This window comes from Natronomonas amylolytica (genome assembly GCF_037031205.1).
GTDB lineage: Archaea > Halobacteriota > Halobacteria > Halobacteriales > Haloarculaceae > Natronomonas > Natronomonas amylolytica.
This window is the reverse complement of the sequence record NZ_JAYEZM010000007.1, coordinates 1-108686: the sequence shown is the minus strand read 5'-3', so window position 1 is coordinate 108686 and position 108686 is coordinate 1. Positions and strand designations below refer to the sequence as shown.

General features: G+C 65.8%; 123 protein-coding genes and 1 pseudogene (1 of these 124 running past the window's edge). 52 read left to right on the top strand and 72 right to left on the bottom strand.

Annotated features, from left to right (window positions below; all coding sequences use genetic code 11):
* The 3 genes from U5914_RS11640 to U5914_RS11630 all read right to left on the bottom strand — a co-directional run.
* On the bottom strand, positions 1 to 30 hold the 5' end (the start) of the coding sequence (locus U5914_RS11640) for an MBL fold metallo-hydrolase (RefSeq protein WP_336135937.1). 927 nt of this gene lie to the left of the window's left edge; only the first 30 of its 957 coding nucleotides appear in the window; it begins with the start codon at positions 28 to 30; the stop codon falls past the left edge of the window.
* Between the two features lie 78 nt (positions 31 to 108).
* Entirely contained in the window at positions 109 to 804 is a 696-nt protein-coding gene (locus tag U5914_RS11635; protein ID WP_336135936.1) for a 6-hydroxymethylpterin diphosphokinase MptE-like protein, read from the bottom strand.
* Positions 805 to 1024: 220 nt separating this feature from the next.
* Positions 1025 to 2464: an alpha,alpha-trehalose-phosphate synthase (UDP-forming) gene (locus U5914_RS11630; protein ID WP_336135935.1), complete on the bottom strand. Its 1440-nt coding sequence runs from the start codon at positions 2462 to 2464 to the stop codon at positions 1025 to 1027.
* A gap of 126 nt (positions 2465 to 2590) precedes the next feature.
* Here U5914_RS11630 and U5914_RS11625 point away from each other — a divergent pair, with 126 nt between their 5' ends.
* From U5914_RS11625 to U5914_RS11610, 4 genes are all read left to right on the top strand, one after another.
* A complete protein-coding gene (locus tag U5914_RS11625; protein ID WP_336135934.1) occupies positions 2591 to 3745 on the top strand; it encodes a dihydropteroate synthase in 1155 nt (384 codons plus the stop codon).
* 89 nt (positions 3746 to 3834) lie between these two features.
* On the top strand, positions 3835 to 4218 hold the full coding sequence (locus U5914_RS11620) for a DUF7522 family protein (protein WP_336135933.1): 384 nt from the start codon (positions 3835 to 3837) through the stop codon (positions 4216 to 4218).
* Between the two features lie 68 nt (positions 4219 to 4286).
* Entirely contained in the window at positions 4287 to 4802 is a 516-nt protein-coding gene (locus U5914_RS11615; RefSeq protein ID WP_336135932.1) for a DUF8114 family protein, read from the top strand.
* Positions 4799 to 5551, top strand: a complete 753-nt coding sequence (locus U5914_RS11610) for an RNA methyltransferase (protein WP_336135931.1) — start codon at positions 4799 to 4801, stop codon at positions 5549 to 5551. The genes U5914_RS11615 and U5914_RS11610 overlap by 4 nt, the downstream gene beginning before the upstream one ends.
* Here the strand turns inward: U5914_RS11610 and U5914_RS11605 are convergent.
* The 8 genes from U5914_RS11605 to U5914_RS11570 form a co-directional block, all read right to left on the bottom strand.
* Positions 5545 to 6930, bottom strand: a complete 1386-nt coding sequence (locus tag U5914_RS11605) for a DUF7504 family protein (RefSeq protein WP_336135930.1) — start codon at positions 6928 to 6930, stop codon at positions 5545 to 5547. The two genes, U5914_RS11610 and U5914_RS11605, sit on opposite strands and share 7 nt — an antisense overlap.
* An 84-nt stretch (positions 6931 to 7014) precedes the next feature.
* Positions 7015 to 8913, bottom strand: coding sequence for a Glu-tRNA(Gln) amidotransferase subunit GatE (gatE, locus tag U5914_RS11600; protein WP_336135929.1), 1899 nt, complete (start codon positions 8911 to 8913; stop codon positions 7015 to 7017).
* A 75-nt stretch (positions 8914 to 8988) separates the two neighbouring features.
* The gene (locus U5914_RS11595) at positions 8989 to 9483 is read right to left on the bottom strand and encodes a PadR family transcriptional regulator (RefSeq protein WP_336135928.1); all 495 of its coding nucleotides are present in this window, start codon (positions 9481 to 9483) and stop codon (positions 8989 to 8991) included.
* Between the two features lie 108 nt (positions 9484 to 9591).
* Positions 9592 to 9915: a transcription factor S gene (locus U5914_RS11590; protein ID WP_336135927.1), complete on the bottom strand. Its 324-nt coding sequence runs from the start codon at positions 9913 to 9915 to the stop codon at positions 9592 to 9594.
* A gap of 41 nt (positions 9916 to 9956) precedes the next feature.
* Positions 9957 to 10451: a DUF8135 domain-containing protein gene (locus U5914_RS11585; protein WP_336135926.1), complete on the bottom strand. Its 495-nt coding sequence runs from the start codon at positions 10449 to 10451 to the stop codon at positions 9957 to 9959.
* Positions 10444 to 11268 (bottom strand): hypothetical protein, encoded by an 825-nt coding sequence (locus U5914_RS11580; RefSeq protein WP_336135925.1) that lies wholly within the window; start codon positions 11266 to 11268, stop codon positions 10444 to 10446. The genes U5914_RS11585 and U5914_RS11580 overlap by 8 nt, the downstream gene beginning before the upstream one ends.
* A gap of 56 nt (positions 11269 to 11324) precedes the next feature.
* A complete protein-coding gene (locus U5914_RS11575) occupies positions 11325 to 12161 on the bottom strand; it encodes an RAD55 family ATPase (RefSeq protein WP_336135924.1) in 837 nt (278 codons plus the stop codon).
* Positions 12162 to 12194: 33 nt separating this feature from the next.
* Positions 12195 to 13172, bottom strand: a complete 978-nt coding sequence (locus U5914_RS11570) for a beta-ribofuranosylaminobenzene 5'-phosphate synthase family protein (protein WP_336135923.1) — start codon at positions 13170 to 13172, stop codon at positions 12195 to 12197.
* 147 nt (positions 13173 to 13319) lie between these two features.
* Here U5914_RS11570 and ilvD point away from each other — a divergent pair, with 147 nt between their 5' ends.
* Entirely contained in the window at positions 13320 to 15077 is a 1758-nt protein-coding gene (ilvD, locus tag U5914_RS11565; protein WP_336135922.1) for a dihydroxy-acid dehydratase, read from the top strand.
* Between the two features lie 248 nt (positions 15078 to 15325).
* On the opposite strand, the gene U5914_RS11560 is transcribed toward ilvD, so the two are convergent.
* The gene (locus U5914_RS11560; protein ID WP_336135921.1) at positions 15326 to 16540 is read right to left on the bottom strand and encodes an acyl-CoA dehydrogenase family protein; all 1215 of its coding nucleotides are present in this window, start codon (positions 16538 to 16540) and stop codon (positions 15326 to 15328) included.
* 137 nt (positions 16541 to 16677) lie between these two features.
* On the opposite strand from U5914_RS11560, the gene U5914_RS11555 reads away from it, so the two are divergent.
* The gene (locus U5914_RS11555) at positions 16678 to 17760 is read left to right on the top strand and encodes a phosphotransferase family protein (protein ID WP_336135920.1); all 1083 of its coding nucleotides are present in this window, start codon (positions 16678 to 16680) and stop codon (positions 17758 to 17760) included.
* 267 nt (positions 17761 to 18027) lie between these two features.
* Positions 18028 to 19038 carry a zinc-binding dehydrogenase gene (locus U5914_RS11550; protein WP_336135919.1) on the top strand — a complete coding sequence of 337 codons (1011 nt, stop codon included), beginning with the start codon at positions 18028 to 18030 and terminating at the stop codon, positions 19036 to 19038.
* A gap of 107 nt (positions 19039 to 19145) precedes the next feature.
* Here the strand turns inward: U5914_RS11550 and U5914_RS11545 are convergent, their stop codons facing one another.
* The 7 genes from U5914_RS11545 to U5914_RS11515 all read right to left on the bottom strand — a co-directional run bounded on the left by U5914_RS11545 (position 19146) and on the right by U5914_RS11515 (position 26547).
* Positions 19146 to 19565 (bottom strand): hypothetical protein, encoded by a 420-nt coding sequence (locus U5914_RS11545; RefSeq protein ID WP_336135918.1) that lies wholly within the window; start codon positions 19563 to 19565, stop codon positions 19146 to 19148.
* 77 nt (positions 19566 to 19642) lie between these two features.
* Positions 19643 to 20671 carry a hypothetical protein gene (locus U5914_RS11540; RefSeq protein WP_336135917.1) on the bottom strand — a complete coding sequence of 343 codons (1029 nt, stop codon included), beginning with the start codon at positions 20669 to 20671 and terminating at the stop codon, positions 19643 to 19645.
* 90 nt (positions 20672 to 20761) lie between these two features.
* Positions 20762 to 24001, bottom strand: a complete 3240-nt coding sequence (carB, locus tag U5914_RS11535; protein WP_336135916.1) for a carbamoyl-phosphate synthase large subunit — start codon at positions 23999 to 24001, stop codon at positions 20762 to 20764.
* Positions 24002 to 24239: 238 nt separating this feature from the next.
* Positions 24240 to 24467 (bottom strand): hypothetical protein, encoded by a 228-nt coding sequence (locus U5914_RS11530; protein ID WP_336135915.1) that lies wholly within the window; start codon positions 24465 to 24467, stop codon positions 24240 to 24242.
* 166 nt (positions 24468 to 24633) lie between these two features.
* Positions 24634 to 25164: a DUF5815 family protein gene (locus U5914_RS11525; RefSeq protein WP_336135914.1), complete on the bottom strand. Its 531-nt coding sequence runs from the start codon at positions 25162 to 25164 to the stop codon at positions 24634 to 24636.
* A gap of 48 nt (positions 25165 to 25212) precedes the next feature.
* Positions 25213 to 26067: a DUF7847 domain-containing protein gene (locus U5914_RS11520; RefSeq protein WP_336135913.1), complete on the bottom strand. Its 855-nt coding sequence runs from the start codon at positions 26065 to 26067 to the stop codon at positions 25213 to 25215.
* A 63-nt stretch (positions 26068 to 26130) separates the two neighbouring features.
* Positions 26131 to 26547 (bottom strand): DUF7124 domain-containing protein, encoded by a 417-nt coding sequence (locus U5914_RS11515; RefSeq protein ID WP_336135912.1) that lies wholly within the window; start codon positions 26545 to 26547, stop codon positions 26131 to 26133.
* Positions 26548 to 27002: 455 nt separating this feature from the next.
* Between U5914_RS11515 and U5914_RS11510 the strand changes: the two genes are divergently transcribed.
* Together U5914_RS11510 and U5914_RS11505 are read left to right on the top strand one after the other, a co-directional pair.
* Positions 27003 to 27428: a GNAT family N-acetyltransferase gene (locus tag U5914_RS11510; protein ID WP_336135911.1), complete on the top strand. Its 426-nt coding sequence runs from the start codon at positions 27003 to 27005 to the stop codon at positions 27426 to 27428.
* A gap of 25 nt (positions 27429 to 27453) precedes the next feature.
* Complete coding sequence (locus U5914_RS11505; protein ID WP_336135910.1) at positions 27454 to 29316, top strand: SLC13 family permease; 1863 nt, start codon at positions 27454 to 27456, stop codon at positions 29314 to 29316.
* Positions 29317 to 29328: 12 nt separating this feature from the next.
* On the opposite strand, the gene U5914_RS11500 is transcribed toward U5914_RS11505, so the two are convergent.
* Positions 29329 to 29955: a GNAT family N-acetyltransferase gene (locus U5914_RS11500; protein WP_336135909.1), complete on the bottom strand. Its 627-nt coding sequence runs from the start codon at positions 29953 to 29955 to the stop codon at positions 29329 to 29331.
* Between the two features lie 112 nt (positions 29956 to 30067).
* Entirely contained in the window at positions 30068 to 31132 is a 1065-nt protein-coding gene (carA, locus tag U5914_RS11495) for a glutamine-hydrolyzing carbamoyl-phosphate synthase small subunit (RefSeq protein WP_336135908.1), read from the bottom strand.
* A 102-nt stretch (positions 31133 to 31234) separates the two neighbouring features.
* Between carA and U5914_RS11490 the strand changes: the two genes are divergently transcribed.
* The 3 genes from U5914_RS11490 (at position 31235) to U5914_RS11480 (ending at position 32714) form a co-directional block, all read left to right on the top strand.
* Positions 31235 to 31648: an Lrp/AsnC family transcriptional regulator gene (locus tag U5914_RS11490; protein ID WP_336135907.1), complete on the top strand. Its 414-nt coding sequence runs from the start codon at positions 31235 to 31237 to the stop codon at positions 31646 to 31648.
* A gap of 49 nt (positions 31649 to 31697) precedes the next feature.
* Complete coding sequence (locus tag U5914_RS11485; RefSeq protein ID WP_336135906.1) at positions 31698 to 32300, top strand: NUDIX hydrolase; 603 nt, start codon at positions 31698 to 31700, stop codon at positions 32298 to 32300.
* Between the two features lie 207 nt (positions 32301 to 32507).
* Entirely contained in the window at positions 32508 to 32714 is a 207-nt protein-coding gene (locus tag U5914_RS11480; protein ID WP_472802067.1) for a DUF7317 family protein, read from the top strand.
* Here U5914_RS11480 and U5914_RS11475 read toward each other — a convergent pair.
* From U5914_RS11475 to U5914_RS11465, 3 genes are all read right to left on the bottom strand, one after another.
* Positions 32711 to 33952 carry an MmgE/PrpD family protein gene (locus U5914_RS11475; RefSeq protein WP_336135904.1) on the bottom strand — a complete coding sequence of 414 codons (1242 nt, stop codon included), beginning with the start codon at positions 33950 to 33952 and terminating at the stop codon, positions 32711 to 32713. The two genes, U5914_RS11480 and U5914_RS11475, sit on opposite strands and share 4 nt — an antisense overlap.
* A gap of 120 nt (positions 33953 to 34072) precedes the next feature.
* The gene (locus U5914_RS11470; RefSeq protein WP_336135903.1) at positions 34073 to 34411 is read right to left on the bottom strand and encodes a DUF7977 family protein; all 339 of its coding nucleotides are present in this window, start codon (positions 34409 to 34411) and stop codon (positions 34073 to 34075) included.
* Positions 34404 to 35459 carry a zinc-binding dehydrogenase gene (locus tag U5914_RS11465; protein WP_336135902.1) on the bottom strand — a complete coding sequence of 352 codons (1056 nt, stop codon included), beginning with the start codon at positions 35457 to 35459 and terminating at the stop codon, positions 34404 to 34406. Before U5914_RS11465 ends, U5914_RS11470 begins: the two co-directional genes overlap by 8 nt.
* Positions 35460 to 35549: 90 nt before the next feature.
* Between U5914_RS11465 and U5914_RS11460 the strand changes: the two genes are divergently transcribed.
* From U5914_RS11460 to U5914_RS11445, 4 genes are all read left to right on the top strand, one after another.
* The gene (locus U5914_RS11460; protein WP_336135901.1) at positions 35550 to 36200 is read left to right on the top strand and encodes a MogA/MoaB family molybdenum cofactor biosynthesis protein; all 651 of its coding nucleotides are present in this window, start codon (positions 35550 to 35552) and stop codon (positions 36198 to 36200) included.
* Positions 36201 to 36355: 155 nt separating this feature from the next.
* A complete protein-coding gene (locus U5914_RS11455; protein WP_336135900.1) occupies positions 36356 to 38947 on the top strand; it encodes a calcium-translocating P-type ATPase, PMCA-type in 2592 nt (863 codons plus the stop codon).
* Positions 38948 to 38994: 47 nt separating this feature from the next.
* Positions 38995 to 39282 carry a DUF211 domain-containing protein gene (locus U5914_RS11450; protein ID WP_336135899.1) on the top strand — a complete coding sequence of 96 codons (288 nt, stop codon included), beginning with the start codon at positions 38995 to 38997 and terminating at the stop codon, positions 39280 to 39282.
* A gap of 5 nt (positions 39283 to 39287) precedes the next feature.
* Positions 39288 to 39869 carry a VIT1/CCC1 transporter family protein gene (locus tag U5914_RS11445; RefSeq protein ID WP_336135898.1) on the top strand — a complete coding sequence of 194 codons (582 nt, stop codon included), beginning with the start codon at positions 39288 to 39290 and terminating at the stop codon, positions 39867 to 39869.
* A 29-nt stretch (positions 39870 to 39898) separates the two neighbouring features.
* Here U5914_RS11445 and U5914_RS11440 read toward each other — a convergent pair whose 3' ends face one another.
* Together U5914_RS11440 and U5914_RS11435 are read right to left on the bottom strand one after the other, a co-directional pair.
* Positions 39899 to 40447 carry a hypothetical protein gene (locus U5914_RS11440; RefSeq protein ID WP_336135897.1) on the bottom strand — a complete coding sequence of 183 codons (549 nt, stop codon included), beginning with the start codon at positions 40445 to 40447 and terminating at the stop codon, positions 39899 to 39901.
* 94 nt (positions 40448 to 40541) lie between these two features.
* A complete protein-coding gene (locus U5914_RS11435; protein ID WP_336135896.1) occupies positions 40542 to 40856 on the bottom strand; it encodes a cupin domain-containing protein in 315 nt (104 codons plus the stop codon).
* 91 nt (positions 40857 to 40947) lie between these two features.
* On the opposite strand from U5914_RS11435, the gene U5914_RS11430 reads away from it, so the two are divergent.
* From U5914_RS11430 to U5914_RS11420, 3 genes are all read left to right on the top strand, one after another.
* Positions 40948 to 41226 carry a 4a-hydroxytetrahydrobiopterin dehydratase gene (locus tag U5914_RS11430; protein WP_336135895.1) on the top strand — a complete coding sequence of 93 codons (279 nt, stop codon included), beginning with the start codon at positions 40948 to 40950 and terminating at the stop codon, positions 41224 to 41226.
* On the top strand, positions 41226 to 41627 hold the full coding sequence (lwrS, locus tag U5914_RS11425) for an LWR-salt protein (RefSeq protein ID WP_336135894.1): 402 nt from the start codon (positions 41226 to 41228) through the stop codon (positions 41625 to 41627). The genes U5914_RS11430 and lwrS overlap by 1 nt, the downstream gene beginning before the upstream one ends.
* Before the next feature lie 223 nt (positions 41628 to 41850).
* Positions 41851 to 42486: an HAD family hydrolase gene (locus U5914_RS11420; protein ID WP_336135893.1), complete on the top strand. Its 636-nt coding sequence runs from the start codon at positions 41851 to 41853 to the stop codon at positions 42484 to 42486.
* Positions 42487 to 42494: 8 nt separating this feature from the next.
* Here U5914_RS11420 and U5914_RS11415 read toward each other — a convergent pair whose 3' ends face one another.
* The 4 genes from U5914_RS11415 to U5914_RS11400 all read right to left on the bottom strand — a co-directional run bounded on the left by U5914_RS11415 (position 42495) and on the right by U5914_RS11400 (position 46249).
* Entirely contained in the window at positions 42495 to 42701 is a 207-nt protein-coding gene (locus U5914_RS11415) for a hypothetical protein (protein ID WP_336135892.1), read from the bottom strand.
* Between the two features lie 63 nt (positions 42702 to 42764).
* A complete protein-coding gene (locus U5914_RS11410; RefSeq protein WP_336135891.1) occupies positions 42765 to 44645 on the bottom strand; it encodes a molybdopterin biosynthesis protein in 1881 nt (626 codons plus the stop codon).
* The gene (locus U5914_RS11405; RefSeq protein WP_336135890.1) at positions 44638 to 45897 is read right to left on the bottom strand and encodes a molybdopterin molybdotransferase MoeA; all 1260 of its coding nucleotides are present in this window, start codon (positions 45895 to 45897) and stop codon (positions 44638 to 44640) included. The genes U5914_RS11410 and U5914_RS11405 overlap by 8 nt, the downstream gene beginning before the upstream one ends.
* A gap of 79 nt (positions 45898 to 45976) precedes the next feature.
* Complete coding sequence (locus U5914_RS11400; RefSeq protein WP_336135889.1) at positions 45977 to 46249, bottom strand: hypothetical protein; 273 nt, start codon at positions 46247 to 46249, stop codon at positions 45977 to 45979.
* A 141-nt stretch (positions 46250 to 46390) separates the two neighbouring features.
* Here U5914_RS11400 and U5914_RS11395 point away from each other — a divergent pair, with 141 nt between their 5' ends.
* Together U5914_RS11395 and U5914_RS11390 are read left to right on the top strand one after the other, a co-directional pair.
* Complete coding sequence (locus tag U5914_RS11395) at positions 46391 to 46738, top strand: Hsp20/alpha crystallin family protein (protein WP_336135888.1); 348 nt, start codon at positions 46391 to 46393, stop codon at positions 46736 to 46738.
* A gap of 58 nt (positions 46739 to 46796) precedes the next feature.
* On the top strand, positions 46797 to 48455 hold the full coding sequence (locus U5914_RS11390; protein WP_336135887.1) for an ABC1 kinase family protein: 1659 nt from the start codon (positions 46797 to 46799) through the stop codon (positions 48453 to 48455).
* Here U5914_RS11390 and U5914_RS11385 read toward each other — a convergent pair.
* Positions 48452 to 48796: a DUF5658 family protein gene (locus tag U5914_RS11385; protein ID WP_336135886.1), complete on the bottom strand. Its 345-nt coding sequence runs from the start codon at positions 48794 to 48796 to the stop codon at positions 48452 to 48454. The two genes, U5914_RS11390 and U5914_RS11385, sit on opposite strands and share 4 nt — an antisense overlap.
* A 139-nt stretch (positions 48797 to 48935) precedes the next feature.
* On the opposite strand from U5914_RS11385, the gene U5914_RS11380 reads away from it, so the two are divergent.
* Entirely contained in the window at positions 48936 to 50000 is a 1065-nt protein-coding gene (locus U5914_RS11380) for an aminotransferase class I/II-fold pyridoxal phosphate-dependent enzyme (protein ID WP_336135885.1), read from the top strand.
* A gap of 11 nt (positions 50001 to 50011) precedes the next feature.
* Here the strand turns inward: U5914_RS11380 and U5914_RS11375 are convergent, their stop codons facing one another.
* The 4 genes from U5914_RS11375 to U5914_RS11360 all read right to left on the bottom strand — a co-directional run bounded on the left by U5914_RS11375 (position 50012) and on the right by U5914_RS11360 (position 55166).
* Positions 50012 to 50746: a metallophosphoesterase gene (locus tag U5914_RS11375; RefSeq protein WP_336135884.1), complete on the bottom strand. Its 735-nt coding sequence runs from the start codon at positions 50744 to 50746 to the stop codon at positions 50012 to 50014.
* On the bottom strand, positions 50747 to 52309 hold the full coding sequence (locus U5914_RS11370) for a hypothetical protein (RefSeq protein WP_336135883.1): 1563 nt from the start codon (positions 52307 to 52309) through the stop codon (positions 50747 to 50749).
* On the bottom strand, positions 52306 to 53580 hold the full coding sequence (locus tag U5914_RS11365; protein ID WP_336135882.1) for a Single-stranded DNA binding protein: 1275 nt from the start codon (positions 53578 to 53580) through the stop codon (positions 52306 to 52308). The genes U5914_RS11370 and U5914_RS11365 overlap by 4 nt, the downstream gene beginning before the upstream one ends.
* A gap of 89 nt (positions 53581 to 53669) precedes the next feature.
* Positions 53670 to 55166 (bottom strand): AMP phosphorylase, encoded by a 1497-nt coding sequence (locus tag U5914_RS11360; protein WP_336135881.1) that lies wholly within the window; start codon positions 55164 to 55166, stop codon positions 53670 to 53672.
* A gap of 108 nt (positions 55167 to 55274) precedes the next feature.
* Here U5914_RS11360 and U5914_RS11355 point away from each other — a divergent pair, with 108 nt between their 5' ends.
* Positions 55275 to 55676 carry a CBS domain-containing protein gene (locus tag U5914_RS11355; RefSeq protein ID WP_336136037.1) on the top strand — a complete coding sequence of 134 codons (402 nt, stop codon included), beginning with the start codon at positions 55275 to 55277 and terminating at the stop codon, positions 55674 to 55676.
* Positions 55677 to 55842: 166 nt separating this feature from the next.
* Positions 55843 to 56148 carry a hypothetical protein gene (locus U5914_RS11350; RefSeq protein WP_336135880.1) on the top strand — a complete coding sequence of 102 codons (306 nt, stop codon included), beginning with the start codon at positions 55843 to 55845 and terminating at the stop codon, positions 56146 to 56148.
* Here U5914_RS11350 and U5914_RS11345 read toward each other — a convergent pair.
* Positions 56145 to 56867: an alanyl-tRNA editing protein gene (locus U5914_RS11345; RefSeq protein WP_336135879.1), complete on the bottom strand. Its 723-nt coding sequence runs from the start codon at positions 56865 to 56867 to the stop codon at positions 56145 to 56147. The two genes, U5914_RS11350 and U5914_RS11345, sit on opposite strands and share 4 nt — an antisense overlap.
* A 154-nt stretch (positions 56868 to 57021) precedes the next feature.
* Between U5914_RS11345 and U5914_RS11340 the strand changes: the two genes are divergently transcribed.
* Entirely contained in the window at positions 57022 to 57543 is a 522-nt protein-coding gene (locus U5914_RS11340) for a halocyanin domain-containing protein (protein WP_336135878.1), read from the top strand.
* A gap of 54 nt (positions 57544 to 57597) precedes the next feature.
* Complete coding sequence (locus tag U5914_RS11335; RefSeq protein ID WP_336135877.1) at positions 57598 to 58185, top strand: uracil-DNA glycosylase family protein; 588 nt, start codon at positions 57598 to 57600, stop codon at positions 58183 to 58185.
* A gap of 7 nt (positions 58186 to 58192) precedes the next feature.
* Here U5914_RS11335 and U5914_RS11330 read toward each other — a convergent pair whose 3' ends face one another.
* Positions 58193 to 58834: an METTL5 family protein gene (locus U5914_RS11330; protein WP_336135876.1), complete on the bottom strand. Its 642-nt coding sequence runs from the start codon at positions 58832 to 58834 to the stop codon at positions 58193 to 58195.
* Positions 58835 to 58957: 123 nt separating this feature from the next.
* Between U5914_RS11330 and U5914_RS11325 the strand changes: the two genes are divergently transcribed.
* Positions 58958 to 59356, top strand: coding sequence for a zf-TFIIB domain-containing protein (locus U5914_RS11325; RefSeq protein ID WP_336135875.1), 399 nt, complete (start codon positions 58958 to 58960; stop codon positions 59354 to 59356).
* Between the two features lie 6 nt (positions 59357 to 59362).
* Here the strand turns inward: U5914_RS11325 and U5914_RS11320 are convergent, their stop codons facing one another.
* The 4 genes from U5914_RS11320 to dph2 form a co-directional block, all read right to left on the bottom strand.
* Entirely contained in the window at positions 59363 to 60388 is a 1026-nt protein-coding gene (locus U5914_RS11320; protein ID WP_336135874.1) for a disk-shape morphogenesis protein volactin, read from the bottom strand.
* Between the two features lie 93 nt (positions 60389 to 60481).
* On the bottom strand, positions 60482 to 61360 hold the full coding sequence (locus U5914_RS11315) for a cell division protein CdpA domain-containing protein (protein ID WP_336135873.1): 879 nt from the start codon (positions 61358 to 61360) through the stop codon (positions 60482 to 60484).
* 24 nt (positions 61361 to 61384) lie between these two features.
* Complete coding sequence (locus tag U5914_RS11310) at positions 61385 to 62710, bottom strand: hypothetical protein (protein WP_336135872.1); 1326 nt, start codon at positions 62708 to 62710, stop codon at positions 61385 to 61387.
* A gap of 61 nt (positions 62711 to 62771) precedes the next feature.
* Positions 62772 to 63824 carry a diphthamide biosynthesis enzyme Dph2 gene (gene dph2, locus U5914_RS11305; protein ID WP_336135871.1) on the bottom strand — a complete coding sequence of 351 codons (1053 nt, stop codon included), beginning with the start codon at positions 63822 to 63824 and terminating at the stop codon, positions 62772 to 62774.
* A gap of 161 nt (positions 63825 to 63985) precedes the next feature.
* Here dph2 and U5914_RS11300 point away from each other — a divergent pair, with 161 nt between their 5' ends.
* The 5 genes from U5914_RS11300 (at position 63986) to U5914_RS11280 (ending at position 68314) form a co-directional block, all read left to right on the top strand.
* Positions 63986 to 64381: a YlbF/YmcA family competence regulator gene (locus U5914_RS11300; protein WP_336135870.1), complete on the top strand. Its 396-nt coding sequence runs from the start codon at positions 63986 to 63988 to the stop codon at positions 64379 to 64381.
* Positions 64382 to 64443: 62 nt separating this feature from the next.
* Complete coding sequence (locus tag U5914_RS11295) at positions 64444 to 65271, top strand: MBL fold metallo-hydrolase (protein WP_336135869.1); 828 nt, start codon at positions 64444 to 64446, stop codon at positions 65269 to 65271.
* Between the two features lie 70 nt (positions 65272 to 65341).
* Positions 65342 to 66973 carry a coiled-coil domain-containing protein gene (locus U5914_RS11290; RefSeq protein WP_336135868.1) on the top strand — a complete coding sequence of 544 codons (1632 nt, stop codon included), beginning with the start codon at positions 65342 to 65344 and terminating at the stop codon, positions 66971 to 66973.
* Positions 66974 to 67021: 48 nt separating this feature from the next.
* Positions 67022 to 67897: a phosphoribosyltransferase HisG-related protein gene (locus U5914_RS11285; RefSeq protein ID WP_336135867.1), complete on the top strand. Its 876-nt coding sequence runs from the start codon at positions 67022 to 67024 to the stop codon at positions 67895 to 67897.
* A 213-nt stretch (positions 67898 to 68110) separates the two neighbouring features.
* Entirely contained in the window at positions 68111 to 68314 is a 204-nt protein-coding gene (locus U5914_RS11280) for a hypothetical protein (RefSeq protein WP_336135866.1), read from the top strand.
* 506 nt (positions 68315 to 68820) lie between these two features.
* Here U5914_RS11280 and U5914_RS11275 read toward each other — a convergent pair.
* Complete coding sequence (locus U5914_RS11275; protein ID WP_336135865.1) at positions 68821 to 69483, bottom strand: helix-turn-helix domain-containing protein; 663 nt, start codon at positions 69481 to 69483, stop codon at positions 68821 to 68823.
* 135 nt (positions 69484 to 69618) lie between these two features.
* Between U5914_RS11275 and U5914_RS11270 the strand changes: the two genes are divergently transcribed.
* The gene (locus U5914_RS11270) at positions 69619 to 71946 is read left to right on the top strand and encodes a DEAD/DEAH box helicase (RefSeq protein ID WP_336135864.1); all 2328 of its coding nucleotides are present in this window, start codon (positions 69619 to 69621) and stop codon (positions 71944 to 71946) included.
* Positions 71947 to 71984: 38 nt separating this feature from the next.
* On the opposite strand, the gene U5914_RS11265 is transcribed toward U5914_RS11270, so the two are convergent.
* On the bottom strand, positions 71985 to 72614 hold the full coding sequence (locus U5914_RS11265; RefSeq protein WP_336135863.1) for a class I SAM-dependent methyltransferase: 630 nt from the start codon (positions 72612 to 72614) through the stop codon (positions 71985 to 71987).
* A 437-nt stretch (positions 72615 to 73051) separates the two neighbouring features.
* Between U5914_RS11265 and U5914_RS11260 the strand changes: the two genes are divergently transcribed.
* The 3 genes from U5914_RS11260 to U5914_RS11250 are packed head-to-tail and all read left to right on the top strand — an operon-like array spanning position 73052 to position 75805.
* On the top strand, positions 73052 to 74476 hold the full coding sequence (locus tag U5914_RS11260) for a cytochrome ubiquinol oxidase subunit I (RefSeq protein ID WP_336135862.1): 1425 nt from the start codon (positions 73052 to 73054) through the stop codon (positions 74474 to 74476).
* Positions 74469 to 75470: a cytochrome d ubiquinol oxidase subunit II gene (locus U5914_RS11255; RefSeq protein WP_336135861.1), complete on the top strand. Its 1002-nt coding sequence runs from the start codon at positions 74469 to 74471 to the stop codon at positions 75468 to 75470. The genes U5914_RS11260 and U5914_RS11255 overlap by 8 nt, the downstream gene beginning before the upstream one ends.
* Positions 75471 to 75472: 2 nt before the next feature.
* On the top strand, positions 75473 to 75805 hold the full coding sequence (locus U5914_RS11250) for a hypothetical protein (RefSeq protein WP_336135860.1): 333 nt from the start codon (positions 75473 to 75475) through the stop codon (positions 75803 to 75805).
* 130 nt (positions 75806 to 75935) lie between these two features.
* Here the strand turns inward: U5914_RS11250 and U5914_RS11245 are convergent, their stop codons facing one another.
* The 3 genes from U5914_RS11245 to U5914_RS11235 form a co-directional block, all read right to left on the bottom strand.
* Positions 75936 to 76667: a ZIP family metal transporter gene (locus tag U5914_RS11245; RefSeq protein WP_336135859.1), complete on the bottom strand. Its 732-nt coding sequence runs from the start codon at positions 76665 to 76667 to the stop codon at positions 75936 to 75938.
* 459 nt (positions 76668 to 77126) lie between these two features.
* Entirely contained in the window at positions 77127 to 78161 is a 1035-nt protein-coding gene (locus U5914_RS11240) for a tyrosine-type recombinase/integrase (protein WP_336135858.1), read from the bottom strand.
* A complete protein-coding gene (locus U5914_RS11235) occupies positions 78151 to 78567 on the bottom strand; it encodes a DUF5805 domain-containing protein (RefSeq protein WP_336135857.1) in 417 nt (138 codons plus the stop codon). The genes U5914_RS11240 and U5914_RS11235 overlap by 11 nt, the downstream gene beginning before the upstream one ends.
* Positions 78568 to 79560: 993 nt before the next feature.
* Between U5914_RS11235 and U5914_RS11230 the strand changes: the two genes are divergently transcribed.
* Complete coding sequence (locus U5914_RS11230) at positions 79561 to 80244, top strand: AzlC family ABC transporter permease (protein ID WP_336135856.1); 684 nt, start codon at positions 79561 to 79563, stop codon at positions 80242 to 80244.
* Complete coding sequence (locus tag U5914_RS11225; RefSeq protein WP_336135855.1) at positions 80237 to 80539, top strand: AzlD family protein; 303 nt, start codon at positions 80237 to 80239, stop codon at positions 80537 to 80539. The genes U5914_RS11230 and U5914_RS11225 overlap by 8 nt, the downstream gene beginning before the upstream one ends.
* A gap of 1 nt (position 80540) precedes the next feature.
* Here the strand turns inward: U5914_RS11225 and U5914_RS11220 are convergent, their stop codons facing one another.
* Complete coding sequence (locus U5914_RS11220) at positions 80541 to 80942, bottom strand: DUF7124 domain-containing protein (RefSeq protein ID WP_336135854.1); 402 nt, start codon at positions 80940 to 80942, stop codon at positions 80541 to 80543.
* An 81-nt stretch (positions 80943 to 81023) separates the two neighbouring features.
* Between U5914_RS11220 and U5914_RS11215 the strand changes: the two genes are divergently transcribed.
* Together U5914_RS11215 and U5914_RS11210 are read left to right on the top strand one after the other, a co-directional pair.
* Entirely contained in the window at positions 81024 to 81335 is a 312-nt protein-coding gene (locus U5914_RS11215) for a HalOD1 output domain-containing protein (protein ID WP_336135853.1), read from the top strand.
* Positions 81336 to 81515: 180 nt separating this feature from the next.
* Complete coding sequence (locus U5914_RS11210) at positions 81516 to 81707, top strand: hypothetical protein (RefSeq protein ID WP_336135852.1); 192 nt, start codon at positions 81516 to 81518, stop codon at positions 81705 to 81707.
* A 42-nt stretch (positions 81708 to 81749) separates the two neighbouring features.
* Here U5914_RS11210 and U5914_RS11205 read toward each other — a convergent pair whose 3' ends face one another.
* A complete protein-coding gene (locus tag U5914_RS11205; protein ID WP_336135851.1) occupies positions 81750 to 82895 on the bottom strand; it encodes an ABC transporter ATP-binding protein in 1146 nt (381 codons plus the stop codon).
* A 182-nt stretch (positions 82896 to 83077) separates the two neighbouring features.
* Between U5914_RS11205 and U5914_RS11200 the strand changes: the two genes are divergently transcribed.
* Positions 83078 to 84232 (top strand): thiolase family protein, encoded by a 1155-nt coding sequence (locus U5914_RS11200; protein WP_336135850.1) that lies wholly within the window; start codon positions 83078 to 83080, stop codon positions 84230 to 84232.
* Positions 84229 to 84591: an OB-fold domain-containing protein gene (locus U5914_RS11195; RefSeq protein WP_336135849.1), complete on the top strand. Its 363-nt coding sequence runs from the start codon at positions 84229 to 84231 to the stop codon at positions 84589 to 84591. Before U5914_RS11200 ends, U5914_RS11195 begins: the two co-directional genes overlap by 4 nt.
* A 2-nt stretch (positions 84592 to 84593) precedes the next feature.
* Here U5914_RS11195 and U5914_RS11190 read toward each other — a convergent pair whose 3' ends face one another.
* Positions 84594 to 85037: an HTH domain-containing protein gene (locus U5914_RS11190; protein WP_336135848.1), complete on the bottom strand. Its 444-nt coding sequence runs from the start codon at positions 85035 to 85037 to the stop codon at positions 84594 to 84596.
* A 32-nt stretch (positions 85038 to 85069) separates the two neighbouring features.
* Positions 85070 to 85795: a DUF7547 family protein gene (locus U5914_RS11185; protein WP_336135847.1), complete on the bottom strand. Its 726-nt coding sequence runs from the start codon at positions 85793 to 85795 to the stop codon at positions 85070 to 85072.
* Between the two features lie 82 nt (positions 85796 to 85877).
* On the opposite strand from U5914_RS11185, the gene U5914_RS11180 reads away from it, so the two are divergent.
* Positions 85878 to 86489, top strand: a complete 612-nt coding sequence (locus U5914_RS11180; RefSeq protein ID WP_336135846.1) for a DUF7504 family protein — start codon at positions 85878 to 85880, stop codon at positions 86487 to 86489.
* 44 nt (positions 86490 to 86533) lie between these two features.
* Positions 86534 to 86674: a hypothetical protein gene (locus tag U5914_RS11175; protein ID WP_336135845.1), complete on the top strand. Its 141-nt coding sequence runs from the start codon at positions 86534 to 86536 to the stop codon at positions 86672 to 86674.
* Between the two features lie 24 nt (positions 86675 to 86698).
* Here the strand turns inward: U5914_RS11175 and dpsA are convergent, their stop codons facing one another.
* Positions 86699 to 87247 carry a DNA starvation/stationary phase protection protein DpsA gene (gene dpsA / locus U5914_RS11170; RefSeq protein ID WP_336135844.1) on the bottom strand — a complete coding sequence of 183 codons (549 nt, stop codon included), beginning with the start codon at positions 87245 to 87247 and terminating at the stop codon, positions 86699 to 86701.
* 350 nt (positions 87248 to 87597) lie between these two features.
* Here dpsA and rpl7ae point away from each other — a divergent pair, with 350 nt between their 5' ends.
* From rpl7ae to U5914_RS11145, 5 genes are read left to right on the top strand one after another with little or no spacing between them, the layout of a single operon-like run.
* Positions 87598 to 87960, top strand: coding sequence for a 50S ribosomal protein L7Ae (gene rpl7ae / locus U5914_RS11165; protein ID WP_336135843.1), 363 nt, complete (start codon positions 87598 to 87600; stop codon positions 87958 to 87960).
* Positions 87961 to 87970: 10 nt separating this feature from the next.
* A complete protein-coding gene (locus U5914_RS11160) occupies positions 87971 to 88195 on the top strand; it encodes a 30S ribosomal protein S28e (protein ID WP_178288620.1) in 225 nt (74 codons plus the stop codon).
* A gap of 3 nt (positions 88196 to 88198) precedes the next feature.
* Positions 88199 to 88609, top strand: coding sequence for a 50S ribosomal protein L24e (locus tag U5914_RS11155; RefSeq protein WP_336135842.1), 411 nt, complete (start codon positions 88199 to 88201; stop codon positions 88607 to 88609).
* Positions 88610 to 89071: a nucleoside-diphosphate kinase gene (gene ndk, locus U5914_RS11150; RefSeq protein ID WP_336135841.1), complete on the top strand. Its 462-nt coding sequence runs from the start codon at positions 88610 to 88612 to the stop codon at positions 89069 to 89071.
* 52 nt (positions 89072 to 89123) lie between these two features.
* A complete protein-coding gene (locus tag U5914_RS11145) occupies positions 89124 to 89381 on the top strand; it encodes a DUF6199 family natural product biosynthesis protein (protein ID WP_336135840.1) in 258 nt (85 codons plus the stop codon).
* 59 nt (positions 89382 to 89440) lie between these two features.
* On the opposite strand, the gene U5914_RS11140 is transcribed toward U5914_RS11145, so the two are convergent.
* The 12 genes from U5914_RS11140 to U5914_RS11085 all read right to left on the bottom strand — a co-directional run bounded on the left by U5914_RS11140 (position 89441) and on the right by U5914_RS11085 (position 97770).
* Positions 89441 to 90511, bottom strand: a complete 1071-nt coding sequence (locus U5914_RS11140) for a methionine synthase (RefSeq protein WP_336135839.1) — start codon at positions 90509 to 90511, stop codon at positions 89441 to 89443.
* Entirely contained in the window at positions 90508 to 91488 is a 981-nt protein-coding gene (locus U5914_RS11135) for a methionine synthase (protein ID WP_336135838.1), read from the bottom strand. The genes U5914_RS11140 and U5914_RS11135 overlap by 4 nt, the downstream gene beginning before the upstream one ends.
* Before the next feature lie 40 nt (positions 91489 to 91528).
* The gene (locus tag U5914_RS11130; RefSeq protein ID WP_336135837.1) at positions 91529 to 92107 is read right to left on the bottom strand and encodes a HemK2/MTQ2 family protein methyltransferase; all 579 of its coding nucleotides are present in this window, start codon (positions 92105 to 92107) and stop codon (positions 91529 to 91531) included.
* Positions 92104 to 93513, bottom strand: a complete 1410-nt coding sequence (locus tag U5914_RS11125) for a mechanosensitive ion channel family protein (protein ID WP_336135836.1) — start codon at positions 93511 to 93513, stop codon at positions 92104 to 92106. Before U5914_RS11125 ends, U5914_RS11130 begins: the two co-directional genes overlap by 4 nt.
* 86 nt (positions 93514 to 93599) lie before the next feature.
* Positions 93600 to 94421 (bottom strand): 16S ribosomal RNA methyltransferase A, encoded by an 822-nt coding sequence (locus U5914_RS11120; RefSeq protein ID WP_336135835.1) that lies wholly within the window; start codon positions 94419 to 94421, stop codon positions 93600 to 93602.
* A gap of 61 nt (positions 94422 to 94482) precedes the next feature.
* Entirely contained in the window at positions 94483 to 95058 is a 576-nt protein-coding gene (locus tag U5914_RS11115; protein ID WP_336135834.1) for a DUF655 domain-containing protein, read from the bottom strand.
* A gap of 42 nt (positions 95059 to 95100) precedes the next feature.
* On the bottom strand, positions 95101 to 95457 hold the full coding sequence (locus U5914_RS11110; RefSeq protein WP_336135833.1) for an RNA polymerase Rpb4 family protein: 357 nt from the start codon (positions 95455 to 95457) through the stop codon (positions 95101 to 95103).
* Complete coding sequence (locus tag U5914_RS11105) at positions 95454 to 95747, bottom strand: 50S ribosomal protein L21e (RefSeq protein ID WP_336135832.1); 294 nt, start codon at positions 95745 to 95747, stop codon at positions 95454 to 95456. The genes U5914_RS11110 and U5914_RS11105 overlap by 4 nt, the downstream gene beginning before the upstream one ends.
* 192 nt (positions 95748 to 95939) lie before the next feature.
* A complete protein-coding gene (locus tag U5914_RS11100; RefSeq protein ID WP_336135831.1) occupies positions 95940 to 96206 on the bottom strand; it encodes an elongation factor 1-beta in 267 nt (88 codons plus the stop codon).
* Between the two features lie 2 nt (positions 96207 to 96208).
* On the bottom strand, positions 96209 to 96391 hold the full coding sequence (locus U5914_RS11095) for an HVO_2753 family zinc finger protein (RefSeq protein ID WP_178288608.1): 183 nt from the start codon (positions 96389 to 96391) through the stop codon (positions 96209 to 96211).
* Positions 96392 to 96543: 152 nt separating this feature from the next.
* Positions 96544 to 96681 (bottom strand): hypothetical protein, encoded by a 138-nt coding sequence (locus U5914_RS11090; protein WP_336135830.1) that lies wholly within the window; start codon positions 96679 to 96681, stop codon positions 96544 to 96546.
* A 75-nt stretch (positions 96682 to 96756) separates the two neighbouring features.
* Entirely contained in the window at positions 96757 to 97770 is a 1014-nt protein-coding gene (locus tag U5914_RS11085; protein ID WP_336135829.1) for an NADP-dependent oxidoreductase, read from the bottom strand.
* A gap of 77 nt (positions 97771 to 97847) precedes the next feature.
* Between U5914_RS11085 and tmcA the strand changes: the two genes are divergently transcribed.
* Genes tmcA through U5914_RS11070 form a run of 3 tightly spaced genes read left to right on the top strand, consistent with a single transcriptional unit; the run spans position 97848 to position 100818 of the window.
* Complete coding sequence (gene tmcA / locus U5914_RS11080) at positions 97848 to 100115, top strand: tRNA(Met) cytidine acetyltransferase TmcA (RefSeq protein WP_336135828.1); 2268 nt, start codon at positions 97848 to 97850, stop codon at positions 100113 to 100115.
* Between the two features lie 28 nt (positions 100116 to 100143).
* A complete protein-coding gene (locus U5914_RS11075; RefSeq protein WP_336135827.1) occupies positions 100144 to 100623 on the top strand; it encodes a DUF456 domain-containing protein in 480 nt (159 codons plus the stop codon).
* A 39-nt stretch (positions 100624 to 100662) separates the two neighbouring features.
* Complete coding sequence (locus U5914_RS11070) at positions 100663 to 100818, top strand: DUF8014 family protein (RefSeq protein WP_336135826.1); 156 nt, start codon at positions 100663 to 100665, stop codon at positions 100816 to 100818.
* Between the two features lie 20 nt (positions 100819 to 100838).
* Here the strand turns inward: U5914_RS11070 and U5914_RS11065 are convergent, their stop codons facing one another.
* From U5914_RS11065 to U5914_RS11025, 9 genes and pseudogenes are all read right to left on the bottom strand, one after another.
* Entirely contained in the window at positions 100839 to 101690 is an 852-nt protein-coding gene (locus tag U5914_RS11065; RefSeq protein ID WP_336135825.1) for a mechanosensitive ion channel family protein, read from the bottom strand.
* Positions 101691 to 101713: 23 nt separating this feature from the next.
* Positions 101714 to 102670 (bottom strand): hypothetical protein, encoded by a 957-nt coding sequence (locus U5914_RS11060; protein WP_336135824.1) that lies wholly within the window; start codon positions 102668 to 102670, stop codon positions 101714 to 101716.
* A gap of 59 nt (positions 102671 to 102729) precedes the next feature.
* Entirely contained in the window at positions 102730 to 103464 is a 735-nt protein-coding gene (locus U5914_RS11055; RefSeq protein ID WP_336135823.1) for a GNAT family N-acetyltransferase, read from the bottom strand.
* A gap of 59 nt (positions 103465 to 103523) precedes the next feature.
* Positions 103524 to 103916 (bottom strand): DUF8055 family protein, encoded by a 393-nt coding sequence (locus U5914_RS11050; protein WP_336135822.1) that lies wholly within the window; start codon positions 103914 to 103916, stop codon positions 103524 to 103526.
* On the bottom strand, positions 103913 to 105574 hold the full coding sequence (locus tag U5914_RS11045) for an FAD-dependent monooxygenase (RefSeq protein ID WP_336135821.1): 1662 nt from the start codon (positions 105572 to 105574) through the stop codon (positions 103913 to 103915). The genes U5914_RS11050 and U5914_RS11045 overlap by 4 nt, the downstream gene beginning before the upstream one ends.
* On the bottom strand, positions 105567 to 107195 hold the full coding sequence (locus tag U5914_RS11040) for an electron transfer flavoprotein subunit alpha/FixB family protein (protein ID WP_336135820.1): 1629 nt from the start codon (positions 107193 to 107195) through the stop codon (positions 105567 to 105569). The genes U5914_RS11045 and U5914_RS11040 overlap by 8 nt, the downstream gene beginning before the upstream one ends.
* A gap of 2 nt (positions 107196 to 107197) precedes the next feature.
* Positions 107198 to 108052, bottom strand: a complete 855-nt coding sequence (locus tag U5914_RS11035) for an electron transfer flavoprotein subunit beta/FixA family protein (RefSeq protein WP_336136036.1) — start codon at positions 108050 to 108052, stop codon at positions 107198 to 107200.
* A 125-nt stretch (positions 108053 to 108177) separates the two neighbouring features.
* Positions 108178 to 108507 carry a 4Fe-4S dicluster domain-containing protein gene (locus U5914_RS11030; RefSeq protein ID WP_336135819.1) on the bottom strand — a complete coding sequence of 110 codons (330 nt, stop codon included), beginning with the start codon at positions 108505 to 108507 and terminating at the stop codon, positions 108178 to 108180.
* Positions 108508 to 108567: 60 nt separating this feature from the next.
* Positions 108568 to 108686, bottom strand: a pseudogene (locus tag U5914_RS11025) (IS6 family transposase); the annotation flags it as partial.

The following is a 108686-nucleotide window of genomic DNA, read 5'->3' as shown; positions in this document are numbered from 1 at the left end:
CTCGATGCGGTGGACCGACACGGAATCCATCGACGGCGCTTCGCCGTGGGGTCTTATAAACGGTGTGCTGCCGTCAAAAGGAACCGACTCGGCGGCGGCGTTCCGTCGCTACTCGCCCGCCAGCCACGGCAACTCGATGCGGTCCCGCCGTCCGTCGAGAACGCCGAACGCCTCCTCGCGTCGGAGTTCCAGCCACCGGAGCAGGCGCTCGGCCCACAGCAGTTTTCGGGCCTTCGTCCGGTCGACGGTCGGGTCGTCGAACTCCCATCCCGGGAAGACCAGTCGCTCGGCACCGCAGGCGTCCGCGAGGAACGCGGCCCGGTCGCCGTCGGTGAACCCGCCGGGATTGACGACCGGGCCGAGGGGTTCGGCCTGCGTCGTCGGGAGGACCGACGAGGCGTCGAACGCCGGTATCCATTCCCGGACGGCGTCGAGGTTGTCACCGTGTGCGTGGGCCGCGACCGGCGTCCCCGCCTCGGTCAGTGCCTCGGCGGTCTCGGGATTCTTGTCGAGGTCGGTCACCATGCAGTCGACGGCGATGCCCGCATCCCGGAGGACGTCGGCGGCGATGGAGGCCGCCACAACGCTATCGGCTCGACGGACGGCATCGAGGTCGCCGGCCAGCGAGGCCGCGCCGCCGCAGACGGCGACCGTCCCCGAGAGGTCGACATCGTCGACGGCGAGCGGCCGTTCGCCGTCCACTAGTTCCGCGAGGGAGTCCCTCGCCCGTTCGTCGGCGGCCGGGTCGAACCCGAAATCCGAGCAGATCGCCTCGTAGGCTGGTCGCCACTCCGCGTATCGCATAGCGACACTCCGGCGTCGCCACTAAATAGTGTTAAGACTGGGCCCAGAGCGCACCAAGGTACCCCTACCCAGATGTGCCCTCCGGGCTTCCATCTGCCCATTCCGGTCGCTCTGGTATAAGCTTTCTCGTACTGCACGTCACTCGTCCGACATACGTCAGACGCGACGAGGTGCCCCGAATAGTCCTCTAAGCCGCGCTTACGAAGTGAGTAAGCAGTGCTTAAAGGTGCGTGAGGTTTGTCACGAACCACGATTCGATGTCCTCGTCGGCGACCGCTCGCTGGAGGCGGTCGAGCCGGTCGGCGCGTTCGGGGCGGTCCATGTCGACGGCCCGCTCGATGGCGTCGGCGACCGCGGGGATGTCGACCGGATTGACGGGAATCGCCGCCGGACAGAGCGATTCGGCGGCGCCGGCGAACTCCGAGCAGACCAGGACGCCGTCGGCGCCGCGGGAGGCGGCCACGAACTCCTTGGCGACGAGGTTCATCCCGTCGCGTTTCGAGGTGACCAGACAGAGGTCCGCGTTCCGATAGAGGCCCAACAGGGCGTCTCGCTCTACGGGTTCGTCCAGATACACCACGGGCGTCCACGAGTCGGTCGCGAACCGGCCGTTTATGTCGTCGATGCGGTCGACGACTTCCCGGCGATACCACCGATAGGAGTCGATGTGGGTCCGGCTCTCGGTCGCCTTCTGGACGTACACCAGCCGTCCGCGCAGCTCGGGTCGCCGCTCCCAGAGGTGCGCCAGCGCGTCGAGGCGTTCGAGGATGCCCTTCGTGTAATCGAGGCGGTCGACGCCGAGGGCGACCGTCGTCCCCTCGTCGAACCCGTGGCGCTTGCGCAACGCTCTCCAGAACCGCCCGGCGTCGGCCGCTCGGGCTTTTTTGGCTATCGACTCGGGGTCGACACCGATGGGCGCGACGAACGTCTCGGCCGACCGGCCGCGATAGCCGACCGTTCCCGCCTCGAAATCGACCGCCTCCGGTTCCAAGAGCGCCTCGACACACCGCAGGAAGTTCCGGCGGTACTGCTCGGTGTGAAAGCCGACCGCGTCGTTCGCCAGCAGGCCGTCCAGCAGGTCCTCGGTGTGCGGCGTCACGGCGAAGGCGTCCGGGTGGGGCCACGGGATGTGCCAGAACTGTGCCAGCGACGCCTCGGGCCGCTCGGCGCGGACGTGTCGCGGCGCCCGCGCGAGGTGGTAGTCCTGAAACCAGACCGTCTCGTGGCCGCTTTCGAGGACCTCGTCGGCGAACCGCCGATTGACTGCCTCGTATGCGTCCCAGAAGCCCGGTTCGACGCGGAGGTGCTCGGTCGCCAGATGGCAGACCGGCCACAGCACCTGATTGCTGTAGCCGTAGTAGTAGTCCTCGACCTGCTGGCGTCCCAGCGGGACGCGATGGAGCGTGTAGTCGCCAGTCTCGGGCGGCATCCGAACGACGCCATCGTCTGCGACCTCGGGGTCGAAATCCGCGTCACCGCTACCCCACGCTATCCACGTACCGCCGGCCGCTCGGAGGACGCCGTCCAGCGCCGTCACGAGGCCGCCCTTCGGACGCGAGACCTCGATGCCGTTGGCGCCGTACTCGTGAACGTACGGCTCCCGGTTGGAGACCACCGCCAGCGAACCCACCTCGACCGGGGTGCCGTCGATATCCTGCATCTACACCGTCTAGCGGCCGAAACGCGCTTGAATCCTGTCCTTCCGGCCGAACGGACCTCCTCATCGGTGGCGTCCTACTGGCCGATATGCCAAGGTATTACTCCGTGACGCCGCTGTATTGCGGTAATGCGAACTGTCGATGTTGGCGGGATTCCCGTCGGTGACGGCCACCCCCCGCGAATCATGGGCGTGCTCAACATGAGCGTCGAGTCGAACTACGACCCGAGCGTCCACGGGACGCCGGAGCAGGCGGTCGCCTTCGCCGAGGAGGAACTCATCGCCGAGGGCGCGGACATCATCGACGTCGGCTTGCAGTCCTCGAACCCGAAGAACGACTGGCTCCCGCCCGAGGTCGAACTCGAACGACTGGACAAGGCGCTGGCGGTAATGGACGCCGTCGACACCGACGCCGAGGTCGCCTGGTCCATCGAGACGCGCTATTCGGAGGTTGCCGAGCGCGCCCTCGAAGGCGGCTTCGACCTCGTCAACGACGTCTGCGGGTGGGCCGACCCGAAGATGCCCGACGTCTGTGAGGACCACGACGCCGCGGTCATCAAGATGGCCAGTCCGCCGGACATCAAGAGTCCCGGCCACCTGAAGACCATCGACGACGTCTTCGAGGCCCTCCAGCGCGGCGGCTTCACGGACAAGACAATCATCGACCCGGCCTTCGGCGGCTGGTACGACGAGAAGACCTACGAGGACAACTGGGAGATGTTCCGCCGCCTCCGGGAATTCCGCGCCTTCGGCCGGCCCATCGTCACCGCGACCAACCGCGAGGACTTCCTCGGCGACATCGCCGACCGCCCCGATACCGAAGATCAACTGCCGGTCAGCCTCGCGGCAGCGACGATGGAGGTCGAACGCGGCGCCCACATCATCCGCACCCACGACGTGGCCGAAACCCGGGACGTGGCGCTGGTCGCCCACCACCTCGGCGACGACCGCGTCGTCACCGACGAGGAGGCTCGCGTCGTCGAATTGACCGGGACGACCCGCCGCGAAGTCGAGCGAAGCATGACGCTCCGTGACGGCACCGGCGACCCCGAGGAGGGCGCGACGCTTTCCTTCCTCGTCGGCGAGTTGCCCGAGGCCGACCGCGAGGCGCTCGTGGCCGCGACCGAGGACGCTGGCGGCGTCGTCGGAACGGGCGACGGCGACTGCTATCTGACCGGCACCGTCGCGACGCTTCGGAGGGTCGCCGCCGCCGTGAGCGGCCGTTCCGAGGAACTGTCGACTGTCGCCGGCGAAATCCGGGCCGCCGCGAGCCGCCACGCGTAGGCGAGTGCCGCCGGCCCGCCATGCGAAGTCCCTTTTCAGTTCCCGAGACCGGTTGAACGTTTATAAACGACACTCGGGCAAGTAGTCGTATGGCACCTGCGGACCTCCTCGACGTTCCCGAACTCCGCGCGGAGTTGGGAGGCGCACTCAGGACCGTCGCAGTCGGCGATATCGAGAAGCGGGAGTACGAGATTCGCTACATGCGGTCGGACGTCGCCGACCAGTACTCGGGGGAGATACAGGACCGCATCTTCGAGGACCTCGTGTTCGAGTACGTCGGCAGTCCCGCCCGAGAGGACGACTTCGAGCCGCTCGGCGACCTCCAGTTCACGACCCGGACCTTCGAGAACGGCCACGTCGTGATGTGCTGGGGCGATGACGTTTTGCTCTACGTCACGCTCGACCCCTCCTCGTATTTCGTCCCGCCGACCATGCGACTGCTGGAAGACCAACTCCGCCGTCACGGGTCCTGATTCGAGGGCAAGACGCCCCCCGCCGCGGGACGGACGCGCTTATACGCTCCAATCACGAAGCCCCGGATATGGCAAAGGTCTCTATCGCGCTGCGGGGATGGCGCTTCGACGAGGAAGAGGTCTTCGACGAGGACGGGGAACTCCGGCCGATGGAGGAGGTCTCCGAGGAGACGCGCCAGCGACTCATCCGCCTGCGCGTCGTCGCCGGCGAACCCTGTGACTGCTGTTGGCTCCTCAACGAGGAGAAGGAGGACTGCAACGTCGCCCGCATCGTCTACGGCGAACCGCTCGGAGAGGTGCTCCTCTGTCCCGAACACGAGGCGGACTTCCTCTACTGGTTCCGCGAGGACGACGGTAGCCGCGAGAAGGGCAAGGAACACTTCGCGGACGTCTTCCACGAGTGGTTCGCGGCCGGCAACCGCGCCCCCGAGGGCTACGGTGGGCTCGACCACGTCGACACCGAACCCGACGAGATTCCCGCCCCCGACATGGGCGAGGACGTCCCCGAACTCGAAGAGGCCATCGAGGAGATGGACGACGAGGCGCTCGACGACCTCGGCATGGACTACTCCGATCTGACGTGACGCCGAACATCTCCGTCGCCGTCGTCGACCCCGAGACGCCCGGCAACGTCGGCACCATCGCCCGCGGCATGAAGAACTTCGGCCTCTCGGACCTGTATCTCGTGGACCCGCCGGAGTTGGACCCCGAGGGCGAGGCCTACGGCTTCGCCGGCCACGCCCGCGAGGACGTCCTCCCGAACGCCACGGAGGTCGATTTCGACTACCTCGTCGACAACTTCTATACGGTCGCCACCACGGCGACGACCAACGAGGACGCCACCAAGCACGTCCGGTATCCCTTCCTCGAACCCGCGGACCTCACCGACGAACTGGCGGGGCTCGATGCGGACGTCTGTATCGTCTTCGGCCGCGAACGGGTCGGCCTCTCGAACGAGGAACTCGCCCGCCTCGACCGCGTCTGCTCGATTCCGGCCGACGACGAGTACCCGGTCCTCAACCTCGCACAGGCCGCGACCATCGTCCTCTACGAACTCCGGGAGTTGACCGTCGAGGAGACCCAACATCCCGACGAGGCGCACGAACGCGCCAACGAACACGAAATCGAGGGCCTCTACGAGACCTTCGACGACTACCTCCACGACGTGGGCCACCCCGAGGAGAAGATAGACAAGACGAACCGGCTGTTCCGCCGCCTCGTGGGCCGCGCGCAGCCGACCGGCCGCGAGGCACGGACGATGCGTGGCGTGTTGCGGCGGGGTGCGAAGATCGGAAACGGCGAGATTCCGCGTCCGGCCGACGAGAATCAGTAGGTCGCTTCGAGATACGCCGCCGCTTCCCCGACCAGTTCCGGCCGACGCGTCCAGAACCCGTGGTACGACTCCGGCTCCCGCTCCTCACAGAGCAGGGTCCCGCTCCGTCCGCCGCCCTCGAAGACGACGAACCACGAGCCGGTAATCTCCTCGTTCTCGCTTTCGATAACTTCGACGCCGTCGAGCGGTATCGTCGCGTCGGGCGCGCCGTAGACGCGGATATCGACGCCCGACCCGACGATGTTCTCGTAGAGCCGGGTCACGTACTCGTCGTCGGCGACCCGCGACAGTTCCTGAAAGCCCACGTGGAGCGTTCCCTGCCCGGTTCGGTACGCGAGCAGTTCGAACATCCGGCTGGCGCGAACCAGCAGCGGCTTTTCGACGACCGAAAGACCCGTTACCGTACTGTCGACGTGGTCGATGATGGGCGACAGTTCCGAGTCCTGTACCTGTAGTTCGTCGAGCGACAGCGACGACAGCAATGCCCCGAGCGGTTCCGCGACGAGGAACTCCCCGTTTCGGTGGAGCATCGCGACGCCCTCGGGTACTTTCGGCGTTTCGATGGATTCGAGGGTGACGTTGAGCCGGTCCATCCGGGTTCGTAGCGGCCCGAGGTCGGTCCCGCCGGGGTTGTACACGGACAGCGTCAGCCGCGTCGCCTCGACGCGGCGGATGAGCGCACCGAGGCTGTCGACGGTCGGTTCCCCGCTCGACTCACGAGACGTCGATGGCACCGCCTCGACCCGGTCGATGTCGCTCTCGAAGGGTTCCCAGTCCGTCGGGTCCTCGCCGGGGGGCTCGATGCGAATCTCGCTTCCGGTTGCTCCCTCGCGCAGTTCGATGCGGCCGTCGAACAGCGGTTCGACCGTCGACTGGACCTGTGCGGCCACCGACTCGGTGTACAGCGCGGCGACGAACAGGCCGTCGTGGCCCGTCGCTCGCGGTTCGAGGACGTTCAGGAACGCGAAGAGCTGTTTCCGCTCGACGTAGACCGACAGCGTCGTCAACGAGTCGAGACCGACCCGTACCGATAGCCCGCCTTCGACGAACGGGTCGAGGAACTCCGAGACGGCGATACCGATGCTCGTCAGGTCCGCGGGCGAGGAGACGCGGCGAACGAAGCGGTCGTCGAGTCCGTCCGCCTCGCGTTCCTCGCCGGTACAGTCGACGATGGCCACCGGGCCCTCCGGGTCGTCCATGCGTTCCAGAAACGATTTCGGGTCGGTGTCGGTGAGAACCGCTATCGACGCTTCGCCTTCGCGTGGCGTCAGCACCGCCGCGAGCAACCCGTCCATTCCCACCATCGGCGGCCCGAGACAGAGATAGGAGCTACCGCCGGGGAGCCGAGGAACCGGGGCCGCCCCACGCGTCGAATACATATCCGTAACTTCGCCCGAACGCGCTAAAAGCTGCCCCCGACCACGGGCGTCGATGCGGCGGTCCGGCCTGCGGGTTCGCGAGCCTCAGGTTCGCTTGCCGATTTCCTCGCGCAGCAACTCCGAGACGACCTCGCCGTCGGCCTTTCCGCGGAGTTGGCCCATGCACTCGCCCATCAGCCCCGAGAAGGCGCCCATCCCCTCGGCTTCGATTTGCTCGGCGTTCCGTTCGACGACCTCGACGACGACCTCGCGGACGTCCTCCCGGGAGACACCGCCGAGGCCGGCCTCCTCGATAGCCTCCTCGGCGGAGAGGCTCGGCTCCTCGGCGAGGGCGGTCAGCACGGGGTTGATGCCCTCGTTGGGGAGGTCGCCGTCCTCGACGAGTTCGAGCACCGAAAGCAGGTGGTCCTCGGTCAGGTTCTCGACGGGCACGTCGTCACGCCGGAGTTCGGTCAGCGTCGATTCGAGGGTCCCCGCGGCGGTCGTCGGGTCGATGCCGCGGTCGACGGCCTCCTCGAAGGTCGTCATGAAGCGGCCGTAGGCGACCTGTTCGGCGAGGCTCTCGCCGAGACCGAGGTCCGCCTGGTACCGCTGGACCTTCTCGGTCAGCAGTTCCGGCGGTTCGACGTCGGTGAGGTCCGGTTCGACGGGCGGGACGTCGGTCTCGGGGTACATCCGCGCCGCGCCGGGCAGCGGGCGGAGATATCGGGAGGTGCCGTCCTCGTTGGCGCCGCGGGTCTCCTCGGGGACCTCCTCGATGGCGACCTCGGCGCGGTCGGCGACGGCCTCGATGGCCCCCTCGGCAACGTCGGCGTCCGCCGCCACGAGGGCGACGGCGTCCCCCGCTCGCGGCTCATCGCCGCTCGCGCCATCCGAGGCGCGTGGCGCCTCGCGCGCGTCGACGGCCTCACGTAGCGCCTCGACCTCGTCTTCGGTGACGCCGTAGGCCGGCAGTTCGTCGGTATGGAAGATGCCGCCGGCGCCGTGGCGCTTGGCGTGGTCGGATAACTCGGTGCCGAGGCGGCGGTCCGGCTGAATCTCGCGGCCGACGAGACCGTCGAAGCCCTCCAGTCGGACGGCCGTGACAGCCTCGGCGCCCGAAATGACGCCGCTGTCGGTGTCGGCGAAGACCTCGCTCACGTCCTGTGGCTCCGCGACGGCGGCGTCTCGCTCTTGGAGTTCCTCGGCGATATCGAGCAACGCGACCTGTCGGCCGACCTCGTTTTCGACGAGGTCGTCGATGTCTTCGAGGCTCTGGACGCCTTTCATCTCGACGCGGGCGCCCTCCGCGATGGAGACGTTGACGTCCTGTCGGATGGTGCCGAGGCCGCGTTTGACCTTCCCGGTCGACCGCAGGAGCATCCCGATGCGCTCGGCGGCCTCCAGTGCCTGCTCGGGGCTCCGGATGTCGGGCTTGGTGCCGATTTCGACCAGCGGAATGCCGAGACGGTCCAGCCCGTAGGTGACGCCGGCGTCGTGTTCCTCGATGCGGGCGGCCGATTCCTCTTCGAGCAGCATGTCGGCGATGCCGACCGGGCCGTCGTCGGTCTCGATTTCGCCGTCCGTCGCGATGAGTGACGAGCGCTGGAAGCCCGAGGTGTTCGAGCCGTCGACGACGATTTTCCGCATGACGTGGGCCTGGTCGACGACTTCACAATCGAGGAGCGAGGCGATCTCCATCGCCGTATCCAGCGCCTCGCTGTCGAGGCGATGCGGCGGTTCGTCGTCCTCCTCGACGAGGCAAGTCGTATCGAAGGCGAGGTACTCGAACTCGCGGTCGACGCGGCTCTCTTCGAGCGCGGCCTCGTCGAGTTCGCCGAGTTCCGACTTGGTCGGGTGCAGATAGCGACTGAAGGAGCGCGCCGATTCCTCGGGTTCCCGGCGCTCCGTCGGGCAGTTACAGAAGAGCTTCGTCGCCGTATCGAGTTGCTGGTGTATCTCCAGCCCGGCGACGAGCCCCAGCTCGTCGTAATCGTAGCTCATTACGAGTCGGTCCGGCGGGCAACGCCAAAAAAGGCACCATATGCCGGACGGTCCAGCGGGATTCGGCGGGAGCCCCTACTCGAAATCGCCGCGTTCGAGCGCCGCCCGGAAGACCATCCCCAGCGTGAGATGCTGCCGGGCGGCGTCCGCGATGGTCCGACCGGCTTCGCGTTCGTCGCCGAAGGTGTACTCCTTGGTCTTTACCAACTCGCGGCGCTCGAGGGGGCCGCCCTCACAGAGGTCGTGCAGCCGGGGATAGAGGGTGCCGGGGCTGAGTGCGGTATCGAAGTCCCCAGCGAGGTCGTCGAGCAGTTGCTTGCCGTGGGTGTCCGACGACCGCATCGCGACCAGCGCCAGCAGGAGTTCGTCCAGCGAGGCCTTCACCTGCGAGTCCTCGAACTCGAACTGGCTGTCGCCGAACAGCCCGTCGATGGTCTCGTCGACGGTTCTGGAAACGGGCGTGCCGACGTCCGTCGCCGTACCCACGTCGAGTTCCGAACGCAGTCGCTCGACCGCCATCTCGTAGTCTTCCTCCGACGCCTCGTTGCTCGGTGTCCCGTCCCGCGACATACGACGATAGAACAGGGTCAGGTACATAAGCCGGCCAGCGCGTTCTCAGAGCACGAAAACGCCCCGACGGCACATACGGGCGAGCGGAGTCCGTTACAACCGTCCGTATCAGTTGTACTCCCGCCAGCGGTGGCCGCACTCCTTACATTTGAAAAAGCGCGTCGGCGGTTCGTCGGCGGCGCCGGTCTGTTTGATGGTGTACCACGCTTCGCCGTGGCCGCATTCGTCGCAGGTGACGTCGTCGGCGGTCGGCTTGCCCTCGAAGTCGGCGTCCTCCGAGGACTCGATGACGTCGTCGTCGGATTGGGCCTCCGTCGAGACGAACTCCTCGGCTCTCGCGGTGTCCTTCGGCTCGCGGGCGCCACAGGACGAACAGACCATCTCGCCGTCCTCGGCGTGCATCATGGAGCCGCATTCGTCGCAAAACTGCATGCACGAAGCTACGAACGGGGTCGGCAAAAGCCTGCGGACTGCTAGTCCTCGAGGACTTCCTCGGCGGTCCCGCGGCGCTGGGCGACCACGGGACAGTTCCGGACGCGGAACCGCTCCGTATCGAGCAACTCGACGATTTCGGTCCCTTCGTTCGTACACGCGACCTCCGGGGGTTCGGCGAAGAACTCACACCGCTGGCAGAAACTCCGCTTCTCGACGATGGCCTCGTCGGCGTCGGTCGCTACGTCGTCGGCGCCGACGACCGTCCCCTGAAGGGTCCCTTCGCCGTCATCGAGGGAATCCGCGTCGTCCCCGGAGTCCTCGCCTTCGTCGGCGAGTTCCGCCCAGACGTCGTCCTCGTCGATGTCCCCGACTTCCATCTCGGTGAATGGGTCGTCTATCGGTTCGCCGTCGGCGATATCGTCGATATCGTCGAACGGGTCCGTCTCGACGTCAGGGCCGGCGTCCGTCGACCCGTCGCCGTCGGTCCCCCGGCCTTCGTGGTCGCCGTCGTCGGCGTGGTCGTCGTCACTCATCGTCGGCCTCCAGGGCCGGCGGTTCGGCCCCCGTCAGTTCCGCCTTGCCGATACCGAGCGCGTTGCCGAGCACGGAGCTCGGCGGTTCGACGTCGCGGACCTCGGTACCGCAATGCGGGCAAGCGGGTTCGGTCAGCAGACTGAGACGGACCGATTCCCCACAGGCCGCACACCGGGCCTCGACGACGTCGTGTCGGTTGGCCTGCCGTCGGATGTGGTCGAGTCGTTCCTCGCGTTCGGTCGCCGCGGTCCCGTCCTGTTTGCGCAGCGCGACGACGACGCGGGCCAGTCGGTCGAGTTTGGACTCGACATCCGAGAGCCTCGCTTCGATTTCGTCGACCTGTTCTACCGTCGTGGAGACTTCGCTGCCGACGTCTTCGAGGTCCGACCCGAGGCCGTCGACGCGCTCGGCGAGTTCCCGCGTCTCGGCGTGGCTGTGGTCCTTCGGGGCACGCTCTTTGACGGCATCGCGGACCTGAAGCACCCGGTCGCGAACGTCCTCGATGTCCGCCCCCATCTCGGTTTCCAGCGAGTCGATGCGGCTCGACAACTCCCCGATGTCCTCGTTTTCGCCGGTTTCTGACGCCTGAAGACGGCTCTCGACGACCGCCGAGATGCGTTCGTCGAGTTCCGCCTCGTCCGGTACCGAAACCGCCTCGTCGTCGAGGTCCGCTGCCGCTCGATAGGTACTGACCAGTTGCACGAGTAACTCCTCGCGGTCGGTGTCGAGCGCGGCCGCCCGTTCGTCGAGCCACTCCTCCAGTGGTGGCGGTAGCGTCACAGCCAACTCGGACCCATCGGCCGACTCGGTAGCCATCGACTGGTCGTACTAGCGACAGGAAGTTAAGAGTTCGGCCCCGTTCGGCGGTGAGACTACCGAATCTTGCGAACGTCGCTGATGTCGAAGCCGGCGTCGCCGATCTCCGTCTCGAACCGGACGATGTTCTCGTCTTCGATGCGCGAGAGGACGCCCCGGAACTGCTTGACGACCATCGTCCGGGCGCGGGCCGACCCGCCGCTTTCCCACTCGAAGGAGAGCGTCCCGTCCGCGGCGTCGACCAGTTGCCCGTGGCGGACCTCGTCGAGGGTCTCCCGCGTGACGTGGACGAGGATGAGCCCACCCCATTCGTAGGCGGCCCGCGAGAGCCCCTTCAGAAGGACCGGAATATCGCTCCACGGCAGGCTCTCGGTCGTCGAACTGATGAGGTCCGCAAGCGAGTCGATGACGACGAGGTTCCCCGGCGCGTGTTCGGTGAGTTGCTCGCCGAGGGCCTCCGGAACGTCCTTGCGGTCCTGGGTATCGCCCAACTCCGAGATGTTCGTCGTCCGGGCGGAGTACCACTCCCGGGGGACGGGGCTCAGACGGAAGAACTCCGGCGAGAGGTCGTGGAACTCGACGTTATCGATGGCCGAGTCGATTATCTCCTCGTCCATCGCCCGCACCATCTCGCGGCGAACCTGCCGCTCCTCGGAGGTAAAGGAGACGTAGTGTACCTCGTCGGGCGATGTCGCGTCGGGACTGATGCCGCCGTAATAGAGGTCGAAGAGGTCCGGGTCGGTCTCCGCGAGCCCGTTCATGACCGCACACGTGTACATGAACTCCCGGGCGCCGGCGCCGGCCTCCCCCGAAAGCAGGACGACGCTGCCGGGAGGTGCGCCCCCGCCGATCGCCGTATCCAGCCGCTGGATCCCGAACGGGATTCGATTCATGTGTCGACCTTCGCCGCCGGGACCTTAAATTGTTCAGCCGTTTTGATGGGTTATCGCCGCGCCCTCGTTCCGTGGTGCGACGACCCGGACGTCGCCGTCGACGCCCGCTTCCGCCAGCGCGTCTTCGGCGACCGACCGGGCGGTATCGGCCAGCGAGGCGTCGGTCACGCCGTAGACGGCCGGCCCCCACGACGATTGTCCGACGCCGCGAACCGACGGCTGGTCCGCCAGCGCGTCGATGAGGCGGCCAGCAGGCGGTCTGTACACGCCGCCCTGCTCGTCGGCGTACCACGCGCCGTTGAGTCGGCCCAGAGCGCCCACCGCGTCGCCGAAGGCCTCCAGTCGCCCCTCGGCGACCGCGGGCAGGAGGCGGCGCACCAACAGGGTCGCCACGTCGTCGGCCACCGACGGGTCGGCGTTCTCGACGACGGCGCGCATGCTCTCGTTCTCCGTCTCGCCGCTGCGGCCGGGTTCGGCGTCGGGCAACACGAGGACGAACCGCCACGAGTCGGGCAAATCGTGGCGGGCGACGACGGCCGGCACGGCCCATTCGCCCCGTTCGGGCGGGGCCGTCGTGAACCGCTCGGTCGGATGGCCCGAATCGACGATGAAGCCGCCCGCCTCGAAGGCCGCGACGCCGACGCCGCTTCGGCCGCCGCGACCCAGTTCGGGCGCGCGCTCGCGAACCTTCGGGTCCATGTCGTGAGCCGCCGCGACGACCGCTAGCGTCGCCAGCGCCAGCTGTGTGCCGCTTCCCAGTCCGACGTGTCTCGGCAGCGTCTCCTCGACGCGGACGCGCGCGCCGTCGACGCCCAGCAACGCACAGGCCCGTTCGGCGTATTCCGCGACGAGGCCGTCCTCGCAGGCCACGCCGTCGGCGGGGTCGGCCTCCAGCACCACGCGTGGCTCGTCGAGCGTCGCCCCGACACCGCCGTAGAGGCGCTCGTGGGCGAGCGAGAGGTTCTGGAAGCCGAAGTGGAGACGAGCCCCGGCCTCGACGCGGGCGCACATGGGCGGGGCTTGGGCGGTGGCTTAAAAGCCGGTTTCGACAGCGGCAGGGACGCGGCGCTCCCACGCGTCGGCGGACATGTTCGGTGGTCCCCAGCAAATACTGACCAGTATGCGGGCCGTTAAGTCCGTCGGCAGTAAGAGTTCGCTATGAGCCAGCAGGACACGCCCGACCGCGAACCGGGCGACTACGACAAGCCCGAGAACCTCCGGAGCCGCGAGGTGACGGAGGGGGCCGACCGCGCGCCGCATCGCGCCATGTTCCGCGCGATGGGGTTCGACGACGAGGACCTCTCCTCGCCGCTCGTCGGCATCGCCAACCCCGCCGCCGACATCACACCGTGTAACGTCCACCTCGACGATGTCGCCCAGTCGGCGCTCGACGGCGTCGACAACGCCGGCGGCATGCCCATCGAGTTCGGCACCATCACCATCTCCGACGCCATCTCGATGGGCACGGAGGGGATGAAGGCCTCCCTCATCAGCCGGGAAGTCATCGCCGATTCGGTCGAACTCGTCTCCTTCGGCGAGCGCATGGACGCGCTGGTCACGGTCGCCGGCTGTGACAAGAACCTCCCCGGCATGATGATGGCCGCCATCCGGACGGACCTCCCCTCCGTGTTCCTCTACGGCGGGTCCATCCTCCCCGGCCAACACGAGGGCCGCGACGTCACCATCGTCAACGTCTTCGAGGGCGTCGGCGCCTACGCCGAAGGCGACATATCGGGCGAGGAACTCGACGACCTCGAACGGCAGGCCTGTCCCGGTGCGGGCTCCTGCGGCGGGATGTACACCGCCAACACGATGGCCTCCATCTCCGAGGCGCTCGGCCTCGCGCCGCTCGGGTCGGCCTCCGCGCCCGCCGAGTTCGACGAGCGCTACGAAATCGCCGAACGAGCCGGCGAACTCGTCCTCGAGTGCATCCAAGAGGACCGCCGCCCCTCCGACATCATCACCCGGAAATCCTTCGAGAACGCCATCGCGCTCCAGACGGCCATCGGTGGCTCCACGAACGCCGTGCTCCACCTGCTCGCGCTGGCTGCCGAGGCCAGCGTCGACCTCGACATCGAGGACTTCGACGAGATCTCCCGCCGGACGCCCAAAATCGCGGACCTCGCGCCCGGCGGCTCTCACGTCATGAGCGACCTCCACGAGATCGGCGGCGTCCCCGTCGTCATCCGACGCCTGCTGGAGGCCGACCTCTTCCACGGCGACCAGATGACGGTCACGGGTCGCACCATCGAGGAGGAACTCGAACTGCTGGAGGAGACCGGCGCGCTCCCCGACGAAGAGGAGATTGACGCCGAGTTCCTCTACACCATCGAGGAGCCGAAGTTCCCCGAGGGCGCCATCAAGATCCTCAAGGGCAACCTCGCACCCGACGGCGCCGTCCTGAAGGCGACCGGACAGGACGAGTTCTACCACGAGGGGCCCGCCCGCATCTTCGAGAACGAGGAGAAGGCGATGAAGTACGTTCAGGAGGGCCACATCGAATCGGGTGACGTCATCATCATCCGCAACGAGGGCCCGCAGGGCGGCCCCGGAATGCGCGAGATGCTCGGCGTCACCGCCGCCGTCGTCGGCGCCGGCCACGAGGACGACGTCGCGCTGCTGACTGACGGGCGCTTCTCGGGTGGCACCCGCGGTCCGATGATCGGCCACGTCGCCCCCGAGGCCTACGTCGGCGGGCCCATCGCCGCGCTCGAAGACGGCGACCACATCACCGTCGACATTCCCGAACGGACCATCTCGGTCGACCTGACCGACGAGGAACTCGACGCGCGCCTCGACGACTGGGAACCGCCCGAACCGAACTACGACAACGGCGTCCTCGCGAAATACGGCCAGACGTTCGGGTCGGCCGCCAACGGCGCGGTCACGAACCCCGGCGTCAAGCGCGAGGACTGAGTTCGGGCAGCCCGGAATGTCTTTTATAAGATTAGTCGGTGCAGCGCCGAACGAACTATCGCTTATTAGGGAGTATATAAAGAAAGCATGCGCCGAGGGGGTGTCCGAAGGTCACCCCCGAGGCGGTTCGCCGCGCCGACCGGAGGGAGGCGCGGGACCAAGGCCCGACCGTATGGGAGGGCCGCCGTGTCTTTTTCATCGAAGTTTTTGCCGGCGCGCTTCGCGCGCCGTGCAAAAAGTTCGGGGTATCAGAAAGTAGGAAGGTTCTCCAACTCGTCCGTATGCTCCTCGGCGCCCTCGAAGGCGTCGCGGGCGATGACGCGCTGGTGGACCTCGTCGGCGCCGTCGACGATGCGGAAGGCGCGGACCCCTTCGTAGAAGTCCGCGAGCGGGAGGTCCCGGGAGATACCGGAGCCGCCGGTACACTGGATGGCGAGGTCGATGGCGTCCTGACAGATGTTGGCGGTGAAGACCTTGGACATGGAGACGGGCACGCGGGCCTGCTCGCCGCGGGCGATTTCCTCGGCGGCGTGGCGGACCATCGTCCGGGCGGCGTGGAGTTCGGTCTCCTTGTCGGCGATGTCGTAGCGGAGCGACTGCTTTTCGGTGAGGTCCGTACCGAAGGATTCGCGGTCGCTCATGTACGCTTTGGCGATGGTCAAGGCGCGGCGGGCCATCCCCGAGAAGCGCATACAGTGGGTGAGTCGGGCGGGACCGAGCCGTTGCTGGGCGATGGCGAAGCCGGCGTTTTCAGCGCCCAGCAGGTTCTCTTCGGGCACGCGCACGTCGTTGAACTCGAATTCGGCGTGGCCGTGGCCGTCGAGGTCGGGGCCGAGATGCGGGATGTCGCGGACCAGTTCGACGCCGTCGGCGTCGGTGGGGACGAGGATGATGGAGGCACCCTGATAGGGGTGTGCGTCGGGGTCGGTGACGGCCATCGTGAGGATGACGTCGGCGTGGGAACCCTGCGTGGTCCACCACTTGTGGCCGTTGATGACCCACTCGTCGCCGTCCTTCTCGGCGCGGGTTCTGAGCATCTTGGGGTCCGAGCCGGCACCATCGCGGGGTTCGGTCATACCGAACGCCGAGCGGATGTCGCCGGCGACGAGCGGTTCGAGCCACTCCTCCTTCTGGGCCTCGGTGCCGACGAGTTCGATGGTGTGCATGTTCCCTTCGTCGGGGGCGTCGACACGCATCGCCGCGGCGCCGAGCAGCGAGCGGCCGGCCTCCTCGAAGAGGGGCAGGACGTCACGGAGGTCCATGCCCATGCCGCCGTGTTCCTCGTCGATCTGCGGGCAGTAGACGTTCCGTTCGCGGGCCTCCTCGCGGAGTTCCTCGATGACGTCCTCGCCGACGGGGCCGCCGCCGAGGTGTTCGCGTTCGGTCGGGATGACGACGTCGTCGACGAACTCCCGGGCGCGCGCTGCGAGTTCCGCTGCTTGTTCGGAGTCGTGGTACTCCATGCGATGCCGTTCTATGTACAACATTGTAAAAGAACCGGCGCCATTTATATCCGATATTCGAGAGGTTGCGGCAGTTATATGGGTGGTGGTGTCCCAAAACCTCTTACAATGTTAGCAGATTCGGAGCGTGTCGCGCCATGACCGACACGAGTTCCGAGTACTTCGAGCGCATCGTCGACGAGGAGGCGTTGGCCGAGTACCTCGAAGCGGAACTCGGTCCCGTCAAGGAGTACGACGTCCACCACCACCAAGAGGGCCACTCCAACGAGACGCTCTTCGTGACGTGGGGTGACCTCGAACTCGTCATTCGGCGGCCGCCGCCGGGCGACATCGCCGAGAACGCCCACGACGTGCTGCGGGAGTACCGCGTCGTCGACGCCCTTCAAGAGACCGATGTGCGCGTTCCGCGGACCGTCCTCGCGTGCGACGACCACGACATCATCGGGTCGGATTTCTACGCGATGGAAAAGGAGGAAGGCGACGTCCTCCGCGACGAGGAGCCCGACCGCTTCGCGAACCCCGACGCGCGTGAACGAATCGGCCACGAGATGGTCGACCGACTGGTCGAGATTCACAACGTCGACTACGAGGCCGTCGGCCTCGAAGAGGGCGACTTCGGCTACCCGCCGGAGTTCACCGAGCGACAGGTCCGCCGCTGGTCCGAGCAGTTGACGTGGGCCTTCGAGGTCACCGCCGAGGAACGCGAGGTCGAACAGCTCTACGACGTGATGAACTGGCTCTACGACAACGTCCCCGAGGACGACGAGTACCCGTCGACGCTCGTCCACGGCGACTACAAGCTCGACAACGTCATGTTCGCTCCCTCCGACGACCCGGAAATCGCCGCCATCTTCGACTGGGAGATGGCGACGCTGGGCGACCCCTTCACCGACCTCGGGTGGATGCTCTCCTACTGGAGCGAACCGAAGGACCCCGAACCGCCGACCCCATCGCTGGCGACGGAGTTTATGACTCGGGAGGGGTATCCGACCCGCCGTGAACTCGTAGACCGCTACGAGCGAAAGACCGGCTTCGAGTTCGACAACTGGAAGTTCTACTGGGTGCTCGCCGTCTACAAACTCGCCGGCCTCGGCGAGATGTTCTTCCGCCGCTATCTGGAAGGCAACTCCGACGACCCGATGTACCCCAAGATGCGCGAGGGCGTCCCCGCCTTGGCCGAGCGCGCGCGGATGATTATCGACGGCGAGATGGAGCTCTAACAACCCCACTTTTTGCACCTCCTTCGCGCGCCTTCGGCGCGCTCAGTCGGGCAAAAACGTGGTGAAAATATGCGCGCGCTCCTCCCGCCGCCTCGCTACGCTCGGCGTTAGTCGTCGCGCGCTACGCTGGCTCGCTTCGCTCGCCAGCGGGAACCGCCTCGAGGGCGTTTTTCAAACGCCCCTCTCGGCGGATGCTTTTCGTTACTTTCCACCCTTTATTGCCACCGATTGCCAAACCTATTTGCTCGCTCCGGAACAGTCGCTGTCATGCGAGTCGCAGCCTTCACCGACTTCGGCGACGGCGATGACGTCGAGATACAGGAACGACCCGACCCGGAACCGGGCCCCGAGGAGGCGGTCATCGACGTCGAAGCTTGTTCGATAAACCGCCACGACCTCTGGATTCTGCAGGGCGACTCGGCGATGGTCACCGACGGCGCACTCCCCTTCGTCTCGGGGCTGGACGCCGCCGGCATCGTCCGCGAGGCCGGCGACCGCGCGGCTGTCGCCGAGGGCGACCGCGTCTTGCTGTGTCCGAACCAGACCTGCGGCACCTGCGAGTTCTGCCGTGAGGGTCCCGAAACCCACTGCAAGCAGTTCATGCTCTATCACGGCGCCCTCGCCGAGCAGGCGCTCGTGGATGCGAGTCGATTGATTCCGCTCCCCGACAGCGTCGGCTTTCGGGAGGCTGCAGCCCTCCCGACGGCCTATCTCACCGCGTGGCGCATGCTCGATGTCGCCGATACCGGGCCCCGAGACCTCGTGTTCATCCCCGGTGCGACCGGCGGGGTGGGCGTCGCGGCGGTCCAACTGGCCGAGGTCCTCGGTGCCGAAACCATCGGCACCTCGACGTCGAGGCGCAAACTCGCCCGCCTGGAGGAACTCGGCTGTGACTCCACCATCCAGTCGGCCGACCCCGACGAACTCGTCCACGAGGTACGGGGCATCGGCGACGTCGATGTCGTCATCAACCACCTCGCCGGCGAGTTCACACAGGCCGGCCTCGAAGTCATGGACCGGGCCGGCACGATGGTTATCTGCGGGCGAACCGCGGGCGGGGAATCGTCGTTCGAGGTCGCGCCCTTCTTCCTCCAGCATCAGGAGATCGTCGGCTCGACGATGGGCACCCAGCCCGAACTGGAGACGCTCGTCGAGTTGCTGGCCGAGGGGGCTTTCGACCCACCGGTCGGTGACACCTACACGCTGGACGAAACCGGAGCGGCCTTCGACGACATGATCGAACGGGACGCTTTCGGAAAGTTGATCGTCGAACCGTAGTATGAGCGGGCGCCCGTACGGACCTCTTATACGGATTATTGTAGTCCTTTACCGGGCATCGCCGACCTGCACTGGCGATGTCCGGTAAATCGTTACAATAATCCGTATCAGCCGTCGCGGCCCTCAGCGGCATCGACTGCCGGCAGGGCGTAGTCCAGCGGCACGTAGACGACGAGCGCGAGCACCGCCGCGACTGCGAAGGGAATCAGGTACGCCTCCTCGAAGACGAATCGCCCGGCGAGGGCCACCATTCCCCCGCTCGCGAGGCCCATCCCGACTGCCGCACGGCGGGCGTGGCCGCCGTCGAATCCGGAGGCGTCGCCCCGTGCGGCGGCTTCCCGATACATGAAGTAGGGCAGATAAAGGAAGGTTCCGCTGCCGACGACGAGGCCGACGAGGCCGCCGAACAGCAGGTCGTCGAAGACGAGGTGGCCTAAATACGCGAACACGGGGACTGTCAGGACGAACGCGGCTTGCCCGAGCCGTTCGGGCGGGAGGACGCTCTCGTCGAACGGGTCGTTTGACATGACGTATCAGCCATATAACGGGAATAAAAAGTAACCCTTCGGGTGTGTTCGGTATCCGTATCGAACGATGAAGGGTATTATCCCATCTCAACGTCGACGAGAGAATCGTCGCTGATGCGGAACCGTGCCTCGTAGTAGTCGCCGTCCCGCGCGTAGAAGCGGAGCCAACTCGCCACCTCTCGGTCCTGCGGCAGCGAGACGTCCTCGACGCTCAGCGACGACTGTATCGATGCGAACGCCTCGGAGGGCGGTGCCTTCTCGTCGTAGCCGGTGAGGGCGGTCGATTCGTCGAGGACCGCCGCCTCGTCGGCCGAGAGAGAATCCGTCGAGAACGTCGCCGCGACGTGTTCCGAATCGACGTGGTCGACGAAGGTCTCCCGCCCGTCGGCGATGGGTTCGAGACTGTGTGTGTAGCGGGTCGTCTCGACGGCCTCCTCCTCGGCGTGGAGTCGCAAGGCGAGTTCGTCCGGTCCGAACTCCCCTTCGGGTTCGATGCGCGCGTACTCGAAGGGCGGGTCGGGAACGAGGTCGCTGTCCGCGGGCGACAGCGGGTCGAAGAAGACGACGCCACGGCGGTAGGCGCGCTGGGCGGCGTGGTCCCTCTCCTCTAGATGCGAGACGACGGCCTCACTGATAGCCCGGTCGAGGATTTCGGCATCGAGTTCCGAACGGCCCTCCCGTGGCGACGTCGTATAGTCGACACCGTCTGGCAGTTCGTCCAGTGGTTCCATCCAGACGACCCACCGGTCGAGGGTGACCGCCTCGGCCTCGGGGTGGACCCGATGGTAGGTGCCGTCGATTTCGGTGTAGGCGGGCCGATAGCCGTCCTCGCCACTGGGTCGCTCCTCGACCAGCGGAATCTCGATGGATTCGACGCTACCCGTCTCGCGCAACTCCTCGGCCAGCGCCTCGGCGTCGGATTCATCGTAGTGGTAGGCGTTCGATGCCGGTCGCCACCTGAACAGGTCGACGGGGTCGGCACCGTTCTCGGGGTCGCTTTTGAGCGTGTGTCTGGTCGACCCCACGAGCGAACACCCCGCGAGCGTCGTCGTTCCCGCGGCAGCGAGTCCCGTCAGGACCCGCCGTCGCGTCGTTCGGGAGGGCATACGCCCACCTGTGGGAAGCGTCGGATAAATGCCTTCAGGAGGCGAAAACGAGCGATTTAGTTACGGCCTGTCACGCGGGCGCCAAGCGGCTTACTCGCCCCAGTTGCGGCGCTCGGTCGGCCGCTCGGACAGCGCCATCACGTCGAGGGGTTCGTCCTTCGTCTCGATGGCCTCCAGCGCCGCGCGGGCGCTCGGGACCGTCGAGAAGTAGGTGATGGTCTCCTCGACGGCGACCTCCAGCACGTCGCGGTCCCGCGAGAAGATGACGTCGACCTCGCCGTCACGGAGCGCCTGGTTCAGGTCCTCGAAGTCGTCCTTCGTGCGGACGTCGAAGTGGCGTTCGGCGTTCTCGCGGACGTCGGAGATGTCCTCGTTCTTCTGGGACATCCCGCGAAGCGTTTCGAGGTCGACGATTGCGGTTCCCTCGGTCGGGATGGCCTTGCCAGTCGCCGACTGAGCCTTGAGGTAGGCCTTGCCGAACGAGCGGGCGGTGCCCATGACCTCGCCGGTCGATTTCATCTCGGGGCCGAGACGCGGGTCCGACCCCGGCAGGCGGTCGAACGGCAGGACGACCTCCTTGACGGAGACGTGTTCGGGCACCTGCTCGTGAGCCTGCAGTTCCTCCAGCGAGTTGCCCGCCATCGCCTTCGCCGCGAGTTTCGCGATGGGGACGCCGGTCGCCTTCGAGACGAAGGGCACGGTACGCGAGGAACGGGGGTTCGCTTCGAGCACGTAGACCTCGCCGTCGCGGACCGCCAGCTGGACGTTCAGCAGGCCGACCGTATCCAGCGCACGGGCGATGTCGAGTGCGACCTCGCGGACGCGTTCGAGCGTGTCCTGTGACAGCGAGCGCGGCGGAATCATACACGCGGAGTCGCCGGAGTGGACGCCGGCGGCCTCGACGTGTTCCATGATGCCGCCGATGAGGACGTCCTCGCCGTCGGCCACGGCGTCCACGTCGAGTTCCACCGCGTCGGCGAGGAACTCGTCGACGAGGATGGGTTTGTCCGGGGAGACGCGGACGGCCTCCTCGATGTACTCCTCGAGTTCCTCGTCGGAGTAGACTACGTCCATCGCGCGGCCGCCCAGCACGTAGGACGGGCGGACGAGGACCGGATAGCCGATGTCGTGAGCGAGGTCCAGCGCTTCCTGCTCGCTGGTCGCCGTGCCGCCGTCGGGCTGGCTGATGCCGAGTTCGTCCATCAGGACGTTGAACCGGTCGCGGTCCTCCGCGAGGTCCATCGCCTCGACGGAGGTGCCCATGATTTCGCAGTCGAGGTCGCGGCGTTCGAGTTCGTCCTCGAGCGGTTCGCCGACGTTGACGGAGGTCTGACCGCCGAACTGGACCATCACGCCGTCGGCGTTGGTCTCCTCGACGATGTCGGCGACCTCCTCGGCCGTAATCGGCTCGAAGAACAGGCCGTCGGAGGTGTCGTAGTCCGTCGAGACCGTCTCCGGGTTGTTGTTGACGACGTGGGCGTCGATGCCCATGTCCTCCAGCGCGCGGACGGCGTGGACCGCACAGTAGTCGAACTCCACGCCCTGTCCGATGCGGATGGGACCGCCGCCGACCACGACGACCGACTCGACATCGCGGTCGACCTGAACCTCGCCTGCTCCCTGTCCCGTCGGTGGCTCACGCGCGGAGTAGTAGTAGGGCGTCGACGCGCGGAACTCGCCGGCACAGGTGTCGACCTGTTTGTAGGTCCGACTGGAGGTGTTCGCTTCGACGTCCTCGACAGTGACGCCGGAGCCGTCGGTTTCGACGGGGCGGCCCTCGTCGTCCTCGTCGGCCTCGGCGACCTCCGAGGGAATCCAGGAGGCGTGGGTGTCGTTGAACTCCCCGCCGGCGATGGCCGTGACCTCTTGGTTCGTGAAGCCGGCGTCGGCGGCCGTCTGGAAGTCGCCGTCCTGTGCGGCCTCGGCGGCCTCGGCGATGCGCTTGAAGCGCTCGACGTACCACTCCTTGATGCCGGTGAGGTCGATGACCTCGTCGACGGTGTAGCCGCGGTCGAAGGCCTCGAAGATGGCGTAGGGGCGGTCCGGCGTCGGGCGCACGAGGTAGTCGTCTTCGAGTTCGCTGTCGGAGACGTCGCCCCAGTCGACGGCGGGGTCGTACTCCGAGGACCGCAGGGCCTTGAGCATCGATTCCTCGAAGGTCCGGCCGATGGACATCGCCTCGCCCGTCGACTTCATGGCGGGGCCGAGTTCGAACTCGACGTCGTCGAACTTGTCCTTCGGCCACCGGGGGACCTTCGTGACGACGTAGTCGATTGCGGGTTCGAAGGCGGCGGTCGTCTCGCCGGTAATCTCGTTGTCGATTTCGTGGAGGCGCTTGCCCATCGCCACCTTCGCGGTGACGCGGGCGATGGGATAGCCGGTCGCCTTCGAGGCCAGCGCGGACGAGCGCGAGACGCGCGGATTGACCTCGACGACGCGGTATTCCCCGGAAGGCGTGCCGTCGTCGCGCCAGGCGTGCTGGATGTTACAGCCCCCCTCGATACCGAGTTCGCGGATGACCTTCAGCGCGGAGTCGCGCATCTTCTGGTGGGCCTCGTCGGGGATGACCTGTGAGGGCGTGACGACGGTGGACTCGCCGGTGTGGATGCCCATCGGGTCGATGTTCTCCATGTTGCAGATGATGATACAGGAGTCGTCGGCGTCCCGCATCACCTCGTATTCGAGTTCGACCCAGCCGGCGATGGACTCGGTAATCTGGACTTCGTGGTTCCGTGAGAGCTGGAAGCCCTTGCGGGCGATTTCGCGAAGCTCGTCCATGTCGTCGACGACACCGGAGCCGGAACCACCCAGCGTGTAGGCGGTGCGGGCGATGACTGGCAGGCCGCCGACGGCCTCGACGGCCTCCTCGATTTCGTTCATCGAAGAGATGGTTTCGGAACTGCAAACCGGTTCGCCGATCTTTTTCATGCGCTCGCGGAAGAGGTCACGGTCCTCCGTGGCGTAAATCGTGTCCAGCGGCGTCCCCATGATGTCGACGTCGTACTCGTCGAGGACGCCCTGTTCGGCGAGTTCCGCGGTGACGTTCAGGCCGGTCTGGCCGCCGAGGCCGGCGATGACCCCGTCCGGCTCCTCGTTGCGGATGACCTCGGCGATGGCCTCGGGTGTGATGGGTTCGACGTAGACCTTGTCGGCCATCTCCGGGTCCGTCATGATGGTCGCGGGATTGGAGTTGACGAGGACGACTCGGGCGCCCTCCTCCTGCAGGGCCCGACACGCCTGTGCGCCGGAGTAGTCGAATTCGGCCGCCTGTCCGATCTGGATCGGTCCGCTGCCGATAAGCAGAATGGTGCGGTCCTCGTCGTCTGGCATTATGCGACCGAAGTTCGTACATCGTAATAAGCCCGGCGAATCGGTACGGATTTCGTAACGAAAATTCGAATATCGAATCGCACCACGACCGCCGTGAGTGGTCGTCGTCTCGGCTTCACTTATAAATGGGGCGTGGTGACAGCCGACCGTGACGGCCGGAGCGCCCTCGGTCCGCCGACGGTTTCGGCGCGGCTGTCACTGTCGGTGTAATCAAACCCGATTCAAAAGCAGAGCGCCTCTAGCTCCCTTCGCCCAACCGATACCGATAGGGCTGGTCCTGAATGACCTCTATCTCTCCCATCTCGGCTTCCCGGCCCAGTACCGTGGCCACCTGGTGGGCACTGTCGAACTCCTCGCCGTGCTCTTCGAGCAGGTCGAGTATCTCGCGCGCCGTCAACGGCTCTTCGGGGTCGGCCTCCGACAACACCTCGCGGATGCGCTCGTACTCACCCCGGCGTATGCGCATGTTCTTACACATGTGCCCACATACCATAACACCCCGTCAGACAATCGTCAGACGCGCAGACGACGAAAATCGGATGACGGAGCGGGTGTCGACGAACGCCCCTCGTCGGACAGATGGGCAGAAATTCGTGTGACAGAGGTTGTCACAGGATGGGCCGAAGCAGGTCTCAGACCGGCGTGTCGACCTCGGATTCGAAGTCCCGCTCCTCGCGGTACTGCTCGACGAACGCCTCGACGTCGAAGTTCATCATCTGCTGTTCGAACTGCGAGGCCGTGGCGTCGTCGCCGTGGCTGGCGGCGTGTTCCATCAGTTCGACGAGCAACTCGACGACGATTTCGTGGAGCCGCCGGGAGTCGAAGTCGGTGACCCACACCAGCGCGTAGCCGACGTGGCCGTCCTCGGCGACGTCCGCGACCGCGACCTCGTCGGGGAACTCCTCCATGACGACGCCCATCACGTGCGGCATGCTGAATTCGGGGAACTCGTCGTCGGTCTCGATGGTCTCCCGAAGCACGTCGGCGATGGCCTCGGGGACGAACCGGGAAATCGGGTGCACGTCGACGACGATGGCGTGGCGGTCGCCACACGCACAGTCGATTTCTCGCATCCCCATATCGAGGTCGTGAGCGTGTAGCGTCTCGCCACACGGAAGTTCCAGAGTACCGGGGTCGTCGCCCGGGACGCGCGGTTCTGCCATTGCCGCCTCTCGGCGACGCGACGGGTTAAAAACAGCGTTCTTCGGCGACTACTCGAGGTCGTCGGGACCCAGTGCCGCGTCGTAGGGGTCCTCGGTGGCCTTCTCGGCCTCCTCGGCCTCACGCAACTGGACGTAGAGGCGCGTCACGACCGCCGCGCCGAAGACCGCGAGGGCGGCACCGAGGAGTGCCGTCAGGAGGCTCACGGCAATCCGGGGAACGACCGCGCTTAGCGGACTCACTACTGCATTCAACTGCGAGACGATGAGGAGGACGAGTCCGACAGCGAACACCTCGATGCGGTTGCCCTTGGTCAACCGCCACGAATCCGCCATCGCCGACACGAAGTTCTTGTCCCGCAGGGCGATTTCCTGCCGCAGGAAGTAGAAGACGACCGCGAAGAATATCCCCGGTAGGACGAAGAAGACGAGGCCGAGCCATATCAGCCCCCAGACGACTATCTTGCCGATAAAGCCGTTCAGCGTCGCCAGCAGAACGTTGTCGGTAACGACGTTCGACGGGATGGCGTCGGTTTCGTCGGTAGCGAAAACACGCACAGCCACGATAGAGACGGTCTCCGAAAGTAGCGCGACCACCACCAGTCCGGCGGCCGCGACCCCCAGCGGGATATCGAGCGCCAGCGGCGACGTCTCGCGGACCATCTCCAACTGTGTCTCCATCGTGTTTATCTGACGATTGTACTCCTCTTGGCCGATATTGGCTTGCTCCGGGGGGAGTCCCCGGAACGCCTCTAGCAGCGATTCGAGCCCTTCGACCAGCAGCGTCTGGTAGAGTACCGCCACCACTACGCCGATGACGAAGAATCCAACCGTCAGTAACAGCCCGTTCTTGGCGACGGTTCGGTTCGCACCCTCCCGAAACGCCGCACCGATATCGAGCGACATGTTCGGCTACGCGTTCGCCGGCCTCTTAAGAATGGTCGGACCCGGATGGGTCGAATCGACCGATTACGGCCAGTCGTCGCGGCCGTCCTCGGCGTCGTCGTCGGCCTCGTCGCCGGCCTCTCCGAGTTCCCAGTCGGCAGCCTCGGCGGCCTGCTCGACCGGTAGGTACTCCCAGTCGACCTCCTCGGCCAGCGCTTCGTCCTCGTCGCTGACGCCGATGAAGACGTGCCGGTCGGTGTCGAACTGGGTCTTGACGTTTTCGAGGCTCTCCTCGCGGCCCCGCGGTCCGGAGAAGAAGTCCTGCCGGATGCGGTTCTTACGCGTGAAGTTCGTCACGACGTAGGTCGGCTTGTCGGAGACGACCCCGACGTACTCGCTCCACGTGCGAGCGTCGGAGAACACCTCCTCTGGCCGAGCTAGCCGCTTGAGCGCCTCCAACTCGAACGCGAGTGTCATGTCCGTAGAGCCGCCGCCATCCATACGCGATAGGGAGACTGCACCGGAGAAAACACTTTGGATACCACTTCAGGCCCACTTTTTGCACGAGAACGCGGGTCGCGCGCCGTAGCGCGCGCGACCCCGGTTCTCGGCAAAAACGTGGGGAAAATATGCGCGCTGCGTGGCGGCGAAGCCGCTACGTCATGCGGTTGCGGGCGAAGCCCGCAACCCGCTCCTCCAGCCGCCTCGTGGTTCGAAAGACGCCAGCGGCGTCTTTCGTCATCACGAGAGAGCTTCGCTCTCTCGAACGACTTCGCTCGGCGTTAGTCGTCGCGCGCTACGCTGGCTCACTTCGTTCGCCAGCGGGAACCGCCTCGGGAGTGACCTTCGGACACCCCCTCGGCGGATGCCAACCGCGATGTAGTTCGTCTCTCGCGTGTGGCATGCCGACACACTCCGTCGCCGGATTTTTCGACGCCCCTTGCGCAACGCCGACCATGGAAATCCGCGAACTCGCCACCGATGCCGAGCGCGAACCTGCCGTCCCCATCCTCCGTCAACTGTGGACCGACGCCGACCCCGAGGAAGTGCTGGCGTGGACCGGCGATGACCGATACACCCTCTTCGGCCGCTTCGACGGCGACGAACTGGTCGCTGTCGCCGGGGTCCGCATCGACGACTTCCTCCATCACGTCCGCCACGCGTGGCTCTACGATTTGGTCGTCGACGAACCGCGACGCGGCGAGGGCCACGGCACCGCACTCGTCGAGTTTGTCGAGGAGTGGGCCGACGAGCGGGACTGTGACCGGGTCGCCTTGGCCTCGCCACGCTCGAAGGAGGGGGTCCACGAGTTCTACGCCGACCGCGATTACGAGAGATGGGGCTACGTCATCGAGACGGAGTTGAGCGACCAGAACCTTTAGGCGGAAATCAGGCGAACCGGTGGGCGTGCTTTCACTCGTCGCCGGGACCGGACTGACGACGGGGATGCTCGTCGTCTTCGCCGTCATCCTCGTCGCGCTCGTGCTTTTCGTCACGGAGCCGGTGCCCATCGACATCACCGCCATCGGCGTGATGGTCGCGCTCATCGTCCTTGAACCGTGGACACAGGTGAGCCCCGCCGACGGCGTCTCGGGCTTTGCCTCCTCGGCGACGATTACCGTCCTCGCGATGTTCGTCCTCTCGGAAGGTATCCGTCGAACGGGCGTCGTCAACATCATCGGCCGGAAGATAGCCGACCGGTTCGGCGACAGCCCCTTCGGCCAGTTGGTCGCCGTCCTCGGCCTCTCCGGCGGGACGGCCGGATTTATAAACAACACCCCGGTCGTCGCGGTGATGATTCCGATGGTGACCGAACTCTCCAAGCGGACGGGCATCTCCCCCTCGAAACTCCTGATTCCCGTCTCCTACGCGTCGATGATGGGCGGCATGCTCACCCTCATCGGCACCTCCTCGAACATCCTCGCCTCGGACGTCTACGACCGGGTCGGCGGCGCCGCGACCGAACCCTTCTCGATGTTCGAGTTCACCACCCTCGGGTTCCTCGTTCTCGTCGTCGGGACGGCCTACCTGCTCGCGTTCGGCCCGCGTCTCCTCCCCGAACGAATCAAAGCGCGGACCGACCTCACCGACGAGTTCGGCATGACCCAGTACCTGACCGAGGTGGTCGTCCGCGAGGACTCGCCGATGCTCGGCCGCGCCGTCGACGACGCGCTCGAGGATATCGAGGCTGACGCCGACATCGTCCAACTCATCCGTGACCGACAGGCGTTCAACGAACCGCTCGCGCGCAAGGAGGTCCGCGCCGGCGACATCCTCGTGTTGCGCGTCGACCGCGAGAGCCTCATCGAGTTGATGGACGCCGAGGGACTGGATTTCGCCCCCGACGCCGAAGTGACCGACGAGGTACTGGAAGCCGAGGAGGGTGCAACCGAGGAACTCGAAGCATCCGTCGGCGAGCAGCGATTGGTCGAGATCGTCCTCTCGCCGGATACGAACCTGCTCGGCGAGACGCTGGAGACGCTCAACTTCCGCCAGCGCTACGACGCGACCGTCCTCGCGATTCGTCGCGGCGGCGAAGTCATCCACAAACGGATGGACGAACGCCGCCTCCGGGCCGGCGACACGCTCCTGATACAGGCCAGCGAGGACACCGTTCGGCGGTTTCAGGCCGACCGCAACTTCGTCGTCGCGCAGTATCTCTCCCGGCCGGATTTCCGGTCGAAGCGCATCCCCGTCGCCGTCGGCATCGTCGGCGCCGTCGTCGCCATCGCCGCCCTCGGCATCCTCCCCATCATGGTCGCGGCGCTCGGCGGCATCCTCGGCATGGTCGTCACCGGCTGTGTCAAACCCAACGAGGTCTACGACGCCGTCGACTGGAACGTCATCTTCCTCTTGGCGGGGCTCATCCCCCTCGGCGTGGCGATGGAGGGAACCGGCGCCGCCGCGTGGCTCGCTGATATCGTCGTCGGCAACAGCGCCGGAATCGGAGCGGTCGCGCTGATCGGAATCTTCTACCTCTTTACCGCGCTGGTCACCAACGTCATCAGCAACAACGCCAGCGTCGTCCTGATGGTTCCCGTCGCCTACGATACGGGCATCCAACTGGGCGCCGACCCCTTCGCGTTCGTGCTGGCGGTCACCTTCGCCTCCTCGACGGCCATGCTGACGCCCATCGGCTATCAGACGAACCTCATGGTCTACGGTCCCGGTGGCTACAAGTTCACCGACTTCGCGCGCGTGGGGGCGCCCCTGCAGTTGATTCTGACCGGTGTGACGACGTTCGGCATCGTCTGGCTGTACGGGGTATGAGGTACTGGCCGACTACCACTCGAAAGTAGCCTCGTACTCGCCACCGGTCGCGTCCTGCCATTCCGCGGCGGTAATCGAGTAGCGGACCGTGTCCCGCGGTTCGCCGCCCATGACGAGGCCGTTCCGAATCAGGCCCTCCTTGCGGCCGCCGAGCGCGTCGATGTACGTCTCGATAGCACGCTGGGATTTCTCGTTGTCGGGGGCGTGGGTGACGCTGACGACGTCTATATCGAGGACGTCGAAGGCCAAGGCGACGAGCGCCCGGGCGCGTTCGCCCGAGTAGCCGCGGCCCCAGAAGGGCTTGCGGAACCAGACGCCGAGGTTGCCACAGCGGCGGTCCCAGTCGACCGAGAGGTTGCAGGCACCGGCGAACTCGCAGGCGCCATCCTCCCCGTTGCGGAGATAGATGGCGTAGTCGACGCCCTCGCCCTCGTCGAACTGCTCGCCGACCTGTTCGACGAACTCCAGGGTCTCCTTCGGATGCTTGTGGGGGTCCCACGTCACCCACTCGGTTATCTCCTCGATGTTCGGTGCCCCAACTCGGACGTGCTCGTATAGCTCGTAGGGGTCGTAGTGGTCCGGGTGAACCACCTCGAACCGGAGGCGAGGACTCTCGATTACGGTCGGAAAGAGGGCCATACCCGTCGGTGGGTCGGGCTATCGAAAAAGCGTTGCTGGCGGGTGAGAATGGGACGCACGGTCGAAGGGAGTATTTGCGAGGCGCCGAGGCGCCGCCCGAACCGTTCGGGGGTTAGTCCGCGTTCGGCGTGGGCGCGTCCTCGGTCAGCGCGATGACGTCGTCGAAGAAGCCGAGGGTGTCGTTGGGGCCGGGATGGGCTTCGGGGTGGTACTGGCGGGTGATGATATCCATCTCGTCGCTTTCGAGGCCCTCGGGGGTGTCGTCGTTGACGTTGATCTGGGTGACCTCGAGTTGGCCGGGCTCGGAGACGGTGTAGCCGTGGTTCTGGGTCGTCATGACGACCTTGTCGGTCCGGAGGTCCTGAACGGGCTGGTTGACGCCGCGGTGGCCGAACTCCATCTTCTCGGTCTCGCCGCCCAGCGCCTCGGCGATGACCTGCTGGCCGAGACAGATGCCGGCAAGCGGCAGGTCGTCGACGTACTCGTCGACCAAGGCGGCGGCCTGCTCGAAGTTCTTGGGGTCGCCGGGGCCGTTGGAGATGAAGAGGACGTCGGGGTCGACCGACTCGACGTCGGCGACGGTGGCGTCGTACGGCAGGATTTCGACGGTGGCGTCGCGGTCGACCAGCGAACTCGTGATAGAGCCCTTGGCGCCACAGTCGATGAGCGCGACCGTCGGGCCGTCACCGTCGGGGTTGTGGGTCCGCCGTTCGTTGACGGAGACCTGCTTGCCGATGTCGGTGTGTTCGCTCATGGCCTTGCACTGTGCCAGTTCCTCCTCGGCGGCTTCGGGTGTGGCGTCGGGGCCGGCGGCGATGCCGCATTTCATCGCACCCTGCTCGCGGATGTTGGTGACGAGGTCGCGGGTGTCGAGGTGGTCGACGGCCGGGATGCCCTCCTCGGTGAGCCACTCGGCGACGTCCTCGGTGAACTCGCGGGCGATGGCGGCCCGGGGGTGGACGCGCTCGGATTCGAAGCGTTCCTCTCGGACGCCGTAGTTGCCGATGAGGGGGTACGAGAACGTCAGGACCTGCTCCTCGTAGCTCGGGTCAGTGAGCGATTCCTCGTAACCCGTATAGGCGGTCGTAAATACCAGTTCCCCGCGAGTGCGGCCGGGTGCACGGGCGCGTGCTTCGACGACCTGCCCGTTCTCCAGCGCCACGTAGGCGTCCGTCATTACGAGAAGCGTATGTTATACCCCCAATTAACGCTTGTGTTCGAAGTAGAGTTACGAAATTCGTAATCGGTAAGTGCCCCCGGCCGCAACCCTCGCATCTCGATGGACGACCTTGACCGTCAGATACTGGCCATCCTCCGGCGCGACTCCCGGACGCCCTACACCGAAATCGCCGAGGAAATCGGCACCTCGGAGGGGACGGTCCGCAACCGCGTCGAACGCCTCATCGACGAGGGTGTCATCGAACGCTTCACTATCGCCACGCGGACGGGCAACGTCAAGGCGATGGTCGAAATCGGCGTCGCCGTCGACGTCGATACCGGTGACATCTCCGATAGGATGGCCGACTGGAAGGAGGTCGACTTCGTCTGGCAGGTCTCCGGCGAGGAGGACATCGTCGTCGTCGCCGATACTACGGATACGGGAACGCTCAACGACATGATTACTCGCGCTCGCGAACTCGACGAAGTCGTCTCGACGAAGACGCGCCTGATTCTCGACGAGAAACTCGGCTAGCGTGGGGCGAGTCGAAGAGGCCTTAACAGCCACCCCCATTGCAAGACGCATGAGCACCGACGACATCGACCCCGCGAACGGAGGGGATACTGGCGACGAGGCCGGCCTCGACCACCAGAACGCCCTGCAGGACGTCATCGCCGTCGACGCCGACGACAACGAGCAGGACCTCGTCAACCGACTCGACGCCCACACCGGCGACGGCATCCGCCACCGCGCCTTCACCGCGCTGGTCTTCGACGGCGACGGCAATATCCTGCTGGCACAGCGCGCGCCGAACAAGCGCCTCTGGGACACCTGCTGGGACGGCACCGTCGCCTCCCATCCCGTCAAGGGCCAGACCCAACTTGAGGCCACCCGCGAGCGCCTCGACGAGGAACTCGGCATCTCCCCCGACCAGTACGACGACCTCCGCGTGACGGACAAGTTCGAGTACAAGCGCTACTACATGAACGAGGGCCTCGAATGGGAGGTCTGTTCGGTGCTGCAGTGTACCCTCGACGACCTCTCGATGGACCCCGACGAGGAGGAGGTCGCGGGCCTGATGTGGGTTCCCTACGAGCGCCTCTACGAGCACCCCAAGTGGTATCGCCAACTGCGCCTCTGTCCGTGGTTCGAGATCGCGATGCGCCGCGACTTCGCCGAGGAGTAACGACTCGACCGACGCCGTCCTTTTATACTGCTGACTCCCTGTCGCTTTCGACGCCCGCTTCCTGTCTCATCACACACCGTGACTGCAATTATTGCCGTATGTTTTTGACAAACGTTCGTTTTCCTTTACAGCGATTCGGTGTCAGATACGTTCGAAACTGCGAGAAAAGTTTTACATACTGTCGGATTGTATTCGGAATCGAATACGATGTCCACAAATCGGGTTCGGGACGCGGTGGCGATGTATCTGAACGAGTCTCTGACTGAAGCCGAGGCGGCCCGGCGGGCCGGCCTCTCGCGGGCGCAGTTCCGACAGTACGTCCGTACCTGCGGACTCGCCGTACAGGCGTCCGAATCCGACGGGAAGGCGGCCGATGCCGACGCCGACTCGGAGACGGCCCCGCTACAGGGTTAATCCAGTAGACGCGACAGTTCTGCGGCGGTTTCCGCCTCCAGCGAGCGGACGGTATCGACGATGGCCGTCCGTCGGCCGGCGTCGTAGTCGTCGGCCAGCACGTGGAACTTCTCCTCGACGACGCCCCACGAAGCCGGTTTGGCGGGATGGCCGGTCGGCCACTGGACCTCGGCCTCGTGTTTCGCGCCGTCGCGGGCCGTGACGGTCACGCGGGCCGGGAGTTCGCCGATGCCGACCCGCTCGTCGAAGTAGTCGGTGCTCGTTATCTCGACGGCGTCGGCGACGGGCCGAAGGTCGGCGCGCTCGCCGGGATGGACGGTCACCTCGCGGTCGACGAGCGCCGCGGCGATGGCCCGAGCGTCGATTTCCGGGACCGCCTCGGCGTAGCTTTCGACCGAAACGTCGTCGATGTCCGCGGGGTCGAAGGCCGTATCCTCCGCGACGTCCAGGGCCGCCTCGATGGCCGCCTGTGCGTGTGGGTGGCCAACGTAGGGCCGGATTGCGGCGTCACGAACCCGCTCACAGCCGGGGTCGAAATCGAGGTCGAAGGGGCCGACGAGGTCGGTCCAGCCGCCCTCTGCGGTAACGGAATCGGGGCCGACGACCCCGCCCTCCGCGAGCAGGCAGGCTTCGAGGCCGTGTTTGGCTGCCGTCCCGACCGCGATGGGTTCGAAAGGGCGTTCCTCGATGCCGAGCGTGCCGCGACTCGCCGCGAGGCCGACGGCGCTCGTGAGTTTGCCGACGGGAAAGCCCATCGCGCGGCCGGCGCCGGCCGCGGCCGCAATGGCAGTGTGAGTCGCCGGATGGAAGCCGTCCAGCGGCGCGTTCCACGCCAACTCGCCGTGGACCTCGTGGGCCGCCGCGAGTCCGGCGAGCAACTCCTCGCCGGGAGCACTACGGGTCTCCGCGGCGGCGAGGACGGCCGGTATCGGCCCGGCGGCCGACGAGAGCGTCGGCGCGAGATAGGTTGCCCGGTTGCCCGCCTCCGCCAGGGCGGCGTTGTACATCGCCGCGTCGGCGGGGGCGGCCCGGCGGTCGGAACCCCACAGGCGGCTCTCGGCGCCGGTGCTGGTCGTCACCGCACGTCGAACCCCATCGGTCGGTTCGACGTCGCGGCTGCCGAGCGCGACGCCGACGGTATCGAGGACCCGACGCTTGGCGGCCTCTCGGACCTCGTCGGGCAACTCCTCGTAGGATACCTCCGCCGCGAACCCCGCGATATCGACTGCCGATGGCATGACCGTACAACTCACAGCACGCGGTCAAAAGCGTTCGGTGCCGGGCGCCGTCGGCGAACGTTCGGGCACCTGACGGCGTGCGCGGCCTCACCGGCCGCGTGTCCATCCGAATCCGCCCGGCTACGGCCGCGTCGTCGCCCACACCGCGAGGATGCCGAGGACGATGGCCGGAATCATCGGCAACGCGAGGTAGGTGTCCCAGAACGTGAGGCCGAACACCGTGGGCGCGTACGGGTACGCGTAGATGATTCCCGGGATGAGCAGGAACGCGACGAAGACGGCACCGACCAGCGTCCAGCCTCGCCAGTCGAACTCCCGGTCGACCTCGTCGGGATGGACGTGCGCCTCCTCGTCAGGGCCCGGCCCTCCATCGCCGGCCGCACCGCTCGCCGGCCCCGTCGGTTCGCCGGTCGGCGCGTCGCCGTCGGCGTCCGGTTCGTGTACGTAGCCGTCACTCATACGAGTCGGGGTCGTACTCGCTGTCCGGGACGACGACGACGGAGCCGAAGCCCTCCCGGCCTTCGAGCATATCGTGGGCGCGTTCGACCTCGCTCATCGGCAAAACCTCACGAACGTGCGGTTCGAAGGTACCGTCGAAGACCTTCGCCATCACGTCGTCCATCTCGCCGGGCGTGCCCATCGTCGACCCGAGGATGTCGAGCTGCTTCCAGAACACCTTCGGGATGTTCGTCTCGGGACTGATGCCCGAGGTGGCCCCGCAGGTGACGATGCTGCCGCCGCGGGCGGCCACCGACAGCGAGCCGTCCCACGTCGCCTCGCCGATGTGGTCGACGACCACGTCGACGCCACGCCCGTCGGTGATATTCTTGATCTCCTCGTCGAAGTCGACCTCCTCATAGTTGATGAGGTGGTCGGCGCCGATGTCGCTCGCGTAATCGAGTTTCTCCTCGGAGGAGGCGGTCGCGAACACCTCACAGCCCTCGTTGGCGGCTATCTGGACCGCCGCGTGGCCGACGCCGCCGGAGGCGCCGTGGACCAGCACGCTGTCGTTCTGCTGGATTTCGGCGCGAGTGACGAGCATCCGCCACGCCGTCTGGAAGACCAGCGGGGCCGACGCCGCCGTGACGAAATCGACGTCCTCGGGCAGCGGAATGAGGTTGTCCTCGTGGAGCGCCGTCTGCTCGCTGTGGACGCCGCGGACGTGCTCGCCGATCATCTTGAAGTCGACACACAGCGACGTCTCGCCCTTCCGGCAGAACTCGCATTTCCCACAGAAGACGTTCGGGTCGACGACCACGCGGTCGCCCTCCTCGAAGCGGGTGACGTCCTCGCCGACCTCGCTGACGACGCCCGCGCCGTCGCTGCCCTGGATGTGTGGCATTTCCTCCGGGCTGGGCATCCCCTTGCGGGTCCAGACGTCGAGGTGGTTGAGACCGCCGGCCTTGATGTCGACCAGTACTTCCTCCGATCCGATTTCGGGGTCGGGGAATTCGCCGTACTGCAGTACGTCGGCCGAGCCGTGCTCCTCGTAGAATATCGCTTTCATGGTCCCCCCTGCGTACGCACCGTGCAAAACACTAGCGGAGAAAGCAAACTGGACGGTGGACTTTACACCGCGGCCGTCGCAGTGAGTCCCATGACCGAAGACCCCACCGACAATGGGCACGAACATGGGGACGACGCCCCCGACGAGGACGGCGGTCACGCCCCCGACGACCACGAACACGCGGGCGACCACAGCCACGACGACCACCATCACCACGATATCCACGAGTTGGGCGTGGCCGTCCTCACCGTCTCGTCGAGTCGCAACATCGACGAGGACGCTGCCGGCGACGCCATCATCGATACCGTCACCGATGCGGGCCACGAGATGGCCGTCCGGGAACTCGTCACCGACGACTACGACAAGGTACAGGGGGCGGTCGACCGCTTCGTCACCCGCGATGACACCGACTGCGTTATCACGACGGGTGGGACCGGCGTCACCCCCGACGACGTGACCATCGAGGCGATAGAACCGCTCTTCGAAAAGCGCCTGCCGGGCTTCGGCGAACTGTTCCGCACACTCTCCTACGACGATATCGGGACGAAAGTCGTCGGCACCCGCGCCGTGGCGGGCGTCGCCGACGGCGTCCCCGTCTTCTGTCTGCCCGGCAGCGAGAGCGCCGTCCGACTTGGCACCGAGGAGATAATCGTCGAGGAGGCACCCCACCTTGCCGGACTGGCGAAACGCGAGGAGGAACCCGACGACGCTGACGAGGCCGACCTCGACGACGCCGAGTGACGGGTTGTGCCGTCGCGCCGAGGTACCGACTGTTGGTCGCCATCCCCCACGGCAGCACTCATCGACAGGACGCCGGCTCGAAGTGACGACCGAGGAACACTTGATTCGCCCTCACCCACCGAACTACCATTAGGCGTGGGCGCGACAGTCGAGTAGTGGTCGAAGACCCACAGAGCCAGTCGGCGGATTCTGTCCTGTCCGCCTACGAGACGACCGACTCGGGGCTGTCGCCGGAGGAGGCCCGACAGCGACTCGACGAACACGGAAAGAACGAGGTAACCCGGGCCAGCGAGCGCACGGCGCTGGACATCTTCCTCGTGCAGTTCGACAGCGTCCTCATCTGGGTCCTGCTGGCCGCGGCGGCCGTCTCGGTGTGGGCCGGCTACCTCGTCGACGCCGTTCTCATCGCCGTCATCGTCGTCGCCAACGGGGTGTTCGGGTTCGTACAGGACTACCGCGCCGAGCAGAGCCTCGAGGCGCTTCGGGAACTGGCCGCGCCGACGGCGACCGTCCGCCGGGACGGGGAGTCGGTCGACGTCGACGCGACGGACGTCGTCCCCGGCGACGTCTTCGAACTGGAAAGCGGCGACGTCGTCCCCGCGGATGGCCGACTGCTCGCGGAGACCGACCTCGAGGTCGACGAGGCCTCGCTCACGGGCGAGAGCGAACCGGTCTCGAAGTCCCCGGAACCGGTCGAGTCGGACGCACCGCTGGCCGAACACACGAGCATGGTATATAAGGGGACGAACGTCTCCCGGGGACGCGGCGTCGCCGTCGCCTCGGCGACCGCGATGGAGACCGAGGTCGGGTCCATCGCGGCGGAACTGGCGGCCACCGAGGAGACCGAAACGCCCCTCCAGCGGGAACTGGACGGACTCGGTCGCCGACTCGGCCTCGGCGTGGTCGTGTTGGCTGCACTCGTCATTCCACTGCTGTTGCTCCGGGGAACGCCCCTCATTCAGGCCGGTCTGACGGCGGTATCGCTGGCGGTCGCCGCCGTCCCCGAGGGCCTTCCGGCCGTGGTGACCCTGACGCTCGCACTCGGGGTGCGAACGATGGCCGACGAGAACGCGCTCGTCCGCCGCCTACCCGCTGTCGAGGCGCTGGGCTCGGTCGACGTCATCTGCACCGACAAGACGGGGACGCTCACCGAGGGACGGATGAGCGTCAGCAAGGTGTGGGTCGACGACGCCGTCCTCGACCTCGGCGGCAAGGAGGACGAGGCCGAGCCGACGGACGAACGGGTCGAGTTGCTGTTCCGGGCCGGCGCGCTCTGCAACGACGCGACCCTCGAAGAAGGCGACCCGACCGAGCAAGCCATCGTCGCGGCGGCCGACGACTACGGCTTCGATATCGAGGCGTTGCGCGAGGACAACCCCCGGACCGACGAGATTCCCTTCTCCTCGGAGCGGAAGTGGATGGGAACCGTCCACGACGACGTGGGCTACGTCAAGGGGGCCCCGGAGGTCGTCCTCTCGAATTCCTCGCGCGTGCTGACCGCCGACGGACCGGCCGACCTCACCTCGGAGGCGGCCGAACGCATCCGCGAGCAGGTCGGAACGTTCGCGGACGACGCGCTCCGCGTGCTGGCCATCGCGTACGCCGAGGACCCAGAAGACATCGAAAGCGACCTCGTGTTCGTCGGACTGGTCGGGATGATCGACCCCCCGCGAGCGGAGGTCGCCGACGCCCTCGCGGCGACCCGGCGCGCCGGCATCGACGTGAAGATGGTGACCGGCGACAACGTCCGCACCGCCGCGGCCATCGCGTCGTCGCTCGGGATGGGACAGGAGGTGATGGAGGGCCGCGAAATCGAGGAGATGGACGAGGAGACCCTCCGGGAGCGCGTCGAATCAGTCGACGTGTTCGCCCGCACCTCACCGGAACACAAGGTGCGCATCCTGCGTGCCCTGCAGGCGAACGACCACGTCGTCGCGATGACGGGCGACGGGGTCAACGACGCCCCAGCCCTGAAGAACGCCGACGTCGGCGTCGCGATGGGCATGCGCGGAACCGACGTGGCCAAACACGCCAGCGACGTGATACTCCTCGATGACAACTACTCGACCATCGAGCGGGCCGTCGAGCGCGGCCGGGCCATCTTCGACAACGTCTGGAAGTTCGTCGCCTACCTGCTCAGTGCGAACATCGCCGAGGTGACTATCGTCTTCCTGGCGTCGCTGTTCGGCTACCTCGTGTTGCCGGCCGTCCAGTTGCTGTGGATAAACCTGCTTACCGACGGACTGCCGGCGCTGGCACTCGGTGCCGACCCACAGAGCGGCGACGTGATGGAGCGGCCCCCGCGGGACCCCGAACAGGGAATCATCGACCGGCGAATGCTCGCGCTCATCGGCGGCGCGGGGACGGTCTCGACCGCCGTCATGCTCGGGTTGATGTTCTACACCCTCGGTGGTGCGGCGGCCATCACGCCGTATGCCATGACGATGGTGTTCACCGGCTTCGTGGCTCTCGAATTCGAGAAACTGTACGTCATCCGCTGGCTCCGTGAGACCCCGACGTTCTCGAACCCGTGGCTCGCGGTCGCGGTCGCGATGTCGCTTCTGCTCCACCTCGCGGTGCTCTACACGCCGCTGGCCGACTACTTCGGGACGGTGCCGCTCGGCCTCGCCGACTGGGGACTCCTCGGTGCCGTCCTCCTCGTCGCGCTCCCCGGCTATCTCGCCGTCGTCCTCGCTATCAAGCGGTTCGTCCCGTTCGCCGGACCCACCGGAAACGCCGACCGTTGAGACGCCCCCGACGGACGTTTTTAGGGGATTCCGACCCATATCGGTGTATGGCACCCGTCCGGCGTCTCGTCATCGACGTACTGAAACCGCACGACCCGCCGCTAATCGAGTTTACCGACCACGTCGCCGAGATCGAGAGCGTTGAGGCGGTGACGGCCTCGCTCATCGAACTCGACAAGGAGGTCCAGAACGTCAAACTGACCTTCGAGGGCGCTGACGTGGATTTCGCGGCCATCGAGGAGACCGTCGAGAACCTCGGCGGGGCGGTCCACTCCATCGATCAGGTGAGTTCCGGGGAGCACATCGTCACCGACCGCGTCACCTTCCAGGACTGAGTTCCGTGTCCTCGATTCGGCGACGCTTGCGGCGACTCCTCGGGAAAGAGGACGTCCTCGCGATTTCGCGCCGGTACTTCATCTCGAACGGGTTCGACGGGACGCTGACGAGCATCGGCATCATCGTCGGCGCCGTGCTTTCGGGGATTCCCGACGGCATCACCGTCATCAAAATCGGCCTCGGGGCCGCGGTCGGACTCGGCACGTCGGCGGTCTGGAGCGTCTGGGAGATCGAACGCGCCGAGACCCGCGCCGAAATCGAACGCATCGAACGGGCGATGCTCGTGGACCTCGACGACACTCGCGTCCAGCGGGAACAGCGGGGTGCCCGGCTCCTGCACGCGACCCTGAGCGGCCTCGGCCCCATCATCGGCATCATCGTTCCCCTGACGCCGTTCGTGTTCGAGGGCACCCTTTTCACGATGGAGATGGCCGCGGTCATCGCGGTCGGCTTGGGAATCGGCGTGCTGGGAACCTTCGGCGCGTACATGGGCTCGATTTCGGGCCAGCGGTGGTACGTCGCCGCGGTCCGGATGGGTCTGGCCGGACTGGTCGTCGCCCTCATCAACCTCTTCCTTCCGGGGTGAGCGCGGCCATTCCCTGTCGTTTTTAAATACTACTCCGACGGCGTTTCCGAAACCGTCACGTCCGCACACTCCAGCAGCGTGGTGACCGTTCGGGAGTCGATTCGGCCGTCCTCGAAGACGCCGACCTGCGTCGAGGAACCGTTACAGTCGAACCACGACCGCGAAACCTCGACCGTTTCGCGCGCATCCATCGCCGGCACTCGAACGTCGAGTCGATAGGCTGACGGCTCCAGCAGCGAGAACTCGACGGCAGCGTCGGCCGCCAGTTTCGTGGTGAGTTCGAGGACGACTCGGTCGTCGGCCACATCGACGATGCGAACCTCGACGGTCGAAACGTCGGGCATCGCGTTCCACACCGACACGCCGTGCGGTCGGTTGGCCTCCGGGTCGGCGACGCCTTCACGGCTCCCGACGGCGAGTTCCGTCCGTACCGCCGTCGGGTCGAAGGAATCGAGGTCGGGGCTGTCGGCGCCATCGTCGGTTCGGTCGTGAGTGGCGCCCGCGGGAACCGGGAGCCGACCGACGAGCGGGGCCGATAGCGCGGCGCCCGCACCGGCGATGAGGCTTCGGCGGTTCATATCCGACCGTTCGACCGGGACGGCATAAGCTATCTCGAAGCTCAAAGAGTCGTTTGAACGGTCCGTAGTGAGGTTCTACCCGCTCGCTATCGCGTCACGGCAACGGACAGAGACTCGCCGTCAGAATGGCTCGCTCGTCGCTTTCGTTTCGCGCGCCGTGTTCGACGCCGCGGGTGTTGTGGACGACGGCGGGCGCCGTCACCGTCTCCTCGCGGCCGTCCTGCGTGACGACGACCTCGCCTTCCAGCAGGTGGAAGACGTTCTCGCAGTCGTCGTGGACGTGCGGGTCGAAGGCCCCGCCGGGGCCGAGCGCGAACAGTTTCACGAGCACGTCGTCCTCGACGACGAGTTCGGCTGTCTCCACTTCGCCCTCCTCGGGGCGTACGTCGGGCAGTTCGTTCATCGTCATACCGGCCGTTTCGGCGCGACCCGTATAAATCGGTCCGCACGTGCTTATAAACGCGCGTGGTTTTATCGGGTCGGCGCGCGACCCTTCACCCATGAGCGACCTGCTATCCGACGACGAAATCGAAGCACAGCTCCCCGACGGCTGGCACCGCGAAGACGACGAAATCGTCCGCACCTTCGGCTTCGAGTCGTATCTGGAGGGCGTCGGCTTCGCCGCCGGCGCGGGCGGCCTCGCCGAGGAAGCCTTCCACCACCCCGAGATGACCATCGGCTGGCAGGAGGTCGAGGTGCGCCTGACGACCCACGACGCCGGGGGTATCACCGAAAAAGACATCGACCTCGCCGAGCGGTTCAACGAACTCGCGGACTGATGGCCAGCGCCACAGATGGCGACTCCGGGTCCGACGCGGAGTACGTCTTCAAGGTCCAACTGTATCTCGACGCCGAGGCCCCGGACGTGTGGCTCGACCCAGCTATCACCGAGACGACGATGCACAAGGCCGCGGCCGAACCGGGCGAGGACGGCTGGATGTTCTTCCGGGACAACCTCTGGCGCGGCGAGATAAACAACTACGAACACACCCGTCGACTGGCCGAGGAGGCCCTCGGCATGGAGGTCCGGTCCATCGAGTTCCGCGAGTTGCGGGCCAGCGAGGCGTATTACGAGGATTTAAAGGCCGAGATAGGCGACCACCTCGACGCCTTCAAGGCCGACGACGCGGCTGAAGTCGTCAAGAAGTACCTCGGCTCGCGCGTCCACGTCCGGGAGTAGGTACTGGCGGCTTGCCTGCCGCGTCGGCGACACCGCCCGATTAAACGGAGATTACCAGTACTCCGAACCGAAGCCCGAAGCGACGACTAGACCGTCGCCGAATAAGAGGGCGTCCGACTGGTGTGGTGTACCCTACGCCGCCGCAGAAGTCATCGACTAATCGACGACTGTCTTTCAACGTTCCCGAAAGCACTTAACAACCAATCGCCTATTTATCTCCCCTATGACCGCACCGCCATACGACTACTGGGCGTTCGACCTCGACGGCACGCTCATCGACGTGGAACCCGACTACGTCTACGACGTCTTCGACCGCGTCGGCGACCGCATCGGTTACGGCTTCACCGACGAGCAGGCCGACGCCATCTGGCACGGCCTCGGCGGCTTCCGGAACGACCAACTGGAGGCGTGGGGCGTCGACACCGAGACCTTTTGGGACGCCTTCCACGCCGAGGAAGACCCTCGGGCCCGCGCCGAGGCGACCTACCTCTACGACGACGCGGCCGTCGTGGGCGACCTCGACGAACCGACGGTGCTGGTCACCCACTGTCAGGAGTACCTCACCGACCCGGTCCTCGATACGCTCGACATCCGCGATTGGTTCGACGCCGTCGTCTGCTGCACCGAGGAAACCGGCTGGAAACCCGACCCGGAGCCGGTCAACATGGCGCTTCACGCCGCCGGCGCCGACGACGGCGAGGGCGTCCTCGTCGGCGACGGCCCGCAGGACGTCGGCGCGGCGTGGAACGCCGGCCTCGACGGTGCACACGTCGAGCGCCACGGCCACGAACGGCGCGGGATGTGCGTCGTCGGCGACCACCGCCTCGAACGCGTCGACGAACTCGTTTCCGGGTCGTAGAAGCGGGGTTAGTCGTAGAGTTCGTCCGACAGCGGCAGTTCGAAGTCGCCTTCTTCGACGCTCTCGACTTTCGCATCGAGTTCGAGCGCCTCGCTGCACTCGGGACACGGTAGCGCCAGTTTGACGTGGAGTTCATCGTTCTCCTCGTGGAATTCGAGGATGTCGACGTCACCCGGGTGCAGGTATTCGGCGTCGAGGTCGTGGTCACAGGACATGATAGGACGGTCACGCCGAAGCGCGTTAAAAGTATAGGTCGTGCGGTCCTGGACGGGTATCGACTATCGGGCTTCGTACCCCGGCAGGTCCGCGAGGACGGACTCGGCACCGTCGACGGCGTCGGCAAGCGAGCGAACGCCGGGTTTGTCGGCCCGGTCTTCGGCAGCGAAAACGCGGACGGCTTCCTCGCCGCAGGACACGAAGCCCATCCCGAGGCGCTCGGCGGTCGCCCGGAGGCCGAGCCCGGCGTCGGCCTTCCCCGCAAGCACCTTCCGAGCGGGCGATTCGTGGGCCCGAACCGCGAAGTCGAAGCCGTCGATGGCCTCGACGAGGTCGTGGCGGTCGACGCCCCGCTCGTCGGCGAGGTCGGCGACGGCGTTACCGAGCGTCGTCCGCAGGCCGGCGTCGGTCGTCCGGTTGACGAACCGAACGTCCTCGTCTACGAGGTCGGCGAGGCCGTCGATGTCCTGCGGGTTGCCGGCGGGCACGACCAGCCCCCACTCGCGGCTCCAGCCGCCCAACTCGACCGCGCCGTCGGGTTCCATCTCATCGGTCGTGACGGCAACGTCCGTCACGCCGTCCCGGAGCCGGCGGAGGCCCTGCCGCGCGCCGACCGAGAGATACCGTGGTCGGTCGACGCTATCGAGCACCCGTGAGAGCGCGGGGTCGTCCTCGCCAGCGCCGAAGACCGCGGGCGCGCGCACCTCCGTCGAGAACAACTGGACCTCGACGCGTTCGCCCTCGTCGAGATACTCCACGTCCGGCGGGACGGCGACGACGCCGTCGGCCTCCACGAGGCTCGTCGTCGCGCCGCTGCCCTTGTCGACGGGGTAGACGAGCGTGTTCCCCTCACCGTCCTCTACGAGGCCGGCGGGCATGTACCGAAGTCGGCCTTCGCTGTACCGTTCGCGGACCGCCATCGCGCCCTCGATGGTCGCCGTCTTGGGGTCGGGCAGGCCGGCGGCCTCACGGATGGCGGGCGCGACGAACGTCCGGAAGATGGTCAAAGCCGAGACGGGATAGCCCGGCAGACCGACGTAGGCCGAGCCCTTCAGGCGGCCGACGAGCATCGGCTTGCCGGGCTTGACCGCGACGCCGTGCAACAGGAGTTCGCCCGTCTCCTCGACGACGCGGTAAATAACGTCGACCGCGGACGCGGAGGTCGACCCCGAGGAGAGCACGAGGTCACACTCCTCGGCGGCCTCCCTGAGGGCCGACTCCATCGCCTCGTAGTCGTCGCCGGCGTGGGGGTAGAGTTTCGCCTCGCCGCCGGCCTCTTCGACCGCCGTCGCGGTCGTGTAGCTGTTGACGTCGTAAATCTCGCCCGCGTCGCTATTTAAGGAGTCGCCGGGCCGGACCAACTCGTCGCCCGTCGAGATGATGCCGACCGTGGGCTTGCCGCGAACCGCCACCTGGTCGACGCCCAGCGCCGACAGCAGGCCGATTTCCCGCGGCGTCAGGACGGTGCCGGGCCCGAGTGCGCGCTCCCCGGCGGCCACGTCCGCGCCCGCGAACATCACGCGGTCGCCCGGCGCGAGCGAGGTGCGCACGAGGACGGTATCGTCCTCTCGGTCAGTTCGCTCGACCATAACGACGGCATCGGCGCCCGGCGGCAGAACGGCACCCGTCGATATTTCGGCACATTCGCCAGCGCCCACTTCCACGTCGGGTTCGGCGCCGGCGTGGACTTCGCCGACCAACTCGAGTCGGTTCGGGTCGGCTTCGTCGGCGCCGAAGGTATCCTCGGCGCGGAGCGCGTAGCCGTCGACGCTCGCGCGGTCGAAGCCCGGCACGTCGAGGTCGGCGTCGACCCGCTCGGCGAGGACGCGGCCGCGCGCCTCTCGCAGCGGGACCGTCTCGTCGTCGGGCCGGAGGTCGAGGTCGGCGATGGCCGCGTGGGCCTCTTCGGGGTCGGCCAGGTCGCGGAACTGCTTTCTATTCATGGTACTCCCAGTTTTGGACCGCGACGGTTTCGTCTTCGGGAATCCCCTCCCGGCTTTCCTCGACGACGACCCAGCCGTCGGCCAGCGCGACGCTGGAGAGGACGCCCGACCCGCTGGCGCGAGTGGGCGTGGCTTCGAGACCCGTGTCTCGCGGTTCGCCGTGCTCACCGCTCGATTCTTCCGTGTCGTGTGGCGACACGCTTTCCTCCAGCGTCACCCGCACGAACGTCCGCACGCCGGGTTCGCTCCGTATCTTCCGGGACAACGTCGCCTCCCGCGTCGGCGGTGGATTCAGCGGCATCCGGCCGAGATACTTTATAAGAGGACGCAGGAACTGGACGGCGTTGACGATGGCCGCGACGGGATAGCCCGGCAGCATGACGACCGTGGTGTCTTCGACGCGCCCCAGCGCGACGGGATGGCCGGGCTTGAGTGCGACGCCGTGGACGAGTATCTCGCCCAACTCGTCGACGACTTCGGGGATGAGGTCCCGCTCGCCCACCGACGAACCGCCGGTCGTGACCACCACGTCGCGGGTCAGGTCCCGCTGGACGGCCGCGCGCAGCGCCTCGTGGTTGTCGGTAACGATATTGCGCCGGGTCACGTCGGCGCCCCACCGCTCGGCGAGTCGCGATATCGTAAACCGGTTCGTCTCGATGACCTCGCCGGGGGCGGGGTCGGACTGGACGAGTTCCTCGCCGGTCGGAATCACGGCGACCTCGGGTTCGGCGACGACATCGACCTCGTCGATGCCGGTCGCCTTCAACAGGCCGAGGTCGGAGGGTCGCAACTGGTGGCCGGCCTCGTAGAGGCGCTGGCCCGCCTCGACGTCCTCGCCGACGGGCGCGACGTTCTCGCCTTCGGCGACGGCGTCGAAGACCTCCAGTTCGCCGGCGAGTTGCTCGGTCTGTTCGACCATGACGACGGCGTCGGCACCCTCGGGGAGTTCACTGCCGGTGTGGACCCGCGTCGCGGTATCGGGCCCGACTGAATCGCCGGGACGCAGGACGGCCGGCGAGCGGTCGGAGGCGCCGAAGGTGTCCTCGGCGCGGACCGCCCACCCGTCCATCGCGGCCCGCGGGTAGTGGGGCACGTTCCGGGCGGCATCGATGGGTGCCGCCAGCGTTCGGCCATCGCAGACCGACAGGGACACCCGTTCGGTTCGGTCTATCGGGGCGATATCGAGCAGTTTCTCGCGGGCCGCGTCGACCCGCGTCCGCTCTTTGAACCCCGATTCGCGTACGTCGCTCATACCCCACACTGGGGATGCAGGGGTGAAAAAGGGTGACTCCGCAGCACGCCGACTCTCGCGTCGGCCGCCGTCATCCGTATCAGTTCGGCGCGACCATCACGCTGCCGTCCCGGACGACGAAAAGCGGGTCGTCGCCCCCGGACGCCGTCGCCATCCCGTCGTGGGTGTGAACCTCGACGGCCGACTCGATTGGTTCGGCGAGCGCGTGAGTCTCCCCGGGGGCGAGCCTGACCGTCTCCGTCGATACGCCCGCCGCACTGACGACGATCCGAACGGTCGCCGTCGACGGTCCCTCGTTGTGAATGACGGGGCCACGTGGAGCCCCCGACATCGGGCGACTGGCTCTAGCCATCATGCTAATAATTGTCATGGGGTTATAAGTGTCTTCCGGGGATGTCGATGGCTGACTCGCCGACGCGCGGCGGGTCCGCGGCGAATCGTGTCGTTGTCCGCCACCGAGGATTTTAACGCTCCAGCGACCCTAGCGGTGCCCATGCAACTTCGCGAGGCGTTGGGAGAGCTCCCGGAGACGGTTTTCGCCGACCTGCTGGAGAGCGACGAAGCCTATCTGCTCGTCATCGACCTTCCGGGGGCGACCGAAGACACCGTCGACGTTCGCCTCGAGGACGGCCGCCTTCGCATCGAAGCCCGACGGGAGAAGGACGTGCCGCGGGCGTTCCGGTACGTCACCGAGGAGCGGTCGCTGTTCCTCGATGCCGAACTCCCGCTGCCCTCCGACGTGACCGGCGGCGGCGCCGACGCGGACGTCGAGAAAGGTGTCCTCACGATTCGCCTCCCGAAATCGGCCGACGAGGACGGCCAGCACATCCCCGTCTCGTGAGTCGGGAAACGCGGTCGAGGGCAACCGGGACGACCACGCCGAATCGTGAGGTGTTTCCGTGACGCTGCGCGCCTACCGACGGTTCTTCGTCGTCGCCTACCAGTTCCTCCCCCTGCTGCTCGCCTACGCCCGTGACCGCAACCGATACCTCCTCTTCGGGCCCAGCCGGACGGTTTCGACCGAAACGCGACGCGAGCGGGCCGAATCGCTGCTGGATTCGCTGGTCCGACTCGGCCCCACGTTCGTCAAACTGGGGCAGTTGCTCTCGACGCGGCCGGACGTGTTGCCGCCCGAGTACATCGAGGTGTTCGAGAGCCTGCAGGACGACGTGCCGCCGGCGCCGTGGGAAGAAAGTCGGACGGTCCTCGAAGCGGAACTCGGGCCCGTCGAGGAGGTCTTCGACGAGTTCGACACCGACCCGATAAGCGGCGCCAGCCTCGGGCAGGTCTACGTCGGCGAACTCGACGGCCAACGGGTCGCCGTCAAGGTGCGCCGACCGAACATCGAGGACCTCGTCGAGGCCGACCTTCGGGTCATCCGCTGGTCGCTGCCGGTCCTGATGCGCTTCGTCAGCGAGACGCGCTCGTTCTCGCTGGAGACGCTGGCCGACGAGTTCGAGAAGACCATCCGCGAGGAGATGGACTACGAGCGGGAGCGCCGCATGCTCGAAGAGATCGGCGAGAACCTCGGAGACAACCCCAACGTCCGCGTGCCCGTCGCCCTCTCGGAGCTGTCGACCCGTCGCGTGCTGACCATGGAGTACGTGAAGGGGACGAAGATATCGGAACTCGACGACCTCGACGACCTCGGCGTCGACCGGACGCAACTGGCGAAGACGCTCCAGCGCGTCTACCTCCAGATGATAATCGACGACGGCGTCTTCCACGCCGACCCCCACCCCGGCAACCTCGCGGTCCAGGACGACGGAACCATCGTCTTCTACGACTTCGGCATGTCCGGCCGGGTCGACCCGTTCATTCAGGAGAAGATCGTCGACTTCTATCTGGCCGTCGCCCGACAGGACACCGACGCCATCCTCGATACGCTCATCGAGATGGGGACGCTCAGCCCCGAGGCCGACCGCGAGGTCATGTCCAACGTCATGGAGTTGGCCATCGCCGACGCCCGCGGCGAGGACATCGAACAGTACCGCGTCCAGCAGATCATCGAGCAGGTCGAGGACACCATCTACGACTTCCCGCTGCGGTTGCCCCCGAACCTCGCGCTGGTGTTGCGCGTCGCGACGGTCGTCGAGGGCGTCTGCGTGACGCTGGACCCGGATTTCGACTTCATCGCCGTCGCCACCGACTACCTCCGCGACGAGGGCGTCCTCGAGGAAAGCGCCCGCGGCTACCTCGAAGGCCGCGGCGAGGAACTCCAGCACCTCGGCGAATCGCTGGTTCGCGTCCCGCCGAAACTCGAATCCACGCTGGACCGGGTCGACCGCGGTGACGTAAGCGTCGGCGTCGAACTCGAAAACGACCAACCGCTCGAAAAGCTGGCCAAACGGCTCGTTCTCGGCATGTTGCTGTCGGCCGGCCTACTGGCGACGACGGTTCTGTACGCCTTTGCCACCCTCGAAGCGACGGCGGTCGCGGCGGCCGGGTCGACGCTCCTGATAGGTTTGCTGTGGCGCTCGTTCCGCAAACGCCGCGGCATCCGCGCCAAGCCGCAGTTCACGCGACAGGCCATGCGCGAACGGCAGGACGAGGACTAGACGCCCACCGCGAGGACCAGTACGTGGACGTTCCACGCGACGACGACCACCCCGAGCGTCGCCAACCCCAGCGGAACACCCACGCAGTGGGGCTCCGGAACGCGTCTCCAGAGGACGTAGCATCCTCCGAAGACCGCTACCTTCAGGCCGAGCATCGCCCCGAGGGCGGAATAGCGGAATAGCTGGGCGGCAAGCGGCTGGACTTCGATGACACCTCCAAGCCGGAGGCCGACAGTCGTCGTCACCACGTCGCCGGCGCCGAAACAGAGGAGGGCGATGGCCCACAACCCCATCACGTCGAATCCGGGACCGCTTCCCACGGCCGGTTCGCGGTGACTCATGGCCCCAGCTACGCCGGAGATAGCCATTGTAACATCCAGCTTACCCGTCGAGACGCGGCGGTAACGAGTGGTTTCCGCGCTCGTCGGGCACCCGAGCCTCGGACGGCGCCCTTTTGAGGCCGCCCGCCGACCCTCCGATATGCGCATCGAACCGTTCGCCCTCGAACGCTGGTTCGCCGAGGTGGAAGCCGACGCCGACATCATGCTCGCCGAAAGCGGCGTTCGCCCCCTCGACGCGGGCCGCTTCGATACCGACCCCGGGGAGTTGGGCTACGTCATCCCCACCGCCGGCGACCCCGAGTTCCGCGAGACCATCGGCGCCCACCACGACCGAAGCGCCGAGGAGACGGTCTTCACCTGCGGGACACAGGAGGCCAACTTCCTCGCCTTCCTCTCCGTGGTCGATTCCCACGCCGTCGTCGTGACGCCGACCTACGGGTCGCTCTCGGCGATACCCGCCGCCCTCGCCGAAACGACCGACGTCCCACTCTCGGACCCCGACTGGACCCTCGACGTCGAATCGGTCGCCGAGGCGATTCGCCCCGACACCGACCTCGTCGTCGTCAACAACCCGAACAACCCCACCGGCCGCTCCCACGACGAGGCGTCCATGCGCGCTCTCTACGAGGTCTGTGCGGACAACGGCACCTACCTGCTCTGTGACGAGGTTTACCGCCTACTCGACGAGGACCCGATGCCGCCAGTCGCGAGCTTCGGCCGGTATGGCATCTCGACGGCGGGCGTCTCGAAGTCCTTCGGCCTCGCCGGTCTCCGATTCGGCTGGCTCTGTGGACCGACCGCCGTCGTCGCCGCCGTCGAGAACTGGAAGGATTACACCACCATCTCGCCCTCGAAGTTCGGCCAGCACGTCGCCCGACAGGCGTGGGACCGCCGCGAGGAACTACTCGCCGAGAACCGCGAGCACGCCGCCGCGAACCGGGAAGTGGTCGTCGAGTTCCTCGAGGAACACGACCTCTCGTGGTCGGCCCCCGACTGCGGCACCAACGCCTTCGTCGAGGTTCCCGAGGGATTCGCCGGGGGGGAGTCCTTCTGTCGGAGCCTCGTCGAAGCCGAATCGGTCGTCCTCGCGCCGGGGGAGGCCTTCGACCGCCCCGACTGGTTCCGCATCGGCTTCGGACTCCCGCAGGAGGAACTCGTCGACGGGCTGGCCCGCGTGGGTTCGTTCCTCCAGCGGCACGCCTGAGGCCGCTCGTTTTATATACTCTTATAATAGCCGAGACGCGTCCCGTCGAGCAGATAGGCCTCGCCGTCGGCCAGTCCGTCGGGTAGAAACGGGGAGAGAAAGCCGTCGGCTTCGTTGACGAAGGTGCCGCCCGAGCGGTCGTTGAACGCCGGGCAGACGACCATCCGGTCGCCCACCGCGTCGTAGTCGGGAAATCCCGCGGGGTCGATACCGCCCCGGAGCCAGACGCGCTCGGTGCGACTGCCGCCCACCTCGTCTTCGAGTCGGACCTGCGGGTGTTCATGGGCGGTACACAGCGCCGGTGCGGCAGCAACCTCCTCGGCGGGCCACGTGTGGCCGTGACAGAACCCCACGTCGCCGATTCGGGTTCCGGGACCGTCGACCACGGTCACGTCGGATATCCCATCAGTGACGGCCTCGATACTCCCGTCGTGGTTGCCCTTCGTTATCGTGACCGGGACGCGTTCGGTAACCGTCTTCAACAGCGTCTCCAGTTCGATGCGCTCGGCGCCGGTCGGTTCGCCGATGGCATCCGCAAGGTCACCCAAAAAGACGACGCGGTCGGCGTCGGTCTCGACCAGCAAGCGGAGGAGACGCTCGCGCCGCGTCTCGGCGTTGCTCCGCAGTTCGACGCCGTCCCGGCGGAGGCCCACCTCGATGCCGGCGTGGTAGTCGGCGACGACGAGGGCGCGTTCCGACCCGCAGTCGGCGATTGCGGCCGGCTGGCCGGGCACCGGCTCTATCATTCAGATGGACTTGAGCGTGCCGTCCGAGGGCTCGTAACACCGGCCGCTCATGAGGGCGTCCTGAATCGCCTCTTCGACCTCGTCGGCGGCGACGCCGTGGGATTCGACGAGCGAGTCAACGAGTTCGTCGTGGTCGGCGCCGTCGCCCTCGTCGAGTTCCTCCATCGTCTCCATGACGGCGTCTTCGAGGTCGACCTCGCCGGTGTCGGCCGTCGGTACGGCTTCCTCGGCCGGTTCCGCATCGGGTTCGGCCTCGGGTTCCGGTTCTCCTCCCGCCGCCGCTTCGGGCGACTCTGATTCGGCGGTTTCCGCCTCCGGTTCGGTGCCGCCTTCCTCGACGTCAGTTTCAGCGTCCGGCGTCTCGATGTCGGCTTCCTCGACCTCGTCGGCCGTCGAGAACTCGGTGCCGTACTCCTCCTCGACCTGTTCGCGGGTCTCCTCGTCGAGGTCGAACTCCCCGGGGTCGAAGTCCTCCAGTTCCTCCTCGACCTCCTCGCGGACCTCCTCGTCGGCCTCGAATTCACCGGGTTTCTCGACCGATTCCGAGGCTTCGGTTCCTGCCGTCGCGTCGGTCGGTTCGGGTTCGGCTTCTTCGGTGGGTTCGGGTTCCGGCTCCGCTTCCGGGGCCGATTCGGCTTCCGTAGCCGTCTCGGAGACGTCCGATTCGGCCGTCTCGTCGGCGGGTTCGGATGCTTCGGCTTCGGCCGACTCGTCGGTATCGGGCTCGGTCGATTCCTCGACCGGCTCCGCTCCGGCCTCCGGTTCGCTCGTCGCTTCGACCGCGCCCTCCTCGTCGACGCCGGCCGCGGCGGCCGCGGTCGACGGCGAGGGGGCACCCGACAGGTCGAGCGTCGCGAGGTCGCTCGCATCGCCCATCCCCTCGCTCGGGGACACATCGAGGCGTCGGACCTCCTCGCGTTCGCCCGCGACGACGCGGGCGGCATCGAGAGCGGTCTCCCGGAGGGCTTCGAGGTAGGCGGGCGTCGTATCGTAGTAATCCAGCGCGAGCGCGACGCCGTCTGCGAGGCGCTCGTCGACGCCCTCCTCGATTAGCGCGGCGCGCAACTGGTCGCCGCTCAGTTCGGCCTCGATGGCCGAAGCCATGACGCCGATGCGGTCGATGGTCCGTTCGGCCGTCGTGACGACCCAGCGGTCCCGGGTCTCGGCGTCGACTTCGCTGACCGATTCCGGCCGGACCGACGTGTATATCTGGTCGCCGTCGTCGGGTTCGAAGGTTCGAGCCTTCCCCGAGAGGGCGACGAAGGTCGGCGGCTCGGCACGTTCGAGAAAGGCCAGCGCCTCGGGCTGGTACTGGCCGGCGTAACTGACGAAGGCGCCGGTCGGGTCGACGATGCGGCCGCGAACCATCTCGGGGTTGACGTCGTCGACTTCCGTGAGGACGCCGACCGCGAAAAGGCGGTTGACGCGTGCGCCCGTGGGCGTGACGACGTAGTTCGGCGCGCGCTCCTCGTCGCTTTCGCTGTAGGAGAACTCCGCGTCGTCGAACTCGGCGGCGAAGAGTCTGTACGCGACCTCCCGCCGGCCGGGGCCGGAGTCGCTCATGCGCCCACCTCCGCCAGCAGGTCGCGGGCGCGCGACTCGGGGTCGTCGTCGCTCTCGGCGAACGCCTCGGCATCGAGGTTCGCACCGTACTCGTCGACCGACAGCGCCCCGCGGACGCGGTACTCGCCGCCGACCAGTTTTTCGCTGATGTCGTCGGCGACGACTTCGCGGTCCATCGCATCGCGAGCGTGTTCTAAGGCCTCTTCGAGCGTGCCACCGTAGATCTCCTCGGTCAACTCGCGGCCGAGGACGACGGTGACGGTGTCCGTCCCGTCGTCGAGGATGGCCTTCACGCGCATGTCGTCCTCGGGGTCGACCTCGCCGTGGCTCCGACACTGGTCGTTCTGGACGACGCGGCCACACTCCGGACACCGCTGGATGAGGCCGGAGCCGTCCCGGACCTCGATGACGTTGCCGACCAGTTCCACGTCGAAGACGCCGCCGGCACCGACGGCCTCGCCGACGGTCATCCGGGTCGCCGAGTCGCTGACGTCGACCTCGGGGGCGGGTTCGACCGTCGAAAACTCCGTGACGTTCACCGAGGGAACGCCCCGGTACTCGCGGACGTAGACGTCTTCGAGGCGGACGGATTCGCCTTCCACGATTTCGTCGTGGGGGTCCCAGTCGGTGAAGGGAAGGCGAGCGGTTTCGTCGCCGAGCACGCCGCTGAGGATTTCGGTCTCGCCGTCGCGGCCGTCGATGGTTTTCGATTCGACTTCGACGACTTTCACCTCGACCGTCCGACCTCGGTCACCGGGTTCGAGGTCGAGCAGGTCGCGTTCCCCGCCGATTTCGTAGGGCACTTCGAGCGGTTCGTCGCGCAGGGTGACCGTCGTCGACTCCCCGAGGTTGAGTTCGGGTTCGCCCTCCCACTCGCGGACGCCCGCGTTGCCCGCGGTGATGGTGTCGCCGGGCGACAGCGAGAAGTCGGTCCACGCGGTGTAGGAGATGCGGCCGGTCTTGTCGGCCAACTCCCCCTCGAAGATGGTCTGGTCTTCGCCCTCGTAGCGGATGGAGCGCTTGCCGACCGTCAGCACGCGCGCGGTGACGGTGACGTTGCCCATGTCGGGTTCGATGTCACCCACGTCGGTCTCGGGTGGTTCGTCACCGCCGCCACCACCGCCGCCGTCGCCGTATTTCCGGCGCAGGCTCTGTTTCGCCTCGTCCATCGGCACCGAGTACGAGACGAGCTTCTCCAAGTCCTCTTTGACCTCCGCTTTGTCTACGCCGAGGCTGGAGGCGAGTTCCTCGGCAGCATCGTCTAAGCTCATCGAACGGACGTTGGACAGGGGAGCCCAAAAGCGTTCGCGCCGATGGCTCCCGTCGTCGCTGTGCCCGTCGACCGACGGACGGCCACCTTTTATACTCGCTCGACGAGCGCCTCGTCCCGGCCGCCGATGCGGACGATGGTGTTCTCCGCCGCGTACTCGCGGGCGTAGCCGAGTTTGGTCTCCGCCTCGGCGTGAATCGTGTAGAGTTCGTCGCCCGCGGCGACGGTATCGCCCGTCGACCGGTGCAGTTCGAGGCCGGCCCCCACGTCAGACGGCGCGCCCGCCCGTCGGGCCAGTTCGCTGACCTTGGGGTTGGCAACGTCGGTGACGATGCCGTCGCGGCTCGCGACGACGGTCTCGGTCCGGTCGGCGGGCTGGAGGTCCGACCGGGAGACGTCGGGGTCGCCGCCCTGTGCGGCGACGATTTCACGGAACGTTTCGAGCGCGGCCCCGGAATCGAGGAGTTCGGCCGCCGAGGCGTCGGCGATGTCGGCCCCGTCCTCGCGGGTTATCTCGAGGAGGATGTCGGCGAGACGAAGGCTCTTCAGACGCAGGCCATCGGGACCCTCCCCTTCGAGGACCGCGAGGACGTCACGGGCCTCGAGGACGGGCCCGATGCCGTGGCCTACCGGGTCGGTTCCACGGGTAATCGCACACTCGACCCTGAGGCCGAGATGGTCGCCGACGCGTTTGAAATCGGTCGCGAGTTCGCGGGCGGCATCGAGGTTGGTCACCTTCGCGCCCTCGCCGTAGGGTACGTCGACGATGATGTGGCTCGACCCGGCCGACTGCTTCTTCGAGAGGACCGAGGCGATGGTCTGTCCCGGCGGATTGACCGAGAGGGGGTTCTGGGCCCGGATTATCTTGTCGTCGACCGGCGAGAGGTCGACCGCGCCGCCCCAGACCATACAGCCGCCGACGTCCGCGACGATATCCCGGATTTCGGACAGCGAGAACTCGACGGAACAGAAGACCTCCATCGTATCGGCGGTGCCGGCCGGCGAGGTGACCGCTCGCGAGGACGTCTTCGGCACGGTCAGCCCCGCCGCGACGGCGATGGGGACGACGATTGGGGTGACGCGATTACCGGCGACGCCGCCGATGGAGTGTTTGTCGGCGACGATGGGCTGGTTCCAGTCGAGTGTCTCGCCGACCGCGGACATGTGTTCGGTCAGCGCCTTCGTCTCCTCGAGGGAGAACCCGTTCGTGTGGGCACCACAGATGTACGCCGAGAGTTCGAGGTCCGACAGTCGGTCGTCGTAGATGTCGGCGACGATGGCTTCGAGTTCCACGTCGTCGAGTTCCTCGTCGTCGAGTTTTCGCTTGATGCTCTCGACGGAACGCGGCGGCGGCGCGGTGGTTACCTCGACGTCCGCCGGCGGCCGCCTGAGTCCGTGCGTGACGCCGAGCGTTCCCGCCTCGACCAGTTCGTCGGTAATCTTCACGATGCCGACCTCGGTGGTCCCGTCCCAGCGTATCTCGACGCGGTCGAGGGCGTGGGCGCCCAGCGTCTCCGCGTCGGCGCTGTTGAGCAGGACGACCGGGCGCTTGGTGCCGATATCGATCGACTCGACCGAGAGGTGCATACGCCGATTTCCATCCCCGACGGCTTAAGAACCACCTCCGCATCCGGTATGCGAGGGTCTTGCAACATTGATAATGCTTAACACTCGGCGACACAGAAGAGTGGTATGATGGACGATATCTTCGTCGCCCGATTGATGTCCTCGGAACTGAAGACGGTCTCGCCCGACACGCTCGTGGAGGACGCCGCCGAACTGATGATCGACAACGACATCGGGTCGGTGCTCGTCGTCGACGAGAACAACGGTCTCGAGGGGATTCTCACCTCGACCGACTTCGTCAGCATCGTCAGCGAGCGGAAGCCCAAGGACCGGACGCCGGTCTCGTCCTACATGAGCAGCGATGTCGTCACCACCACCGCACAGACCCCCATCGAGGAGGCCGCCGACCTGATGCTCGAACAGGGCGTCCACCACCTCCCCGTCGTCGACGAGACGGAGGGCGTCATCGGCATCATCACGACGACGGACCTCACCACCTACGTCGCGCGGTTGCAGTCTCGCCCGGCCTGATACGGATTCCTGTAACGATTTACCGGTCATCGCCGATGCGCACTGACGATGACCGGTAAAAGACTACGATAATCCGTATGAGTCGGCCCGTTCGGGTTCCCCAAACGTCAGACGCCTGCCCGACGGGGCTTTTTGTAGTTCGTCGGCCAAGGTTCCCTCCCCGACAATGTCGCCCATAGAGACCGACCCGGCGGATAGCGTGCCGATAGAGGTCAGTCTCGACGCCGACGAGACGGAGGTCCCGGCCGTCGAAGCCGACACCCGCATCGACATCCTCGTCGAGACGGAGGCCTACCCGACCGCGCGTCTCGACGACGGCCGCTACGTCGCGTGGTGGCACACGACCGACTGTCCGGCACCCGACGACCCCGCCACCAGCGAGTGGGTCACCGCGCCGACCCGGTTCCTCGCGGCCGGCACGCTCCACGAACTCTGGGAGAACCCCGCCGCGATGGAGTCGCTGAACGCCTAATCGACGAGTTCGAACTCGATGCGGTGGACGTCGGCGCCCTTCGAGGTGTCGTCGATGACCTCGACGCGGCCGATATCGTCGAGGGAGTCGACGTGCGTGCCGCCACACGGGCACATATCGAATCCCTCTATCTCGACGACTCGAAGCGGGTCGACCGAATCCGGAATCAGGTCCAGCAGCGCCCGCCCCTCCGTGACGTTCGCCTCAACCTGTTCGCGTGGCCGGTTCTCCTTGGTGACCGAGAGGCCGCGCGCTATCACCTCGTTGGTGCGGTCCTCGATAAAGGCGATGTCGTCGGCATCGAAGTTCGCCGGTTCAAAATCGATGCGCGAGCGGTCCTCGTAGACCTGATTGCCCGCCGTCTCGGCGCCGTACTCGTCGAGGACGACCCGCGAGAGGACGTGTTGGGCGGTGTGCATCCGGGTCAGTTTCCCGCGGCGGTCGGCGTCGATTTCGGCCTCGACGGTGGTTCCCTCAGTCGGGACTTCGCCCTCCAGTGATTCGATTCGGTGTCGAACGTCCCCGTGATTCTTTCGAACGTCGCCGATTTCGGCTCGCCCGCCGTCCCACTCGATGACGCCGTGGTCGGCGGGCTGGCCGCCGCCTTCGGCATAAAAGTAAGTGCCATCGAGGACGATGTACTCCGGTGTCGCCTCCGTGACCGTCGCCGAGAACGTTGTCACGTCGTCGCTGTCGGGGAGATACAGCAGGTCGCTCATGCCTACCCGTTGTGCTTCCGATTGCAAAAGCGGTCGGTCCCTCGCGAACCGGCGACGGGCCGCCCTTGGCCAGTGAACTTATATGTTGGTGTCAATCCATGTTCACAAGACTCAGATGTCTTTTTATGTGCCTTCAACCCCAACGGTAAGCCGTATGCAAGAACTCAGCCGACGTCGGTTCGTCCAGGCTACCGGTGCGACGGTTGCGGCCGGCGCTATTGCCGGCTGTACCGGCGACGGTAACGGCAACGGCGGCAACGGCGGAAACGGAAACGGTAACGGCGGTACCGAGACGGAAGGTGGCAACGGCGGTGGCGGCGACGTGCCGCAGGAGATCGCCGACCACCTCGACGGTGCGAACCTCTATGAGGGAAGCATCGAGGACCACACCGGCGAAGACCAGGTGACCGTCTCGGTCGGTGGCGGCGACGGCCTCGCGTTCGACCCGCCGGCCATCCGCATCGACTCGAGTACGACCGTCGTCTGGGAATGGACCGGCGAAGGCGGCAGCCACAACGTCGCGTCCGTCGAGGGCTCCGAGAGCGACTTCACCAGCGACTACTACAGTTCGGAAGGCGAAACGTTCGAGCAGTCCTTCGACAACACGGGCATCCAACTGTACGTCTGTGAGCCCCACCGGACGCAGGGCATGAAGGGCGCCATCGAAGTCGTCTGATAACGGAACGCATCCTCCGGCTTTCTTTTGTAGTTCGACCGCCTAGCAGCGGGTGTGAAACGAGTGACCGAGCGGGTGTCGAACCCCTTCGGAATGCGCGCACCCGGCGAGCCGGCCGTCTACGGCTACGGCGACGCGAACGCGGATTTCCACGTCATCGGTGCCGACGCGGATACCCACGGCGGCGCCGAAACCGGCGTTCCCTTCACGAACTCGCTTGCCGGCGAGCGCCTCCAGCGCGTCCTCCATGCGGTCGGCTTCGCCGCCGAACCCTACAGCGAGGAACCCGACCTCGACAACTGTTATCTCTCCTATCTTCACCTCTCGCCGGGCGACCCCGCCGACCTCGAACGCTATCTCGACGCCGAACTCCGGGCGCTGAACGCCCACATCCTCCTGCCGGTCGGCGACAAGCCGCTGTCGTACGTCCTCGAGGAGTTCACGACGCAGGCGCGAAAGCTCCCCCACGACGCCGAGACGCTCCACGCCAGAGAGGTCCGCGGCCGCGGCTTTCTCGTCGTCCCCATCCGAGAACCCGCCGACTGGGAGGCCGGCGACGAGCAGGCGCTGATCGACCGACTCGAAGCGCTGCTCGACAGCGATTACCGGCAGACGAAAGGCGTCGCGACGCTTGTCGGCTAGCGGCTTTTTACGTCCACTCGATGCGGAAGACCTCGGTGTCGATGTGCTGGGATTCCTCGCTGTGGTGGTCGAACTGGCGGGGAATCTCGAACTCCGCGGCGAAGGCGTGGGTCACCTCGCCGGCGTTGTCCTCCGCGAAGGCCTCGACGAACTCCTCGCTTCCGGCGTTGTGGACCGAATAGGAGACCGCGGCCACCTCGGCGGCGGTTTCGAGGAAGGCCCGGTCGGCGCCCTCGCTGCCCGTCTGAGCGCCGAACGGCGGGTTCATGAGGACGGTCACGTCCTCGTCGGGACACAGCGGGGCCCGCGTCGCATCGGCACGGACCCACGAGACGTCGGTCATCGCGCCCACGCGGCCTTCGTTCTCACGAGCGGTCGATAACGGCGCCGGGTCGATGTCGACGCCGACGACGCGGTTCGGCCCCCGGAGGGCCGCCCCCAAAGCGAGCATCCCCGTCCCACAACCCAAATCGACGACCGTTCGGCCCTCGATGTCGTCCTGCAGGTCCGCGACGTGGACGATGTGCGCCGCCAGGTCCGGCGGCGTGTGGTACTGCTCCAGCGGCGCGCGCGGGTCCTCGAACCCGGCGACGACCGCCAACTCCTGTGCCAACCGTCGGCGCGTCGCGCCCGCCTTTCCGTCCGTCATGTCGCGCAATACTTACCAGAAATTCTTATAGGTTTGTGTATTCCCACTGTTAATATCTCGGCCGCGAATCGGGCGGGTGAACCACGCGATACTTTCTTTCTACCCCGCGTGCAAGTGTCGGACATGGAGTGTCCCCGGTGTGGGGAGGAGTTGGAGCGGTACGCACTGCAGGGTCGGGAGGCGTTCGTCTGTACCGCCTGCGGGTACATCGGCGTCCCCGTCGAACACCGCGGGGAGTACGAGGCGCCGGAGTCGTGGGACGACGCCATCTCCCGGTTCCACGACGTCGACCGCGTCGAATCGGTCACCATCGAGACGACCGAGGAGGACCCGACTCCCGAGTTCATCGACGACGATGGCGAGCCGCTGGACCCCGCGTTCGTCCGCATCGACACCGGGAACGGGACCGAGGCCTCGACGAACGTCGAGTTCGCCTGTACCGTCTGTGGTGAGACCTTCGACTCGCGAGCCGCGTTAGACGGCCACAGCGCCGTACATACGGACGAAGAAAACGAGGCGTAGGGGAGGTTAGTCTTCGGCTTCGGCGGCTTCGGCTTCCTCGCTGTCTCCGCCGTCGCCTTCCTCGGTTCGGGAGGCGACGAGCGCGCCGCGAGCGACGCTGTAGAGCGGTTCGTCGGCCTTGCGCACGTCGCTGATGGAGAAGGGAATCTCGGCCTTTTCGAGGCGCTCCTCGAAGAGCTTCTCGAAGCCGGGCGGGCTCGCGGTGCCGCCGGTGACGACGACGGGCACGTCGAGGCCCTCCTCGACGTCCTCCTCGTTGACCTCGCGGGCGATGTTCTCGATGACGTAATCCAGCAGGTTGTCGTAGTAGATGGACAGCGCGCCCTCGACGCCGCCGGCATCGGTCGTGAAGTCCAGCCGGAAGTCGTCCTCCTTGATGGAGGTGACCTTGTCGATCTTCTCGCCGGTCGCCGTGGCGGTCTGTTCGTCGACCCAGTCGCCACCGCGAGCGACGGAGAAGGTCATCACGGGGACGGCGTAGTAGGACAGACAGACGTTGGTCATTCCGGCGCCGAAGGAGATGCCCAGTCCCGTGAAGTTCGAGTCGGCCAACTCCGAGTAGATGACGGCCATACCCTCGTTGATGGGTTCGGGGTCGTAGCCCATGTCGGCGAGGAACGATTCGAGGGTCTTCTGGTGGTACAGCGTCGAGAGGTCCGAGTCGATGGGGTCGGCGGGCGTCGAGAAGTGGACCCGCTCGTTGGGCCGTTCGGGTTCGCCGACGACCTGTTCGATGATGAGTTTGATCATCGGGATGGCGGATTTCTCCTCGCTGGAGAGGATGCCGTGTTTCATCGGCCGTCGGGTCTCCTCGTTGAAGATGTTCGCGAAGTTCAGGGCGTCGTCGCCGACGACGTACACCTTGTCGTCCTTGCGGATGTGGAGGACGTCCGAGCGGGAGAGCATGCGCTCGGCCATGTCGCTGTATTCGATCTCGACGAAGGAGTTCCGCTGTGATACGAAGACCGTCTCGTTTCCTTCCTGTTTGGCCGAGACGATGTTCATCGTCCCGACGTCAATGCCGCGTGCCATACTGGATGGGGCGGTGGGTCGCTAATAAAGATACTTGCCAACTCACCCCATGCAATTCGCTCGCCTGCTCGCGGGTCGCGATATCTGGAACTCTCAGCCGACTAGGCGCTGCTTCAGTCGTTCCCAGAGGCTATCGGGTTCGGCCTCGGCCTCCTTCCGTTGCTGTTCGCGGAGTTCCTGCAGGGCCGCCGCCTGGTCGTCGACGCTGTCGCTCGTGTCGGTTCGGTTCTCGCCGCCCTTCAGTCCCTGCAACGCCGACAACTGGTCGTCGACGCTCTTCGAGCGGTGGACCTTCGCCGAGGACTGGTCGAGGTTCTCGCCCTCCAGTTCGGCGTCGGGCGTGATGTTCAGCCGCTCGGTTTCGACCTTCTCGACGCCGCCCCAGTTGATTTCCGTACTCGACATGGCCTCGTCGATGTCCCGCTGGACCTGCTCGTCGGTCACCTCGGGGTCGGCCGCCTCCTCGGCGTCCTCGGCGGCGGTCCCGGGGCCGCCGCTGACACGCTCGATGTGGTAGCTGACGAGGGCCGCGGCCGTCGAGGCCAGTACGCTCACGACGCCGACGGCGTAAATCGTGACGCCGCGGAGGCTGTAATCGGCGCCGGCGTTCCAGTCGCTCGGATACACCGAGACGAAGAAGGCGATGGCCGCGACGGTGACCACCAGACCGCCGGCGGCCACGTACAGCGCCCGGCGGTCCGCGGGCAGCAACACGACGACGGAAAACAGCACCAGCGGGAGGCCGAAGGCGCCCGCTGCGAAGGCTATCTCGCGGAGCCAGAACACCTCGCCCGCCAGCGCGGCCCGCTCGATACCGAACAGCAGCAGGCCGACCAACCCGAGGCCGAGGCCGCCGAAGAACAGCGCGAAGCCGAGATAGACGTCGGTACGTCGGTCCGGTTCCCCGATGTAATCCCGATAGAGTGCGACGAGTCGGTCCTCGCCCGACCCGTCCGTGTCGGCGGTCGTCATTGGCACCTCCTTTCGAGCGGTGGCCTATGACTGTTGGGCCTGTAACCTCGCGGCGAGGTCGCTCCCGCGGTCGAGCGCGCGGCGTCCCCACTCGTCGGCCGCAGCATACAGCAGGTGCGTCCGCGCGACCGTTCGCGCGTCGTCGCCCGCGGTGGCGCTTCGGTCAGCCGACCGGACGAGAATACCGCCCCGAGCGGCGAGTTCACGCTGGAGGGCGTCGCCTTCAGCGGCGCGTTCGAGGGCCTCGATCGCGTCCCGCTTGGCCGCTACGATGGCGTCGGTCGGCATCTCGCCGCCATCGAGGCGGTCGGTCGTCCGGGTGACGGCGACGTCCAGCGCCGCGAACTCGACGAGCCACGCGGTCATATCGAGCAGTTGGCCGAGCGGGCCGACCCGCTCGGCGTCGCGTTCCGCCTCCCTCGAGAGCCACTGTTGGCCCCGCCGGCCGACGTGAATGCGGATGCCCCGGAGTTCGCCCTCGATGCTGGCGCCGCTCGGCGGGTCGCGGTCGGCGTAGGTTTCGACGATGGACTCGACCTCCCCGCGGAGCCCCGAGGACACGTCGTCGATGGCCGGCCGGAGCGACGGCCGGTTCCCGTCGGTCGCCGTCTGCATCAGGCGTTCAGCGTCCCGGCGATTGCGACGATGGACCTCAAGTTCGCGCCGTGCGAACCCGATGGCGATATCCAACTCGTCGCGTTCGGGGTCCGCCTCGTCTAGCGGCGCCCGTGCCCGGTCGAGGTCATCGAGCCTGTCGAGCGACGCTTCGGCCGCTCGCAGGGTCGGCAGGTGTTCGACCAGCGGGTCGGCGACCCGGTAGGAGAAGTCGTCGATGAGTGCTTCCGTCGCGGCCGCCTCCGTATCGAGTGCCGCCTCGATTCCCGCCCGGTCGACGTCGCCGAGGCGGGCCTCGAGGTAGCCGACTGCGAGCGCGACGTCACGAACTGCCCGCTCGATAGTCGAGAGGGCCCCCTCGGAGGGACCCGCCTCACGGGCGGACTCGAGTTGTGTTTCGGCGCGTTCCGGAAGACCCTCGGGCTCGTGCTGGAGGCGGCGCCCGAGTTCCTGCAAGTCGAGGTCTTCGCCGCGGTCCAGCGCCGACCGCAGGTCGGCGATGAGGCGTTCGGTGTCCTCGATTGCCGCCTCGAGGTGGTCGTCGGTGACGCGAACCGCGCCGGGTATCTCCGGCCGGTCGAGTTCGGCGGCTTCCTGCAGGGCTTCGGCCTTCGTGCGCGGGACGTCGACCGGCGTCACCGTTGGGTAGTCGTCGCTCGTCGTTTCGTTACAGCCGGCGAGGGCGACGAGGGCGCTCGCAGTTCCGAGCAGGACGCTACGACGAGTGGAGGGCATCGAGAGAAACCAAAGTCGGCCGTCGATAAACGTTTTCGGGCGCTTGGGGAGTCCTCCGGCGCTACCAGGTGCCGTGGAACGTGTCGAACTCGAGGTCCTCGAGGTCCTTGTTGCCGACGGCTATCTCGTACTCGCCGGGCGTCAGCATCGGCTGTTTGAACTGCGGGCCGTCGTCGGTCGTGATGCGCGGACACCCGGTGTTGACGTAGGCGTCCAGCCCGAAGTTGGTCAGTCGGTCCGGCGTCACCTCGTCCATCGTCAGCAGGTAGGCGTTCTCGTTGTTATCGACGATTTCCTGGGCCTTCTCCCAGCGGCCCTGGCCGATTTTGGTGCAGTAGATGACGCCCCACTCCTCGGCGTCCATCGCCTTGTGGACCGAGGCGTAGCGCTGCTTCATGAACTTCTCCGTGTCGGCGACCTTGACGACGTTATTGACGGGGTCGGCGATGACGACCGTCTTGTCGGGGTGTTCCATCGCCAGTCCGAGCGGGTGGAACTTGCCGCCGCCGACGTAGAGAATCTGGTCGGCGTCGACGTCCGCGGAGGCGTAGTTACAGCCGAGGACCTGTCCCTCGTGGGTCAGGCGGTCGTCGCCGCGGCGGACCTCGACCTCGTAGCCGCGGTCTTCGAGCCACGAGCGCATCTCGTCGAACTTGTTCATGTGCTGGGCCGTCGTCACGAGGCCGACAGCGGGGTCATCCTCGGGGTCGGCGAGTTCCGCCAGCGACTCCTCCATGATGGGGGTGACTTCGACGTTCGAGAAGAGGGGCACGTAGATTATCTTCTCCGATTCCTTCATGGGGGAGTGGCCGAAGTGGACGAAGACGTCCGTCCGGCGCATGACCTCGGTGTCGAGGTCGCAGGCGCCGTAGCAGGGCTGCCCCGAAATGAGGACGTTGACGTCCTCGGGCAGGAGTTCCCGCAGGTCGTCGGCGACACGCGGGGCGCGTCGCTTGAGGCCCTCGGGGAACTGCAACCCGACGGTGCTGGCCTCTCGCTCCTCGACCGCATCCACGATGCGGTCGAGTTCGTAATCCCACGTGCGCTCGTGTCGGAGCGACATCCCGGTGTTCCGGAGGTCGCCTTCGGTTCGTTCCGACGATTCCTGACTCATTGGCCCCGAATTACCGTCGCGGACGTTTAATCTCCGCGCTTCGATACCCCGGGCTCGGCGGCGCTCGTGTTCCGAAGTGTCCCCGATTCCTGTGGGGGTCGGTTCCGGCACCGTTGTAGCCATCCGGCACCTCTTTAGGCGCGAGGCACGAAACGCGTCCAATGAGCGTCGAGACGACCCCCGAAGGCGACCTTACCAGCGACGTGGACGAACTCGCGACGGAACTCGGCGAGGCCATCACGGACCTGCCGGCCTATCAGGCGTTCCTCGAAGCCAAGCAGGCCGTCGAGGCCGACGAGGAACTGCAGGAGGAGATTCGCGAGTTCGAACAGCTCCGCGAGGAGTTCATGATGGCCCGACAGACGGGCGATGCGACCAACGACGACCTGCGGGAACTCCAGTCGGCCCAGCAGGAACTCCACGAGAAGCCCAAGATGTCCGACTACCTGCAGGCCCAGTCGGAGGTCGAACTCAAACTGCAGGAACTCAACGAAATCATCTCCGAGCCGCTGGAGGTCGACTTCGGACAGAAGGCCGGCGGCTGCTGTGAGGACTAAAACCGGCTAAGCCCCGCCCCGTATCGCCGTCCTTTTTGCGTGTTCACCTCCCAGCTACGCCCATGAGCGTCCACTCCGACTGGGGCGATTGGCTGCCGCGGGCCGTCGAAGACGCCGACCCCGACGGCCTCTCGGTCTGGTATCTGGGCTGTAACGGTTTCATCCTGAAAGCCGACGACGGGACGACCGTCTTCATCGACCCGTATCTCGGGACGGGCGACCCGCCGCGGACCGTCCGGATGATTCCGGTGCCCTTCGCGCCCGAGGACGTCGCCGAGGCCGACGCCGTGCTGGCGACCCACGAACATACCGACCACGTCCACGGCCCCTCGCAGGCACCGATTCTGGAGGGAACCGACGCCACCTTCTACGGCCCCTCGGCTTCGGCCGAAAAGGCGCGGGCGTGGACCGACGACTACGACGTTTCCGACGACGACTTCGAGACGGTCGCGGAGGGCGATTCCCTCGATATCGGCTCGCTTTCGGTCCACGTCGAACCCGCCAACGACCCCGACGCCGACCACCCCGTCTCCTACGTCATCGAACACGACTCGGGCACGTTCTTCCACGGCGGCGACGCCCGTCCCAGCGAGGGCTTCGAGGACATCGGCGAACGCTACGATATCGACCTCGGCGTCGTCGCGTTCGGCTCGGCGGGCATGATTCCCGACAAGCAGACCCGCGAGCCGAAGTACACGAAGTGGTACTCCGACGAGAACATGGCCGCCGAGGCGGCCAACCAGCTCCGGCTCGACCGCCTGCTGCCGACCCACTGGGACATGTGGAAGGGGCTGACGGCCGACCCCGCATCGCTGCGGAACCACACGCGCAGTTTCGAACACCCGCGAACGCTGGAGGTCCTCGAAATCGGCGATAACACGTCTATTTAAGTAAATTTTGCGTCATTACGAGTGATTAGTTACCCAGTAGGGTTATTGAGGGCCGTTCGCAGTACCCACTATGAGCAACGCGGAATCCGAAGACCTCGTGACCGTCTCCAGGGGTGGAATCGTCGTCGAGAAGTCGTTCGAGCCGAACGACTTCCCGGTGCCAGCTATCGCCTTCGTCGTTCGCTCCGAGCGCGATGAGCCGGTAACGCTCGAACTAAACGACACCGTCCCGGACCACGTTCCGGGCGAGGACATCGGCTTCCACCCGAAGTACGGTGCCGAGTTCTGGGAGTTCGAGGACGGGGAGATCGTCTTCGAGCGGGAGTTCGAACCGCACGAGGAGTACACGACCGTCTACGGGCTCCGGGCCGCCGACACCGACAACCCCGGGCCGTTCATGTCGGAACCCGACATCGAGTCGGTCGACCCGCCGCTCGACGACGCCGACGACGTGGTCGGCGAGGTCGTCGACGCCGCCGGCGCCGACGGCGCGGAACCGGAAGCGGGCGAAGCCGGCGCCGGACCCGACGAGTCCGACCCGGTCGGCGTCGACATCGACATCGCCGAACCGGACGAGGGCGAATCGGCGGCGGACGACCCGGAACCGGCCATCGAGCGGGTCCCGACCGACGAGGAGGAAGAGGCCGACGACGAACCGGTCGAATCGATAGACCTCGCCGACCCCGGCCAGGAAGCCGCGGATTCGGCGGCCGAATCGGCCGTCGAAGACGACGAAACGCCCGACGACGCTTCGACGACGGACGACTCGTCGACGGCGGTGCCGTCCGTCGACGTCGACGACGATGCCGCTGCTGGGGCCGCCGCTGGGGCCGCTGCAGGAGGGCTCGCGGCGACGCTGGCCGCCGAGATTCGGAGCGGGGAAGTCGACGACGAGGACCTCGATGTCATTCAGGATGCCCTCGGTGCCGAAACCGTCGACAACAGCGTCGAGGCCCGTATCGAACACCTGCAGTCCGAAATCGCCGACCTGAAGGCCTATAGCGAGGCGCTCGAGGCGTTCATCGACGAGAACGGCGACGCCCAGCAGGTCATCGAGGACATCCGCGCGGACTTCGAGGCGGCGACCGAACGGCTGGACGCCATGGAGGACCGGACCTCGGAGGCGGTCGACATCGCGGAATCGGTCGACGAGCGACTCGAAGAGAGCATCGACGAGTCCGAGGCTCGCGTCGACGAACTCGTCGAGGAGGGCGAATCGCGCCTCGACACGCTGGCCGACGACGCCGAAGCGCGACTCGACGAGACGGTCGAGACGGCCGAATCGAAGGTCGACGAACTCGTCGAGGAGGCCGAAGCCCACGTCGAATCGGAACTCGACGAGCGGACCGAACGCCTCGAAGAGATCGAGGACCGCGCCGAGGAATCGCTCGACGAACTCGAAGCCGCGCTCGATGACCTCGAGGAGACCGCCCAGGAGCGCATCGAGGACGAACTCGACGACCTCTGGGTGGAGATCGACGAGGTCGCCGCGGAGATGGCCGACGTCACCGACGAGGTCGCGGAACTCCGCGAGGACGTCGACGAGGCGGCCGACGAGCGCATCGAGGCGCTCGAAACGGATATCGAGGACCTCGAAGACCAGATCGGCGAGGTCGCGGAACTGCGTGACCGACTGGCCAATGCCCTCGGCCCGCTGGGCGGTGGCGGTGATAGCGGCGACGACGGCGACGACGCGGAATAACGCACCCGAACCAGTTCCGTTTTATCCGTCGACGGCAACAAGCCGATAATGACGACGATCCGTGTCGCCGTTCCTCGGAAGGGCCGGCCGCTGGAGGCCGTCCTCGAACGGGTCGCGGCGCTCGCGGGCGTCGAGGACCGCGCCGACGAGGTCGCATCGACGCTCCGTTACGAGAAGGCGATTACCAAGGACAACCAGACCGCCCAACGCGGCGTCTACGACCGACTGGCCGAGTACAGCGATACCGACCCCTACGCTCCCGAGTACACGCTTCTGCGGGACGCCCGCCCCGGGATGCCCCGGCGGGTCGTCTTCGATAGCATGACCGTCGACATCGGCGAGTACGACCTCCAGTTGGTCGGCCGCGAGGAGCCGTTCCGCTCGCTCCGAAAGCACGAGTTCGCGCTCGGCTTCGACGCCGCCGACCTCGTCCTCGAGGAGGTCGTCCGCATCGACGCCGACCCGCTGTCGAGTCTGGACGAACTCAACGACCGCATCGACCCGAAGGACACCGACGTTCGCGTCGTCGGCGGCCTCGGCGATACGGTCTATCACACGCTGCTCTCGACGCCGGACGTCAGCGAGGACCCGACACGGGAGTTCGTCGCCGACTACGAGGGGCCGCTCTGTATCTCGCCGCGCTACGAGCGACTCGTGCGGGCGGTCCTCGGCAGTCGCGCGATGGACGGCATCGAGTTCCGCTACCCCGACGACCAAGAGGAGGAAGCCGCCATCGCCTCGGTCGGCCTCGGCGTCTACCTGACGGTGACCGGGTCGACGGCCCGGGACCACGGCCTCCGCATCGGCGAGCAACTCTTCCCGAGTCAGACGGTCCTGCTGGAAAACCCCGCGGAGAGCGGTGACGGCGTTCAGGAGGTCGCCGAGCGAATCGTCGGCGGCGTCGAAACGACCGCGGTACAGTAACAGTCGACGTCCGGGTATCATAGAACGGCTTACTGTCCGCTATTCCACCGTTTTATTGATGAATTAGCCGTTAGGACGTGCGTATCGACTGCTGTCAGTCCTACCAGTCTGGATAGATTTTCTTCGAGGTGTGCAAGATAGAGAGTGAGTACAGCAGTTGATTGAAGACACTCTCAGTAAAACATTTTTCAGCAATCAGGATTTATTGTAAGTATGTCAGACATAGGCGATTTCATTCCGCGACTAAGAGCCGTAGGAGCCATTTCAGCATTCGTACTACTATTCACGGCCTTTGGAATATTTTCATCCAATCCCACATTGGGGTCGGCTGAAACTCTTATCATCGTAATTACTGTTGTGGCAGTAATAATCGGGCTTTCAGCACGGGTCTGGAACTCCCTGTTCAAGGGATTCTGATGATGTATCCTGACTTTCGGCCGTGCTGTAATCGCGCCGTGTATTCATAACGGCACTTCTGATAGATTGCAGGTAGTTCTCGGCTGCGCTTTATCGCTCCCCAACACCGACCGACTCGGGGTTTTGGATTCAGCATGACGAGACTGAATCGACCGCAAGAACGAGTGTGCACCTGACGCTCTGGACTCGGTGCTTCTAGGTATGGAATAGCGGCCGCTCCTCGGTATTAGAATGACGGGGTAGGTCAGACAGCGGCAACTCACGTGGAAACCACGTAAATTGAAAGGTGGCTGTCCGACCGTGCCGTCTATCTTATTGTCTCTGCTACCGCTACAAAACCCCTCCGGTACCAGCCGGGTACGTGTCGGGTCGTTCGAGATGGTCGGTCTGAGCGCGACGGCTTCTGTACGTATCGGTTCCTCCCGACCATCTACATCGAGCCACCCCGGTGACCGATTCGTGCCCCATACCGGTCGGTACAGGCAAGCCGAACAGAGAGCGTGTTATCAGACGCTTACTGGCGCGATTTCCCGGATGATGCGCCGCTCGATTTTGCGGAGGTGTTCGCCGACGGTCGTGGCGCTACACCCGACGGCTTCGGCGATGTCGTCGTAGGTCGCGTTCCGCGGGTCGTCGTAGTAGCCACCCCTGAGCGCGGCGATGAGGACCTCCTGCTGGCGCGCGGTCAGGTCGGTAAAGAGGCGTTCCGTTTTCGGCTGGTAGTCGCCGGTCTTCTCGACTGTCACCTGTGCGGTCTCGGGGGCGTCCTCGAACATCTCGCGGATGACGGACGGTTCGCCCACCAACACGAGTTCGAGTCTGTGGTCGTCGGTGAAACGGATGGGCGTGTCGACGACGATGCTGTAGTGGTTGGTGAGTTCCAGCAGGTCGCCGACCACCTCGCTGGGGTCGAGATGCGCCCAGACGAGCGTGTTCTCCGAGACCTCCGTCGTGTCGCGTTTCAGCCCCGTCCCGTGTTCTTCGAGCAGGTCGTCGATGCGCTCTTTCGGCCCGTAGAGCTCGTAGAGCAGGACGACCGTTCCGTCGTCGAGGAGGTTGAAGTTGTGAATCGGCCCGTGGCGAAGGTCGGGGTCGTTGGCGACGTGTTCGTCGACGGGGTGGAACCACCGCCGCCCCTCGGGCCGTATCTGCAACTCGACGTAACGCATATCGAACCCATATCCGAGTAGTCCCAATAGCGCTTTGCCACGTCAGTCCGGCCCTTCTTTAGACGGGACGGTTTATGAGGGCGAAGAACGCACCGCAGGCGGAACCGTTAGGGCCACCCAGTCGTAACGACGCCCGTGGACGAAACCGTCGCGTGGCTCCGCGAGCGCCCCTACTACGAGGACCAGATTCGCGCCCACGAGGTCCGCCCCGGCGACGAACCCCGGTTCGCCGATATCGACGTCGATAGCCGCCTCGAACGCGCCCTCCACGACCGCGGCATCGACCGACTCTACCGGCATCAGGCTCAGGCCATCGACGCCGTCCGCGAGGGCGACGACGCCGTCCTCTCCACCGAGACGGCCAGCGGCAAGAGCCTCGCCTACACCGTCCCCGCCTTCGAGCGGGCGATGGACGGCCGCGCGACGACGCTGTATCTCGCCCCGCAGGTTGCCCTTATAAACGACCAGACGGAGACGCTGTCGGACCTCGCCGACGGCCTCGGCTTCGGCAGCGGCGTCACCGTCGACCAGTACACCGGCCGGCAGTCACGAAGCGAGAAGGAGGCCGTTCGGGACCGCCAGCCGACGGTCCTGCTGTGTACGCCCGACATGCTCCACTACGGCCTCCTGCCGCACGCCCGCCGCCTCTGGAAGTGGTTCTTCGAGCGACTCGAAACCGTCGTCGTCGACGAAGTCCACGAGTACCGCGGCGTCTTCGGGAGTCACGTCTCGCTGGTCTTCCGCCGTCTCCGCCGCCTCTGCGAGGAGTTCGGCGCCGACCCCGACTTTATCTGCTGTTCGGCGACTATCGGCAACCCCGTCGAACACGCGGCGACGGTGACGGGCCGTGACCCCGAGGGCATCCAACTGGTCGACAGCGACGACAGCGCCACCGGCCCGACCCACTGGCTGCTGTGGAACCCACCGGAGTACGACGAGGGCGGCTGGGGTAGCGACGAGGCCGGCGGCGGCCGCCGACGCTCCAGTCACACCGAGACCGAGCGACTGTTCTGCGACCTCGTCGCGGAGGGCTACCAGACGCTCGTGTTCACGAGCGCGCGGCAAACCGCGGAACGCTACGCCTCCAAGAGCGCGAGTACCCTCCGCGAACGTGGGGAGACCGATCTCGCGCGCAATATCGAGGCCTATCAGGCCGCGCTCACCGACGACAGGCGCCGAGAGATAGAGGACGGCCTGCAGTCGGGCGATGTCCGCGGCGTCTGGAGTACGAACGCACTCGAGTTGGGCGTCGACATCGGCGGCCTCGACGCCGTCATACTGGACGGCTATCCCGGCACCCGAATGGCGTCCTTCCAGCAGGCGGGACGTGCCGGCCGTGGAACCGACCCGTCGCTCGTCGCGATGGTCGCCGGTGAAGACCAACTCGACCAGTACCTGATGTCGAACCCCGACGCGTTCTTCGAGGGCGACCCCGAGAAGGCCGTCACCAACCCCGAGAACGACCGCCTCATGCCGCCGCACGTCCGGTCGGCCGCCGACGAATCGTGGCTCCGCCCGGATGACGACCGCTACTTCGGCGAGCGGTTTCCCGACGTGGTCGGGCAGTTGACCGACGATGGACTCCTTTCGCGCCGCGAAACGAGCGAGGGGGTCCGCTGGCTCAACGACGGCCCACAGCCACAGTACGACATGAGCCTCCGGACGGTCGACGACCGCGAAATCCAGTTGCGGGGTCCGAACGGCGACACCATCGCGAAACTCCCCTTCGACGACGCGCTCCGGGATGCCCACCCCGGCGCCATATATCACCATCAGGGCCGCACCTACGAGGTGACGGAGTTGGACCTCACTCACGACATCGCCCAACTGCAGACGACGTGGGCCGACTACTTCACCCGCGTCCTCCACGACAAGACCATCACCGTCGAGGAGGACCTCACCGAACAGCCGCTCGATACGCGCGAGGACGTGACCGTCCGGTTCGCCGACGTCGAGATGCGCAAGCAGATTACGGGCTTCCAGCGGTTCGATTCCTCCAGCGGCCAGCCGATGGGCAGCGAGGAACTCGATTTGCCCGAAACCAGCCTCCGGACGCGAGCGCTCTACTTCGCGCTGCCGCCGGATATGGAGGAGGCCCTGCAGGCCGGCGGCGACCTGCCCGGCGGGATTCACGCCGCCGAACACGCCATGATTTCGATGTTCCCGACGACGGTACTGTGTGACCGCCGGGACGTCGGCGGCCTGTCGACGCCGTTGCACCCCCACACCGGCGCCTCGACGATATTCATCTACGACGGCTACCCCGGCGGCGTCGCGCTCGCTCGAACGGGCTACGAGGACATCGAGGGGCTGATGGAGACGACCCGGGACATGCTCGCGTCCTGTCCCTGTGAGAACGGCTGTCCGGGCTGTGTCCAGTCGCCGCATTGCGGCAACGCCAACGACCCGCTCGACAAGGGGTTGGCAAAGACCCTTTTGAACGGCCTGCTCGACGGCGCGTAGCTACCGCTGGGAGAACGCTCCCCACACGGCAACCGTCGCTATCGGCTGGCTTTGATGCCGACGAACGAGCCGTCGCCGTACCCCTCCTCGACCGGTTCGGGGCCGTCTAGCTCGTCGATCCACTGGTAAATCGTTTGCACGAACTCGAAGTCGGTGAAGCCGGCGGCTTCGAGCGCTTCGAGGAGTTCCTCGGTCGTGACGAAGGTCGCATCCCTGTAGAAGGGGTTCTCCGCTTTCGTCTCTTGATAAATCTCGCCGACAGGGCTGTCCTTGTCGATGTACCCGATTACGAGGCTTCCCGACTCCGAGAGGACGCGGTCGGCTTCGGCCAGCGTCCGGGGGATGTCGTCGACGAAACAGATGGTCGTCACGAGGAGGGCGGTCTCGAAGGCGCCGTCCCGAAAGGGGAGGGATTCGGCGACGCCTTTGACCACGTCGACGCCCCGCTCTTGGGCGTGTTCGAGCATCGCGTCGGCCGGGTCGATTCCGACATCGATGCCCAGCGGGCCGGCGAACCGCCCGCTGCCGACGCCGATTTCGAGTCCGCGCCCGGCCGCCGGCACGAGCCGTTCCAGAGCGTTCCGTTCGGACTGGTAGGCATCGTCGTATTTCTCGAACCAGTCCTCGTAGCGCTCGGTGTGGGACTCGAAGGGTGCTGCTTTGGGCATACGTGGAGGTAGGGCGTCCGGCACTACCAACGTTGGGTGCGGGTCAGGGACTCCTCTCGTACGGCGCCGTCCCATGTGTGGTGCCAACACACCTTTATCATTGTTCGCTGCGATAGCCGAGCGTATGGGCGACGATGGACGTGGTCATGACACGCTGTATCGGCTTTTCAGTGACGGTACTCGGTCGAGGGGTCTGTCCTCGACCTGAGAGGGTCCGATGAACGCTCGGTCGGCCCGGTTTGGCCTCGTCGGCGGTCGCTTCGTCGTGGATTCCTCCTCGGGAACCACCTCCAAAGCGGCGGTATCGACGAACGCACCACAATGGCTACTTGATTTTCGCCGTAAGTCGAACCCGTACGCCGCTGCGAACGCCCGTCTGTACACTCGACCGTCAGGACCCCCGGCGACACGCTGGGTCACACCCTCACCACTCGACCATGCTTGAGACAGTCTTCGCAAGTCGACTCCAGTTCGCGCTGACGACCATCGTCCACATCGTCTTCCCGGTGATGAGCATGGGGCTTGCGCCCTTCCTCATCTACTTTACGTGGAAGGACATTCGTACGGGGAGGCCGATCTACGAGCAGTTACGGCGGTTCTGGACGCGCATCTTCGCCGTCTCGTTCGTAATCGGGACGGTGACGGGCATCGTGCTCGAATTCGAGTTCGGGACGAACTTCGCGGCCTTTGCGACGACTGCGGGCGAGTTGTTCGGCGGCCCCCTCGCGCTCGAAGGCATGATGGCGTTCATGCTCGAGGCGACCTTCCTCGGCATCTTCGTCTTCGGCCGCGAGCGAGTCGGCAACGCGCTCTACATGGTGTCGGCGGTCGCCGTCGGCCTCGGGACGTGGCTGTCGGCCATCTGGATCCTCATCGCCAACTCCTGGATGCAGACCCCCAGAGGGTACGAACTGGTCACGGAGAACGGACAGCAGGTCGTCTTGCTGGTCGACCCCGTCGCCGCGTATCTCAATCCCCGCTTCTTCTGGATGTTCGTCCACATGCAGAACGCCGCGGTCGAGTCGGTCGCCCTCGTCATGGCGGGCCTCGGGGCGTACTACGTCTTCCGGCACCACGTCTGGGGGCGTCGGACCCAACAGGTGGACTTCTGGGAGACGACGCTCAAGTTCGGCCTCATCGCCCTCGTCATCACCGCGCCGCTGCAGGTCATCCACGGCGACCTCTATGCCCGACACGTCTTCGAGACCCAGCCCCAGAAGTTCGCGGCCATGGAGGCCATCTGGGAGACCGACTCCTACGTCCCCGAGTACCTCATCGCTTTCCCGACGAGCCTTCAGGACATCTTCGACCCGCGCGCGAAGGACATCTTCGGCATCGGTATCCCGGGCGGTGCCTCCTGGCTTGCCAGCGGCGGCGACCCGCAGGCGACGATTCGGGGCCTCGAGGAGTTCGAGGGGCCACAGCCTCCGGTCGCCATCGTCTTCTGGGCGTTTCGCATCATGGTCGCACTCGGCTTCTGGTTCATCCTCTTGGCCGTCTGGGGAACCTACCGCTGGTGGCGCGGGGAACTCCTCGAAGACGACCTGTTGCACAAAGCGCTGATGGTGTCGACGCCGCTGGGAATCCTCGCCGTCGAACTGGGCTGGGTGGTCACGGAGGTCGGCCGTCAACCGTGGGTCATCCAGGGCGTCATGAAGACCAGCGACGGCGTCTCTCCCGGCCTGACCTCGGCGGAAGCGACCGCGACGCTCGCCGGCTTCGCGGTCGTCTATCTCGGCCTGCTCACGCTGTACCTCTACGTCGTCGCTCGAATCGTCCGGGCCGGCCCACCCGAGGTGCCCGACGTGGAGTCGGCCGACGAAGTGTCGGAGACGACCACCGAGGTGAGCGTCGATGACTAGCGACCACTGGCTCGCCGACGGCCCGCTGTGGGGGCTCCCGCTTGCCGAGGTCTGGTTCGGCCTGCTGTTCTTCATCTTCGGGATGTTCCTGTTTCTCGACGGGTTCGATTTCGGCGTTGGCGCGCTCTTTGCCACCCGGGCGGACGAACACGAACGCGAGCAGTTCCTCGCGGCCATCGGCCCCTTCTGGGACGGCAACGAGGTGTGGCTGGTCGTCTTCGGTGGCGCAATGTTCGCCGCCTTCCCCGCGGTCTACGCCAACCTGTTCAGCCGCCATTACCTGTTGATGTTCGCCATTCTGGGGGCACTCATCCTTCGGGGTCTCGCCCCCGAGATGTACGAACAGCGCGAGGACGACGGCTGGACGCGCTGGTGGGGCCGGGCCTTCGTCGTCGGAAGCATCGCAACCCCGTTTTTCCTTGGGATGTTCACGGCGAACTGGTTGCTCGGCGCGACGACGCTCGTGACGGTTCCGGGCATCGTCGTCGGACTGGCTCTCGTCGCACTCACCGTCGTCGACGGCGTCGCCTATCTGCGGGTGAAGACCCGCGGTGACCTCCGGGACGACCTCCGGTCGGACGGCTACCGCGCGCTCGTCGCGTATCTCGCGTTGATCGTTCTGACGCTCGGCTACGTGTACGCGGCGGCCCCACAGCTTCGAGCGGCGCTTTTGTCACCGCTTGTGGTAGCCCTCGTCGTCCTGACGCTCCTTCTCGGGGCCGTTTACGCGGTGGCGACGAACCGCGACCGGTACTACGTGGCCTTCGGCGCCGCCGCCGGCCTCGTCTTCGCGCTTGTCGGCGTCGTCGCCGGCCTGATGTATCCCGCCATCGACCCGGCGGGCGGGCTGACCGTCGAATCGGCTATCGTCTCGACGCTCCCGCTTAACCTCATGACCATCGGCGCCGCCATACTCCTGCCGCTAATCTTCCTCTATTTCGGCGTTCTGTACTCGGCGTTCAGCGGTCCCATCGAGGCAGGGGAGGGGTACTAATCGTGACTGCCGGCGAGAGCCAACATACCGAGGACAGCGAACATGACGCCGGTGAAGCGACCGCTCCCGGACCCTCCTCCAGCCACGACGTTTCGAACGAAGAACGGTCTCAAACGGCGCACACATCGGAGCCCAAACTCGCATCACGGACACTGATGACGTGGCTTGAAATCACCGTCGTCGGTATCACGGGCGGCCTACTCGGGGGCGCTGTCGGCGGTCCACCGGGATTTATCGTTTACCTCCTCACGACGTTGATTACGGTCGGTATCATCTTCCACAACGTGAACGAACTCATCAAGGCGTGGCTACGTCGAAGTAATCACACAGGATAGACCGGTGTCCTTCGAGTTCCCTCCTCGCGATGAACCGGCCACTCCATCGGAGAAGCGAACCGCTCGTCTCTCTGCAGCCACGGGCCGAAGTGGACGTACGCTCTCCGGTCTTTCGACGAAGGACCGCGTTTCATATCGCCCGCGCGAACACGATAAACAACGCTAGGCCGACACCGACCAAGAGGGCAAGCATCGAATGTTCCGTCTCGTAGGACTGTGCTTCCGGCAGCAGATGGGCCGCGGAGACGTAAATCAGCACGCCCGAGACGAACCCGAGCATGAGTCCCATCTCGCTTTGTCCCAACCCACTCACCAGTGGATAGGCGACGAACGCACCGACCGGTGTCGTCAACGCAGCGATGAAAAACGCGTACATCGCCGCCGTCCGTTCCGTCACGTCTCCTTTCAGCAAGACGAGATACGTGATGACCCCTTCGGCGAATTCGTGGACGACCAGCCCGGTCCCAGCCAGAACGCCGGTCAGCACCGAGATGTTGAACGTGACGGTGTAGACGACGCCGTCGACCAATGAGTGAATCCCGATGCCCTCCGCAGCAGTTACCCCGAACGCGAGCGTCTCCTCCCCGGTGCGACGTTTGATCACCTGGTTGGAGAGATACATGAAGAGGAAGCCGGCCAAGGCGGTAAAGCCCGCATCGGCGTTGTTCTCGACCGCGTTCGGGAGGGCATGAATCAACGGCGTCGTGATGAGAACCCCCGCAGCAAAGCACATGAGATAGGGAAGCGACTGTTCCGCCCTTTCCCGGTGTCGAAATATAGCGATGATTCCCGCACTGTTCACCAGCGCCGCGACGATGGCGAACGCTGCGATCCAGTAGAACTCCCCTGGAAACGCTATCATGGCTGGTTCCCATCTCCCTCCGGAAGTCCCAATAACTCGTTCTTGGCAACGCCAAGAGGTATCTGCCCCGCCGGTTCGGGGGGACTCGGCCGACTCATACCAAATCTACAGTGGCTGCATAGAAAAACAATGCCCGTCCGGCTGGCATCGCCTCGGGCTCTAGATGTCCTGTCATAAATCGATACTTCGTCGTGGTGAATATGAACGAACCATGACTCGCGCTTGGAGTGCCGATACACCTCGTGTCTCGACGTCAAAAACCGAGACTCCCTGATACAGCGCGTCTCCGTCCCATTTCAGACGATTTCTGAAGCGAACTCCGAACTCGGATTTTGTATATCAATATATGGTTTATCAGCTGTGGCTGCGACAGTTTCCTGACCAGATAATAGCGACAAAATTCGAGACGAAGCTGAATCTGCGGGTGAATGCTCTCGGAACGGCGTTATCCCACGCTCGTCAAAGGAGGTCGTAGATGTTCGCCTCGTAGACGTCTCGGACCCGGTCGCCCCAGTTGTGGGTGTAGGTGTCGATGATGTCCGTCGCGACGTCCCCACGGAGGTACTTGACGATGCCTCTATCCCCCGTTCTGTCCCGGAGATGTGTGGTGAAGAAGTGTCTGAAGTAGTGGGGTGTGACGTTCTCTTCGGCATCGCCGCCCTCTCGGTACCAGCCGCGCTCGCCGGCTCGTTCGGCGACTATCGACCGCACCATCGAGGGCGTCATCCGCGTCCCCCACTCGCTCGTCGAGCAGAACAACGCCGGAGAGTCGGTATCCGGCCGAATCGCCAGCCACGCCTTCAGCAGGCGTTTGAGCTCCGAATCGACCGGAATCACGGTGTCGCGCTTGCGTTTGTTCGAGGCCGTCCGCTCCTCGCCATTATAAACCTCGCTGCGGGCCGGTTCATTCGGAACGTAAATCGAGTCCGGGCGGCCGTCGAGTGCGGCTCGCGGCTCCACGCCGTAGGCCTCCCGAACCTCCGAATCGTCGAGATAGAGGTCCCGAAGGTCGAGATTACAGCATTCGCCGACGCGCATTCCGGTCTTCAGCAGGGTCCCGACAAGCGCCCCTTCGAGCGGATGACCCAATTCGCCGACGAACGCTCGCATCTCCATAACCGATATCTCCCGTCGGGCAGGGTCCGTATCGATGGATTCGTCCATCTCCTCGGTCACTAGCGCCATCGGATTGGAATCGAATGTTCCGACCTGCACCATATAGGCGTAAAACCGGTGGACGTAGGAGGCATAGGAGGCGACGGTGCTCGACGCGAGATCGCCGCGAAGGGAGTGGACCCACGCCATACACTCCCGCTGGGTGGCATTCGGCAAGGACGTCCCACGCTGGCCGACGACGAATGACTCGAAGTCGCGCAACACGCGCTCGTAGGCCTCGCGGGTTCGTTCGGTTCGCCCGTGGAACGTCATATCCTGCAGGAAGTAGGCCACGGGGTCCTCGGGGGCCGGGTCGGCGACCTGTTCCTCAACGCCCATCGTCGACCACCGTGTATCCGCCGTGGCGACCGGAGTAGCGAACCCGGTCCTCGGATTGCAGTTCGTCGAGGGTGTCCTCGAGGCGCTCTTCGATGTCGTCTGTCACGCCGGCCAACAGCGCGTCCCAATCGGCGAACTCCTCCGTTCGGAGGACGTCGAGGACACGGTCTTTTAGCCCGTCGACCCCGGGGGTAGCATGGGAAGAAGCGGGTTCGTCGTGGTTTCGGGGATTGGTATTTAAAGAACGGCCCGAATCGAGGTCGAAACTCCGCCGTCCGGCCTGAATCATCGTCCGAACGTACTCGGCCTGACTCATATCGAGGTCCTCGGCCTCTTCGCGCCACAACTCTCGTTGGTTCGACGACACGTAGGTCTGAACCGAGACGCGCTCGCCGTCGCTGCTCATGGTCTGCCCATCGAACGGGGGGATTATCAATTTACGTCAGACACGACGATAAAGACTCTTATCCACGAAACTGATGTCTGATTTGGGTGGCATCGGACTACTTATCGTCGAATATAATTCTTAATTCTAGAGTATAGGTTAGAGTCGGTGATAATAATTTGGCAGAATTGTTGGTGATGAGAGAACAGAATTCTACTTGGCTGATCGTCCAAGGTTTCCGTAGTTGCTGCGCCAGTTATGCCGCCCAGATTATCGGGTCGGACTCTGGCTTCAGTCAGGTGTCGGCCGCGAACAGTTCTTCAAGAGGAATTCGAGTTTGACCGTGTGGGCCACTAATGAGCTCGTCTCCTGCGCCTCGTGTGTGGTTTTGAATCCGGGTGAATGCGTGGATTGTGGGTTCGGAGGGGCTCGGTTGCGTTGGGGCTGATTGAAATGAATTGGGTAGGTGGCCGTTCGCCCCTCGTCTATATGGGTGCTCTATGCCCGTCTGATGGCGTCTTGGCCATGGCTGCAGAAATATCCATATCTCCGTCCTTGCCTGCTCAGCGCCCTCCTTGGAGGTATCTCACCTCGATGTTCCGGAAGCGAGTCCAGGGGGAGTCGTGGGGGCTCAGAAGCGGGTGTAGGACTCGACGTGCTGCCGACCGGTGGCCACCTCGTACAGCGAGTGTGGCGATATCGAAGCAGGTGTAACGTGTCTACTAGCGAGACTCGAAACGTTCGAGATCGTTGGTATAGTATATATCAAATTAGAATAGTTGGATAACCTATGATTCACCATCTGCCGTGTGCCGAACTCATAAATCATATATTGATATATCGAATGGCGGCCTTCGGAGATGTGCGAAACACGACATAGTAGGGGGTGATTTCGGATGTTTCGAGTCTGCTCTCCGGCATCTACCAATCGCCGCCGAACTGCTGCGAAGCGATCACGATATTGCGTTCCACACTCACGCAACACCCAAACAGGAGGCTAGATGATACCTTCGTATGGCGGTTTCTTTCGAACGGTCGGGCGTCGTGTCGGGCTTTCGGACCTGTCTGCCCGTCGCGGTCGGCGTCGGCGGCTACGGCATCGCCTTCGGCGTGCTGGCTCGGCAGGCCGGCCTCTCGGTCGCCGAAGCGACGCTGATGAGCGCGACGGTGCTGGCGGGGGCGTCCCAGCTCATCGCCGTCGAACTGTGGGACGCACCGTTGCCCGTCGTCGCCATCGTCGTGACGACGCTCGTAGTCAACCTCCGGTACGTGCTGATGGGCGCGTCGCTTCGGCCGTGGTTCGAGGACCTCTCGCCGGCCCAGTCCTACGGGAGCCTCTTTTTCGTCACCGACGAAAGCTGGGCGCTCTCCATCGCGGACCTCCGGTCCGGTGGGGGCCGCGGGGCGTTCCTGCTGGGTGCCGGCCTCGCCATCTGGGTGCTGTGGGTCGCGACGACGGCGCTCGGGGCCGCAGCTGGCGCCGCGGTCGGCAACCCCGAGCGGTACGGGCTGGATTTCGTCCTGACGGCCATCTTCGTGGTCATCGCCGTCGGGCTCTGGCACGGCCGCGAGGACCTCGCGCCGTGGCTGGTCGCCGCGGGCATCGCCATCGTCGGCGCGGAGGCGCTACCGGGACGGTGGTACATCCTCCTCGGCGGCCTCGCGGGCAGTCTCGTGGCGGTGATCCGCCGTGATTGAGTTGGACCCGCTCGTCGTCGGGGTTATCGCGGCGATGACGGTCATCACCTACGCGACGAAGGTCGGCGGCCTGTGGCTGCTCGGTCACATCGAGTTGAGCGACCGCGCCGAAGTCGGGTTGGAAGCGCTTCCCGGGGCCATCATCGTCGCCATCGTGGCACCGGAACTGGCCAACGGGGGCCCGCCGGAATGGGCCGCGGCGGCGCTGGCGGCGGTCGTCGCGTGGAAGACGAACAACCTCCTCGTCTCGCTGGCCGTGGCGATGGCCGCGGTGCTGGCCTTCCGGGCAGTGTAGGTCAGGGCCAGTCGTCGCGCTCGCGCGAGGCGTGCGCGCCCGTGTCATCGTCATCTTCTTGGTCGACTTCGTCGACGAGTTCCCAGTCCGCTTCGTCGGCCGCGGTCCCGATGTGTCGGTACTCCCAGCCGTTGGGTGCGGTTCGGGCGTCGGCGGCGACGAAGACGAACCGGTCGGTTTCGAAGTGTTCGAGGAGGTGGCCGAGGGTTTCGGCGGCGGGTTCGGTCGCCGGTTCGAAATCGTTGCGGATGTAGTTGTCCCGGGTGAATTTCGTGAGGACGTACGGGGGCTTATCGGTCACGAGGCCGACGTTCTCGCTCCACGTTCTGGCGTCGGAGACGGCGCCTTCGGGGGCGGCGAGCCGTCGGGCGGCTGCCAACTCGAAGGCGAGCGTGAGACTCACGTTCGGCTTCGACGGGCCGGCAGTATTGAGCGTTTCCCTCCAGACCAAAGGTTCAGGTGTCTGCATCCGTGAGGGACGGTCGTGAGCACGGAGGACGGCGACCCTGTCGAATACGACCCCGCATCCGGGGTCTACCGGACCAATTACAACTGGAGTAGCCCCGGGTCGCTGTCGACGGCCGTCCACGATGCGGTCTGCGAGGCGGCCGACTGCGACGGCCTTGACCTTCCACCGCTGTACGAACAGATCGACCCGGAGGGCCTCGAAAAGCTGTTTGCACCCATCCCCGGCAGCGAGCGCTGTACGGGGTCGGTCACCTTCCCGCTCGGCGAATACCACGTCACGATAGCCGCAGACGGCGAAATCGTCATCTACCCGCCGTCCGAGGACTGACGGGACGGCGTGCCTGTGGACGACCGGCAACCGGCGAAATCCGTACTAGCATGAACGTTTATTATCAATGCCGTATGAGGGTTGGGTACGCGATGCTTCCCACTGTACGTGTACGCGTACGCCCCTGATTTTCCGAGTAGCATCGCTTTTCGAGTATTCCCCTGCCAACCCACCAGAACCATGCAGCCATTCGAACCCCACGACGCACCGCTCGTCCCCGAATCGCCCACGACCGAAACGCCGACCATCTACGCCGACGGCGGCGACCGCGCCGAACGGCGCCCTTTCGACCGGCCGCCACGAACCGACTACGCCGCTCCCGAGACCCGACACCGGGAGGAAATCGAACCCGGCGCTGCCGACCTACGGTAGTCGAAGGCAGTACTGGTCCGAAAAGAGCTGATTCGCTCGTTCTTACTGGCCGCCGTCGGCCATCTTCCGCTCGCCGCGCGGGAACCACGCGAGTTCGTGGTCCGCATCAAGGCTGGCGAAGACGGGTTCGTCCAGTGACACCTCGTCGGCGTGGTTGTGCATGCAGCCGACGACGTCGCCGGTGTCGATTTCGACCCGGTACAGCACGGTCGGGCCGAGATACCGCCGATGGACCACCTCGCCGTTGGCTTCGGCGGGTTCGGCGGGTTCGGCGCGCACGTCGTCCGGCCGGACCATGAGGTCGATCTGCGAGCCGATGTACTCCTCGCTGAGGCCGTTGACGCGGTCCAGCGGGACACAGCCGACGCCCGTCTCGACACACCCCTCCGTGACGCGCCCGGAGACGAAGGAGGCGTGGCCGAGGAAGCCGGCCACGAAGCGGGATTTCGGCTGCTGGAATACGTCTTCGGGGGTGCCGACCTGTTCGAGGCCGCCCTCGCTCATGACGGCCACGCGGTCGGAGATGGACATGGCCTCCTCCTGGTCGTGCGTGACCGAGATAGCGGTCACGCCGGCCTTCTTGAGAATCGACCGGACCTCCTCGCGCATCTCGACGCGGAGGTCGACGTCGAGGTTCGAGAAGGGTTCGTCGAGCAGGAGGACGCTCGGTTCGGGCGCCAGCGACCGCGCGAGGGCGACGCGCTGTTGTTGGCCGCCCGAGAGTTCCTCGGGATGTTTCTCGCCGTGGGTCTTGAGGCCGACCAACTCCAGCAGTTCGTCGACGCGGGCCTCGCGTTCCTCGTCGTCCCACTCCTGAATACCGAAGGCGATGTTCTCGCGGGCGCTCAGGTGGGGGAACAGGGCGAACTCCTGAAAGACGACGCCAACGTCGCGGTCCTCGGGGGCGACGAAGGTCGGCCCGGAGACGGCCTCGCCGTCGATGCGGACGATGCCGCCGTCGGGGCGTTCGAGGCCGGCGATAAGGCGGAGGGTCGTCGTCTTGCCACAGCCGGACGGCCCCAGAAGCGTCAGCAACTCGCCGTCCCGAACCGAAAGCGAGAGGTCGCCGATGACGTTGGTGTCGTTGTAGGACTTCTCGATGCCATCCAGTTCCAGAACGGTGGTTTCGGTCTCGGGGACCGAGAGGTCGACGTCGGCACTCTGTAGGTTCGCCGAGCCGCTAGACACGCGGCTCACCTCCGAGCGGTGCCCGGTCCGACGCGATAGCAGTCATTACCTAGCTATTCTTTAGGCAAGCCAAAAATACCTTCCGCTCGCGGAGTAGTCGTGATAGCACGCCACACGACCGTGGTCGTCCGACGGTGGCGCCGGTCCCGAACGCTTAGGGTGGCCCGCGAACAGTTCCACCCATGCCAGACGTAGCAGTCATCGGTGCCTCGATGACGGAGTTCGGCCAGCGGGATAGCTGGATACGGGAACTGCTCGCCGAGGCGGGCGAGGCCTGCCTCGACGATGCCGGTGTGTCGTCCGAGGAGGTCGACCACCTCTATGTCTCGAACATGGCCAGCGGCGAGTTCGAGGGTCAGACGGGCGTCCCGAACGCGCTGGCCCACGACCTCGCGGCGATGCCGGCCTACACGAAGCGGGTCGACCAGACCTCCTCGTCGGGCGGCGCCGGCATCTACGCCGCGTGGCAGTCCATCGCCAGCGGCGCCAGCGACATGACGTTGCTCGTCGGCGGCGAGAAGATGACCCACAAGACGACGGGCGAATCCACCGACGTCATCGCCTCGCTGACTCACCCAGTCGAGTACAAACACGGCGTGACGCTGCCCTCGTTTGCGGGCCTCGCCGCCCGGAAGTACCTCGACGAACACGGCGCCCCGCGGGAGAGTCTCGCGAAGGTGGCGGTCAAGAACCACGCCAACGGCGCGTTGAACCCTCACGCCCAGTTCCGCAAGGAAATCGACGTGGAGACGGCCATGGAGTCGCCGCTGGTGGCCGACCCCCTGCGCCTCTACGACTTCTGTCCCATCACCGACGGGTCGGCGGCGCTGCTCTTCTGTCCGGCCGACCGCGCGGACGAGTACGCGGACGACTACGCCGTCGTCTCGGGGGTCGCCGGAGCGACCGACACCCACGTCGTCCACGAGCGCGCTGACCCGCTGACGATGGGGGGCGTCGTCGAATCCGGCCGGCAGGCCTACGAGATGGCCGGCCTCGACCCCGACGACATCGACGTGGCGGAACTCCACGACATGTTCACCATCCTCGAGTTCCTCCAGATGGAGGGCCTCGGGTTCGCCGAGGAGGGGGAAGCCTGGAAGGCGGTCGAAGACGGCGAGACCGACCGCGACGGCGAACTGCCGATAAACACCTCGGGCGGTCTGAAATCGAAGGGCCACCCGCTCGGCGCGACCGGCGTCGCACAGGGCTACGAGATATACAAACAGGTCATCGGCGAGGCCGGCGACCGACAGGTCGACGCCGACGTCGGACTGGCGTGTAACGTCGGCGGCTTCGGCAACTGCGTAACCACGGTCATCATGGAGGAAGGACAATGACGATGGAAGCCTACCGCTACGAGGACGGGTCGATAACGTATCCGGGCCATCCGGTCGGCCCAGACGGCAGTGAACCGGTCGACACCGTGGACCTGAGCGAGTACACCGCCGAGGTCGTGACGTGGACGACCTCCTATTCGACGCCGCCGGGGGTTCGGGAGCCGAACTCGCTCGCCATCGTCGAGTTCGATGTCGATGGGACGCCCGTACGTGCGCTCGGACAACTGACGACCGAGGACGTGGACATCGGCGATACCGTCGAACCGGTCTACTGTGAGGAACTGCGGGACTCCGAGGCCGGCATCCGTGAACCGGAAAGCCAGGAGTGGGACGGCTACCGGTTCCAGCCGACCGAATAGGGTCAGTCGGCGGCGTCGTTGGCCCGGGAGGACGCATCTGCCGATTCGAACTCCGCAATGGCCGACGAAACCGGGACGACGGCCTCCTGAACGTGTGGGTAGGCCGCCCGGACGGACGCCCCATCCGAGACGACGAGCCACAGCACCGGCAGCGAGACCATCTCTCGGACGTCGTCGACGTCCGGGTCGTAAGCCGACCGACTCTCGAAGAACGGCGACAGGGACGCCTCCGTCGTCGACGCCCATTCGCGGACGCGCTCGTACCACTCGAGGGTCTCGCCGTCGCCGTCGCGCGGCAGCCGCGCCGGATGGTGAACGACCGACAGCCGACCGGGGTCGATGGCCCGCTCCAGCCGCGAGCGAAGGCGGTCCTGCTGTTCTGCTATCGGCGGCTGGACGCTCTCTCGAAGGAACAACCGGAGCCGGTTACCGTCGTCAGCTGACATGTGATACCACGACACCCGTCGAGTGTATAAATTTACGTGTCGTTGTGAGTTTCCTCCCCGTCATCGTCGGCATCCACGTCCTCCTTCAGGGACGCCAGTTCGGCGTCGATGTCGACCGCGTCGGCGGCCGTCTCGTCGGCTTCCTCGGTAGCCGCCGTCCCGCGCGCCGGTTCGTCGGTATCTTCCGTCTCTGCTTCGCTGTCCACGTCGATGGCCGTCCGCTCGGCGGTCTCGGCTTCCGGTCGTTCGGCGGACTCGATTTCGGCGAGCCGGTCGTCGACCTCGGCCCGGAGTTGCCGGGCCTGTTCGAGCAGGCGCTCGGCCTCCGGGTTCCGGGGCGTGCCGTCCGTCGTGGCCGCCTGGAGGTCGGCCAGCGCGTCGTCGAGTCGTTCGAGCGTGGTTCGGCTCGCGGCCGCCAGTCGGTCGACGCCCTCTCGACTGCCGGAGACGGCGAACTCGCTGGCCGACAGGCGGGCCTCCGTGTCGGGGTCGACCGACCGCCCCTGTGCGAGACGGATGGCCGCCGCCAGCAGTTCCAGCAGGCGGATGCTCGTCTCGAGGGTGCTGACGAGCGCCGGAATCGTGTACCGCTCGGTCAGCGCCAGCAGTTCTCCGGGGCTGGGCGGCCGCGGGAGGCCGAGCGGCCCGCGTGGCGGTTCGCGGAGTTCCGCCCGGAGTGCTTCCAGCGTGTCGGCGAGGTCGGCGGCGGCATCGGCGAGATCCTCGCCGGCCTCGGGGTCCGTCTCTGTGTCGTCCATACGTCCACTCCGGCCGGAACGCCCAAAATCGTATGGCCGAACGTTTATACGACGGCCGCCCTTTATCTCACGACGAGACCGAATGAAATTCGACCGCTCCCCGCCCGAGGACGCCGCAATCGCGCAGGGACTCGCCTCGCTGAAGCGGCAGGGCGGGACTGTGCTGGTCGTCGGTGCCGCGACGACGGCCCACGCCGACGCCTGCGAGCGGTTCCTCGGCGATACCGACCACGAGCACGTCTTCGTCCGCACCGACCGGATGGTCCGCCCCGAGGAGGAGTCATCGGAGGCCGCGGCCGTCATCGAGCGGCCGGTGCTGACCCGAAGCGCCAAAAGCGACACCACGAGGACGTCGGCCCTCGACACCGAGATGCTCTCGGCCGACATCGAATCGGCGATGCGGGCGGCGGCCGACGACGCCGAGTCGGTACGGGTCTGCTTCGATTCGCTTCGCCCACTCATCGACGGAGTCGACCGCCCGGCACTCGTCTCGTTTCTGGATACCGTCCGGGATATCGCGCGTGATACCGGTTCCGTCGTCCACTTCCACCTGCCGGCGATGGCCGACGCCGTTCCGTCCGGACTCTTCGATACCGTCGACGCAGTCGTCGAACTGAACGGGCAGGGACACGCGACCTACCAGCAGTGGCACCTCCCCGAATCCGGGCAGACGAGCGAGTGGGTCGAGATTTAGGCCGACCAAAAACTTTTAGCGGGCGTGGCGCTGAGGAGGTGGTAATGGCAGCAACTCCCCACGAGGACGAGACGGCGGTCGGTCTCCGGGTTCATTCGACCTCCCCGGAAAAGACGGTCTTTACCGAACCGGACAACAGCGACGGGTGGCTCGCGACCGATTACACCGTCGACATCGAGCGATAAAGCTCGAAAAAACGTCCGCTCTGCTTACTGGGTCGCCGACTCGAGGACGAGCGTGTCGTCTTCGAGGTAGTGTTCGAGGTGGTGAGCGTGTTCCTCGACCGTCTCGAGGGTCTCACGCAGGAGTTCGTTGGTAGCGTAGTCGCCGAGGTCGTCGGTGAGGGCGATGTGGTCCCGGAGGGACTCGATGATGACGCCGAAGGCCTCCATGTCGTTTTCCAGCGAGGTGCGGATGTCGTAGACGTCGTCGCCCTCGGGGTCGAAGGGAGCCTTCTCCTCGTAGTTCGCCCCGCCCGATAGCGGGACGCCGCCGATGGCCTGTGCGCGTTCGGCGAGCAAGTCGGCGCCCTCTTCGAGGTCGGCGGCGACCTCGCCGAGGTATTCGTGAACCTCGAGGAACTCCGCGCCCTCGACGTTCCAGTGGTGTTTCTTGATCTGATGATAGAGGACGTAGGTCGCGGCGAGGTCGGTGTTCAGCGCCTCGACGATCTGTTCGGCCTTGTCCGCATCGAGGCGGAGCGCCTCGCTTTCCTCGATACTCCCGGCTTGACGACGGACCGATTTTTGGGTGCTCATACGAGGAAAAATACGAGCGCAACCAACTTAAGTGTTTTCGACAAATAAAGGATATTTCTCTATTCAAAAATATTTATTTTCGGTTTGCCTAATACGCCCCCACCTACTGTGATACGTTTCCACGCATTCCCTGCCGACGGTTCGCACGCACGCGTCAGTTCATAAGCGCTTTTATGCGGTGGTGCAGTACGAAGGAGTACAGCCTACGCGGGGTTGTGATGCTCCTAGCCGGATTCAGGACAAACGCGTGCCGTCGGGGCACGAGAACCGCGTCGTGGGGCGACCCCACGACGGTACGGTTCGACGGCGGGGGAGCGCGAGCCCGCGCGTAGGAGGAGTGCTACAAACCAATGTCAGTATACGTAGATTTCGACGTGCCGGCTGACCTCCAAGAGGACGCCATCGAGGCCCTCGAGGTCGCCCGGGACACCGGTTCGGTAAAGAAAGGGACGAACGAGACAACCAAAGCCGTCGAGCGAGGCAACGCTGACCTCGTCTTCGTCGCCGAAGACGTCAGCCCCGAAGAGGTCGTCATGCACCTCCCGGAGATCGCCGACGAGAAGGAGGTTCCGTACGTCTTCGTGAGCGAACAGGACGACATCGGCCACGCCGCCGGTCTCGAAGTCGGCAGCGCCGCCGCCGCCATCGTCGACGCCGGCGAGGCCGAGGCCGACGTCGAAGACATCGCCGAGAAAGTCGAGGAACTCCGGTAGGTGACCAAGGATGAGTGCTGAAGAAGAAGGGGACGGCGCGACCCCTGCCGAAGTAATCGAGATCGTCGGGAAGACCGGCATGCACGGCGAAGCCATGCAGGTCAAGTGCCGAATCAAGGAGGGCGAAAATCAGGGCCGCATCATCGCCCGGAACGTCCTCGGACCGGTGCGCGTCGGCGACGTGCTCCAGCTTCGCGAGACGGCTCGCGAAGCCGACTCCATCGGAGGCCAGTAACCCATGCCACAGACACGAGATTGTGACTACTGCGGTGACGACATCGAGCCCGGAACGGGCACGATGTACGTCGCTAACAGCGGCCGTATCACGCACTTCTGTTCCGCGAAGTGCGAGAAGAACTCGGACCTCGGTCGCGAACCGCGCGACCTCGAATGGACGGGCGGCGCGGGCGAGGCCGCCGAGGCCGAAGCCAAGTCGGCCGCCGAAACGGCAGCAGAGCAGGAAGCGGAAGCAGAGGCCGAGGCTGAAGAAGAAGCCGACGCCGAAACCGAGGAGGACGTCGACGAGACGCCCGACCTCGAAGCCGCCGAGGAAGAGGCCGAAGACGCCGAGGACGACGAGGAAGACGAGGAGTCCGAAGCCTCCGAGGACGACGGCGACGAGGAAGACGAAGAGGAGGTCGAGGCGTAGATGTCCGACCGCGAACGAACCTTCGTCATGGTCAAGCCGGACGGCGTTCACCGCGGCCTCATCGGCGAAATCGTCTCCCGATTCGAGGACCGTGGCCTGAAGATGGTCGCCGGCAAGTTCATGCAGTTGGACGACGACCACGCCCGCGAACACTACGCGGACCTCTCCGACGAGCCCTTCTTCGAGGGCCTCGTCGACTTCATCACCTCGGGTCCCGTCTTCGCGATGGTCTGGGAAGGCAAGGACGCGGTCGCACAGGTACGGAGCATGATGGGCGAGACCGACCCCGCCGAATCGCCGCCGGGCAGCATCCGCGGCGACCTCGGTATCGACCTCGGTCGCAACGTCATCCACGGTTCCGACACCGAACCCGGCTCCGCCGAGCGCGAAATCGAGTTGTTCTTCGACGACGAGGAACTCATCGATTACGAGCGCAACGACGAGAGCTGGCTCTACGAGTAATTTCTCGGCCGCGACGGCCGGCTTTTTATCATCTCCCCACGTAGCCTCGGGTATGTTCTGGAACGTACTCGCGGTCGTGTACGGTGGCTTCGTCGCCGCCTTCCCGGAGAAGGCAATCGACTACCTCACTCGCTTCGTCCTCGTCGGCTACGAGAACCCCGAGGACCTCGAACCGAGCGACTGGTTCGTCTCGCTGACCCGCATCGAGGGCGTCCTGCTGGCGGTGACCGGCGTCGTCACGCTGCTGGTCGACGCCCTCCTCGTCGGCGAGGAAGAAGGCGAGGCTGACGCAGTAGCGGTCGAAGAATAACGCGGTCTTTTTCGTTCAGTTCCGGTCGGTCACGCTCGAAATCGGGAGTGGTGACGCCGTTACTCGCCGGCGTAGCCGATGTCGATTTCGCCGGCGTCGAGTTCGGCCTCGACCTCGCGGGCGGCCTGAACCATGTTCTCCATCTTCTGGTAGGCGACCTCGCGGGGCAGGAGCTTGACGCCGCAGTCCGGCGAGACGGTCAGCCGCTCCGGCGGGACGACCTCGAAGCCCTTCTTGATGTTCTCCTTTATCTCCTCGACGGATTCGACCTCCGTGGTGTGGACGTCGACGACGCCCAGCGCGAGGTCCTTCGTGAACTCGTGTTCTTTGAAGACGTCGAGCTGTTCGTAGCCGTCGTTGGCGAGTTCGAGGTCGTACTCGTGGACCGGCATGTCCAGAATCTCGGGGTAGATACGGGAGTAGTCGCCGTAACAGACGTGGAGGCCGAGACGGACGTCCTCCGGGATGCCCTCGGCGATGTTCTCGAGACACTCGCCGACGATGGCGTGGTCGTCCGGCGTGGTCGCGAGCGCGGGCTCGTCGATCTGGATGTAGCGGGCGCCCGCCTCGACGAGCTTCTCGATTTCCTCGTTGACGAGGTCGGCGAGTTCGTAGGCGAGTTCCTCCTCGCTGTCGTAGTGTTCGTTGAACGACCACGACGCGAGCGTGTAGGGGCCCGTAATCGGGACCTTCACGGGGCGGTTGGTGACGCCGGTGGTGAACTCGAACTCGTCGACGAGCCACGGTTCGTCGTATTCGACCTCGTCGGCGACGGAGGGCTTGTCGAAGTAGTTGTGTCCCCAGACCTTGACCGGGCCGTTGAACTCGTAGCCGTCGATGCGGTGGGCGAAGTACTCGACCATCTCGTTGCGCCGCATCTCGCCGTCGACGACGACGTCGAGCCCCGAACGGACGTGCTCGTCGGTGATGAGACGGGCCGCGTCGTCGAGGGCCTCATCGAGGTCGTCCTCGTCGAAATCGTGGTCGTCGTCTTCCTTCAGTTCCTTCGCGCGGTTGAGCCACTTGGGCTTGGGGTAGGAACCGACCACGGTCGTCAAAAGGAAGTGGTCGGTCGGGTGGTCGGCGGGGCGGAACTGTTCGCGGGTATTGGAAAGCAGGTTGGCAGTCATAGGGACACCTCCTCGGTGGCGTCGGCAAGCGCGTCCAGTTTTGCCTCGAACTTGTTCTGCGGGAGGTAGAACAGTTCGGTGTTGCTCGTCGCGTAGACGGTGTCGAACGCCTGAGCGGGAACGTTGTCGTCGACCCACTCGATGCGTTCGGCGATGTCCTCGGGCGGTTCGACCAGCGTGTTCTGGCCGTCGACGACGCCCAGCGCGATGGAGTCCTTGGTGCCGTACTCCTGGATGTTGTAGATGTTCGTCTCGTGGTCCGAGACGAAGTCGAAGCCGATGGCGTCGACGTCGGCGTCCATCAGGTGGGCGTAGGGCTTCTCGGGGATGGCGCCCCAGTAGGTGTGGACGACGACGTCGGTGTCAACGGCGTTCGCGACGGTGTCGATGGCCTCGCTGGCGCGCTCGTCTTCGCCCTCCTCGGGCGCGTTCTCGACGAGCGAGGGCTCGAGCAGGAAGAGCGTCTCGACGCCCTCGATGGCGTCGGCCTCGTCGGCGAGGAACTCGGCGACCGCATCGAGGAAGGCGGCCTCGTCGCCGTAGTGCTCGTCGGTCGCGAGGTCGGCAAGCGAGTAGGGGCCGGGCAGGACGGCCTGATTCACGTCGGGGGCGGACGCAATCTCGTCGGCGACGTCGCCGTCGAACGTGAGGTCACCCTCGACCACGGGCTCTCGATAGAAGTTGTTGTTGTCGTAGTAGCGGACGATACCACGAGTGTCGACGTTGTCGTGGGCACACAGCGGGTGGGCGAGCATGTCGTCCCACCGGAGCTGGCCCTCGCCGACCCGGTCGAGGCCGGCCTCAAGTTGCCGGTCGACGACCTCCTCGCGGGCGGTCGCGTAGGCGTCGACGATGTCGTCGGACTCGTCGCCCGAGATGAGGTCGTCCTTCTGGTGGCCTTTCAGATGCGATAGCTCGTCTTTGGCCCAGTCCGGTAGCGGGAAGAGACCGGGCGTCGTCGCGAGTACCTCCGTCATTACGTTCGGCTACGCCATGACGGCGTTTAATATTTCCTACTTAGGTATTCTTGTGGGTAATCTCCAGCGTGACGAGGCGCTCGAAGGGGAACGATTCTTCGGCGATTTCCCGGGTTTCCATCCCCGCGTCGTCGGCGAGTTCCGCGACGGCGTCGATGTCCGTCAGCGTCGAGACGAGCAGGTAGACCCGGCCGGCGGGACGCAGGATTCGCCCCACGTCGGCGAGGAACGGCCGGATGACCCGGCGGCCGTCCTCGCCGCCCGACAACGCGTGTTCCAGCGGGTCGTCCCACTCCTCCTCGGGCGGGGTCGGCAGGTAGGGCGGGTTGAAACAGACGACGTCGAAGGAATCCCGCGCGAAGGGGTCGGTGAGGTTCCCCCGGACGGCCTCGATGCCCTCCTCGCGGGCGCGGCGACAGGCCTCGGGGTTGATATCGGAGCCGACGACGCGGGCGCCGGTCTCCTCGGCGATTCGGGCGGCGACGTAGCCCGAGCCCGTGCCGACCTCCAGAACGCGCTCGTCGGCGTCGATGCGGTCGACGACGGCGTCGGCCAACAGTCGGGAGTCCTCCGCCGGTTCGTACACCGTCGGCATCTCGCGCCGGTCCGAAAGCGTCACTCGTCTTCGTCCTCCGGTTCGTCGGACTCGGTGGCGTCATCGCCGGCTCCCGTGTCGGCGCCGTCGGCTTTGGTTTCCTCCGCGTCGTCGTTCTCGCCGTCTTCGTCGTCCTCGTCATCTTGGTCGGGGCCGCCGTCGCCGCCGTACCGCTCCTCGACGGGTTCCTCGACGAGGGTCGCATCGTCGGCCTCGGAGACGCGTTCGACGGCTTCCTCGACGCGCTCGTCGTCCGCACGGGAGACCTGCCGGACGGCCTGTGTGACGTCCTTGTCCTCGAGGTCGGCCCCGCGCCCGAGGTCGCCGTCCGTCGAAACCCGGAGGCCGTCGGTATCCTCCCGGCCCATGAGTTCGCGCTGGGGATAGGGAATCTTGATGTCCTCCTCGTCGAAGGCGTCCTTGACGGCCCGGATGACCTCGTTTTGGGCGCTGAGCTTCTGCTGGATGGTCGGGCGGGTGATCCAGTACCGCAGACGGAGGACGATGGCCGAGTCCGAGAAGGAATCGAGAATCACGTCGGGGTTCGGACTGGCGGCGACCGTTTCACAGCCGTCCATCGCGTCGGTCGCGACGCTCATCGCGGTCGCCATGTCGGTCTCGTAGTCGATGCCGACCTTCGTAATCAGCCGCAGGCGGTCGGTCTTCGAGTAGTTGACCACCTCGCTGTCGGTGACGCTATCGTTCGGAACGACGACGTGTTCCTCGTTGAACGTCCGAATCTGCGTGTTATAAATCGTGATCTGGGTGACGATGCCCTCACGGTCGCCGATCGAGACCCAGTCGCCGACCTCGAAGGGCCGGGCGAAAAGCAACACGAAGCCCGCGAGGACGTCCGAGAGCGTCTTCCGGGCGGCGAAGCCGACGATGATACCGATGGCGCCGGCCCCGAGTAGGATGTCGCCCCACGACAACTCCCAGAGGAACCAGATGAACGCGAAGGCGTTCAAAAAGAGGAATATCTGGACGAGATGGTGGACGAGTTCCCGCTGGTGTGGCGTCAGTTCGACGCGTCCGGAGCCGAACTTGATGAAGCGCTTCGTGATTCGGGTCAGCGTGTAGGTGACCGCGAGGACGACGAACGACACCAGCAGGAGGATTCCCCGCTCGGGGCTGAACCCGAACTCGCCGAACGTCTGGAGGAGCCGGTTCGTCTGTCGCCAGACGGCGATGACGAAGACACTCACGAGAATGGCGCCGATGGTCCCCAGCAGCGCGAGCAGTATCTCGACGCCGTCCTCGTCGTATCTGTCCTTCAGGGGTCGAGCCACACGATAGAGTAACGCGATGAACAGGACGAACCCGACGCCGGCGCCGACCGTCGCCGCGTACTGGGCCGTTCTGGTGTTGAACGCGAGCTGGATGCGGTAGATGGCGCGCCAGTATATCTGGAGAAGGGTTAGTCCGAACATGATAGCACGTCAATCGACTGATAGGGGGTGGTTGGAACGGGGGTGACAAGTTTTCGTCGGTACTCGGTGTACCCTCACCGACCCGCTCATGCGACGCGCTCGGCGATGCGTGCCAGTCGGGCGAACTCCGCCGGCGGCACGTTGCCCGCGCGCTTGCGCATCAGTTCCTCGCCGGCCTCCTCGACGACGGCGTCGGGGTTCTCGATACCCGAGATGTGAGTCGTGTTCCGCACGGCGTTCCGCATCGTCTTCCGACGCTGAGTGAAAACCGCCCGCACCAGTTTCATGAAGGCTTCGTCGTCGGGCACCTCGTATTCGGGCTCTCGAGGCGTCGTCCGCACCACCGCGCTTTCGACCGCGGGTGCCGGCGAGAAGGCCTCCTTCGGCACCGGCTCGACGACCTCGACTTCGGCGTAGTGGCCCGCCGTCACCGACAGCCGGCCGTACTCGTCGGTTCCCGGCTCTGCCGCCATCCGCTCGGCGAACTCCTTCTGGAACATCAGAACGGTCGGCTTTCCCTCGGGCAGCAGGCGGAAGGTGATCTCCGAGGAGACCCCGTAGGGCAGGTTCGAGACCGAGGCAGTGAAATCGGGGAAGTCGACGTCGAGGGCGTCGCCCTCGATGACGGTGAGGGCGCCGGCCGCGATTTCGTCAGCGAACTCCTCGCGCAGGAAGGCCGCGAGCGTCGGGTCGCGTTCGATAACGGTGACCTCGTCGCCGACCTCTAGGAGGCGGTCGGTGAGGGCGCCCGTTCCGCCGCCGATTTCGAGGATATGGGCGGTGTCGGCGTCGTCGGGGAGGTAGCCGGGGAGCCTATCGAGGACGCGGTCGTCGACGAGGAAGTGCTGGTCGCGCTCCGGGTCGCCGCGCACGCCGGCACGGGCGAGGAGCGCGTCGGGGTCGCGCATACCGGTCGGTAGCGGACGGCGCCGTATATCGTTCACCATTCGGAGAAGGCGTCGGCCGGCGTTATTCGGATTCGCGCCGGGCGAAGATGCGGTATTTGAGGTCCTCCTTCTGGAGTTCCTCGAGGATGCGTTCGACGAGTACCTCCCGGGGGTCGTGCAGGCCCGAGACGCGGTCCTCGATGTCCTCGAAGCTCTCGAAGGGCTTGCGCTTGCGCGCATCGAGGACGTTGTTCCGCAGTTTCTTGCCGATCCCCGGAAGCAGGTTCAGCACGTGGAGTCGCGTGGTTATCGGCTGGGCGTCGTTGTAGAAGTCGACGAACCGCTGCTCGTCGGCATCGATGATGGCGTCGACCGCGTATTCGACCTCGGATTGGGCCGTACTCGAGAGGTCCGCGTACTCGATGTCCGTGAGGTCCTTGATGTGCTCACTCGGCGGGTCGATCTCGACGCGGTCGCCGATATTGACGTGGGCCTCGTCGTCGAGCGCGATCTCGACGAGTCGGAAATCCGACTCGCCGAGCGCGAACGCGACCGGGGATTTCTGATACTGCGGGCGGTCGTCCTCGGGCCGCCCCCGAGGCATGAAGTCCAGTAGGACCGCCGTCGTAGGTTCGCCTTCGTCACCGGCGTTGCTCATGGTATCGAGTAGGGGAAGGCCGTATTTAAAACAGGTGCCGCTCTAGGCGTATTTGACGACGATGTCGAGAACGTCGTCGAGTTCGTCGCCCGAAAGCGAGTAGCGCTCCTGTGCGAAGACCGACCGGAGTTCGTCGCGGTCCTCCGGAAGGAGGTCGGCGATCTTGTAGGCGGTCGCCTCGTCGATCTTCTCGAGTTCCAGCAGCTCCTCGACCAGTTCGACGGACTCCTCGGCGTCGAGGACCGAAAACCGGTTGACGTGCTCGATGGCGCGGGCGAGTTCGTATGGCATCTCCCGCTCCTCGTCGAGGGCGCGGTCGGCCTCGATGTCGGCGAGGATGTCCTTGGCCTCGGAGACGGTGAGGTAGTCCTCGTCGACGATTTCCTTGAATATCGTCATTCCTGCTGGCGTCGGAGGTGTGCGGGACCTGCGATGAGGGTCTTCTCGACGTCGCCGTCCTTGATGAGGACCTTGAACGCGCTGCCCTGCTTGCCGGCGACTTCGCCGGTCTTCCCGTTGAAGCGCGGGTGGAAGCGGCCGTCCGGGACGGAGGGGTCGATCTTGAGGTGGACCTTCTCGCCGTCGTCGTACTCCTCGATGAAGTGCTGGGGCGGGGAGGTGCCTCGCTCGCGGGGTTTGTTCTTGAGTTTGTTCCGGGTTGCCTTCCGCGGACCGTTGGAACTGGGCATTCTTGACGAGACCTAATCAGGTGCGACACATAAAAGGTGCGTTCCGGCGGCGCTCCTTCCCCGTGTGCCCACGTACCGTGGACGACGGCCGCCGTATCTCGCCTATATCGAGCTAACCGTTATCAAAGTACGGGTCGGGAAGGACGCCGAGCCGGCGGCTGGCCGGCGTCGGAACGCGGAGAAGGGGTCGGCTTATATACGGCCGACTTCGTCGACGTCGACGCTCTCGACGCCCTCGACTTCCGCGAAGGCGTCCTCGACGGCGTCGGTGCCGCCGGCCTCGTCGGGGATGATGACCGTCGGGAACATCGCGATTAAGCCGAACGCGACGTCCTCGCGGTCGACACGGCTGATTTTCGCGCCCTCGGGGAGGGCGTTCTCGAGTCGTTCTTGGAGGTCGTCAAGGTCGACCTCGGGGCTTTGCGGCATGACCTTCATCTTGGCAGCTACTTTTCCCATGTTTACGGACCCATGAACCCACAGTCGGGGCACTCGTAGAGGTTGCTCTGTTTGCGACACTTCGAACACCGGAAGATGAGATGCCCACAGTCCGGGCACTTGAACTTCGCGGCGCTGGTCCCGGAGATGTTGATCCCACAGGAGATGCACTTGCGTGCCCGCCGTTCGGAACTCTCGCTGCTCATACATCGTGGTGCGGCGCGGCGACATTTAACTCTTACATCTTAAGATTCCGCCCGCAACGGGCCGTTCGGGAGTGGTTCGCTCACGTCCGTCCTTCGCGGCTTCGAGAGTGCGGGCTACCCGTGTATCGTCCGGCTACTCCAGGGATGACGGATTATCGGCGCTGTTCGGGCTGCGTCCAGCTGTTCCGGCGCTCCGAGAGGTATTCCCACAGCTCCATACAGCCGCACCCGTCGCTTACCTCCTGATAATAGGACTCGAATTCCTCCTCGTCGAACGCTGTACTATCCATAATCAATTATTATGTACTCCTCTCAATAAGTGTGTTGGCCAGTACCACACCACGGGAGAACTACAACTGCCCGTATCAGGCGTCGCTTCGCTCGCCGACCTCGACGAGTTGCTTGCCGATTTTGGTGCCTTCGAAGAGGTCGAAGAAGGCGTCAGGAGCGTTGTCGAGCCCCTCGACGACGTTCTCCTGGTACTCGACGTCACCCTGTGCGACCCACGTCGCGAGTCGGCTCAGCGCCTCGCCCCAGCGGTCCTCGTAGTCGCGGACGAGTAGCCCCTCGACTTTCGCGCGCGACTCGATGAGTTTGCCGAGTTTGCGCGGTCCGGTCGGTACCTCCGTGGCGTTGTACTGGGATATCTGCCCGCAGACGGCCACGCGGGCGCGGACGTTCAACAGCGGCCAGACGGCGTCGGTGACGGGGCCGCCGACGTTGTCGAAGTAGACGTCGACGCCGTCCGGGCAGGCCTCACGGAGTGCGCTCGGTACGTCCTCTTCCTTGTAATTGATGCCCTCGTCGAAGCCGACCGACTCCAGCCACTCGATTTTCTCGTCGGCGCCCGCGATGCCGACCACGTGACAGCCGTTGAGGTCGGCTATCTGGCCAACGACGCTGCCGACGGCCCCGGCCGCGGCGCTCACGACGACTGTATCGCCGGGTTTCGGCTCCGCGACGGCCGTCGTCCCGAAGTACGCCGTCACGCCGGGCATTCCGAGGACGCCGAGCGCGGTCGATATCGGGCCGTGCTCGGGGTTCACTTTCCGGAGGTCACGCCCTTCGGCGACCGCGTAATCTGCCCACTGCAGTTGGCCGGTCACCACGTCGCCTTCCTCGAAGTCGGGATGGTTCGATTCCTCTACTTCGCCGACGACGCCGGCACGCATCGTGTCGCCGACGTCCCACGGTTCCGCGTAGGATTCGGCGTCGCGCATCCGGCCACGCATGTACGGGTCCACAGACATGTAGAGCGTTCTGACCAGTACCTCGTGGGGGCCCGGGTCCGGGACCTCGGTTTCGACCTGTTCGAAGTTCTCCATCGTCGGTTCGCCGGTCGGCCGACTCTCCAGCAGCCATTGGCGGTTCGTAGCCATGCCCCGCCTTCACCCCCCGGCACCATAGGGTTCGGCCAATCGGTGGAGCCTTCCGGTACCGTCCCCACCGACCGGGTATGGATGCGGTTCGTGAGACGGCCCGCTCGCTCCGTGCGGAGACCGAGGCGACCAACGAACGCCGACTGGTCGTCCTCGCAGGCGCCCGCGAAGCCGGCTATGCGGCCACCGAGGCCGTCTGTGAGGCCGCCGACTGCCGGCCGGTCGTCATCTCCGAACGCGACGGTATCGGCGTCTCGGCGCGCACGCTCCCTCCGAAGCGTGCCGACGAACTCCTCGGGACGACCAACGACTGCGTGGTCGTCGACTGCCACGACGCCTGCCGACCCAACGCCATCGGCCGCGCGGCCGGCGCCGTCGACGGCGGCGGTCTGCTCGTCCTGCTCACGCCCGCCCTCGATTCGTGGCCGGACCGCCGGGACGGCTTCGACGAGACGCTCGCCGTCCCGCCGTTCGGCCTCGACGACGTTCGCGGCGTCTTCCGCGACCGTCTCGTCGACACTCTGCGCGCTCACCGCGGTATCGCCGTCGTCGATGTCGATACCGGAACCGTCCGCGACGACGGACTCACCGGCCCCGCGCCACGCTTCGCCCGCGAGGGGTTCGACCTCCCCGACGAGGCCGCCTTTCCCCGCGCCGTCTACGAGCGCTGTCTGACCGCCGACCAGCGGGACGCCGTCGAGGCTTGCGAGGCGCTCCGCGAAAGGGGGCAGGCGGTCGTACTGGAGGCCGACCGCGGCCGCGGGAAATCCAGCGCCGCCGGTCTCGCGGCGGCCGCGCTGGCCGCCGAAGGGCGTGACGTACTCGTCACCGCGCCCTCCTATCGCAACACGGCCGAACTCTTCGAACGCGCCAGCGAGGCGCTCGACGGCCTCGATTGCCTCGAAGCGGATGGCCGCGAGGGAAAGGGCCATCCCGAACTCCGGGTGACGGGTGGCGGCCGAATCCGCTATCGCAACCCCGCCGACGCCGTCGAGGAAACGGCGGACGTTCTCGTCGTCGACGAGGCGGCCGCGCTGTCGGTCCGGATGCTCGAATCCCTGCTGTCGGTCGCGCCGAGTGCCTGCTTCGCGACGACAGTCCACGGCTACGAGGGAGCCGGTCGTGGCTTCGACGTGCGGTTCCGGGGCCACCTCGACGAGAGCCACGAGGTGACCCTCCAGCGGCTTGCGGACCCGATTCGATACGCCGCACCGGACCCCATCGAGACGTGGCTCTTCCGGGCGCTCCTGCTGGATGCCTCCCCGCCCGCCGAGCAACTGGTCACGGACGCGACGCCCGAGACCGTCGCCTACGAACGACTCGACCCCGCGGAACTGGTCGCCGACGAACCGTGCCTCCGGGAGACGTTCGGCCTGCTGGTCAACGCCCACTACCGGACCGAACCGGACGACCTCGCGCGCCTGCTCGATGCCCCGAACATCGCGTTGCGGGCGCTGACCCACAACGGCCACGTCGTCGCCGTCGCCCTGCTCGCCCGCGAGGGGGGCCTCCCCGAGGAGACCCGTGAAGCGATGTACGAGGGCGCGCGGGTCCGCGGCAACATGGTTCCGGACGTGCTGACGAGTCAGGTGCGCGATATCGACGCTGCGGTTCCCGTCGGACTGCGGGTGATGCGCATCGCGACCCACCACGCCGCCCGCTCGCGGGGGCTCGGTTCCCACCTGCTCGGCGCCATCGAATCGGAGTTCGGTGCCGACGGCGCCCGGTCGCCGCTCGGTCGATTCGAGCCGGTCGACTACCTCGGTGTCGGCTACGGCGCCACGCCCGAGTTGCTCTCCTTCTGGCGGACCAACGGCTACGGGACGGTCCACCTCTCGACGACACGCAACGACACCAGCGGCGAGTATTCGGCGGTCATGGTCCGGCCGCTCTCCGAGGCGGGGTCCGAACTCGCCGACCGCCACACCGACTGGTTCCTGCGCCGGATTCCCGACGTCCTCGCCGACGCGCTGGACGACGCCGACCCGGACGTGGTACGCGGGGCGCTGCGGGCGGCCGACGGCAGGGTTCGGCTGTCGCTCACCGACGACGAGTGGCGCCTCGTCGCCAGCGCGGCCTTCGGTCCCGGCCTCTACGACATCGCACCCGGCGGATTCAGACGACTTGCCGTCCGTGCGCTGGTCGACGACGCCTGCGAAGACCCCGCCGACGAGCGCCTGCTCGTCGGGAAGGTGCTGCAAGCCCGCCCGTGGAACGAGACGACCGAGGCGCTGGGCTACGTCTCCGAGCGGGAGTGCATGCGCGCGCTCGGCGACGCCTTCCAGCCGCTCGTCGACCGCTACGGAACCGACATCGCCCGCGAGGAGGTCGACCGATACCGATGACGTCCAATCGGAGGCCCCGGTCGTAGCCGTGCTCCCCGTCGACCCGCTCTACGTGGCGCTCGCCCTGCTCGTCGCCGGCATCGCCGGCAGTTTCCTCCCGCTCGTTCCGGGCGGCGGCCTGTCGATGGTCGGCGTGGGCTACTACTGGTACGTCACGGGCGAGCCCGGAACGCTCGCGGTCGTCGGCCTGCTCGGCCTCGGCGTGCTGGCGGTCGCCTTCGACTGGCTGGGCGGCGCGCTCGCGGCCAACGTCGGCGGGGCGTCCATGCGGACGACCGCCATCGCCGCCGTCGTAACGCTGCCGCTGTTGGTCGTCCTCGGGCCGTTGGGCTTGCTCGTCGGCGTCGCGGGAACGGTCTTCGCCCTCGAATACCGCCGCCACGGTGACGTCGACCTGAGCCTTCGTGCGGCGGCCTACGCGACCGTCGGCGTGCTGGCGTCGACGGCGATGCAGGTGCTGATGACGGCCTCGGTTCTCGCGGGATTCCTGCTGGCCGTCCTTTTATAAGACCCAAACGGCTGTTAGGGTGCCCTGCGAAGGGAGTCCATGGAGTGTACGGAGGAGGGATGTGAGAGGGAGGCGGCCGTCCGTCTCCACATCCCGTGGGCCGAAAACCGGGTCGTCTGTGCGGCCCACGCGCGAACCCTGGCCCAGCAGGACGGGGTCGTCGCGGACCCGCTGGGGGACGGCGAACGCCTGTAACGGCTCCCTCGTCCGCATCGCTACGAGGAACCGTATCCGTCTGAGCCGCCGGATTCGCCCGCCAACTCGTGAAGGGGCGGATACGTCGGCGTCTCGATGCCGCGTTCCTCGTAGGCTTCGAGCACGCGGCGCGTCACGTCGGAACCGAACGCGAGTTCGTAGCGGTGGTCCGAGACGTACGCCCGTCCCCGCACGGTTCTGTAGGCGACCTCGTCCTCGATGCGGGCCGAGACGGGGTGGGCCTCGTCGACGTAGACGTAGGCCGACGTTATCAGCGCCTCCTCCATGATATCGAGTGCGGCGTCGAGGTCCGTCCCCGGAGCGACGGCGACGTCGACGGTGACGAGCATCATGGGACTTCCGTCGTTCGCGTTGGCGACGCTGGATTTAAACAGGGTGTCGTTCGGCACGACGATGGCGGTGTCGTCGGGGGTTCGGAGTTTCGTCGCCCGGAGGCCGATGTCGACCACCTCGCCGTAGTTGCCGTCGAGCGTCACCTTGTCGCCGACCTGATAGGGGTTCTCGACGACGAGCAACAGGCCGCCGACGATGCTGCCCGCGAGGTCCTTCAGGCCGAACCCGATGGCGGCCCCGAGCAGCCCGGAGACCGCAAGCACCTGTGCGGCCGTCAACTCCATTATCGGGACGACCACGAGATACAGCGCCGTCGCGTAGACGAGCAGTTTCACGACGGGGACGAACATCATGATGGTGATGCGCCGAGAGGGGCTCCGTTCGGCGGTGGTCGAAAGCATGAACGCCAGCGCCCTCGCGACCAGAAACGCCCCGATGAAGGCGACGACGACGCTCGCGAGCGTTCCCGCGTCGAGGAAGGCTTCGACCTCCTCGACTGGCTGTGTCTGTGCCGTCACCAGCGAGCCACCGCGGAACACGATTAGAGGAACCCCCACTGTTCGGTCACGGCGACCGCCGCCGGCACGCCGACCGGGTCGAGTCTGACCGTCCCGTCGGCCCGCGTGACGATATCGGCGCGGTCGAGTCGGCCGAGTGGTCGTTCGAGGGCGTTCCCGAACCGGTCGGCGAGGGCCCGCTCGTCGACGACACCCTGCGACAGCACGATGCGGAGCAGGAACGCACCCCGATGGTCGAGATCGACCGTCGGCGGGTCGACGTCGTTCGGTCGCATCTCACCGCCGGAGCGGCCCCGCTCCCACAGCGCGAGCGCGACGCCGGGGTTCCCGTCAGCAGCATCGGTGAGGTGGTCGAAGACGGCCGTCTCGGGCTCGACCGTCGCCTCGAAGAGCGCGCGAAGGCGGTCGCGGTCGACGACCGGAATCGGCACGGTCAGGCCGCCGTTGCCGAGCGACCGCTCTTTTACCGTGAGGAGGTCGGCGTCCGGGTCGTCATGTCGGAACGTCGGCAGCGTCGTCGACCGCTCCCGGACGAACGTCGCGAGTTCGTCGGACGGCAGTTTCCGCACCGAGAACACATGGGTGAACACGTCCTCGACGTTCCGGGCCGCGTCGAGATACGACCACGCGTGGGCGTTCCAGCCGGTGACGACCGGCGTCGAGGTTCCGGCGAGCGCGTCGAGTGCGTCCGTCAACGGTTCGAAGCCGCCGACCCGTCGGTCGTAGAGGTGCTGGCAGTCGTCGACGACGAGCGGTCCCTCTCCGATGAGAGTCTCGCGGTCCGTCGACGGGTCGAGTCGTGTGGGGGACACATCGAGGGCGCTTGCCGCGTGGTCGAGAACACGGCGTCGGCCAGCGAAGGGTGGGCCGACGACCGCAATCGGACCCCCACCGGCTTCGAGCGCCGCCTCGAAGGCCTCGATGTCGTCGAGCAGCGCGGCGGCATCGAGGTCCGACAGGGCTGCCGGCGTCGCACTCATCGCGTTCGCTCCCCGTCCATGTGCTACTGCATGCCGGGGGTCAATAAAAAACGAGGCCCCTAGGCGAGCGTCTTCGCCATCATCACTTCGTTGACGTACTCGCCGCCGATCTTGTAGTGGTCCTTCCGGGTGGCTTCGGTCTCCCAGCCCCGGGAACCGAGGAACTCGATGGCGTCCTCGTTGGTCGACGGGATGCTGTTGTAGAGCTTCTCGAAGTCGTTGTCGAGCGCCCAGTCGACGCCGTGGTCCAGCAGTTTCGAGCCGATGCCGTGGCCGCGATACTCGTCGATGACGCCGACGGTCAACTCGGCGGTGTGTTCGAGTTTCTCGATTTCGGGCGCGTTGATGTGGACCCATCCGACCACGTCTCCGTGAATCGTCGCGACGAAGAAGACCCGCTTTTGGAGGTCGTTGTGCCGAAGGAGGACGTTCTCGCTTTCGACGACGTCGGCGACGGTTTCGCCCTCGATGTAGGTCTTATCGGAGATAGCCTCCCGAATCGCGCCGACGAGCCCCGTCAGGTCGTCCTCGCGGGCCTGTCGAATCGTCACCTCCAGTCCCTCGTCGACGTAGGTCTCCTCGCTTTCGTCCTCGAAGGCCACGCGGAGTTCGTCGTCCTCGCGGGAGAGGATGCCGTCCCGACGAAGGACCGCCACGTGATGGCCGAACGCTTCCGGGCTCATGTCTAGAGACTGCCGAGCGTCCTCGTAGTCGACGGTCCCGTACCGCTCGATGTACTCGTAGATGTCCTTGCGGTCCCGGTGGCTGAATTCGAGTTCGTCGGAGAACTGCATGCTACTCGATAACACTGACCAATATAAAAAGATTGTCGCCACCGAGCTGGGTGAACACGCTAGGTGTCGGCGTGGCTCCACGACTCCCGACGGTCCCGTTCGGGGATGCCCGTGAGCAGGAGAGCGCTTTCGCGGATGCTGTGGGTGTCGACGACGAGTTCAGCGACCTCGCGGGCAGTGAAGGCCGCATCGAGGTCGGCGCCGTAGCAGGCAGCATAGAGTTCGAGCCAGTCGTTGAGCGCCTGCTCAAGCAGGACGAACTCGGCGTCGGTGAACCGAACCATCTCGCCGGTCCGTGCATCGATGTAGAGGGCGACGACATCCCCCACCCCCTCGGTGAGATACGTCAGTGCGGCCTCCTCGTCGGGTGGATTGGAAGGCGGCTCGAAGGCCTCCCTGTCCCGATGAGCGCGTTCGGCCAGCGTCTCTATACGTTCGGAAACGTCGGTCATCCGTCCTTGAACTCGACTCCCTTGCCGCCCGGTGGGTGGTCCCAATCGGTGTCGGCGACGATGGCACAGGTCCCGCATTCGACACACGGCTGGGTGTCGAGGCTGACGACTCGCTCCTCACTACCGTTCCGCTTGACCGTCTCGCTTCGGTAACAGCCACCGCCGAAACCTTCGGCACTGACGGGACAGGCCGTCACTGCGGTACCGCTGGCCTCGTAGCTGTTGTCGAGCAACTCGATGTGCGGGTCGTCGACGTCGTAGGTGAGTTCACCGATACGGTCGCCGAGGTTCGGCGGTTCGATGGTGTTTTCGGCGTCGACCCGCTCGCCGAGTACCTCCCCGACGACACGCGGCACCGTCACGTACGACGTCCGGGTATCAGGTATCATCCCGAGGAGGAACGGCGAATTGAACGCGCGTTCGATGGCCCCGTCGAAGAGCTTCACGCCCGCCCGTCCGACAGGGGAATCGACGAGACTGCTCCCGACCTTCGTCACGAGGTCGCTCTCGGAGAGCGTCCGACTCAGTCGGTAGCGTCTCGGTCTGAGCTTGGCCATCACACCCTCGTCGACGAGCTTCTTCTCGTAGAGTTCGCCGGCAACGTCGGTGTCGCCGCGGGTTTTCGCCTCGGCGAACGCCTCGGCAGCGAGGCCGCCCGCGGTGACCGCATGGTTCATCCCCTTGATGATGGGGCCCTGTGCCTGCATCTGGCCGGCCGCGTCCCCGACCAGCATCAGTCGACCCTGGTGTGGTGACGGATGAGCCGCCTTCTTCGAGTCGGGGACGAGCTTCGCCGAGTACTCCCGTTCGTGGTACTCGCCTTCGAACCACTGGTCGAGCAGTGGGTGGGTCAACAGTGCGTCCAGCAGTTCGTGCGGTTCGGCCCGCTTCTCCGCGAGCGAATCCAGGTGGAATACCGTCCCGATAGACAGCGACTCCTCGTTGGTGTAGAGGAAGCCGCCGCCTCGGACGCCCTCGAAGATGTCACCCGAGAACAGGTGCGCGACGCCGTCGTCGGGAGCCACGTCGAACCGTTCGTTGATGACGTCGGGCTCCATGTCGACGACCGCCTTGACGCCCTGGAAGTACTCGTCGGGTTCCTCGTAATCCATCAGGCCCGCATCACGGGCCAACTCCGAGTTGACACCGTCGGCCGCGATTATCACGTCCGCCGTTATCGGGTCGAGTTCGTCGCAGGTGACGCCGACGATCTCGCCGCCCTCTCTGAGAAGGCCGTTTACCCGCACCTCCGTCAGCAGGCCGCCGCCGGTCTCGCTACATTTCTCGTGGACGCGCTCGGCGAGCCACGAGTCCATCTTCCGCCGGAGCACCGCGTCACACCACTCCGTGTCGTGGTGGTGGATATCCGAGAGGTCGAACGTCTTGACCTTCTCGCCGGCGAGGTTGTGGATGTAGTAGTCCGAGACGGGGCGTTCAGCGGCTTCCTCGCGGAAGCCGTCGAACAATTTGTCGATGGTGTAGGGCGCTGATTCCTCGGCGTAGATGAGGCCGCCGGAGACGTTCTTCGAACCGGCGTCGACACCCCGTTCGAGGACGAGGGTTTCCACGCCCTGTTCGGCCAGCGTCGCGGCCGCCGCGGCCCCTCCGGGCCCGGCACCGACCACGACCGCCTCGAAATGCTCGTAGTCGTCAGTCATCGCTCACCTCCGCGACCGCATCGGCTAACTCGCCTTCTTTCAGTGCCTCGATCATCCGGGGCAGCACCTCGAAGAGGTCCCCCTCGATGAAGTAATCCGAAAACTCCCGAATGTCGGCGTCCGGGTCGGTGTTGATGGAGATGATGGTGTCGGACTCGTCCATCCCGACCTTGTGCTGGACCGCTCCGGAGATGCCGGCGGCGATGTACAGATCCGGTTCGACGACCTGTCCGGATTCGCCGATCTGTCGTTCTTCGGCGACGTAATCGTCGACGTGGCCATCGAACTCGTAGGAGGCAGTGATGACGCCACGGGAGAGACCGAGGTCGGCCTCCTCGAAGGCGTCGACCAGCTCGAGTCCGAGTTCCATTCCTCGTGTCGGTTCATCGCCGATGCCCCGCCCGAGAGCGACGACGACCTCGTTGTCGGTCAGGTCGACACCGCCTTCGAGTTGGTCGTACTCGATCACCTCGACGTGGAACCACTCGTCGGGAAGGTCCATTCCGTGCTCGACGGTTTCGCCCTCCCGTTCGGCGTCCGGTTCGGGCAGGTCGAAGGCCCCGGGAATGACGCTCGCACCCTGTGGGTGGAAGTCTCGGTGCGGTTTGTCGATACAGAGAATCGTCGAATACTCGAACCCGGAGAAGTCGGGACGGGGCATGTGCAGGACGCGGTCGAACGCCTTCGTTTCGCCCGGCGTCCCGGTTTTCGCGGGATTCGAGATGTTCGCAGTGTCGATATAGAGGTCCGAACAGTCCGACGCAAGCCCCGAATCGAGGTCTGCCTGAACCAGCGCCGAGAGGTCCCGACCGTTGTTCGTCGCCGGGAAGACGTTGTACCGTGGTTCGTGGTAATCACGCCACTCGAAGTCGGCATCCCGACACATATGGCAGAATATCTCCGTGTACGGCTTGTGTCGGAACCGGGACAGGCGCTCGTCTTCGTGGTAGACGACGCGGTCGGCGCCGTAGGCGATGGCCTCCTCGGCGAGGTCGGCGATGTCGTCGCCGATGAGGACGGCGACGACCTGCTCGTCCTCGTCGTACTCGTCGTTGTAGCCATCCATCAACTCACGGGCCTTTCCGAGCATCTCCTTCGAGACGTCGATGAGTTCACCCTGCTGAGTCTCGCAGTAGACCCACATGTCACGGTATTCGCCGTCGACGGTCCCCTCCACCCACCGCTTCTCCGAGGTCGGATGGTCGAGGTCGGGGTACTTCTCCTCCGGTGGGACGTACTCGACTTCCGTTTCTTCGGCGTCCTCGTCTTCGGTCAGGTTGTCGATTCGGCTCTCGATCTGTGAGATGGCCGATTTGCGTTCCTTTCCATCGCGTTCGCGGTCGAGGAGATCCTCGAGGACATCGACATCCTCGATGCCCCGTACCATGTTCGCGATATCGGCAACTGTCATCTCCGTCAGGTCCGCCTCGCTGGGGTCGGCGGCCTCCTCATCCTCGGAGAGCGTGTCGATGCGTCCCTCGATGAGCGTCTTCACCGGCTGGCGATCCTCGCCGGCCGCCTCGAGTTCGAGCATCTCCTCTAGCTCGTCGACGTCCTCGACGTCCTTGATTTTCGGTCCGAGTTCCGCGATTTCGTACTCCGTAGGATCTATCGATACCATAATCAGTCACCTGCCGCGTACGGCTGCATCTCTTCGAGTACGTCCTTCATCCCGCCCTCGTCGTCGGGTGTGACGGTCGTCGCCTCCCGTTCGGAGGGTGCCTTCGGGATCGGGTCGACGCCCGCGACGATGGTCGGCGAGCCATCCAGCCCGATGTAGTCGGGGTCGAGATTGAGGTCCTCGTGGTTCCACATCGTGACCAGGTCCTCGTAGTTCTCTGCCCGCTTTTCCGTCTCAGCACGCAGTTCCTTGTGCTTGAGCCTGTGTGCTGCCATCCGGTAGCTCGGTTCGAACTCGGGGTCCGTAACGACGAACGCCGGGAGGTCGGCCTCGACCGTCTCTATCTCCTCGACATCACCCTCGACGAGCCGTTTCGCCCGGAGTCGCCCCTCGTCTTCGTCGATGTCGAGCGCGACGACGTGTGTTATCAGCGGCCGGTCAAGACACCAGTTCGTCTGTGGCCCGGTGTGGCCGGTCTCACCGTCCGCTGTTTTGAACCCGGCAAAGATGAGGTCCGGTTCCTTCTCGAGTTTCTCGATACCGGTCGCGACGGTCATCGAGGTCGCCCAGGTGTCGGCAGCGCCCATCTCACGGTCCGAGAGCAGATACAGGTCGTCGGCGTAGACGTCACGCATGCCCTCCTGGAGTACCTCCTTGTATCCGGGCGGACCCATACTCATCAGCGTGACATCGCCGCCGTGGCGGACCTTCGTCTGCAGGGCCGCACGCAACGCGAACTTGTCGTTCGGATTCATCACCGTCGGCGTCTTCCCGCGTTCGAGGTGGCCGTCTTCGTCGAAAGAGACCTTTCCTTCACGGAAGTCGGGAACGCCTTTCGTCAACACAAGTGTGTCTATTGTCATCGTTTCCCTATGGGTGAACCACAGCAACCCACCCTAATAGTTTTTAGCACGACAACAGGCCGAAATCGCGTTGCGAACCGCTGGTCACCGACGAGTCGGTCCTTCGAAAAGAGTAGCCGTTACGTCCGGCCGGCGCGGCCGGGGTCGACGTCGATGGCGTCGACCGGACAGACGTCGACACAGAGCATGCAGTCGATACACTGGTCCTCGTTGGTCGGGTTGGCCTTGATTTCGCTTTCGGGGTGGTCCGGCGTGTCGACCCACTCGAAGACGTCGACCGGGCAGTCCTCGAGACAGGCGCCGTCGGCGATACAGATGTCGAAATCGACGGCGACGTGGGTGCCGCGGATGCCGAGCTGTTCCGGTGGCTCGGTCGGTCCCCAGACGTCGACGTCGTGTTCTTGACCTTCCTTCTCGCGGTTCTCCTCGAAGTTCGGGTCTATGGCCATTGCTACATACCAACAGTCACGGCCACTACTTAAGCGTTCCCGGGCTCACGGGCATCGTGTTTAGTTAAGCGAATTCCACCAGACGGCGAAGGCTTGCAGCCATGTTTCTGCTGTCGTCGGCTGCACGTTGCTGAAACTATTACTAAACGAAGAAGTACGTCGTTTTACTTCTCTAAATA

Coding starts and splice junctions, on each gene's coding strand:
- U5914_RS11450 (WP_336135899.1), top strand. CDS start 38,995: ATGGCACCCGTCCGGCGTCTCGTCATCGACGTACTGAAACCGCACGAC.
- U5914_RS11195 (WP_336135849.1), top strand. CDS start 84,229: ATGACGATGGAAGCCTACCGCTACGAGGACGGGTCGATAACGTATCCG.
- U5914_RS11320 (WP_336135874.1), bottom strand. CDS start 60,388: ATGGCACGCGGCATTGACGTCGGGACGATGAACATCGTCTCGGCCAAA.
- U5914_RS11360 (WP_336135881.1), bottom strand. CDS start 55,166: ATGCACCTCTCGGTCGAGTCGATCGATATCGGCACCAAGCGCCCGGTC.
- dpsA (WP_336135844.1), bottom strand. CDS start 87,247: ATGAGCACCCAAAAATCGGTCCGTCGTCAAGCCGGGAGTATCGAGGAA.
- U5914_RS11515 (WP_336135912.1), bottom strand. CDS start 26,547: ATGGATGGCGGCGGCTCTACGGACATGACACTCGCGTTCGAGTTGGAG.
- U5914_RS11625 (WP_336135934.1), top strand. CDS start 2,591: ATGCGAACTGTCGATGTTGGCGGGATTCCCGTCGGTGACGGCCACCCC.
- ilvD (WP_336135922.1), top strand. CDS start 13,320: ATGAGCCAGCAGGACACGCCCGACCGCGAACCGGGCGACTACGACAAG.
- tmcA (WP_336135828.1), top strand. CDS start 97,848: ATGGATGCGGTTCGTGAGACGGCCCGCTCGCTCCGTGCGGAGACCGAG.
- U5914_RS11555 (WP_336135920.1), top strand. CDS start 16,678: ATGACCGACACGAGTTCCGAGTACTTCGAGCGCATCGTCGACGAGGAG.
- U5914_RS11085 (WP_336135829.1), bottom strand. CDS start 97,770: ATGGCTACGAACCGCCAATGGCTGCTGGAGAGTCGGCCGACCGGCGAA.
- U5914_RS11605 (WP_336135930.1), bottom strand. CDS start 6,930: ATGTATTCGACGCGTGGGGCGGCCCCGGTTCCTCGGCTCCCCGGCGGT.
- U5914_RS11325 (WP_336135875.1), top strand. CDS start 58,958: ATGGAGTGTCCCCGGTGTGGGGAGGAGTTGGAGCGGTACGCACTGCAG.
- lwrS (WP_336135894.1), top strand. CDS start 41,226: ATGGCCAGCGCCACAGATGGCGACTCCGGGTCCGACGCGGAGTACGTC.
- U5914_RS11440 (WP_336135897.1), bottom strand. CDS start 40,447: ATGAACCGCCGAAGCCTCATCGCCGGTGCGGGCGCCGCGCTATCGGCC.
- U5914_RS11435 (WP_336135896.1), bottom strand. CDS start 40,856: ATGACGATGAACGAACTGCCCGACGTACGCCCCGAGGAGGGCGAAGTG.
- U5914_RS11160 (WP_178288620.1), top strand. CDS start 87,971: ATGAGTGCTGAAGAAGAAGGGGACGGCGCGACCCCTGCCGAAGTAATC.
- U5914_RS11420 (WP_336135893.1), top strand. CDS start 41,851: ATGACCGCACCGCCATACGACTACTGGGCGTTCGACCTCGACGGCACG.
- U5914_RS11590 (WP_336135927.1), bottom strand. CDS start 9,915: ATGCAGTTTTGCGACGAATGCGGCTCCATGATGCACGCCGAGGACGGC.
- U5914_RS11060 (WP_336135824.1), bottom strand. CDS start 102,670: ATGAGTGCGACGCCGGCAGCCCTGTCGGACCTCGATGCCGCCGCGCTG.
- U5914_RS11175 (WP_336135845.1), top strand. CDS start 86,534: ATGGCAGCAACTCCCCACGAGGACGAGACGGCGGTCGGTCTCCGGGTT.
- U5914_RS11500 (WP_336135909.1), bottom strand. CDS start 29,955: ATGGCCCTCTTTCCGACCGTAATCGAGAGTCCTCGCCTCCGGTTCGAG.
- U5914_RS11240 (WP_336135858.1), bottom strand. CDS start 78,161: ATGGGCGTTGAGGAACAGGTCGCCGACCCGGCCCCCGAGGACCCCGTG.
- U5914_RS11300 (WP_336135870.1), top strand. CDS start 63,986: ATGAGCGTCGAGACGACCCCCGAAGGCGACCTTACCAGCGACGTGGAC.
- U5914_RS11235 (WP_336135857.1), bottom strand. CDS start 78,567: ATGAGCAGCGACGGCGAGCGCGTCTCGGTTCAGACCTACGTGTCGTCG.
- U5914_RS11090 (WP_336135830.1), bottom strand. CDS start 96,681: ATGGATAGTACAGCGTTCGACGAGGAGGAATTCGAGTCCTATTATCAG.
- U5914_RS11180 (WP_336135846.1), top strand. CDS start 85,878: ATGAAATTCGACCGCTCCCCGCCCGAGGACGCCGCAATCGCGCAGGGA.
- U5914_RS11430 (WP_336135895.1), top strand. CDS start 40,948: ATGAGCGACCTGCTATCCGACGACGAAATCGAAGCACAGCTCCCCGAC.
- U5914_RS11210 (WP_336135852.1), top strand. CDS start 81,516: ATGCAGCCATTCGAACCCCACGACGCACCGCTCGTCCCCGAATCGCCC.
- U5914_RS11370 (WP_336135883.1), bottom strand. CDS start 52,309: ATGAGCGACTCCGGCCCCGGCCGGCGGGAGGTCGCGTACAGACTCTTC.
- U5914_RS11350 (WP_336135880.1), top strand. CDS start 55,843: ATGTCGCCCATAGAGACCGACCCGGCGGATAGCGTGCCGATAGAGGTC.
- U5914_RS11190 (WP_336135848.1), bottom strand. CDS start 85,037: ATGTCAGCTGACGACGGTAACCGGCTCCGGTTGTTCCTTCGAGAGAGC.
- U5914_RS11570 (WP_336135923.1), bottom strand. CDS start 13,172: ATGTGCGCCCGCGTCGAGGCCGGGGCTCGTCTCCACTTCGGCTTCCAG.
- U5914_RS11135 (WP_336135838.1), bottom strand. CDS start 91,488: ATGACGGAGGTACTCGCGACGACGCCCGGTCTCTTCCCGCTACCGGAC.
- U5914_RS11615 (WP_336135932.1), top strand. CDS start 4,287: ATGGCAAAGGTCTCTATCGCGCTGCGGGGATGGCGCTTCGACGAGGAA.
- U5914_RS11230 (WP_336135856.1), top strand. CDS start 79,561: ATGGCGGTTTCTTTCGAACGGTCGGGCGTCGTGTCGGGCTTTCGGACC.
- U5914_RS11265 (WP_336135863.1), bottom strand. CDS start 72,614: ATGCCCAAAGCAGCACCCTTCGAGTCCCACACCGAGCGCTACGAGGAC.
- U5914_RS11050 (WP_336135822.1), bottom strand. CDS start 103,916: ATGACCGACGTTTCCGAACGTATAGAGACGCTGGCCGAACGCGCTCAT.
- U5914_RS11355 (WP_336136037.1), top strand. CDS start 55,275: ATGGACGATATCTTCGTCGCCCGATTGATGTCCTCGGAACTGAAGACG.
- U5914_RS11460 (WP_336135901.1), top strand. CDS start 35,550: ATGACCGAAGACCCCACCGACAATGGGCACGAACATGGGGACGACGCC.
- U5914_RS11040 (WP_336135820.1), bottom strand. CDS start 107,195: ATGGTATCGATAGATCCTACGGAGTACGAAATCGCGGAACTCGGACCG.
- U5914_RS11595 (WP_336135928.1), bottom strand. CDS start 9,483: ATGTCGCGGGACGGGACACCGAGCAACGAGGCGTCGGAGGAAGACTAC.
- U5914_RS11070 (WP_336135826.1), top strand. CDS start 100,663: ATGGAGTGTACGGAGGAGGGATGTGAGAGGGAGGCGGCCGTCCGTCTC.
- U5914_RS11290 (WP_336135868.1), top strand. CDS start 65,342: ATGAGCAACGCGGAATCCGAAGACCTCGTGACCGTCTCCAGGGGTGGA.
- U5914_RS11530 (WP_336135915.1), bottom strand. CDS start 24,467: ATGCGCATACGCCGGGGTGAGTACGAGCGCATCCGCGAGGTGTTGTCG.
- U5914_RS11630 (WP_336135935.1), bottom strand. CDS start 2,464: ATGCAGGATATCGACGGCACCCCGGTCGAGGTGGGTTCGCTGGCGGTG.
- U5914_RS11120 (WP_336135835.1), bottom strand. CDS start 94,421: ATGCGCGACCCCGACGCGCTCCTCGCCCGTGCCGGCGTGCGCGGCGAC.
- U5914_RS11140 (WP_336135839.1), bottom strand. CDS start 90,511: ATGACTGCCAACCTGCTTTCCAATACCCGCGAACAGTTCCGCCCCGCC.
- U5914_RS11620 (WP_336135933.1), top strand. CDS start 3,835: ATGGCACCTGCGGACCTCCTCGACGTTCCCGAACTCCGCGCGGAGTTG.
- U5914_RS11055 (WP_336135823.1), bottom strand. CDS start 103,464: ATGCAGTTCTCCGACGAACTCGAATTCAGCCACCGGGACCGCAAGGAC.
- rpl7ae (WP_336135843.1), top strand. CDS start 87,598: ATGTCAGTATACGTAGATTTCGACGTGCCGGCTGACCTCCAAGAGGAC.
- U5914_RS11545 (WP_336135918.1), bottom strand. CDS start 19,565: ATGTCAAACGACCCGTTCGACGAGAGCGTCCTCCCGCCCGAACGGCTC.
- U5914_RS11245 (WP_336135859.1), bottom strand. CDS start 76,667: ATGATAGCGTTTCCAGGGGAGTTCTACTGGATCGCAGCGTTCGCCATC.
- U5914_RS11110 (WP_336135833.1), bottom strand. CDS start 95,457: ATGACGATATTCAAGGAAATCGTCGACGAGGACTACCTCACCGTCTCC.
- U5914_RS11410 (WP_336135891.1), bottom strand. CDS start 44,645: ATGAATAGAAAGCAGTTCCGCGACCTGGCCGACCCCGAAGAGGCCCAC.
- U5914_RS11380 (WP_336135885.1), top strand. CDS start 48,936: ATGCGCATCGAACCGTTCGCCCTCGAACGCTGGTTCGCCGAGGTGGAA.
- U5914_RS11030 (WP_336135819.1), bottom strand. CDS start 108,507: ATGGCCATAGACCCGAACTTCGAGGAGAACCGCGAGAAGGAAGGTCAA.
- U5914_RS11485 (WP_336135906.1), top strand. CDS start 31,698: ATGAGCACCGACGACATCGACCCCGCGAACGGAGGGGATACTGGCGAC.
- U5914_RS11635 (WP_336135936.1), bottom strand. CDS start 804: ATGCGATACGCGGAGTGGCGACCAGCCTACGAGGCGATCTGCTCGGAT.
- U5914_RS11480 (WP_472802067.1), top strand. CDS start 32,508: ATGTCCACAAATCGGGTTCGGGACGCGGTGGCGATGTATCTGAACGAG.
- U5914_RS11340 (WP_336135878.1), top strand. CDS start 57,022: ATGCAAGAACTCAGCCGACGTCGGTTCGTCCAGGCTACCGGTGCGACG.
- carB (WP_336135916.1), bottom strand. CDS start 24,001: ATGCCAGACGACGAGGACCGCACCATTCTGCTTATCGGCAGCGGACCG.
- U5914_RS11345 (WP_336135879.1), bottom strand. CDS start 56,867: ATGAGCGACCTGCTGTATCTCCCCGACAGCGACGACGTGACAACGTTC.
- U5914_RS11315 (WP_336135873.1), bottom strand. CDS start 61,360: ATGACGACCGCCGACACGGACGGGTCGGGCGAGGACCGACTCGTCGCA.
- U5914_RS11490 (WP_336135907.1), top strand. CDS start 31,235: ATGGACGACCTTGACCGTCAGATACTGGCCATCCTCCGGCGCGACTCC.
- U5914_RS11275 (WP_336135865.1), bottom strand. CDS start 69,483: ATGCGTTACGTCGAGTTGCAGATACGGCCCGAGGGGCGGCGGTGGTTC.
- U5914_RS11255 (WP_336135861.1), top strand. CDS start 74,469: ATGACTAGCGACCACTGGCTCGCCGACGGCCCGCTGTGGGGGCTCCCG.
- U5914_RS11470 (WP_336135903.1), bottom strand. CDS start 34,411: ATGAGTGACGGCTACGTACACGAACCGGACGCCGACGGCGACGCGCCG.
- U5914_RS11385 (WP_336135886.1), bottom strand. CDS start 48,796: ATGAGTCACCGCGAACCGGCCGTGGGAAGCGGTCCCGGATTCGACGTG.
- U5914_RS11260 (WP_336135862.1), top strand. CDS start 73,052: ATGCTTGAGACAGTCTTCGCAAGTCGACTCCAGTTCGCGCTGACGACC.
- U5914_RS11155 (WP_336135842.1), top strand. CDS start 88,199: ATGCCACAGACACGAGATTGTGACTACTGCGGTGACGACATCGAGCCC.
- U5914_RS11525 (WP_336135914.1), bottom strand. CDS start 25,164: ATGGCAGAACCGCGCGTCCCGGGCGACGACCCCGGTACTCTGGAACTT.
- U5914_RS11185 (WP_336135847.1), bottom strand. CDS start 85,795: ATGGACGACACAGAGACGGACCCCGAGGCCGGCGAGGATCTCGCCGAT.
- U5914_RS11310 (WP_336135872.1), bottom strand. CDS start 62,710: ATGCCCTCCACTCGTCGTAGCGTCCTGCTCGGAACTGCGAGCGCCCTC.
- U5914_RS11540 (WP_336135917.1), bottom strand. CDS start 20,671: ATGCCCTCCCGAACGACGCGACGGCGGGTCCTGACGGGACTCGCTGCC.
- U5914_RS11145 (WP_336135840.1), top strand. CDS start 89,124: ATGTTCTGGAACGTACTCGCGGTCGTGTACGGTGGCTTCGTCGCCGCC.
- U5914_RS11585 (WP_336135926.1), bottom strand. CDS start 10,451: ATGAGTGACGACGACCACGCCGACGACGGCGACCACGAAGGCCGGGGG.
- U5914_RS11560 (WP_336135921.1), bottom strand. CDS start 16,540: ATGGAGTACCACGACTCCGAACAAGCAGCGGAACTCGCAGCGCGCGCC.
- U5914_RS11365 (WP_336135882.1), bottom strand. CDS start 53,580: ATGAGCTTAGACGATGCTGCCGAGGAACTCGCCTCCAGCCTCGGCGTA.
- dph2 (WP_336135871.1), bottom strand. CDS start 63,824: ATGAGTCAGGAATCGTCGGAACGAACCGAAGGCGACCTCCGGAACACC.
- U5914_RS11115 (WP_336135834.1), bottom strand. CDS start 95,058: ATGAGCAACGCCGGTGACGAAGGCGAACCTACGACGGCGGTCCTACTG.
- U5914_RS11465 (WP_336135902.1), bottom strand. CDS start 35,459: ATGAAAGCGATATTCTACGAGGAGCACGGCTCGGCCGACGTACTGCAG.
- U5914_RS11100 (WP_336135831.1), bottom strand. CDS start 96,206: ATGGGAAAAGTAGCTGCCAAGATGAAGGTCATGCCGCAAAGCCCCGAG.
- U5914_RS11095 (WP_178288608.1), bottom strand. CDS start 96,391: ATGAGCAGCGAGAGTTCCGAACGGCGGGCACGCAAGTGCATCTCCTGT.
- U5914_RS11295 (WP_336135869.1), top strand. CDS start 64,444: ATGAGCGTCCACTCCGACTGGGGCGATTGGCTGCCGCGGGCCGTCGAA.
- U5914_RS11105 (WP_336135832.1), bottom strand. CDS start 95,747: ATGCCCAGTTCCAACGGTCCGCGGAAGGCAACCCGGAACAAACTCAAG.
- U5914_RS11475 (WP_336135904.1), bottom strand. CDS start 33,952: ATGCCATCGGCAGTCGATATCGCGGGGTTCGCGGCGGAGGTATCCTAC.
- ndk (WP_336135841.1), top strand. CDS start 88,610: ATGTCCGACCGCGAACGAACCTTCGTCATGGTCAAGCCGGACGGCGTT.
- gatE (WP_336135929.1), bottom strand. CDS start 8,913: ATGAGCTACGATTACGACGAGCTGGGGCTCGTCGCCGGGCTGGAGATA.
- U5914_RS11395 (WP_336135888.1), top strand. CDS start 46,391: ATGCAACTTCGCGAGGCGTTGGGAGAGCTCCCGGAGACGGTTTTCGCC.
- U5914_RS11285 (WP_336135867.1), top strand. CDS start 67,022: ATGACGACGATCCGTGTCGCCGTTCCTCGGAAGGGCCGGCCGCTGGAG.
- U5914_RS11400 (WP_336135889.1), bottom strand. CDS start 46,249: ATGGCTAGAGCCAGTCGCCCGATGTCGGGGGCTCCACGTGGCCCCGTC.
- U5914_RS11580 (WP_336135925.1), bottom strand. CDS start 11,268: ATGGCTACCGAGTCGGCCGATGGGTCCGAGTTGGCTGTGACGCTACCG.
- carA (WP_336135908.1), bottom strand. CDS start 31,132: ATGACGGACGCCTACGTGGCGCTGGAGAACGGGCAGGTCGTCGAAGCA.
- U5914_RS11045 (WP_336135821.1), bottom strand. CDS start 105,574: ATGACTGACGACTACGAGCATTTCGAGGCGGTCGTGGTCGGTGCCGGG.
- U5914_RS11575 (WP_336135924.1), bottom strand. CDS start 12,161: ATGAATCGAATCCCGTTCGGGATCCAGCGGCTGGATACGGCGATCGGC.
- U5914_RS11330 (WP_336135876.1), bottom strand. CDS start 58,834: ATGACGGACGGAAAGGCGGGCGCGACGCGCCGACGGTTGGCACAGGAG.
- U5914_RS11415 (WP_336135892.1), bottom strand. CDS start 42,701: ATGTCCTGTGACCACGACCTCGACGCCGAATACCTGCACCCGGGTGAC.
- U5914_RS11550 (WP_336135919.1), top strand. CDS start 18,028: ATGCGAGTCGCAGCCTTCACCGACTTCGGCGACGGCGATGACGTCGAG.
- U5914_RS11520 (WP_336135913.1), bottom strand. CDS start 26,067: ATGTCGCTCGATATCGGTGCGGCGTTTCGGGAGGGTGCGAACCGAACC.
- U5914_RS11200 (WP_336135850.1), top strand. CDS start 83,078: ATGCCAGACGTAGCAGTCATCGGTGCCTCGATGACGGAGTTCGGCCAG.
- U5914_RS11125 (WP_336135836.1), bottom strand. CDS start 93,513: ATGTTCGGACTAACCCTTCTCCAGATATACTGGCGCGCCATCTACCGC.
- U5914_RS11280 (WP_336135866.1), top strand. CDS start 68,111: ATGTCAGACATAGGCGATTTCATTCCGCGACTAAGAGCCGTAGGAGCC.
- U5914_RS11405 (WP_336135890.1), bottom strand. CDS start 45,897: ATGAGCGACGTACGCGAATCGGGGTTCAAAGAGCGGACGCGGGTCGAC.
- U5914_RS11375 (WP_336135884.1), bottom strand. CDS start 50,746: ATGATAGAGCCGGTGCCCGGCCAGCCGGCCGCAATCGCCGACTGCGGG.
- U5914_RS11510 (WP_336135911.1), top strand. CDS start 27,003: ATGGAAATCCGCGAACTCGCCACCGATGCCGAGCGCGAACCTGCCGTC.